General features: G+C 65.8%; 88 protein-coding genes, 1 tRNA gene and 1 riboswitch. Of the genes, 49 read left to right on the top strand and 40 right to left on the bottom strand.

Going from position 1 to position 100793, the window contains the following annotated elements:
• Positions 1-498: 498 nt before the first annotated feature.
• A tRNA-Ser gene (locus QNJ30_16965) sits at positions 499-591 on the bottom strand.
• A 299-nt stretch (positions 592-890) separates the two neighbouring features.
• Here QNJ30_16965 and QNJ30_16960 point away from each other — a divergent pair.
• Positions 891-1451, top strand: a complete 561-nt coding sequence (locus QNJ30_16960; GenBank protein ID MDJ0945162.1) for an Hsp20/alpha crystallin family protein — start codon at positions 891-893, stop codon at positions 1449-1451.
• A gap of 104 nt (positions 1452-1555) precedes the next feature.
• On the opposite strand, the gene QNJ30_16955 is transcribed toward QNJ30_16960, so the two are convergent.
• A complete protein-coding gene (locus QNJ30_16955) occupies positions 1556-1951 on the bottom strand; it encodes a hypothetical protein (GenBank protein ID MDJ0945161.1) in 396 nt (131 codons plus the stop codon).
• A gap of 70 nt (positions 1952-2021) precedes the next feature.
• Between QNJ30_16955 and QNJ30_16950 the strand changes: the two genes are divergently transcribed.
• Positions 2022-2309, top strand: coding sequence for a bacteriophage holin (locus QNJ30_16950; GenBank protein ID MDJ0945160.1), 288 nt, complete (start codon positions 2022-2024; stop codon positions 2307-2309).
• An 88-nt stretch (positions 2310-2397) separates the two neighbouring features.
• Here the strand turns inward: QNJ30_16950 and QNJ30_16945 are convergent, their stop codons facing one another.
• The 4 genes from QNJ30_16945 to QNJ30_16930 all read right to left on the bottom strand — a co-directional run bounded on the left by QNJ30_16945 (position 2398) and on the right by QNJ30_16930 (position 5331).
• Complete coding sequence (locus QNJ30_16945; GenBank protein ID MDJ0945159.1) at positions 2398-2901, bottom strand: Hsp20/alpha crystallin family protein; 504 nt, start codon at positions 2899-2901, stop codon at positions 2398-2400.
• Positions 2902-3076: 175 nt separating this feature from the next.
• Positions 3077-4207, bottom strand: coding sequence for a Do family serine endopeptidase (locus QNJ30_16940; GenBank protein ID MDJ0945158.1), 1131 nt, complete (start codon positions 4205-4207; stop codon positions 3077-3079).
• Positions 4208-4225: 18 nt separating this feature from the next.
• Positions 4226-5023, bottom strand: a complete 798-nt coding sequence (locus tag QNJ30_16935) for a bifunctional DNA primase/polymerase (GenBank protein MDJ0945157.1) — start codon at positions 5021-5023, stop codon at positions 4226-4228.
• A gap of 113 nt (positions 5024-5136) precedes the next feature.
• Complete coding sequence (locus QNJ30_16930) at positions 5137-5331, bottom strand: hypothetical protein (GenBank protein MDJ0945156.1); 195 nt, start codon at positions 5329-5331, stop codon at positions 5137-5139.
• A gap of 183 nt (positions 5332-5514) precedes the next feature.
• Here QNJ30_16930 and QNJ30_16925 point away from each other — a divergent pair, with 183 nt between their 5' ends.
• The 3 genes from QNJ30_16925 to QNJ30_16915 all read left to right on the top strand — a co-directional run bounded on the left by QNJ30_16925 (position 5515) and on the right by QNJ30_16915 (position 10768).
• The gene (locus tag QNJ30_16925; GenBank protein MDJ0945155.1) at positions 5515-6738 is read left to right on the top strand and encodes a methionine adenosyltransferase; all 1224 of its coding nucleotides are present in this window, start codon (positions 5515-5517) and stop codon (positions 6736-6738) included.
• A 181-nt stretch (positions 6739-6919) separates the two neighbouring features.
• Positions 6920-9190, top strand: a complete 2271-nt coding sequence (locus tag QNJ30_16920; GenBank protein ID MDJ0945154.1) for a penicillin acylase family protein — start codon at positions 6920-6922, stop codon at positions 9188-9190.
• 48 nt (positions 9191-9238) lie between these two features.
• A complete protein-coding gene (locus tag QNJ30_16915) occupies positions 9239-10768 on the top strand; it encodes a GH3 auxin-responsive promoter family protein (protein ID MDJ0945153.1) in 1530 nt (509 codons plus the stop codon).
• Positions 10769-10774: 6 nt separating this feature from the next.
• Here the strand turns inward: QNJ30_16915 and QNJ30_16910 are convergent, their stop codons facing one another.
• A complete protein-coding gene (locus QNJ30_16910) occupies positions 10775-11902 on the bottom strand; it encodes a CapA family protein (GenBank protein ID MDJ0945152.1) in 1128 nt (375 codons plus the stop codon).
• A gap of 184 nt (positions 11903-12086) precedes the next feature.
• On the opposite strand from QNJ30_16910, the gene QNJ30_16905 reads away from it, so the two are divergent.
• The 5 genes from QNJ30_16905 to QNJ30_16885 all read left to right on the top strand — a co-directional run bounded on the left by QNJ30_16905 (position 12087) and on the right by QNJ30_16885 (position 18337).
• Entirely contained in the window at positions 12087-13841 is a 1755-nt protein-coding gene (locus tag QNJ30_16905; protein MDJ0945151.1) for an AMP-binding protein, read from the top strand.
• A 208-nt stretch (positions 13842-14049) separates the two neighbouring features.
• On the top strand, positions 14050-15141 hold the full coding sequence (gene pdhA, locus QNJ30_16900; protein MDJ0945150.1) for a pyruvate dehydrogenase (acetyl-transferring) E1 component subunit alpha: 1092 nt from the start codon (positions 14050-14052) through the stop codon (positions 15139-15141).
• The gene (locus QNJ30_16895) at positions 15134-16114 is read left to right on the top strand and encodes an alpha-ketoacid dehydrogenase subunit beta (protein ID MDJ0945149.1); all 981 of its coding nucleotides are present in this window, start codon (positions 15134-15136) and stop codon (positions 16112-16114) included. Before pdhA ends, QNJ30_16895 begins: the two co-directional genes overlap by 8 nt.
• A complete protein-coding gene (locus tag QNJ30_16890; GenBank protein ID MDJ0945148.1) occupies positions 16111-17202 on the top strand; it encodes a dihydrolipoamide acetyltransferase family protein in 1092 nt (363 codons plus the stop codon). The genes QNJ30_16895 and QNJ30_16890 overlap by 4 nt, the downstream gene beginning before the upstream one ends.
• Positions 17203-17215: 13 nt before the next feature.
• Positions 17216-18337 (top strand): Glu/Leu/Phe/Val dehydrogenase, encoded by a 1122-nt coding sequence (locus QNJ30_16885; protein MDJ0945147.1) that lies wholly within the window; start codon positions 17216-17218, stop codon positions 18335-18337.
• 9 nt (positions 18338-18346) lie between these two features.
• Here the strand turns inward: QNJ30_16885 and QNJ30_16880 are convergent, their stop codons facing one another.
• From QNJ30_16880 to QNJ30_16870, 3 genes are all read right to left on the bottom strand, one after another.
• Positions 18347-18739, bottom strand: coding sequence for a hypothetical protein (locus QNJ30_16880; GenBank protein MDJ0945146.1), 393 nt, complete (start codon positions 18737-18739; stop codon positions 18347-18349).
• Positions 18740-18827: 88 nt separating this feature from the next.
• Positions 18828-20456 (bottom strand): chaperonin GroEL, encoded by a 1629-nt coding sequence (groL, locus tag QNJ30_16875; protein ID MDJ0945145.1) that lies wholly within the window; start codon positions 20454-20456, stop codon positions 18828-18830.
• Between the two features lie 138 nt (positions 20457-20594).
• A complete protein-coding gene (locus QNJ30_16870) occupies positions 20595-21404 on the bottom strand; it encodes a class II glutamine amidotransferase (GenBank protein MDJ0945144.1) in 810 nt (269 codons plus the stop codon).
• 133 nt (positions 21405-21537) lie between these two features.
• On the opposite strand from QNJ30_16870, the gene QNJ30_16865 reads away from it, so the two are divergent.
• A complete protein-coding gene (locus QNJ30_16865; protein MDJ0945143.1) occupies positions 21538-22011 on the top strand; it encodes a hemerythrin domain-containing protein in 474 nt (157 codons plus the stop codon).
• Between the two features lie 134 nt (positions 22012-22145).
• Positions 22146-23651 (top strand): hypothetical protein, encoded by a 1506-nt coding sequence (locus tag QNJ30_16860; protein MDJ0945142.1) that lies wholly within the window; start codon positions 22146-22148, stop codon positions 23649-23651.
• A 72-nt stretch (positions 23652-23723) separates the two neighbouring features.
• On the opposite strand, the gene QNJ30_16855 is transcribed toward QNJ30_16860, so the two are convergent.
• The 3 genes from QNJ30_16855 to QNJ30_16845 all read right to left on the bottom strand — a co-directional run bounded on the left by QNJ30_16855 (position 23724) and on the right by QNJ30_16845 (position 28439).
• On the bottom strand, positions 23724-26216 hold the full coding sequence (locus QNJ30_16855; protein ID MDJ0945141.1) for a glycosyl hydrolase family 65 protein: 2493 nt from the start codon (positions 26214-26216) through the stop codon (positions 23724-23726).
• Positions 26213-27736, bottom strand: a complete 1524-nt coding sequence (gene otsB / locus QNJ30_16850; GenBank protein ID MDJ0945140.1) for a trehalose-phosphatase — start codon at positions 27734-27736, stop codon at positions 26213-26215. The genes QNJ30_16855 and otsB overlap by 4 nt, the downstream gene beginning before the upstream one ends.
• 265 nt (positions 27737-28001) lie before the next feature.
• Positions 28002-28439, bottom strand: a complete 438-nt coding sequence (locus QNJ30_16845) for an RT0821/Lpp0805 family surface protein (GenBank protein ID MDJ0945139.1) — start codon at positions 28437-28439, stop codon at positions 28002-28004.
• 267 nt (positions 28440-28706) lie between these two features.
• Between QNJ30_16845 and QNJ30_16840 the strand changes: the two genes are divergently transcribed.
• On the top strand, positions 28707-28913 hold the full coding sequence (locus QNJ30_16840; protein ID MDJ0945138.1) for a dodecin family protein: 207 nt from the start codon (positions 28707-28709) through the stop codon (positions 28911-28913).
• Between the two features lie 81 nt (positions 28914-28994).
• The gene (locus QNJ30_16835) at positions 28995-30704 is read left to right on the top strand and encodes a long-chain fatty acid--CoA ligase (GenBank protein MDJ0945137.1); all 1710 of its coding nucleotides are present in this window, start codon (positions 28995-28997) and stop codon (positions 30702-30704) included.
• Positions 30705-30730: 26 nt separating this feature from the next.
• Here QNJ30_16835 and QNJ30_16830 read toward each other — a convergent pair whose 3' ends face one another.
• The gene (locus tag QNJ30_16830) at positions 30731-31078 is read right to left on the bottom strand and encodes a hypothetical protein (protein ID MDJ0945136.1); all 348 of its coding nucleotides are present in this window, start codon (positions 31076-31078) and stop codon (positions 30731-30733) included.
• 313 nt (positions 31079-31391) lie between these two features.
• Between QNJ30_16830 and QNJ30_16825 the strand changes: the two genes are divergently transcribed.
• The 3 genes from QNJ30_16825 (at position 31392) to QNJ30_16815 (ending at position 34358) form a co-directional block, all read left to right on the top strand.
• A complete protein-coding gene (locus tag QNJ30_16825; protein ID MDJ0945135.1) occupies positions 31392-31685 on the top strand; it encodes a hypothetical protein in 294 nt (97 codons plus the stop codon).
• 84 nt (positions 31686-31769) lie between these two features.
• Positions 31770-33662, top strand: coding sequence for an ATP-dependent zinc metalloprotease FtsH (gene ftsH / locus QNJ30_16820; GenBank protein ID MDJ0945134.1), 1893 nt, complete (start codon positions 31770-31772; stop codon positions 33660-33662).
• Between the two features lie 222 nt (positions 33663-33884).
• Entirely contained in the window at positions 33885-34358 is a 474-nt protein-coding gene (locus QNJ30_16815; GenBank protein ID MDJ0945133.1) for a MucR family transcriptional regulator, read from the top strand.
• Positions 34359-34614: 256 nt separating this feature from the next.
• Here QNJ30_16815 and amrS read toward each other — a convergent pair whose 3' ends face one another.
• On the bottom strand, positions 34615-35763 hold the full coding sequence (gene amrS / locus QNJ30_16810; GenBank protein ID MDJ0945132.1) for an AmmeMemoRadiSam system radical SAM enzyme: 1149 nt from the start codon (positions 35761-35763) through the stop codon (positions 34615-34617).
• Between the two features lie 160 nt (positions 35764-35923).
• On the opposite strand from amrS, the gene QNJ30_16805 reads away from it, so the two are divergent.
• Positions 35924-36916: a radical SAM protein gene (locus QNJ30_16805; protein ID MDJ0945131.1), complete on the top strand. Its 993-nt coding sequence runs from the start codon at positions 35924-35926 to the stop codon at positions 36914-36916.
• 214 nt (positions 36917-37130) lie between these two features.
• On the opposite strand, the gene QNJ30_16800 is transcribed toward QNJ30_16805, so the two are convergent.
• From QNJ30_16800 to QNJ30_16780, 5 genes are all read right to left on the bottom strand, one after another.
• Positions 37131-37817 (bottom strand): CheR family methyltransferase, encoded by a 687-nt coding sequence (locus QNJ30_16800; GenBank protein ID MDJ0945130.1) that lies wholly within the window; start codon positions 37815-37817, stop codon positions 37131-37133.
• A gap of 254 nt (positions 37818-38071) precedes the next feature.
• Positions 38072-38410 (bottom strand): GYD domain-containing protein, encoded by a 339-nt coding sequence (locus tag QNJ30_16795; GenBank protein MDJ0945129.1) that lies wholly within the window; start codon positions 38408-38410, stop codon positions 38072-38074.
• 1357 nt (positions 38411-39767) lie between these two features.
• A complete protein-coding gene (locus QNJ30_16790) occupies positions 39768-39896 on the bottom strand; it encodes a hypothetical protein (protein MDJ0945128.1) in 129 nt (42 codons plus the stop codon).
• A 145-nt stretch (positions 39897-40041) separates the two neighbouring features.
• On the bottom strand, positions 40042-40914 hold the full coding sequence (locus tag QNJ30_16785; GenBank protein ID MDJ0945127.1) for a hypothetical protein: 873 nt from the start codon (positions 40912-40914) through the stop codon (positions 40042-40044).
• A gap of 235 nt (positions 40915-41149) precedes the next feature.
• Complete coding sequence (locus QNJ30_16780; GenBank protein ID MDJ0945126.1) at positions 41150-42007, bottom strand: FkbM family methyltransferase; 858 nt, start codon at positions 42005-42007, stop codon at positions 41150-41152.
• Between the two features lie 222 nt (positions 42008-42229).
• On the opposite strand from QNJ30_16780, the gene QNJ30_16775 reads away from it, so the two are divergent.
• Entirely contained in the window at positions 42230-42442 is a 213-nt protein-coding gene (locus QNJ30_16775; GenBank protein ID MDJ0945125.1) for a hypothetical protein, read from the top strand.
• Between the two features lie 139 nt (positions 42443-42581).
• Here the strand turns inward: QNJ30_16775 and QNJ30_16770 are convergent, their stop codons facing one another.
• The gene (locus tag QNJ30_16770; GenBank protein ID MDJ0945124.1) at positions 42582-43202 is read right to left on the bottom strand and encodes a glutathione S-transferase N-terminal domain-containing protein; all 621 of its coding nucleotides are present in this window, start codon (positions 43200-43202) and stop codon (positions 42582-42584) included.
• Positions 43203-43349: 147 nt separating this feature from the next.
• Positions 43350-43464: riboswitch (TPP riboswitch) on the top strand.
• Here QNJ30_16770 and thiO point away from each other — a divergent pair.
• The 8 genes from thiO (at position 43456) to QNJ30_16730 (ending at position 51701) form a co-directional block, all read left to right on the top strand.
• Positions 43456-44640, top strand: a complete 1185-nt coding sequence (gene thiO, locus QNJ30_16765) for a glycine oxidase ThiO (GenBank protein MDJ0945123.1) — start codon at positions 43456-43458, stop codon at positions 44638-44640. (Overlaps the previous riboswitch by 9 nt.)
• Entirely contained in the window at positions 44640-44849 is a 210-nt protein-coding gene (gene thiS, locus QNJ30_16760) for a sulfur carrier protein ThiS (GenBank protein MDJ0945122.1), read from the top strand. Before thiO ends, thiS begins: the two co-directional genes overlap by 1 nt.
• 29 nt (positions 44850-44878) lie before the next feature.
• Positions 44879-45661, top strand: coding sequence for a thiazole synthase (locus tag QNJ30_16755; GenBank protein MDJ0945121.1), 783 nt, complete (start codon positions 44879-44881; stop codon positions 45659-45661).
• Positions 45662-45678: 17 nt separating this feature from the next.
• Positions 45679-46296 (top strand): thiamine phosphate synthase, encoded by a 618-nt coding sequence (locus QNJ30_16750; protein ID MDJ0945120.1) that lies wholly within the window; start codon positions 45679-45681, stop codon positions 46294-46296.
• A gap of 100 nt (positions 46297-46396) precedes the next feature.
• Positions 46397-47191 (top strand): sulfate adenylyltransferase subunit CysD, encoded by a 795-nt coding sequence (gene cysD, locus QNJ30_16745; GenBank protein MDJ0945119.1) that lies wholly within the window; start codon positions 46397-46399, stop codon positions 47189-47191.
• An 8-nt stretch (positions 47192-47199) separates the two neighbouring features.
• On the top strand, positions 47200-49089 hold the full coding sequence (gene cysC / locus QNJ30_16740) for an adenylyl-sulfate kinase (GenBank protein MDJ0945118.1): 1890 nt from the start codon (positions 47200-47202) through the stop codon (positions 49087-49089).
• Positions 49090-49585: 496 nt separating this feature from the next.
• On the top strand, positions 49586-51199 hold the full coding sequence (locus QNJ30_16735) for a peptidoglycan DD-metalloendopeptidase family protein (protein MDJ0945117.1): 1614 nt from the start codon (positions 49586-49588) through the stop codon (positions 51197-51199).
• Positions 51183-51701: a polymer-forming cytoskeletal protein gene (locus QNJ30_16730; GenBank protein MDJ0945116.1), complete on the top strand. Its 519-nt coding sequence runs from the start codon at positions 51183-51185 to the stop codon at positions 51699-51701. Before QNJ30_16735 ends, QNJ30_16730 begins: the two co-directional genes overlap by 17 nt.
• Before the next feature lie 76 nt (positions 51702-51777).
• On the opposite strand, the gene QNJ30_16725 is transcribed toward QNJ30_16730, so the two are convergent.
• From QNJ30_16725 to QNJ30_16715, 3 genes are read right to left on the bottom strand one after another with little or no spacing between them, the layout of a single operon-like run.
• A complete protein-coding gene (locus tag QNJ30_16725) occupies positions 51778-52764 on the bottom strand; it encodes a threonine/serine dehydratase (protein ID MDJ0945115.1) in 987 nt (328 codons plus the stop codon).
• The gene (locus QNJ30_16720) at positions 52757-53656 is read right to left on the bottom strand and encodes an alpha/beta hydrolase (protein MDJ0945114.1); all 900 of its coding nucleotides are present in this window, start codon (positions 53654-53656) and stop codon (positions 52757-52759) included. The genes QNJ30_16725 and QNJ30_16720 overlap by 8 nt, the downstream gene beginning before the upstream one ends.
• A gap of 11 nt (positions 53657-53667) precedes the next feature.
• Positions 53668-54357 carry a haloacid dehalogenase type II gene (locus QNJ30_16715; GenBank protein ID MDJ0945113.1) on the bottom strand — a complete coding sequence of 230 codons (690 nt, stop codon included), beginning with the start codon at positions 54355-54357 and terminating at the stop codon, positions 53668-53670.
• 265 nt (positions 54358-54622) lie between these two features.
• Here QNJ30_16715 and QNJ30_16710 point away from each other — a divergent pair, with 265 nt between their 5' ends.
• The gene (locus tag QNJ30_16710) at positions 54623-55081 is read left to right on the top strand and encodes a hypothetical protein (GenBank protein ID MDJ0945112.1); all 459 of its coding nucleotides are present in this window, start codon (positions 54623-54625) and stop codon (positions 55079-55081) included.
• Positions 55082-55157: 76 nt separating this feature from the next.
• Here the strand turns inward: QNJ30_16710 and QNJ30_16705 are convergent, their stop codons facing one another.
• Positions 55158-56147 carry a LysR family transcriptional regulator gene (locus QNJ30_16705; protein MDJ0945111.1) on the bottom strand — a complete coding sequence of 330 codons (990 nt, stop codon included), beginning with the start codon at positions 56145-56147 and terminating at the stop codon, positions 55158-55160.
• Positions 56148-56383: 236 nt separating this feature from the next.
• Positions 56384-57349: a LysR family transcriptional regulator gene (locus tag QNJ30_16700; GenBank protein ID MDJ0945110.1), complete on the bottom strand. Its 966-nt coding sequence runs from the start codon at positions 57347-57349 to the stop codon at positions 56384-56386.
• Between the two features lie 228 nt (positions 57350-57577).
• Between QNJ30_16700 and QNJ30_16695 the strand changes: the two genes are divergently transcribed.
• From QNJ30_16695 to QNJ30_16685, 3 genes are all read left to right on the top strand, one after another.
• Positions 57578-63649: a toxin TcdB middle/N-terminal domain-containing protein gene (locus QNJ30_16695; protein ID MDJ0945109.1), complete on the top strand. Its 6072-nt coding sequence runs from the start codon at positions 57578-57580 to the stop codon at positions 63647-63649.
• A gap of 863 nt (positions 63650-64512) precedes the next feature.
• On the top strand, positions 64513-65073 hold the full coding sequence (locus QNJ30_16690; protein ID MDJ0945108.1) for a TonB family protein: 561 nt from the start codon (positions 64513-64515) through the stop codon (positions 65071-65073).
• A gap of 73 nt (positions 65074-65146) precedes the next feature.
• Complete coding sequence (locus QNJ30_16685; GenBank protein MDJ0945107.1) at positions 65147-65647, top strand: DUF6314 family protein; 501 nt, start codon at positions 65147-65149, stop codon at positions 65645-65647.
• Positions 65648-65696: 49 nt separating this feature from the next.
• Here the strand turns inward: QNJ30_16685 and QNJ30_16680 are convergent, their stop codons facing one another.
• The 3 genes from QNJ30_16680 to QNJ30_16670 all read right to left on the bottom strand — a co-directional run bounded on the left by QNJ30_16680 (position 65697) and on the right by QNJ30_16670 (position 70868).
• Entirely contained in the window at positions 65697-66686 is a 990-nt protein-coding gene (locus QNJ30_16680; GenBank protein ID MDJ0945106.1) for an OmpA family protein, read from the bottom strand.
• A 282-nt stretch (positions 66687-66968) separates the two neighbouring features.
• Complete coding sequence (locus tag QNJ30_16675) at positions 66969-68942, bottom strand: hypothetical protein (protein MDJ0945105.1); 1974 nt, start codon at positions 68940-68942, stop codon at positions 66969-66971.
• A 177-nt stretch (positions 68943-69119) separates the two neighbouring features.
• Complete coding sequence (locus QNJ30_16670) at positions 69120-70868, bottom strand: multiheme c-type cytochrome (GenBank protein ID MDJ0945104.1); 1749 nt, start codon at positions 70866-70868, stop codon at positions 69120-69122.
• 616 nt (positions 70869-71484) lie between these two features.
• On the opposite strand from QNJ30_16670, the gene QNJ30_16665 reads away from it, so the two are divergent.
• The 6 genes from QNJ30_16665 to QNJ30_16640 all read left to right on the top strand — a co-directional run bounded on the left by QNJ30_16665 (position 71485) and on the right by QNJ30_16640 (position 78490).
• Positions 71485-71883 carry a hypothetical protein gene (locus QNJ30_16665; protein MDJ0945103.1) on the top strand — a complete coding sequence of 133 codons (399 nt, stop codon included), beginning with the start codon at positions 71485-71487 and terminating at the stop codon, positions 71881-71883.
• A 298-nt stretch (positions 71884-72181) separates the two neighbouring features.
• Entirely contained in the window at positions 72182-73069 is an 888-nt protein-coding gene (gene dapA / locus QNJ30_16660) for a 4-hydroxy-tetrahydrodipicolinate synthase (GenBank protein MDJ0945102.1), read from the top strand.
• A 59-nt stretch (positions 73070-73128) separates the two neighbouring features.
• A complete protein-coding gene (locus tag QNJ30_16655) occupies positions 73129-73737 on the top strand; it encodes a LysE family transporter (protein ID MDJ0945101.1) in 609 nt (202 codons plus the stop codon).
• A 74-nt stretch (positions 73738-73811) separates the two neighbouring features.
• On the top strand, positions 73812-74273 hold the full coding sequence (gene smpB, locus QNJ30_16650) for an SsrA-binding protein SmpB (protein MDJ0945100.1): 462 nt from the start codon (positions 73812-73814) through the stop codon (positions 74271-74273).
• 163 nt (positions 74274-74436) lie between these two features.
• On the top strand, positions 74437-77166 hold the full coding sequence (locus tag QNJ30_16645; protein ID MDJ0945099.1) for a YcaO-like family protein: 2730 nt from the start codon (positions 74437-74439) through the stop codon (positions 77164-77166).
• Positions 77167-77284: 118 nt separating this feature from the next.
• Positions 77285-78490 carry a hypothetical protein gene (locus QNJ30_16640; GenBank protein ID MDJ0945098.1) on the top strand — a complete coding sequence of 402 codons (1206 nt, stop codon included), beginning with the start codon at positions 77285-77287 and terminating at the stop codon, positions 78488-78490.
• A gap of 61 nt (positions 78491-78551) precedes the next feature.
• On the opposite strand, the gene QNJ30_16635 is transcribed toward QNJ30_16640, so the two are convergent.
• Positions 78552-79754: a hypothetical protein gene (locus QNJ30_16635; protein ID MDJ0945097.1), complete on the bottom strand. Its 1203-nt coding sequence runs from the start codon at positions 79752-79754 to the stop codon at positions 78552-78554.
• A 433-nt stretch (positions 79755-80187) separates the two neighbouring features.
• Between QNJ30_16635 and QNJ30_16630 the strand changes: the two genes are divergently transcribed.
• The gene (locus tag QNJ30_16630) at positions 80188-80790 is read left to right on the top strand and encodes a hypothetical protein (protein MDJ0945096.1); all 603 of its coding nucleotides are present in this window, start codon (positions 80188-80190) and stop codon (positions 80788-80790) included.
• A gap of 52 nt (positions 80791-80842) precedes the next feature.
• On the opposite strand, the gene QNJ30_16625 is transcribed toward QNJ30_16630, so the two are convergent.
• The 3 genes from QNJ30_16625 to QNJ30_16615 all read right to left on the bottom strand — a co-directional run bounded on the left by QNJ30_16625 (position 80843) and on the right by QNJ30_16615 (position 84507).
• The gene (locus QNJ30_16625) at positions 80843-82753 is read right to left on the bottom strand and encodes an adenylate/guanylate cyclase domain-containing protein (protein ID MDJ0945095.1); all 1911 of its coding nucleotides are present in this window, start codon (positions 82751-82753) and stop codon (positions 80843-80845) included.
• A 416-nt stretch (positions 82754-83169) separates the two neighbouring features.
• Positions 83170-83838, bottom strand: a complete 669-nt coding sequence (locus QNJ30_16620) for a uracil-DNA glycosylase (protein MDJ0945094.1) — start codon at positions 83836-83838, stop codon at positions 83170-83172.
• A gap of 15 nt (positions 83839-83853) precedes the next feature.
• Entirely contained in the window at positions 83854-84507 is a 654-nt protein-coding gene (locus QNJ30_16615) for an NYN domain-containing protein (GenBank protein ID MDJ0945093.1), read from the bottom strand.
• Between the two features lie 143 nt (positions 84508-84650).
• Between QNJ30_16615 and folK the strand changes: the two genes are divergently transcribed.
• The 9 genes from folK to era all read left to right on the top strand — a co-directional run bounded on the left by folK (position 84651) and on the right by era (position 92268).
• A complete protein-coding gene (gene folK / locus QNJ30_16610; protein MDJ0945092.1) occupies positions 84651-85160 on the top strand; it encodes a 2-amino-4-hydroxy-6-hydroxymethyldihydropteridine diphosphokinase in 510 nt (169 codons plus the stop codon).
• A 149-nt stretch (positions 85161-85309) separates the two neighbouring features.
• Positions 85310-85705: a DNA-directed RNA polymerase subunit omega gene (gene rpoZ, locus QNJ30_16605; protein MDJ0945091.1), complete on the top strand. Its 396-nt coding sequence runs from the start codon at positions 85310-85312 to the stop codon at positions 85703-85705.
• Between the two features lie 84 nt (positions 85706-85789).
• Positions 85790-87934 carry a bifunctional (p)ppGpp synthetase/guanosine-3',5'-bis(diphosphate) 3'-pyrophosphohydrolase gene (locus QNJ30_16600; protein ID MDJ0945090.1) on the top strand — a complete coding sequence of 715 codons (2145 nt, stop codon included), beginning with the start codon at positions 85790-85792 and terminating at the stop codon, positions 87932-87934.
• A 77-nt stretch (positions 87935-88011) separates the two neighbouring features.
• Positions 88012-88692, top strand: a complete 681-nt coding sequence (locus QNJ30_16595) for a DUF2062 domain-containing protein (GenBank protein ID MDJ0945089.1) — start codon at positions 88012-88014, stop codon at positions 88690-88692.
• Positions 88658-89428: a pyridoxine 5'-phosphate synthase gene (locus QNJ30_16590; GenBank protein ID MDJ0945088.1), complete on the top strand. Its 771-nt coding sequence runs from the start codon at positions 88658-88660 to the stop codon at positions 89426-89428. Before QNJ30_16595 ends, QNJ30_16590 begins: the two co-directional genes overlap by 35 nt.
• A gap of 7 nt (positions 89429-89435) precedes the next feature.
• Entirely contained in the window at positions 89436-89846 is a 411-nt protein-coding gene (gene acpS / locus QNJ30_16585; protein ID MDJ0945087.1) for a holo-ACP synthase, read from the top strand.
• Positions 89839-90654, top strand: coding sequence for a signal peptidase I (gene lepB / locus QNJ30_16580; protein ID MDJ0945086.1), 816 nt, complete (start codon positions 89839-89841; stop codon positions 90652-90654). The genes acpS and lepB overlap by 8 nt, the downstream gene beginning before the upstream one ends.
• The gene (rnc, locus tag QNJ30_16575; GenBank protein MDJ0945085.1) at positions 90641-91351 is read left to right on the top strand and encodes a ribonuclease III; all 711 of its coding nucleotides are present in this window, start codon (positions 90641-90643) and stop codon (positions 91349-91351) included. Before lepB ends, rnc begins: the two co-directional genes overlap by 14 nt.
• On the top strand, positions 91348-92268 hold the full coding sequence (gene era / locus QNJ30_16570) for a GTPase Era (GenBank protein MDJ0945084.1): 921 nt from the start codon (positions 91348-91350) through the stop codon (positions 92266-92268). The genes rnc and era overlap by 4 nt, the downstream gene beginning before the upstream one ends.
• A gap of 170 nt (positions 92269-92438) precedes the next feature.
• Here the strand turns inward: era and QNJ30_16565 are convergent, their stop codons facing one another.
• Positions 92439-94412: a hypothetical protein gene (locus QNJ30_16565; GenBank protein ID MDJ0945083.1), complete on the bottom strand. Its 1974-nt coding sequence runs from the start codon at positions 94410-94412 to the stop codon at positions 92439-92441.
• A gap of 365 nt (positions 94413-94777) precedes the next feature.
• The gene (locus tag QNJ30_16560; GenBank protein ID MDJ0945082.1) at positions 94778-95113 is read right to left on the bottom strand and encodes a helix-turn-helix domain-containing protein; all 336 of its coding nucleotides are present in this window, start codon (positions 95111-95113) and stop codon (positions 94778-94780) included.
• 157 nt (positions 95114-95270) lie between these two features.
• On the opposite strand from QNJ30_16560, the gene QNJ30_16555 reads away from it, so the two are divergent.
• Positions 95271-96188 (top strand): SMP-30/gluconolactonase/LRE family protein, encoded by a 918-nt coding sequence (locus tag QNJ30_16555; GenBank protein ID MDJ0945081.1) that lies wholly within the window; start codon positions 95271-95273, stop codon positions 96186-96188.
• A gap of 146 nt (positions 96189-96334) precedes the next feature.
• On the opposite strand, the gene QNJ30_16550 is transcribed toward QNJ30_16555, so the two are convergent.
• The 5 genes from QNJ30_16550 to QNJ30_16530 all read right to left on the bottom strand — a co-directional run bounded on the left by QNJ30_16550 (position 96335) and on the right by QNJ30_16530 (position 99712).
• Positions 96335-96763: a GFA family protein gene (locus QNJ30_16550; protein MDJ0945080.1), complete on the bottom strand. Its 429-nt coding sequence runs from the start codon at positions 96761-96763 to the stop codon at positions 96335-96337.
• A 35-nt stretch (positions 96764-96798) separates the two neighbouring features.
• Complete coding sequence (locus QNJ30_16545; GenBank protein ID MDJ0945079.1) at positions 96799-97185, bottom strand: VOC family protein; 387 nt, start codon at positions 97183-97185, stop codon at positions 96799-96801.
• Positions 97186-97249: 64 nt separating this feature from the next.
• Positions 97250-98509, bottom strand: coding sequence for an RNA polymerase sigma factor (locus QNJ30_16540; GenBank protein MDJ0945078.1), 1260 nt, complete (start codon positions 98507-98509; stop codon positions 97250-97252).
• Positions 98506-98898, bottom strand: coding sequence for a YciI family protein (locus tag QNJ30_16535; protein ID MDJ0945077.1), 393 nt, complete (start codon positions 98896-98898; stop codon positions 98506-98508). The genes QNJ30_16540 and QNJ30_16535 overlap by 4 nt, the downstream gene beginning before the upstream one ends.
• A 136-nt stretch (positions 98899-99034) precedes the next feature.
• A complete protein-coding gene (locus QNJ30_16530; GenBank protein ID MDJ0945076.1) occupies positions 99035-99712 on the bottom strand; it encodes a glutathione S-transferase family protein in 678 nt (225 codons plus the stop codon).
• Between the two features lie 383 nt (positions 99713-100095).
• On the opposite strand from QNJ30_16530, the gene QNJ30_16525 reads away from it, so the two are divergent.
• Positions 100096-100716, top strand: coding sequence for a LysR substrate-binding domain-containing protein (locus tag QNJ30_16525; GenBank protein ID MDJ0945075.1), 621 nt, complete (start codon positions 100096-100098; stop codon positions 100714-100716).
• Positions 100717-100793 lie beyond the last annotated feature (77 nt).

Raw genomic sequence — 100793 nt, 5'->3', positions numbered from 1 at the left:
CGCGGAGTAGCGGGCGGATCTCGCCATAAAGTTTCACCTAGGGATACGGACAGCGAGCCCCCATTTTCGCTCGGGCGCAGCGCGCGTCTTTTCCAGAATCGACGGAACCGGATAGATTCTCGCCATTGATCTTCACGAAGACTTCATCCAGGTGCCAGCGCCACTAGGGGATGGCGTGCAAACTCCCCGCCCGTCTGCGTCTGAGCTTCGCGGCGAACATCGGACCAAAGCGGTTCCACCAGAGCCGCACGGTGCGCAGCACTGCGCTACGCGTCGTGGCGGATATCGATCGCACGCTCGAACAGCAGATCCTCGACTTGCCGTAGGGAGAGGGGACAGCGGATGTACAGCATAGCCGAGAGGCGGACCACCTCTGGTGAGCTGTTGAAATAGCGGAGAGGATTGCGCATCGACGGAGGCTACGGACCGTCCGTTCCGGGTTCGAGCCATTTTGCACTGACACCGCCCTTTGAGGAGACGGCAAATGCCCAGGCTTGGTGGCGGAGGGGATGGGATTCGAACCCACGATACGGCTTATCACCGTATAACGGTTTAGCAAACCGCCGCCTTCAGCCACTCGGCCACCCCTCCGCAAGAGCGGCTTCGTCCACGACGTATGCGAGGTCAGTGGCTTAGCCGCGGTGCCAGCCGCCGTCAAGGCTCCTCTGCTCCGCCAATTGGTACCCCATTTAGACCCATCGTTGCCGCGGGGCGGATTCGATGGCCGCTGCGGCTTGTGGCGCAGGGCGGACTTTCGTCGTCCCTGCACAGAGGACTGACACCGTCTTGACCCAAATCATGGTTGCCAACGGTACCGCTCCTATGCTGCGGCTTCCCCGGTGGGGAACTCAAAGGTCAGTCTTGCCGAATGAACATGACGGAGGAATCCAATGGCCAGAAAAGCCGTTGCCAAGAAACCCGCAACGAGCAAGCCGGCACCCAGCGAATCCGGTATTGAGTCGGTTTTTGCCCCCCTGATGGACCTGCGGCATCGCATGGACCACATGTTTGACGACTTCATGCAGGGTCTACACGGGACCGGCCTGAGGCGCGACCCCTGGAGACTGGATCTTTTCCGCGATTTCCCGTCGCTTTCCGGGCTTCAGGGAAACATCACCGACGTCAGGTTTGATGTCTCGGAGAGCGAAGACGCGATCGAGATCGCGGCCGAGTTGCCCGGATTGGACGAGAAGGATGTCGAGCTGTCCCTGTCGGACGGGGTCTTGACCATCAAGGGCGAAAAGAAGACGGAGTCCGAAGAAAAGAAGAAGAACTACTATTGTCGTGAACGCCGCTTTGGATCCTTTCTGCGCTCCTTCCGGGTTCCCGACTCAGTCGACGACGCCAAGATCCAGGCCAGCTTCGACAAGGGCGTGCTCGAGGTGATCCTTCCGAAGCGCCCGGAAGCCAAGGCCAAGGCGAAGAAGATCTCGATCGCCAAGAAGAAGTAGTGCTCTTGGACCGCAGGCCGTGAATGGCCAGCGACACTTCCGAGGGAAGGACCGGACGATCGGGAAGCTGCGCGGGCGCAGGCTCCCGGATCTCGCATTACCGGTCAGATGGACACGGACGCCTTGGACTCGGCCCTCATTCTCTCGTGAAGCCTGTCCAGCACGTGATGGCCCCCATCGGCGTAGGCGCTCGAAATCAGGGCCAAGAGGCCGGCAAGATCGGCGCCCCTGGCCGCAAGCGCGTGGAAGATCGCCTGGGTCTGATCGCTGACGAACTCGTCGTGGTCCGAACTGAGCATTGGGATCCCTTCGCTGATCTCCCCCGAACGAGGTGCCGTTCGCGGGTGTCGATCAGAACCAAAGACCACAGGCGTTGACGGATCGTTAACGACACCCACATGCTTGCGCCGCCGCAATGCGATAGGGGCCGAGGACACCAGTCCGGCCGGTGACAGGCGGGAAACAGCCAGGACATGGCTCATGCCCTTGAAGCGCTTCACATATTGATGCTTCTCACGGGCAAGATAGCTGCTAACGTTCGGCGTCCACGGATCCGTCTTGGAGGGGGGAATGGCACGAAATCAACATCATGCGACCCTGGGCGTGGTCAGCTTTGGCTTCGCCGTCGGCACGACCTCGGCCCTTCTCGTCTTCGTGCTCGGTGTCATGGCGGCCTTCTTCGGCTGGGGCCTGCCGGTGGCCGCCGCGCTTTCCACCTTGTTCATCGGCTTCGGGCCGACCTTTGTCGGCAGCATCGCGGGGGCCGTCTGGGCCTTCGTCAGCGGACTGATCACCGGCCTGATGATTGCCTGGTTCTACAACCGCTTCCTGCTGCAGCGCCAGCTGCCGCTTCGATGAAGTGCGCTACCAGGGTCGGGTCGTCGCTCGGGTTGCGGCAGGCGACGAGCGAACCCGGGTACGCGTGAAGCCTGGTCATCTCCGCCGTCTACCGAGATCGAACCGGAATCTTCCTTACTTGGCTTCGTGAACCGGGCGCTCTGGAGATATCGATGGTCAGGACGCCGTCCTGGTAGTGTGCCTCGGCCCTTTCGGTGTCGAGCTCAGGTGGCAGCCGGAAGCGGCGCTGGAAGCTGCCATAGGCCCGCTCTCTCAGATGGTAGTCCGCCTCGGAGACTTCTTTTTCGGTCCGCTTCTCGCCGCTGATTGTCAAGAGATCCTCCGTGATCGAGATCTCGATGTCCTTCTCCTCGAGCCCAGGCAGCTCCATGACGATGTGGAATCCCTCATCCGATTCACTGACATCGGTCTCCGGGGAGAAGCCCGTGAAGACCTGGCCGGACACGGGATGGTGATGCTTGCCGATCTTCTCATACATGACGTCGAGAAGATGACTGATCTGCTGGTACAGGGTGTGCAGGGAATCCGCATCGGGACGCGAAGCTGCCGGGTGTCCGGGCCGACTCCGTGGAACCAAAGGCTTCTCGGTCACTGCACCATCTCCTTGAGTTTCGCGGTTGCAGCAAGGCGGGGCGTCGCCATCGGGTGGCCCCGTCCTCATCCTTGAGACATCGCCGAGGCGCAAACGACGGGCAATGATTTCGGTCAAGGATAGACCTGGTGCGGCCGGGCGCCGAACCTCAAGACTCGAGCTTCGTCGAGACCCGTCAGCCCGGGTCCTTGCTTGGCCCGATCGTAAGGATCACCCTGCGTTTCTTGCCGCGGCGCAGGATCTCCAGTTCGACCTCTTCGCCGATGCGCTTCAGTCCGATCTCGTTTCGCAGACCGGCTGCCGTGCGCACCTTTTCGCCGTCGACGCCGAGGATGACGTCGCCGGGCTCGAGGCCGGCCGTCTCCGCAGGCGAGCCCGGCACTACCTGCGAGATCAAGGCGCCATCCAGGATCTCCAGACGAAGTCCCTTCGCCAGATCGGGGGTGATGTCTTGAATGACGATTCCCAAGCGGCCACGCCTGACTTCGCCAAACTCAATGATCTGCTCCATCGCCAGGCGCGCCATGTTGATCGGGATCGCGAAGCCGATACCGACATTGCCGCCGGTCGGCGCGACGATGGCCGTGTTGATGCCTATGAGCTGGCCGCGAAGATCGACCAAGGCACCGCCGGAGTTCCCCGGGTTGATCGGTGCGTCCGTCTGAATGAAGTCCTCGTAGGCCTCGAGGCGGAGGCCGCTGCGCCCCAGCGCGCTAACGATTCCCAAGGTGACCGTCTGGCCGAGGCCGAAGGGGTTACCGATGGCGACCACGTAGTCCCCGACCTCCAGTCGATCCGAATCGCCCAAAGGCAAGGCCGTCAGACCAGAGGCGTCGATCTTTAGGACCGCGACGTCAGTTTGCGGATCGGAGCCGAGGAGCTCGGCTTTCAGGGCGCGCCCGTCCTTGAGCGTGACGAGGATTTCATCGGCGTCCTCGATCACGTGATGGTTGGTCAGCACATGGCCGCCCCGCGCATCGACGATCACGCCCGACCCGATGCTGTGGGTTTCACGCTCCGCCCGTGGATCGGGCAGGGAAAAGAACCTGCGGAACCGCGGATCCTCCAGGAATCTTCGAAAGTTCGGATCGTTGAACAGCGGGCTGTCCTCGACGCGGACCTTGCCGCTGGTCGCGATATTCACGACGCCGGGGGTTACTCGCTTCATCAGGGGTGCCAGGGTCGGGACGTCGTTCCCTGTAGAGGGGATGGGAGCCTGGGCGCAAAGCTGCGACGCCGCTGCTGTACACGCAAGGAGCAGCAGAGCAGCGCCGAAGGCTTGTCCAGAGCGTTTCACGGTCGGCATCGCTGGCATCCTAGACCCTCATCGGTCGAAATCGGGGCCGGGATGGTGGCGTCGATGCGTCTTGGTAATGCTCTCGACGGTTCGAGCCACCTCGTCGTCGGAGAGCGGTGGCCGACAGCGTACACGATTCCAACACAGAAGGAGTTCGACCGCGACCTCCGGGTCGACACCATGCCAGAGCAAGTGGCCGGTCAGGGACGCGATCGTGTTGTTGCGCGCCCCTTCGGCGACGCCTTGGCGCACGAGGTCCTGCCAATGAGAGAGGGAATGCCCGAGGTAGGCCGTTTCTCCCCGCGCCAGGGCAAGGAGCCAAGGCGGCATTGGGGCAACCGGCAGGTCATCCGGGTGATGCGAGACCTCCCATTCGTAACGCCGACCATTCGGGTGCAGCGACGGCGGCGCGATGATCATGCCGCCATCTCCCCGCAGGTCGATGCCCGGGGCCAGGCCGACGCGGTTCCGCAAGACACCGCCGGGATGAGCGAAGTAGATGTGGCGTCCGCCACCGCCGCTGATCCCCTCGACGGTTTCCGGAAGCGCAGCGAAGCGGCGCTCCAGGCTTTGGAGGCTGTCGTCGCCGCCGTGCCGTGGGTCGACATCGAGCACGACGAGCCCTGAGACCTTCCCGGTGACGATCGCGAGGTTGGCGTTCGGCCAGCGCCGAAACCAACCGTGGGCTTCCCCCTTTTCGGGATGCCGGTGCTGGAACGGCTCCCAGTTGACAAGGGGGCGCTTCCCGCCCGCGCGAACAGGAATTATCGACCAGCCGCGTGCCAGATAGTGGCGCGCCGCTTCTTCCGCAAGGAGCCTGTCCATTCAGCCGTGTTCACCGTCGATTCGGGCTTCGCGGTCCAGGACCGCACTTCACCCCATCTGTCTGGCCGGCACCATCTCGATGAGAGGCAACCTCAAGCCGCGCCGCTGCGGCTCTAGGCCGCCGGCGTGTACTGATTGCGGTCTACCAGATGGGAAACCTCGACGTCCTCGACTTCCAGTCCGTCCTCGCTTACCAGGATTGCGAAAGGCGACCTTTGCCCGTCGTCCCGCACGATCGCATCGACGATCCAGACATGACTGTGGTCACCGTGCTTCCAGTAGCGCTGGCCCTCACGCACAACCGTCATCGCACACACCTTTGCCGGAGGGATTTGCGACCCGCGTCGCATGTAGGAAGTAAATCTAACGGGAATCAGCCTCGCGGGTCTGATCCAGATCAAGACGACACCTAAGATCCCGCCTCATCGTCATAGCCGTCGAAGGCACGCGACAGCGGACAATCGGCGCGCAATCTTCTGGATGACGGGGACATGGATCTGAGAATCGGCGATCTGGAGATGCCGGATGTCGAGCGTCTCGATGCGGAGATCGTCGAGCGCAAGGGCCTCGGGCACCCGGACAGCATCTGCGATGCCTTGGCGGAGGCGCTGAGCACGGCCCTCTGTCGCTTCTATCTGGATCGCTTCGGTACGGTCCTGCACCACAACGTCGACAAGGTGCTTCTTTGCGCCGGAGAATCCGAACCGCGTTTTGGCGGCGGGCGCGTGACCAAGCCGATCGAGATCTTCTTCGGCGGCCGCGCCAGTCTCGACGTGAGCGGCCTCACCGTTCCGCTGGAAGACATTGCGGTCGAGACTACACAGGACTGGTTCCGCCGCCACATGCATGCCATCGCTCCCGAGAGGGACGTGAAGGTCCACACGCTGATCCGGCCCGGGTCGAAGGATCTCGTCGAGCTCTACCTGCGCCAGAGCAAGACCGGAGAATGGCTTGCCAATGATACCTCCTGCGGCCTCGGCTTCGCGCCGCTGACCCGGCTGGAGCAGATCGTCCTCGACGTCGAAGGCCGCCTGAATGCGCCGGCTGCCAGGCTTGAACACCCGGAGCGCGGTCAAGACATCAAGGTCATGGCAGTGCGCCAGGGCGAGCGGATCGATCTCACGGTGGCTTGCGCCTTCGTCGATGGCTTTGTCGCGCGGCTAGAGGATTATCAAGCGGCGAAGCTCGACGTGGCAGAACAGGCCAGATCCGTAGCCCGGCAATGGAAAGATGCACCCCTGTCGGTGGCGGTCAATTCGGCCGACGAACCCGAGGCGGGCAGCGTCTACCTGACCGTCACGGGCACCTCGGCCGAGGCCGGCGACGACGGCTCGGCGGGCCGGGGCAACCGGGCAAACGGCTTGATCACGCCCTACCGGCCGATGACCATGGAGTCGGTTGCCGGCAAGAACCCCATCACCCACGTCGGCAAGCTCTACAATATCGTCGCAGGCTTGACCGCGGAGCGGGTCGTCGAGGAGATCGCGGAGATCGGGTCCGCGCGCTGCCGGCTTGTCAGCCGCATCGGACGGCCGATCAAGGACCCGGCCTTCGTCGACATCGCGGTCTGCACAGCGGACGGACAACTCGGTGGCAATGCACGTCTAAGGATCGAGGAAATCCTGCGCGAGGAGTTGGAAGGCATTGGAAATCTGGCAGACCAACTCCGGTCGGGGGAAGTCGCGCTGGACCGATGGCCGCTTCGAAGGGCCTAAGGGGGTGCGCCTCAAGATTCTGCGCGCGGCCTGAAGCGTTCCGTCAACCGCTCCGGGCTTCTTCTCTCACTGGTCCGGCAGGCTGGACTCCGTGGACGGCCTGGAGAAACTCTGCTCGAGATCCCACCTGATTTCCAAGGGCAGGCGGAGCTACTCGGGATCTGCTGGGAGGCGGGCAGGCATGAAGCGTATCTCGATCGCGTTGGTCTCGGGCCTTGCGCTGTTCTTGGGGGGCTGCGCGCTCCTCGCACCCCTGCCGGACAAGACGACGCTCGATGATCGCATTGCGATGATTCCGGCACAGGGCCTGCCTCTGAGGGGCCGGACCGTCATCCACTGGGATCAGCACCAGATCCCCTTCATCGAAGCCGAGCACGACGAAGACGCCGCCCTGGCGCTCGGCCTGGTCCATGCTCATCTGCGCCTGGGCCAGATGGAGGTCCTACGGCGCATCTCCCAGGGGCGCCTGGCCGAGATGGCCGGGCCGATCGCCGTCGATGTCGATCACGGCCTGCGCGTTCTCGACTTCGGCCGCGCCGCGGCCGAGATCGAGGCCAGCCTGCCGCAAGCGACCCGTGCTTGGCTCGAAAACTACGTAGTCGGTATCAACCACTACCAGCAGCAGGTGGCGGTCTTGCCGGTCGAGTTCTCGGTCCTGGGCCTCAAGCGGGAGCCCTGGCGCATCGCCGACCTGCTCACCCTTGGCCGCCTGGCCGGCAGCGACGTCAACTGGCTGGTGTGGTTCAACCTGCTCCAGCTCAGGCCCAGGGACGATTGGCCGCAGATCTGGGACCGCCTGGTCGAAAACGGCAGTGATTCGGTGCCAAGTTTCTCGGCGCGGGCCGAGGGACCCTCCCTTGAGCGGCTGCTCTCAGACGTCAGCCGCTCAGGCAGCAACAGCCTCGCCGTTTCAGGCGGACGCAGCCGCAGCGGCGGCGCAATCCTCGCCAACGATCCGCACCTCGGCATCCTTCTGCCCAACACCTGGCTGATCGTTGGTCTTAAGTCGCCGTCCTACCACGCGCTGGGCCTGATGGCGCCGGGCTTGCCGGTCTTCGCGATCGGCCGCAATCCCTGGATTGCCTGGGGTGGCACCAACATGCGCGCCGCCTCCAGCGAGCTCTACGAGCTATCCCGCGGAAGCGCCGGCGAGCTGGTCCAGCGCGAGGAGACGATATCCGTGCGCTGGTGGTTCGACGAGACCGTGACGCTCCGCGACAGCGAGTGGGGACCGGTCCTGTCGGACGCACCGCAGCTACGGGATCTTGACCTGCCGGCCTTCGCGCTCAGATGGACCGGACATCTGCCCAGCGACGAGATCACCGCTTTCCTCGCGGTCAGCCGGGCCCGAAGCTTCGAAGGCTTCCGTAGGGCCTTCCGCAGCTTCGCAGTGCCCGGCCAAAACATGCTCTTCGCCGACCGCGAGGGCAACATCGGCCAGGTCATGGCGGTCCGCCTGCCGCGCCGCAACGGCGCGCCGCCAGAGGACGTCATCCTGGATGCGCGGGACCGCGAGACCGCCTGGAAGGACATGCAGGGTGCGGAGGAGCTGCCCTTCGTGCTCAATCCGCCCGACGGCTTTCTGGCCTCGGCGAACAACCGGCCGGCGGAGACCGAAACTCAGGTCGGCTACTTCTTCTCGCCCGACGACCGCGTCCTTCGCATGGGTGAGTTGCTCGGCAGCGCGACGCAGATCGGTGTCGACGACATCCGGCATCTGCAGCAGGATGTCTACATGGCCTCGTCCATGGCCCTTCGTTCGGTCCTCCTGCGCAAGCTCGATGCGCTCGGTGTGACCGCCTCGGCCACGCCCGAGGAGAGAGACATCATCGACTTGATGCGGGACTGGGACGGCAACTACGCCGAGTCTTCGCGCGGCGCCCTGGCCTTCGAGCTCTTCCGCGACGGCTTCACCAAGGCGTTCTATCGGATCGGCTTCGGCGAGCAGGACTGGGCCGCCTTCGCCAACGTCGGACGGATCAAGTCGATCCTGCTGGAAGACGTCGAAACCGCCGAGCCGCAGTCCCTCCGCCGGTCCCTCCGGGACGCCTTGGCGGCCGCGACGGGCGCGATCGGAGACTTCACTGACTGGGGCGAGATGCACCGCCTTCAGCTATCGCATCCGCTGTCCAACCTGCCGTTGGTCGGCGGTCGCTACCGCTTCGGCGACTATCCCGCCGCGGGCAGCTCCGACACCCTGATGAAGACCGCCCATGCAAGCACCAGCGAGCGCCATGCGACGCGCTATGGCGCCAACGCGCGGCACATCTCCGATCTCTCGGACCTGGACCTCAACTTCTTCGCCTTGCTCGGCGGTCAGGATGGCTGGTTCAACAGCTCGACCTTCATGGACCAGGTGCCCCTGTGGCGCTCCGGCGACTATATCCAGCTGCCCCTTCGTCTGGAGCGGGCCCGCGCGCGCGCGTTGCGTCGGACCACGCTTCTGCCCTGAAGGCGACAGCCAGGGGCATCGCCTCGTAATCAGGACCACTCTTTCGTCATGCTGGATCTCACGCCGTTCCTCAAGCTCTACGCGTTCCAGCGAGGCCTGCAGCTGCGCCTGGAAGACCCGCTGTTGCGACAGGAACGCGAGTTGCTGATTTTGGTCGGCTTCGCCGAGCACACCCGCTTTGGCCGCGACCATGCCTTCGGCTCGATCCGGTCGGTCGCGGACTTCCAGAACAATGTGCCCCTGCGCCGCTACGAGGACTTCTGGCGCGATTACTGGGAACCCGAGTTCCCCAGGCTGGTCGACTGCACCTGGCCGGGCCGCGTGCCCTTCTTCGCCCTAACCTCGGGCACGACGACGGGCGTGACCAAGTACATTCCCTGCACGCACGAGATGAATGCCGCCAACGTCAAGGCGGCCGCGGATATACTGGTGCACCATCTGGCCAGCCGCCCCGACAGCCGGATGCTTGCGGGCCTCAACTTCATGCTGGGCGGCAGCACCGACCTGCGTGAGCTGGCCCCCGGCATCGTGGCCGGCGACCTCAGTGGAATCGCCGCCAAGACGACGCCCTGGTGGGCCCGGCTGCGTTACTTTCCGCCGCGCGAGCTGGAGACAATCACGGACTGGGAGGTCAAGATCGAGCGGCTTGCAGCGGCCTCGCTGGAGAAGGACATCCGCAGCATCAGCGGTACGCCCAGTTGGCTGCTGCTTTTCTTCGAGAAGCTGGCCGAGTTGAGGCCGGAACGCGAGCGGCGGCTCTGCAGCTACTACCCGAACCTGGAGCTGGTGATCCACGGTGCGGTCAGCTTCGCGCCCTACCGGAGGATCTTCGGCGAGCTGCTCGAGGGCAGCCGGGCCGAGACCCGCGAAGTCTACGCCGCGAGCGAGGGCTTTATCGCCGTCGCCGACCGCGGCGATGGCGAGGGCCTGCGGCTGGTCACCGACAACGGGCTGTTCTTCGAGTTCGTGCCCCTTGAAGAGCTGGACGCCGACCAGCCGACCCGGCATTGGCTCGAGGATGTCGAGCCAGGGGTCAACTACGCCGTCGTCGTGACCTCCTGCGCAGGGCTCTGGTCCTACGTCATCGGCGACACGGTCCGCTTCATCGAGCGCAGGCCACCGCGCATCCTGATCACTGGCCGCACCAGCTATTCGCTCTCCGCCTTCGGCGAGCACCTGATCGACGAGGAGATCGAGACCGCCGTCGCCGCTGCGGCCGAGGCCATCGGGACCACGGTTGTCGACTACGCCGTCGGCGCACTGGTTCCGGACCGCGCCGGTGGGCGGGGACAGCACCTCTACATCGTCGAGTTCACCGGGTCCGTCCCGGGGCAAGAGGCGCTCGACAGCTTCGTGCGCCTCCTGGACGAGTCCCTGTCGAAGACCAACGAGGACTATCAGGCCCATCGGGCCGGCGATTATGGCATGAAGCCGCCGCGCCTCCACGCCGTGCGGCCCGGCGGCTTCGCCGCCTGGATGAAGAGCCGTGGCCAGCTGGGCGGGCAGCACAAGGTCCCGCGGGTCGTGAATGATCCCGAGCTGTTTCGGGGTTTGCGAGACTTCGTGGGCGCTGGCTAGAGCCGTTCAGCGCCAGGTGAGGCTCAGACGGCCGTCCTCGCCCAGCTCGGCGCCGGTGCCGAGCGGCGCGCCCTCCCGAGAAAGCAGGTCGCACATCCAGCGGGCATCCCGCTCGGACACCCGGTTGAGCCGGAACCGCCGGATCTGGAGCGGCGTCATCCGGCAGGCAAGGAGCGCACCGCTCTCTGCCGCCAAGGTGACGAAGTACATCAGCACCAGATCATCGCGATAGTCTTCGTAGCCGGTGATCCCCTCGTAGTCGTCGAAGAAGTCGCCGCAGCCGTAGAAGATCGGCCGCTGCCGATAGACCTCGATGCCCTTCACGTGATGCGCGGAATGGCCATGGACGACATCGACGCCGCCTTCGATCAAGCCCTTTGCGAAGGCGCGCTGCGCGGCCGGGATCCCGTAGCCCCAGTTCGGCCCCCAGTGGAGCGAGACCACGACGAGATCGCCCGGCCCTTTGTTTGCCTTCACGGATAGGGAAACGGCCTCGATGCTGGCGTCGGACAGGTCCGGCAATAGGTTGACCCCCGGCCGCGCCTTGGTGGCGGCCCAATCCGGAGCGACGCCGCTGCTGCCGTGACCGAAGGCAAAGACCAGCACCCGCCCCTTTTCCGGGACCGGCAGGATCGCCGGCGCCCCGGCCTCGAGGTCGTCGCGTCCGGCGCCGGCGCGCTTGATCCCGGCCTGGTCGAGGCTCTCCAGGGTCTCGATCAGTCCCGCCCGGCCCCAGTCGAGAACGTGGTTGTTGGCCAGCACGCAGCAGTCGATTCCCGCCGCGGTCAGGCAAGGGAGGTTTTCGGGGCTCATGCGGTAGCTGATTCCCTTGTCGCCGCAGTCCTCGCTGCGGGTGACGGCGGTCTCCAGGTTGACGATCCGCAGGTCCGGCATCGCAAGAGTCAGCTCGGGGAGCGCCTCGCCCCAGATCTCGGCGAAGCCGAGCGGCAGCGGGAGGGGGCCGTGGCGTTCCTCCGCCAGGGCGACGTAGTCCCTGGCCGAGGTCACGTAGGGCTCGCAAATCCGGGGGTCGCCCGGGTTCGGCAGCACCTGATCGATGCCGCGGCCGGTCATGACGTCGCCGCAAAGAAACAGGGTGATCGACGCCCTGCCTCCCGACGATCCGGCTGTCATCGCTCTCGCCATGGCAACGCAGTCCTCTCGACTAGGATCCTGTCCGCTGTGCCTCGAAAACCGGTTGACGCAGATCAAGTGACGACCGGGCCTGGAGGGCTATGACTCTCGAACACTGGACCGTGGTTGCTCGCGCCCCGGGGCAGGCCTATTGAGGTTCGGCAAACGAGCAGAATGTCCCCGCATGGCTGTGACCGCAAAGCTTTCCGACAGCATGAGCGACAACCACCGAAGGGGCGGCGCGCCTGCTGTGCCTAAGGTCGGCCAGCCGAGCTATGTCCACGGCGTGAGCCCGGTCCCCCTGATCGGAAAGACCATCGGTGTCTTCTTCGACGAGGCGGCAATGCGCTGGGCCGATCGCGAGGCCCTGGTCGTCTGTCACCAGGACATTCGCTGGTCCATTGGCGAGCTGAAGGAGCGCGTCGACGCCCTGGCCGCGGGTCTGATCGCCTTGGGATTGAAGCCGGGCGAGCGTATCGGCATCTGGTCGCCGAACAACGCCGAGTGGCTGATCACACAGTTCGCGACCGCCAAGGCGGGCCTGGTCCTGGTCAACATCAACCCGGCCTATCGCCTGCCGGAGCTGGAATATGCACTCAACACCGTCGGCTGTGCCGCGCTGATCACCGCGCCAACCTTCAAGGCCAGCAACTACATCGACATGCTGGGCGAGCTACTGCCCGAGTTGAAGGAGAGCGAGCCTGGCCGGCTGCAGAGCGCGGCCATCCCGTCGCTCCGGATCCTGATCCGCCTCGGCGAAGGGAAATCGCCGGGCATGCTCAACTTCGGCGAGATCGCCGAGCAGGGCGGCGAGGCAGAGCGATCCCGGCTCGTGGAGCTGGCCGGCGAGCTGCAGTTCGACGATCCCATCAACATCCAGTTCACCAGCGGCACCACCGGGGCGCCCAAGGCCTCGACCCTCAGCCACCACAGTATTCTGAACAATGCCTTCTTCGTGGCCGAGGACATGCGCCTGACCGAGGCCGACCGGCTCTGCATCCCGGTGCCGATGTACCACTGCTTCGGCATGGTGCTCGGCAGCCTGGTCTGCATCACCCACGGCGCGGCCATGATCTACCCCTCGGAGGGCTTCGACGCCCGCGCCACGCTCGAGGCTGTGGAGAAGGAGCGCTGCACCGCCCTGCACGGCGTGCCGACCATGTTCATCGCCGAGCTCGACCACCCGGACTTCAAGGACTTCGACATGAGCAGCCTGCGGACCGGGATCATGGCCGGCGCCCCTTGCCCGATCGAGCTGATGAAGCGGGTCATGACCGAGATGCACCTGGGGCAGATCACCATCGCCTACGGCATGACCGAGACCGGACCGGTCAGTTTCGAGACCTCGGTCGACGATCCCCTGGAACGCCGCGTCACCACGGTCGGTCGGGTCCTGCCGCACACCGAGGTCAAGATCGTCGACACCGAAGGGCGCATCCTGCCCCGCGGCGCGCCGGGCGAGCTGCTGACCCGGGGCTACTGCGTCATGCTGGGCTACTGGAACGATCCCAAGCGGACCAAGAAGGCGATCGACGAGGCGCATTGGATCGCGAGCGGAGACATCGCGACCATCGACGAGGAGGGCTACTGCCAGATCGTCGGCCGGATCAAGGACATGGTGATCCGCGGCGGCGAGAACATTTTCCCGCGCGAGATCGAGGAGTTCCTCTACACCCATTCCAAGATCGAGGACGTCCAGATCATCGGCGTTCCCGATCCGAAGTACGGCGAGGAGCTCTGCGCCTGCATCAAGCTTCACCAGGGGGAGAGCGCGACCGAGGAGGAGATCCGCGACTTCTGCCAGGGCAAGATCGCCCACTTCAAGATCCCGCGGTACATCGAGTTCGTCGAGGGCTTCCCCATGACGGTCACCGGCAAGATACAGAAGTTCGTGATGCGCCAGCAGATGGCGGAGGAACTGGGCCTGGAAAAGAGGTGAGTGCCCGGGGTATCGGCTGACGCCGATCCTCCTCTCGCTGTCATGGCCGTGCTTGACCCGGCCATCCATGGTGCCGGCGACTCGATGGATACCCGGATCAAGTCCGGGCATGACATTCTGTAGCAAGGTTCGGTGGAGGACCGATCCAAACATCGGCATATAATCGCCGGGTCGAGGAGTCGGCTGAACCTTCGAACGGGGTGAGGACTTGGACACCGCAGAAGACGAAGAACCGCTTGCCGGGCTGAAGATTTCCTACACCCGGTTGATCGACCCCGAAGGCAAGGCCCAGGGCCAATTGCCAGATTTCGCGCAGGATCCAGAGGCCCTGAAGGCGCTCTACCGCGCCATGGTGCGGGCCCGGACCTTCGACCAGAAGGCGGTTTCGCTGCAGCGCACCGGTCGCCTCGGCACCTATGCCTCTTGCCTCGGCCAGGAGGCCGTCGGGGTCGGCGTCGCGGCGGCCATGGCCCCGGAGGACGTTCTGCTGCCGTCGTTCCGGGAGCATGCGGCGCAGATGCTGCGCGGTGTCACCCTCACCGAGCTCCTGCTCTACTGGGGCGGGGACGAGCGGGGCAGCGATTTCGCCGGTCCGCGCGAGGACTTCCCAGTCTGCATCCCGGTCGGGACCCACGCACCTCACGCCGCGGGCGTTGCGCTCGCCTTCAAGCTGCGGGGCGAAGCCCGGGTCGCGGTCTGTGTCTTCGGCGACGGGGCGACCTCCAGGGGCGACGTCTACGAAGCCATGAACCTGGCCGGTGTCTGGGCGCTGCCCTTGGTCTTCGTCGTGAACAACAACCAGTGGGCCATCTCGGTGCCGCGCAGCAAGCAGAGCGCCACGGCGACTCTCGCGCAGAAAGCCGTCGCCGCCGGCTTCGCTGGCGAGCAAGTCGACGGCAACGACGTCGTCGCGGTTCGGGCCCGGGTCGGTGCGGCGCTGGACAATGCGCGAAAGGGCGGCGGACCACATCTGATCGAAGCCCTGAGTTACCGGCTGAGCGATCACACCACGGTCGACGATGCCAGCCGCTACCGCAGCGACGAGGAGGTCAGCGCCCGCTGGAAGGAAGAGCCGATCGCGCGACTGCGGATCTACCTGACCGAGGCCGGCCATTGGACCAAGGCCGAGGAAGAAGCCCTGATCACGGCCTGCAGCGAGGAAGTCGAATCTGCGACCGAGGCCTACCTGGCGACGCCGCCACAACCGCCAGAGAGCCTCTTCGATCACCTCTATGCCGAGCTGCCGGAAGACCTTGCCGTGCAGCGCGCCTTCCTGGTCGCGGAGGCCGAACATGGCTGAGATCGCAATGGTGGAGGCCGTTCGCCTGGCGCTGGCGCGGGCCATGGCCGAGGACGAGAGCGTAGTGGTCCTCGGCGAGGACGTCGGCGTCGACGGTGGCGTCTTCCGGGCGACCGACGGCCTGCTCGCGCGCTTCGGCGAGGGCCGCGTGCTCGACACCCCCCTGTCGGAGTCCCTCTTCGCCGGCCTGGCGGTGGGGCTCGGCGCCCAGGGCTTTCGGCCGGTGGTCGAGTATCAGTTCATGGGCTTCATCTACCCGGCGATCGATCAGCTGCTGAGCCACGCCGGGCGGCTCCGGACCAGGACCCGCGGGCGCTTGAGCAGTCCCATCGTCGTGCGCGCGCCCTACGGCGGGGGCATCCATGCGCCGGAGCACCATTCGGAGAGCTTCGAGGCGCTCTTCACCCACATCCCTGGACTCAAGGTCGTGATCCCTGCCTCGCCGGCCCGGGCCTACGGCCTGCTACTGGCGGCGGTCCGCGATCCCGATCCGGTCGTCTTCCTTGAGCCCAAGCGGATCTACCGGGCGCCCAAGGAGGACCTCGACGACGACGGCGCGGCCGCCCCGCTCGGAAGTTGCTTCCACTTGCGCGAGGGGAAGGACGTGACCTTGGTGACCTGGGGCGCGATGGTCGTCGAGACCCTCGCCGCCGCCGAGACCCTGGCCTCCGAGGGAATCACGGCCGAGGTTATCGACGTCGCGACCTTGAAGCCGCTCGACATGGCGACGATCCTAGGCTCGGTGGAAAAGACCGGGCGCTGCGTCGTCGTCCAGGAGGCGCCGCTGACTTCCGGCTTCGGCGCCGAGATCGCCGCCCGCCTGGCCGACCAAGGCCTGATGCATCTCTTGGCGCCGCTGCGCCGGGTCGCCGGCTTCGATACCGTGATGCCCCTACCGCGCCTGGAGCATCTCTATATGCCCGGGTCTGAACGGATCACCGCTGCGGTCAAGAGCCTGCTGGAGTACGCATGAGCACCTTCCGGCTGCCCGACCTCGGAGAAGGCCTGCAGGAGGCAGAGATCGTCGCCTGGCACGTCGGTGTCGGCGATCACGTCGTCGGCGACCAGCCGCTGGTCTCGGTCGAGACCGAAAAGGCGGTGGTCGAGATCCCGTCACCGCAGTCCGGGCGCATCGCCAAGCTGCACCACGTGGTCGGCGACATCGTTCCAATCGGTGGCGCTCTGGTCGACTTCGGAGAGGCACCCGCCGCAGAGGCCGGAACGGTGGTCGGCGAGATCCCCGAGGCGATGACGGCCGTCCCGTCGGCACCGGAGACTGAGCCCGAAGGCTACAAGGCGGCGCCGGCGGTGCGAGCCTTGGCGCGGCGCCTGGGTGTCGACTTGGCCACGGTGGCGCCCAGCGGTCCCGGCGGGGCCGTCACCTCCAAGGACGTCGAAGGCGCCGCGGCGGAGGCGGAAGGTGCCGCACCCCTGGAGCCGTTGCGCGGTGTGCGCCGGGCCATGGCGCGGAACATGGAGCGCTCCCACGCCGAGGTGGTACCAGCGACGGTAACCGAAGAAGCCGACATCGGCGCCTGGCCGGACGGCGCGGACACGACCATGCGCCTGGTCCGCGCGATTGCGGCCGGCTGCGCCGCGGAGCCGGCCCTCAACGCCTGGTACTTCGGCCGCGACCAGGGCCGGCGCCTGCATGCGAAGATCAATCTCGGCATCGCCATGGACACCGAGGACGGGCTCTTCGTTCCGGTTCTGCGCGACGTCGGTGGCCGTAGCGTCGAGGACCTGCGCCTGGGCCTTGAGGCGATGAAGCGCGATGTCGCCGCGCGCAGCGTGCCGCTGGAGGAGCTGCGCGGCCAGACCGTCACGCTGTCCAACTTCGGTATGTTCGGCGGCCGCCATGCCGCCCTGGTGATCCTGCCGCCGCAGGTCGCGATCCTCGGCGCCGGACAGGTCCATGACGCCGTCGTGCCGGTCGCAGGGGCGCCGGCGGTGCGCCGGATCCTACCCCTGTCGCTGACCTTCGACCATCGGGCGGTGATGGGCGGCGAGGCCGCACGCTTCCTGGCAGTCGTGAAAAGGGACCTGGAGAAAGGCGAGTAGGATGGAGATGGAAATGCGGAGCGGTGACAGGGAGAACGTCTTTCGTTTCGCCGACGACCTTGGCCCGGCGCAGATCGTCCACGTCTACGAGCCCACGACCGGTCTCAAGGCCATCGTCGTCGTCGATAACATCGCCGCCGGCCCCTCGATCGGCGGCCTGCGCATGGCTCCGGACGTCAGCCTGGAGGAGTGCTTTCGCCTGGCCCGTGCCATGACCCTCAAGAACGCCGCGGCGGGTCTGCCCCACGGTGGCGGCAAGTCGGTGATCTTCGCCGATCCTCGGATGCCCGCTAAAGACAAGGAACGGCTGATCCGCGCCTACGCCTGCGCCATCCGGGATCTCTCCGGCTACATCGTCGGGCCTGACATGGGGACGGACGAACGCTGCATGGCCTGGGTGCGCGACGAGATCGGCCGCGCGGTCGGCCTGCCGCGTGAGATCGGCGGCATTCCCCTCGACGAGATCGGCGCCACCGGTTTCGGGCTCAGCGTCGCCGTCGAGGTCGCCAAGGCCCATTGCGACCTGAAGCTCGATGGCGCCCGGGTCGCGGTCCAGGGCTTTGGCTCCGTCGGAAGGCACGCCGCCCGCTTCCTAGCGCAAGGCGGCGCGGTCCTGGTGGCCGCGGCCGACTCCAAAGGCACCCTGCACGATTCGGAAGGCATCGACATCGCCCGCCTGATCGAGGTTAAGGAGAGCGGCGGCAGCGTGCTCGACTACGGAAGGGGCCAGACGCTGGACCGAGACGCGGTCGTCGGCGTCGATTGCGAAATCTGGATCCCGGCCGCGCGTCCCGACGTGCTGCGCGCCGACAACGTCAGCGGGCTGAAGGCGAAGCTGGTGGCCGAAGGCGCCAACATCCCGGTGACCCCGGAGGCCGAGGCCGAGCTGCACGAGCGCGGCGTCTTGGTGATCCCCGACTTCATCGCCAACGCCGGCGGGGTGATCTGTGCCGCGGTGGAGTATGCCGGCGGGACGCAGGCCGCGGCCTTTGAGACCATCGCGGAGAAGGTCCGCCACAACACGGACGCCGTCCTAGCGGCCGCTGCCGAACGGAAGGTGACTCCGCGGGCCGCGGCGGTCGAGCTTGCCAAGCAACGGGTCCGCCGGGCCATGACCTACCGGCGCTGGTCCTGAGCCGCGGGATCAGCCTAGAAGGCCAAAGCCCTGGAAGGTGAGCCAGCCGCCCAGGGCCAGCAGCAGCAGGCCGCCGGAGACGACCGGCCAGTTCGCTTCGGACAGGCGAAGCGCCAAGCCCCTGCCCGCGGTCGGCAGGAGGATCCGGATGCCACCCTTGAGGATGGAAAGCCAACCGATCACCGTGATAACGACCCGCCAGTCGGCGGTCCAGAGGTTGTGGTAGAGGACGATCACCAGGCCGACCACGAGGGCGAGCGCGCCCGAGAAGTAGTAGAGGCCGGGGTCCTTCAGAAAGCTCGTGATCATGCTTCGGTAGTAGACGCGGTTCACGAGCATCCCCAGTCCAACCACCAGGAACAGCGGCCCGATGAGGCGTGCGAGGAGAAGCGAGGCGGTCATGCGCGTAGCCTCCCTTGGCGTGCCGTGAACGACGGTCGCGTCGCGGCGCTGAGCGCCTTGCGACGAGGCCCTCGCTCCACTCCGGCGGTCAGAAGCCCATCTCGGCAGCTCCCGGCCCCGCCGGCTGTGGCAGCGGTTCCGGCTTTATGGCGACCATGGCCTCGGTGGTGATCAGCAGCCCCGCGATCGAGGCCGCGTCCTGCAGGGCGAGACGCACGACCTTGGTCGGGTCGATGATGCCGGCCTCGACCAAATTGCAGTACGCGCCTGCCTGCGAGTCGTAGCCCCGGTCCAAATCCTCCTGTTCCAGCAGGCGGCCGATGACGATGGAGTCGTCCTCTCCGGCGTTGACCAGGATCTGCCGGGCCGGCATCTGAAGGGCCCGACGCACGATGTCGATACCGACCTGCTGGTCGTGGTTGGCCGCGTTGAGCGAGCCGAGCGCCCCGGCCGCATAGGCCAGGGCCATCCCGCCGCCGGCCAGGATGCCTTCCTCGACCGCGGCCTTGGTGGCGTTCATCGCGTCTTCGACCCGGTCCTTGCGCTCCTTCACCTCGACCTCGGTGGCGCCGCCGACCCGGATGATCGCAACGCCCCCGGCCAGCTTGGCCAGGCGCTCTTGGAGCTTCTCCTTGTCGTAGTCGGAGGTGGTGTCCTCGATTTGCCGACGGATCTGGACGCAGCGTGCCTGGATCTTGCTGGCCTCTCCAGCCCCGCCCACGAGGGTGGTGTCGTCCTTGGTGATGATGACCTTCTTGGCGCGGCCCAGCATGTCCATGGTCACGTTTTCGAGCTTGACCCCGAGCTCCTCGGAGAGGAGCTGGCCGTCGGTCAGGACTGCCATGTCCTCGAGCATCGCCTTGCGGCGGTCGCCGAAGCCCGGCGCCTTGACCGCCGCGACCTTGAGGCCGCCACGGAGCTTGTTGACCACCAGAGTGGCCAGGGCCTCGCCCTCGACGTCCTCCGCGACGATCAGCAGCGGCTTGCCGGACTGCACCACGGCTTCCAGAAGCGGCAAAAGGGGCTGGAGCGACGAGAGCTTCTTGTCGTGCAGCAGGATGTAAGGCTCCTCCATCTCCGCCTTCATCCGTTCGGCGTCGGTGATGAAGTAGGGGGAGAGGTAGCCGCGGTCGAATTGCATGCCTTCGACGACCTCGAGCTCGGTCAGCAGGCTCCTGGCCTCCTCGACCGTGATCACGCCCTCGTTCCCGACTCTCTGCATGGCATCGGCGATCATGTCGCCGATGTCCGTCTCGCCGTTGGCCGAGATCGTCCCGATCTGTGCGATCTCCGCGGTCGTGGTGACATTGCGCGAGCGCGCCCGGAGCTCCGCCACGACGAACTCGACCGCACGGTCGATGCCGCGCTTGAGGTCCATGGGATTCATGCCTGCCGCGACGGCCTTGGCCCCCTCGCGCACGATGGCCTGGGCCAGGACCGTGGCGGTCGTGGTGCCGTCGCCGGCGAGCTCGCTGGTCTTGACCGCGACCTCGCGCAGCATCTGGGCACCCATGTTCTCGAAGTGATCGGTCAGCTCGATCTCCTTGGCGACCGAGACCCCGTCCTTGGTCATGCGCGGTGCGCCGAAGCTCTTCTCGACCACGACGTTGCGGCCCTTGGGACCGAGCGTCACCTTGACGGCGTCGGCCATGATATCGACGCCCTTTAGCATCCGCTCGCGGGCATCGCTCGAGAATTTGATCTCCTTGGCAGGCATGCGTCCCACTCCTTGATCAGGCGACAGTCCTGCAGCGACTCGAACAGAGGCGGGACTGGCGCGCCTTGCTCTGGGTCAATAACCCTGCCCTGGTTCCTCGCGAATTTTGGCGAGGCTCTGAAGCAGCAAGCCCGAGTCTCAAAGCGGTTGGATCACGAGCTCCGCTTGCGGCGTGATCCGGATCAGGGAGTCCGCCGGAACCTCCTGCCAGGTCTCCCGGGTGATCGGTTCCGAGGCCACGACCACGGCCCGATAATCCCGGCTCGGCACGTGGTGGATATGCGGAAACCCACAGATCTCGCAGTCATAGACGCCGTCGCGCTCCACGTAGAAGAGGCCCCGGCCGATCCGGGTTCCGGCGATCTCCGCTCCATCCGTCATCAAGAGGTTGAGGCCGATCTTCGCCGCCGGGTCCCGGGCCTGACACCAGTCGAAGACCAGGCGTGCGCCCTGGCGCAGCAACTCGGCCAAGGTCAGATCGGGCGACCGACTGCGCAGAGTCATGAGCAAGCGGAAGACATGCTCGCTGTCGGTGGTGCCACGCAGGGCGGCGCGCTGAGGATCCGACATGGCGTTGAGGAAGCGCGGGCGCAGGGCGTCGAAGTGCGGCACCGTACCGTTGTGAGCGAAGGCGATGGTCTCGTGCACGAAGGGATGGGTGTTGTCCGGGATCGCGAGTCCGACGGTGGCGCGCCGGACATGGGCCAGGACCGTCCGCGCATAGATCCGGGCAGCAGCGCGGTGGAAGTGCTCACCGTGATAGGCAGCCCAGGCCTCCTTCTCAACCAGCGGTCGGTGATCCTCGTAGGCCGCCACGCCCCAGCCGTGGGCATGGGTGTAGCCCTTCAAATCCTCCAGGCTCTGCACCATGAGGGCGTTCTGCGCGTGCACCAGGGTGCATTCCACCTTGGATTCCTCGGTCGCCCGGAAGCCATAGAGGCGGCACATCGCGAAATCTCACCCTCCCAGCTGCTGATCAAGGCTCTTCGCAATCTTAGGCCGGCAATATCTCCGAGAAACTTGATCCACCTCATAGGGTGCAAGGGTCGGCTGTCGAAGACTGGTCACCATGGGGCGTGCCATGGATGAACTGCTGCGGGCTTTCCGCGAAGACCACGCTTTGTTGGGCCGTGGCTTCCACCGGATCTCCTCCGCGCTTCGGGCGGGCCGCCAGTCCGAGGCCAGCGCCGCGGCGGCGGACGTGGATCGGGACGCGGGCGCCCATATCGCTTTTGAGGAACGGCATTTCTATCCTGTGCTCGTGCCGCTCATAGGCAAAGATCACGTCGAGGGCCTGTTGAATGAGCATGCGGAGGGTCTGGCCGTCGTCCGCGCTCTCGAAACGCTGCCGATGGCTGCGGCCCTGCCGGAGGAAGAGCGGCGAGAGTTGCTGCGCGCTTCGGAGGCGATGGAGGCTCACATCGCCGAGTGCGGCGAGCTCTTCGAAGCCATCGGTCGCATTACTAAGGCCGAACAGGCGACTTTGCTCGACGAGCTGCTGAAACTGAGAGCCGAGCATCCCGCCTGGACGGAGGTCTCGGGCGACCGGCCCTAGAGCGGGATGACATGAAGCCGATCCGGCTTCATGTCTGAATCTCGCTCTTTTTCAGAAGTTTAGAGCACGATTCAGACAGGAGGTCGATTCCACCCTATGTCATCGTGCTCTAGGGTCTCTGTGAGGGCTCTGATATGGCTATTCCCAGGAAGCCGTTCATCACGGCGGATCCGGCCTCGGACAAGACAGGGTTTCGCCTGCCCATCGTCGAGCAACACAGGGTCGAACTCGACGGGATGCAACGCGCCCGCATAGAGGGCCTCGCCGTTGAGATCAAAGAGCGCGATCCGCGCCTGATCTCGACCGCCGCTTTCGGGCCGCGTGTGAGCTCGGGTCTCGGTCCGGGTCCCAACCTAGTCTTGGAAGACCACAGCAGCATCGCCCTCTACAACCCGGAGGATGATCGACGCTACACCTATCGTGCGATGATGCTGGCCGGCGACGGCGATGTCCTTGCCCTTGCAGCCGACCGCAATCCTGCCTTCGAAAGCTATTGCCGCGACACGCTGGCTCTGGGCCGGGTCGAGGTCCGGATCCCAGAAGCCTGTTCGCCTCCAGTTCCCCTGGCCCTTCGTTGCTTGCGCGACTCGCGGTTCCTCGAAGGGATGGCGCGACTGGCCGACGAACACCGCGGGCTCAACCTCTTGCCCTACCTCGGAGACGGCAAGGCTTGGGCCTTGGCGAGAGCCATCGCCCGACGAAGCGAGGCGGAAGTCCGCGTCGCCGCCGGGCCGCCGGGTCTGACGCGCTGTGTGAACGACAAGCTCTGGTTCGAGGCGAGGGTCGACGACGTCCTCGGACGCGGCGCCTTACCCGAGGTTCGGCTCGCCAACGGGCCGGCGCTCCTCGCTTATCACGTGAAGAGCTTGGCTGGTCGCTATGCCAGCGTTGCCATCAAGATACCGGCCTCCGCCAGCTCGACGGGCAACATCGTCCTGGAGTCTGCGGAGGTCGCCGGACGCCCGCTCACACCGCTGCGCGAGGAGCTTTGTTCCCTGCTGACCCGAACCGGCTGGAGGGGAGACTTCCCGCTGATGGTCACGGCCTGGGAGCAACCGATCCTGGCCAGCCCATCGGTTCAGGTCTGGATTCCCCATTCCTCCGAGAACCTGCCGATCATCGAAGGGATCTTCGAGCAGAACCTGGCGGGCAGAAAACGCGTCTTTGTCGGTGCTTCGCCCTGCGAGCTGTCTTCGACCGTTCGCCGGCAGCTGGCGACCGAGACCCTCCAGCTCGCCTACCTGCTTCAGTGTCTTGGCTATTTCGGCCGCTGCAGCTTCGACGCCATTCTGCTGAATGACGGCAAGACGGGAAGCAGAACCCACTGGGTCGAATGCAATGGCCGGTGGGGTGGCGTGTCGATCCCCATGACTTTGATCAATCGGATTCTGGGCAACTGGCAGCGTCGTCCCTTCGTGATCGCTCAAAGGAGCCATCTGAGGGCGCGAGGCCGGCCCTTTGCAGACGTCGTCCACAGTCTGGGCGAACGGCTTTTCGTCGCCGGCAAGCGCGAAGAAGGGGTCATCGTCCTGACGCCCGGCCCGCTGGAGGCAGGAACGGGGTACGATTTGATCGTGCTGGCCGACAGCGCCGCCGCCGTCCAAGAAATGGCCCGCGACGCGACCACGAGCTTGTTATGAAAGTGAACCCGGCGTCCAGCGGGGGCATCATGGCCTACGTCGGCGCAGAACAGAGAACCGACGGTCCCGGTCCTATGCCGCCGGCTCCTGCGGCTTCGGCGATGCGGAAGGGGCTGCATTTTGCCGTTGCTGCAGACTGGCGCCGCCGCGCTCCTTCTGGTGCACGAGCCGAAACTCGTAGCGCTGCCCCGGGCTGATCTCGCGCACGTGGCCGCGATAGGCGATGGTGATCGGATATGCCGTGAAGGGCCGGCTGGAGACGCAAAGCTTCTCGTGATTTACCTTGAGATCGAGCGTTTGTCCGCGGTATCGGACGGTCGTCGTGAGGCAGGTCAGTTCATCCGGAAGCCGCGGATTAAAGGTCAGCACGTTGGCGCGCGGTTCGATGCCAGTGTAGCAGCGCTGGACCAGATCGACCGTGCCGGCCATGGCGCCGAGGTGAACCCCTTCCTTGGTCGTGCCGTCCTGTATGTCGGCAATGTCGCTGTCCAGCGCCTGGGACCAGAGCTCCCAGGAGCGCGGTCGATCGGCACGTGCCAGGACCCAGGCGTGGGTGACCCAGCTGAGGGTCGAGCCATGAGAGGTGCGCTGCACGTAGTATCGGATCGTCTTGAGAATAGTGTCGGGATCGAAATCGTAGCCAAGGCGTTCGAAGATCTCCGTGAGCTGCTCGGTGGAGAAGAGGAAGAAGAGCATGAGGACGTCGGCCTGTTTCGAGACCTTGTAGAGGTTGGAATCGGTGCCTTCGCCCTCCAGGATGCGATCCAGTCGCTGGATGTCACCATACTTCTTCCGGTAGCCGTCCCAGTCGAAATCCTTCAGCTTCTCGTAGCCTTCGAACTGGCTGATGACGCCGTCATGGAGGGGAACGGTCAGGTTGCGGCTGATATCGTCCCAGTCGTCGAGTTCCTCCGCGCTCAGCTCGAGCTGGTCGCAGAGTTCCCGGCGCCGGTTTTCGGGCAGCAGGTCGAGGGCATCGAGGGCGCGGCTCAGCGTCCAGGCCACCATGACGTTGGTATAGGCGTTGTTGTCCAGGCCGCCTTCCGTCGTGGGGTCCTTTCCCGGGTAGGCGGTATGGAACTCGTCCGGCCCCATGACCCCGCGGATCGCATAGCGTCCGCTGGACTCGTCGTAGCTGGCGATACTTGCCCAGAAACGGGCGATTTCCAGCATCAGCTCGGCGCCGAAGTCGTAGAGGAACTCGCGATCCTCCGTCACCTCGTAGTACTGCCAGACGTTGAACGCGATGGCGACGTTGACATGGCGCTGGCGCTGCGAATCGTCGGAGATCCAGCGCCCCGACATCGGATTGAGGTGCAGGCGCTGGCTCTCTTCGCGACCGTCGCTGCCGCTTTGCCAGGGAAACATCGCGCCACGGAATCCGGCCTCTCGCGCGGCCCGGCGCGCCGCCCCGAGCCGCCGGTAGCGGTAGCGCAGCAGGGACCGCGTGAGGACCGGCTTGCGCAGGTTGAGGTAGGGGAAGATGAACAACTCGTCCCACATGATATGGCCGCGGTAGGCCTCGCCGTGCCAGCCGCGCGGCGGCATTCCGACGTCGAGGTCGACGGAGTGTATCGAGATGGTCTGCAGAAGGTGAAAGATATGCAGACGGAGCTTCAGGCCCACGTGGTGATTCGCCGTGGTCTCGATCTCGATCCCGCATTCTTCCCAGAGATGGGCCCAGGCGCGTCGGTGCGCTTCCATAAGCCTGTCGAAGGAGTCGGCATGGTCGAGCTGGTCGATCGCGGCCAGTCCCGGTTCCGAGATCGCCTCGTCCTGAGAGGTGTAGAGCGCGACCACTTTCTCGACCGCGATCTCCCGTCCTTCTTCGGCGTCAAAGGCGATGTCCTGGGCGATGAAATCGGGCAGCCGGTCCAAGTGGCGCTCGCCAGCCAGGGGCTTCCCGTCCTGCTGAAGCCGCGTGCGCGCGGCTTCGACGATCTCGCGGCGGCATTGGACCATGCGGCTGCGGAGCAAGATCGTGTCATCGCTGGTCTGCGCGGTTTCAAGGGTCTCGAGATGCCGGCGGTTCAGTTCGCGGTAGCGCGCAACGCCATCATTGAGGACGCCGCCGTCGATCGCCGAGCGAAGGGTCATCCGCCCCGACCAGTTCTCCGGGGTGAGGCGCAGCTCGATAGCGGCCAGGTGGGGCTCTGCCATGGAAACAAAGCGACGTTCCCGCCAGAGCGTCGTCCGACCTTGCGGATCGCGTAGGCGGAAAGAGCGCGAGAGCAGGCCCTGCCGCAGGTCGAGCTCCTGCTCGTAGTCGAAGTGTTCGACCTCGCCCGGACGCAGCCATGGCCCGTCATCGATGCGGATCACGAGAGGCAGCCAGTTGGGGATGTTGACCAGGTCTTCGTTCTCGATCTCGCGGCCGGCGATCTCGCTGGTCAGCCGGTTGTAGCCGCCGGCCAGATAGGTCCCGGGATAGTGAACGTCGTCGGCCACCGCGTTCGGCGCGGTGCCACGCGTGGCGAAGTAGCCGTTGCCTAATACGCAAAGCGTTTCCCGCAAACCTTCGCTCTGCGGGTCATAGCCCTCATAGCGCAGACACCATTCGCTCATGCCTCTCTCTCCTCGATGACGGCCGTCAGTTCCTTCAGAAAGCGTTGCACCTCGGCCGTATCCGATAGCCGGTAGTCTGCGTTCGTGGCTTGCGGTCGTTCGGCGACGAGGAACGAGAGTCCCTTGCCATGAAGCGCATCGAAGGCGTCGCTGTCCGTGATGTCGTCCCCAATGTAGAGCGGCACCACATCCGTGTCGTTGAGATCCAGCGCGCCGAGCAGCCAGAGAACCGCCTTTCCCTTGTCCCAATCCAAGTTGGGCCGGAGCTCGAAGACCTTCTTGCCACCCGTCTTGCGCAGCGCGGGATGCTGTGCGGCAACGGAATCTACGATACGCTCGACGCGGCCCACGTCCTTGGGGCTCACCATTCGGAAATGCACGGCTAAGGCATAGGTCTTGTCCTCGACGATGACGCCCGCGATCGAAGCAAGCTGACGATCAAGCTCGCCGGCCGCCTGCGCTATGATCGGCGCGTAGCCGGCGATCTTCTCATGAGGAAGCTCCGCGCCTGCGGGCCCGACGATATCGAAGCCGTGGGAGCCGGCATAAATGATCCCCTTCAGGCCGACGAGCCGCTCCACGTCGCCGCGCTCTCGGCCGCTGATCACGAGAACGGGACAGCGCTCGGCAAGGGCCGCGAGCGTCGTGCGCATGTCATCTGACAGGACCGCCAGGTCGGGACGCTCGACGATCGGCGTGAGCGTTCCGTCATAGTCGAGAAAGACCGCGACACGTCGCTGTCCGATCCGGGCCCAGAGTGCGTCCAGATTCTCAAAGGCCGGCGGGGCAAGGGCGCTCATTCCGTGTTCGCCTTTCTTGAGACTCAGCTCGCTCAGGTCGGACACCACGACATCGGCGCCGCCTTCTCGCAGAAGCTCTGGCTGGCCGTTGCGGCTGACGCCGACCACCAGCTCGAAGTTACCGGCCTTGCCGGCCTGAACCCCGGATATCGCGTCCTCGACGACGGCGGCCCTGCTCGGTTCTACCCCCAAACGCCGCGCGGCTTCCAGGAAAGTGTCTGGCGCCGGCTTGCCTGCGAGCATCCACTCCTTTGCGACCACCCCGTCCACCTGCGCGTCGAAGAGATCGCCGATGCCGGTGGCCTCCAGGACCTCGCGGCAGTTGCGACTGGACGAGACGACCGCGACCCTCAGGCGGTGCGACTTGGCGCGCTTTATGAAGTCGATTGAGCTTCCATAGACTTCGACGCCACTGTGCCTGATCGCTTTGAGGAAGAACTGGTTCTTCCTGTTCCCCAGGCCGCGGACCGTCTCCCTGTCCGGCGGGTCGCTGTCTTCCCCAGGCGGCAGGTAGATGTTCCGCGACCGCAGGAAGCTCGCAACGCCGTCGTAACGCGGCTTGCCGTCGACATAGCGCTGGTAGTCCTGCACCAAGTCGAAGGGCTCGTAAGTGCCGCCAACTCGTGCCGCGCGTTCCCCGAGGTACTCGTCGAAGGTGGCCTTCCAGGCCTGTGCGTGGGTCTTCGCGGTCTCGGTCACGACACCGTCCAGATCCAGCAAGATCGCATCGATCTGTCCGGGGTCTATCGAAGCGCGCCTCTTAGAATCGTCGGGCTGAAGCGCTCTCTGCGCCGACGGTCTCGGCGCCTCGGCTCTCATGCTCATGGCTCGTCTCCATGATTGCGTGGGCAGGAACAAGCCGAGCCACCGCGAATGCGATTTTCGTCATCGGCTCGTCTCGTGCAGTCGCTCTCTTCGCTGCTTCATTACTGCGGTCATGATTGGCCAGGAAGGACGCAGACGCCCCTATCCGGCTAGGGTTCTGTTACTGCTGCAGGATCCGCCAAGTGCCGTCGGGCTGCCGGCAGGCGATGCCATAGCCCTGTTCCGTTTCGCCGGCGACCGTGATGCTTTGCTGGAACTCCCGGCAATACTGGCCAGAGGTCGACGTGCCGTCGCGGAGCGGGGTCACGGCCCCCGAGTTGCCCGATCGCGGGTTGTTCCAAGTGATGGTCTCTCCGATCGGGGCGCCGTGCGCACGATTGACCGCTTCGTTGGCCTTGATGCGATCGACCTCGTCCATGGATCGGCCGATTTCACTTCCGATGAGGCCGCCGATCAGAACACCGGCGCCGGTCGCAGCCAACTGCCCTGCGCCGCTGCCGAACTGGGCGCCGAGCAGACCGCCGAGCGCCGCCCCGGTGAGGCCGCCGACCCTTTGCTTGGGGCCATATCCGCTCTCGGCACAGCCCGCCGTCATCATGACGATCAATGCGGCGGTGGTTATCCACTTCCTGCTCATTCCACCTTTCCTCACCTCGAAGAGCCTCGAGGCCCACTAGAGGTATTGCGCAGGTCGCCTGCCATGACTCAGATCAAGCGCCGGACACGTCCACCCCTGGACCTCTTCCTGCCGATCGATTCCGGATGCGGTAGGTGTCGGTCGATTTCTTGACGCAGGTCATGGCGGCGAAGTTGGGACCGGACAGTGTGAAGGATATGCAGGCCTACCAAGACTACGGAGGTAGCTATGACGATGCTCAAGGTGATCGAGGTGCTGGCCCAGTCGGAGAAGAGCTGGGAGGACGCGGCCAACAATGCGCTCCTTCAAGCGAGAGAGACCGTGAGGGGCATTCGCTCGATCTATATCAAGAACATGGAAGCGGTCGTCGAGGACGGACGGATCAGCGAATACCGGATCAACGCGAAGATTTCCTTCCTGCTGGAGGGCTCGTAAGGGTCGATGCTTCTGGGTGGGCCCGCCGGCCATTCGTCATGACCAAGAGGGGAATCGGTTCGAAGGGAGAGTCTGGGCGAGATGACTCGCTTGAATGACGCCGGCTTGCCTAAAGTCCAGCGATCAGCGCAGCGCGAGCCTTATCCTTGGGAGGCTTCCTACCCGCCTGGGGTGGGCTGGCGGATCGACATTCCGGATCGGCCGCTTTGGGCCGTGCTGGACGATGCCCGCCGCGACCATCCCAACCGGCCCGCTCTGGAGTTCCTGGGCAAGGGGCTCACTTACGCGGAGCTGGCCGCCTCGGTCGATCGCGCAGCCGAAGGATTCCGCGCTCTTGGCGTCACCAAGGGCACGCGGGTCGGTCTTTTCCTGCCCAATTGCCCTTACTTCGTGATCTGCTTCTTCGGCGTGATCAAGGCCGGGGGCGTCGTGGTTACCTTCAACCCGTTGTTGGCGGCCGAAGAGGTGCGCCAACAGGTGGTCGATTCCGGCTGCGAGGTCCTGGTCACGCTCGACCTGAAGGCACTCTACGCCAAGGTCGAGCCATCACTGGGGCTGGAATCGCTGCGCAAGATCGTGGTCTGCCGCCTCCATCGGGCATTGCCCGCTTTCAAGGGTCTGATGTTTCGCCTGACGAAGATGCGGCAGCGCCTCGCCGTGCCGAAGGACGACCGGCACCTGACCTTCGAGGACCTCTTGGTCGAGCGCGGCGACCGTGCCGCGGCGATGATCGATCCCGGCCGAGATGCGGCGGTCCTGCTGTACACCGCCGGCACGACCGGCCGCCCCAAGGGCGTCGCCCTGACTCACAGAAATCTCCTGGCAAATGCGCTGCAATGCCGGGCCTGGTTCACCAAGGCTTCGCCAGGGCGCGACCGGATTCTCGCCGTCTTGCCATTCTTTCACGCTTTCGGACTTTCCGGATTGATGAACTTCGGCCTTTCTCTGGGCGCCGAGTTGATCATCCTGCCGCGCTTCGAGCCGAAGCAGGTCCTGAAGACGATACACAGGCTGCGTCCGACCTTCATGAGTGCCGTGCCCACCATGCTTCGTGCCCTGCTCGAGGCGCCCCAGGCGGCAACGACCGATTTCTCGACGGTGAAGGTCTGCATCTCTGGCGGCGATTCCCTGCCGCTCGACCTCCGAAGGCGTTTCGAGGACGTGACCGGCGTGCCCGTCACCGAAGGCTATGGCCTCTCCGAATCGGGGCCCGTGGTCGCCTGCGGCAACCCTCTGGAGAGCCGGGACAAAGTGGGTTCTGTCGGGCTGCCGCTGCCCGGGACGGTGATCGAGATCCTGTCCCTCGATGAAGCCAGGAGCGTCCTGCCACCCGGGGAGACCGGCGAGATCTGCCTGCGTGGTCCGCAGATCATGGCCGGCTACTGGCAGCAGCCGACGTTGACACGGGCTGCTTTGGTCGACGGCCGCCTGTCCAGCGGCGATCTCGGCTATCTGGACGAGGAGGGTTATCTTTTCATCGTCGATCGCTTGAAGGACGTGATCATCAGCGGTGGCTACACGCTCTATCCATCCGCGATCGAAGCGGCGATCTGCCGGCATCCCGATGTGGCAGAGGCATCGGTAGTCGGGATGCCGGACGACTATTGGGGCGAAATCGTGAAGGCGTTCGTCGTACCTGAGGCCGGGCGCAAGGTGACGGTCGAGGAGCTCGAAGCCTTCCTCCAGGATCAGCTCTCGGCGATCGAGCGTCCAAAGGCCTTTGCCTTTCGCGATTCGCTGCCGAAGTCCGCGATCGGCAAGATCCTGAAGCGGGCGCTGCGCGAGGCCTGAGAAGGCCTTCAAGCAGGCCGGTGCGGTTACCTGGCGCCGCCTTTCAGCTCGGCAATGAAGGCGAGGATGTTATCGATGTCCGTCGCGGAGAGCCGGAACTGGCTCATCGGCCAGTGCGGCTGGCGGAGCGAGGTACGCAGCCTTTCCTCGCTGTAGGTCGTGGGATCGTCTGCGAAGACCTGCAGCGGCGGGGCCTCGAGGGCCGGACTGCCGCCTTCGCCATAACCGGGGACCGCGTGACAGTCGGCGCAGTGCTCTGCGATGATTCCCTTCGCTTGGTCGGCATCGCCGGCCGCGCTCGCGAATCGGAAGGAGGCGAGGGCCAAGACGGTGACGAGGATCGGAACGACCTTGCTCGAAGACGCGATCGTCATGGCAGGAGCTCCCTCTGATGGGCCATCGACCTGGATCTTCATCCTCCAGGCCAGGGCTTCGGTTTTCCTTGATGTGGCGCAAGGTCGTGAACACCCCGTCGGCGTCAAATGACGGGCGCTTTGGCCTGGCCAATGGACTGCATCAACTCTGGCCCCCGGATTAGACCCCGACGACGCTATCGTCCGACAGGCGAGCCGCGGGGAAGGAGAAGCCGCCGTAAACTTCGCAACCAATAAGGTGAGGAAAGGTCGGGCTATCCGGAGCGACATCGATCTTCGGCGAGAGCGACTGGGTGTTTCCCTAATCTGTCTCTTGGCCAGCCTTGCCGCCTGCCAGCCCGCCGAGACCGTCGGCAGTCCGGAAAAGGGCAAGAGAGTGGCGCTGCAATGGTGCGCGGAATGCCACCTGGTTTCGGCGGATCAGGAGACGATCCCCGACCGCGGCGCCCCCAGCTTTCGGGAGATCGCCAAGGACCCGAACAAGGACCTCGCCTATCTGCGCCGCTTCATGTCCGAGCTGCATTTGCCCATGCCCACATTTCGCCTTTGGCCCGAGGAGCAAGGCAACGTACTCGCCTATATCATCACCCAGGGGTACGATCACTGAGGCCCGAGCAGGGGCCGCCTGGGATGATCGTGCCGCGCGGATCGGAAACGTGACCGGCCTGCCGGCCGCTTGGATCTGGACGCAATGAAGAAGATACCTAACTGGCTGCTGGTCACGATTGCGACGCTGGCCGTCTTCCTGGTGCTCTTCGTCGGCTGGCCGGAGCGGGCTCCGCGGCGCGTCGCCGACGTCTCCTACAGCGAGTTCAAGCAGCTGGCCGCCGATGGCGAGCTTTCGCAGGTCACCTTCCGCGGAAACGCCGTCGACGCCATCCTCGTGGAGGCCCGTCCCGTCGGCCCGCTCGGCCAGACGGCTGCCGAGGTTCGATCGCGGATCCCCGGTATCGGCGATCCGGAGTTACTACCGCTGCTCGAAGAGAAGGGCGTCCAAATCCGAAGCCTGCGCTCCGACGGCGACGGGCCCTTGAACCTGCTTTACGGCATGTTGCCTTGGCTGCTGCTGATCGGAATCTACCTCTGGTTCTGGAGCCGCATGCAGAAGGGCATGCTGGGCCGCTTCGGCGGCCGCGACATCCCGGATTTCCTCGCCGGCTCGGCCACCAAGGAGGAGAAGCGAAGCAAGAAGGTTACCTTCGAGGACGTTGCCGGCCAGGACAACGCCAAGCGGGAGGTCTCCGAGCTCGTCGATTTTCTTAAGGATCCGGGGCGCTACACCCGCTTGGGCGCCGAGCCGCCCCGTGGCGTCCTGCTGATGGGCCCGCCCGGGACCGGAAAGACGCTTCTGGCCCGGGCCTTGGCCGGCGAGGCCGGCGTACCCTTCTTTCACATTTCCGCGTCCGAGTTCATCGAGATGTTCGTCGGCGTCGGCGCCTCGCGGGTGCGCAAAATGTTCGAGGAAGCCAAGAAACGGGCGCCCAGTATCATCTTCATCGACGAGCTGGACAGCGTCGGCCGGGTCCGCGGCACCGGACTCGGCGGCGGCCACGACGAGCGCGAGCAGACCCTCAACCAGATCCTCGCCGAGATGGACGGCTTCGCAGGCCACGAGGCGGTCATCGTCCTGGCGGCGACGAACCGCCCCGATGTGTTGGATCCGGCGCTGCTGCGCCCCGGCCGTTTCGACCGCCATGTCACGCTCGAGCTGCCGGACAAGAAAGCGCGGCAAGAGATTCTCAAGGTGCATACGCGCAAGACCCCCCTGGCGAGCGACGTCGACCTGGAGACAATCGCGGCGGGCACGCCGGGATTCTCGGGCGCTGACATCAAGAACCTGGTCAACGAGGCCGCGATGCTGGCGGCCCGGCAAGGGGCCGCCCAGGTGAGCATGCGGGCCTTCGACGAGATGCGCGACAAGATCATGATGGGCTCGGTGCGGACCCTGGCGATCCAGCCCGAGGAACGCTACCGGCTGGCGGTTCACGAGGCGGGACACACGACCGTTGCCCATTTCCTGCCCAAGGCGGATCCGATCTACAAAGTGACGATCATCCCGCGCGGACGCGCCCTGGGCGGCACCCATATGCTCCCGGAGGAAGAGCGCCACACCCTGCCCGAGGACTACCTGAAGGACCGTCTTGCGGTGATGCTGGGCGGCCGGGCCGCCGAGAAGGAGCTTCTGAAGACCGTAAGCTCCGGTGCCGACGACGACATCAAGCAGGCGACGCAGTTGGCGCGGGCCATGGTGGCGCGTTGGGGCATGGCGGACGAGGTCGGCCCGGTCGATCTGCGTCAGAGCGACGAGCACCCCTTCCTGGGCCGCGAAATCGCGCAGCCGCGACGATTCAGCGAGACAACCGCCCACGAGGTCGACGCCGCCGTGCACGAACTGCTTCGCGAAGCGGAAGAGCGCGCCGGGGGGCTGATCCGCACGCACGAGGAGGGCCTGCGGCGCCTTGTCGCCGCGCTAGAAGCCAAGGAAACCCTCGACCGTGCCGAAATCGCCGCCTGCCTGGGGTCCGCTCCGGACAGGGCGATCTCGGATGAGGACGCGCAGCAACTGGTAAGCGGCGCGGAATAGCAGGAATCTGGTGCCTGTACTTGGCGCCAGTTCCTGAAGGGCCGACCGGGGCAAATGGGCCGCGCCGGCGCCCCGGATCATTTCAGGTTTTCTCGACGGACCGCGCGGTCTGACCCGCCAGAGAGGGGTTCAATGCCGCTTGCCCTTGGCATTGCAGCGCGTGTCAGAGGTTCTACATCCAGAACAGGAACGCCAAGATCTTACACCGAAAGGACAAAGCTGATGGAGAACAAAGAACAAGAAGGCCACCGCGAAGTGACCCGGATGACGAGCGTGATCGTTGCAGCCTACGTGGGCAAGAACAGGGTCGCGGCGGAGCGACTGCCGTCCCTGATCTCTTCGGTTTGGGACACCCTGATGACGGCATCACAACGCGAAAGGACCCTCACAGAGCGCGCGCCGGATCCGGCCGTACCGATCCGGCAATCCGTCAGGCGGCAATACATCGTCTGTCTGGAAGACGGTCGGCGCTTCAGGTCTCTGACGCGCCATCTCCGGACGGCCCATGGCCTGGACCCGGACTCCTATCGGGCGAGATGGAGCTTGCGTCGCGACTACCCGATGGCCGCACCGGGGTACGCTGCCGCTCGTGCCGCCCTTGCTAAGCGGCACGGCCTTGGCACCAAGGCGGGGCGCGGTCGTAAGCCACGCTCAGTACCGGAATCCAAAGGCGGTGACCTCAGCCAGGTCGCCTGACGGGGCTCAGCCTCGCTCTCCAGATCTCGAAAGGATCGATCTGGAGCGGGATGACATGAAGCCGGTCCAGCTTCATGTCTGAATATCGCTTTCTTTCAAAAGACCAGAGCAGCCTTCGTTCATTCGAACGCAGATAAGCTGCTCTATCTATATGGAATAGATCAAATTATCTGCGCTCAATTGAGTCCAATTGAGCGCAGTTTGATCTAGAGCACGATTCAGACAAGAGGTCGATCCGACCTCATGTCATCGTGCTCTAGGGCCAGCCGAAGGCTGACGTCACGCCGGGTACCTCGGCCCAGTCGCTCAGTCGGACCAGTTGGGTCCTCGCTCCCCAGTCGCCCGGCCGCGCTTCGAACACGCCGTCACAGCGGCTTCCGCAGTCCGGGCAGCCACCGCCCTCGGTCAGCCGCCAATCGAGGATCCGATAGCGGTCACGGCGGATCAGAGCCGCGCCACAGGCGTGGCAATAGGTCGTTTCACCCTCGATATCGCGAACGTTTCCCGTATAGGCGTAACGCACGCCGTTGCTGCGGGCGATGTCGCGGGCGCGGGACAGCGTCGTCGTCGGCGTTCGCGGTCTGTCCAGCATCTTCCACTCCGGATGGAAGGCGGAGAAATGCATGGGCACGTCCGGGCCGAGATGCTCGACGACCCAGGCGGTCATCCGGTCGATCTCCACATCGGAGTCGTTCTCGCCCGGAACCAGCAGGTTTGTGATCTCCAGCCAGACCTTGGTTTCGGTCTTGATGTAGACCAGGGTGTCGAGCACCGCGTCGAGGTGGCCGCTGCAGATCCGATTGTAGAAGCGCTCGGTGAAGGCCTTCAGGTCGACGTTGACGGCGTCCATTTCGCGGTAGAACTCCGCCCGCGGCTCTGGGCAGACATAGCCGGCGGTGACCGCCACCGACTTGATGCCGAAGGCGCGGCAGGCCTGCGCGACGTCGATCGCGTATTCATGGAAGATCACGGGGTCGTTGTAGGTAAAGGCGACGGATCGGCAGCCCAGCGACCGCGCGGCCAAGGCGATGACTTCGGGCATCGCCTGGTCGGCGAGGGTATCGATCTCGCGCGACTTGCTGATGTCCCAGTTCTGGCAGAAACGGCAGGCCAGGTTGCAGCCCGCGGTGCCGAAGGAGAGAACCGGCGTGCCCGGCAGGAAGTGATTCAGAGGCTTCTTTTCGATCGGGTCGATGCAGTAGCCGCTCGAGCGGCCATAGCTGGTCAGGACGATCTCGCCGTCCCGACAGGCCCGTATGAAACAGAGACCCTGCTGGCCTTCGTGAAGCTTGCAGTGGCGCGGACAGAGGTCGCACTGCACCCGCCCGTCGGCCAGGCTGTGCCAATACCTGGTCGGGTATACGGAGGGCGGGATCCGTTGTGTGTCTGCCTTCGCCCTTGTCATCTCGTGTCCTCGCCAAAGACCAGTCTTTGCTGAGCTCGCAGGGGCGGCTTTGACCCAGGTCAAGACCATTGGTTCTGCCATAGGGCTAGATTTAGCGTGGCGCCGGGCCATATGCCGACGGCCCGGTTTCGGGCCGGAAGGAAGACCGAAGGAGAATTCCGTGATCGCCCCGCTCTATCGGAGTGCCTCGGCACAGGGGCCGAAATCGAGAGCCTTCGAAGCCGGCTATCTTGCGCTGCGGGGCTCCAGCGAGCTGCCCGACCGTGTCGCCGCGGCGAGAGATCACCTGAAGGACTGCGACCTCTGCGCCCGCTACTGCCACGTGGATCGCATCGCCGATGTCAAGGGGGCGGTGTGCCGAACAGGAAAGAACGCGGTCGTCCATTCCTTCGGACCACACCATGGGGAAGAGGACTGTCTGCGCGGCTGGAATGGCTCGGGCACGATCTTCTTCTCCTGGTGCAACCTGCGCTGCGTCTATTGCCAGAACTGGGAGATCAGCTGGAAGGGACAGGGCCGGGAAGTTTCCGCCGAAGAGCTCGCCGGCATGATGCTATCCTTGCAGGAGCAAGGCTGCCACAACATCAACCTGGTCAGCCCGAGTCATGTCGTCGCTCAAGTCTTGGCCGCCGTGGAAATCGCGGCGGAGCAGGGGCTCAGACTTCCCTTGGTCTACAACACCAGCGGCTACGACAGCCGCGAGGCGCTCGCCCTGCTGGACGGCGTGATCGATATCTACATGCCGGACATGAAGTACGGAGATCCCGTCCTGGCCCGGAAGTATTCCCGCGTACGCGACTACGTCGAGGCCAACCAGACCGCGGTGCTCGAGATGCATCGCCAAGTCGGCGACCTTGTCATCGGGGACGACGGCCTGGCGCGGCGCGGTCTTCTCGTGCGCCATCTGGTCCTGCCCGGGCAGATCGCCGGAAGCGAAGAGGTGCTGCGCTTTCTGGCCGAGAAGGTCTCATGCAACACCTACATCAATCTCATGGATCAATATCGGCCCTGCTATCGGGCCGACGACCACCCCGAGATCAGCCGGAGGATCAGCCGCGCCGAGTTCGACGAGGCGCGGAACGCGGCGGCGCGATACGGCCTCGAACGCTTGGACGAACGTTCGGCGGCCAGCTGGCGATTTCTCAGGTACTGAGCCCCGATGCGGCATTGATGACCGCGTGTATTCACAACAGCGAGGATTCCGGGGCTAGATCAAACTGCGCTCAATTGGACTCAATCGAGCGCAGATAATTTGATCTATTCCATATAGATAGAGCAGCTTATCTGCGTTCGAATGAACGCAGGCTGCTCTTGCGTCAACCTGCCGGGCCCGGATCGGCTGGGCGCTTGACCGCGAAGCCCTTGCCCTAAAGCCTCCTGAAGATAGCGTTGTGCGCGGAGAGGATCTCGAACCCCGGACAATCCACTGGGAGGCGCTCGTGCTTGCCCAGCACCAGGATGCCGCCCCCAGGCATCCGCGCGGCAAGATCGGCGGCGCTTCGCAGCTGCCGGTCTTTGTCGAAGTAGGTGAAGACCAGGTTGCGGCAAAGAACGAGGTGGAACATCCCGGCCGGCATCCCGTCACGCAAATCAAGTTCCAGGAACCTGATTGCGCGTCGGAACTCGCGCCGCAGGCTATAGACTTCGCCATCGGCATCGAAGGCCGCGTCGCGCCATTCCCGCGGGAGATCTTTCAAGCTGCCCGCGCTGTAGCGGCCTCGCGCGGCCCGGGCCAGGCTCTGGGGATCGCTGTCCGTGGCGAGGATCTCTAGGTTCATGTCGGGGAAGCGCTGCGCCAGCTTGAAATGCCAGATGAACTGCAGCGTGAAGGGCTCTTCCCCGCCGCAGCAGCCGAGGCTCAAGCAGCTGAGCGTTCTCTCTCCCGCGTGCTGGAGGTCTCGGCAGAGTGCCGGCAGCACCTCGGCCCTGAGTTGATCGAAGACCCCTCGGTCGCGGTAGAAGCGGCTGATCGTGATTCTGCAGAGTCCATCCAGCACCTGCCATTCCGCTGCGTCGCGCTCCAGATGCTCCCTGTAGGCCGCGAGGTCCGGCAAGCCCAGCGCCTTGAGCCGCCGGCGGAGCCGTCTGCAAACCTGGCGACGGACCTTACGGTATCCGGCCCAGCGGAAGCCCAACCGGGGCAGGGACCACTGCAGAAAAGTCGTGCAATCGGCTGACGAGACCCGGCTCGCGGTCTCGGTCCGATTGTGGTTTCCCTCCACGGCCACGCACCAGTCCATCCCACCGTCTGCGGTCATCGTGTCGCCGAGGCAGACTAGCAAAACAGTAAGCTCTACGCCTTCCCGGGTCAGGTCTCGGATGGTTCGGCGCTGGCCTCCGTCTTAGCAGGTGGAAGGTAGCGCACCAGCTCCTTGAAGCGATCCCATTCGGTGGCTGCCCAGATCTCGGTATCGGCGTGACCGAAGGTTCGCACGATCGTGGCGACCTTGGTCGCGGTCTCGATGTCCGGCGCCTGGAAGACGTCGAGATAGTCGCAGGGTCCTAGAACCGCATAACTGCTCAGCCATTCCACTTCGGGGCATTCAGCGCGCATGCGGTCCATAACCTCGCGCTCCAAATTTTCGAGAGAACTCGGCGAGGACAGCGCGCCGTGCGTCAGACGGGTCAGCATGATGAAGGTCGACATGATCGTTCCGTCCTTCTTTGTGGCAAGGGGAATCTTCGGTCCTACTCCCCGAAGGTGCTCGGGCGAACTTCATCCGGACATGATCCTCGTCAAGCTTGGGACCGTTATCACTGTCCTAGGACAGCGAGAGCATCGGCAGATCGAACGCATTGAGGTCGTTCCTCTCTGTGGCTGGCTGTCACCAAACACTTCCGGAGACAGGGCCTGACCGTTTCGCCCACGCTCTGATTTCCGACGCTGTTGATGGACCGGCCCTGCTGCGGGCATGGTGTGGAGGGCAAGGCATAGCCAGTGCCAGTCACCCGGCATCGCTGGCACCCAATTCGATCCGCCAGCCACCTTCCTGCCAGAATTGGATCCGACCGCAAGCTCGTGGTCACAGTGAGTTGCCCGATGTGACCGCCTGGGCACGATCTTTCTGTCGCGTGCCTGCGAAAGGTCATTTTGCTCGAGGATCCGAAGACCGCCCCCGGGCGAAGGTCAGGGCGTCCCGTAGCGGTGTTCCGGGGCACCCCGTTTGCTGCTTTGGATTTTGTACCTGATCCCGAAAATTGGCACCCGAATCGGGACCGAAAAGAGGGGAATAGGCGTGAGAAAAGGTTGAGGCGATATGGCCGGCCAGGCTCAAAAGCGCAAATTTCCCTAGCCGTGATGACGGACAGTGATCTTCGGTGAAGGCTCTATTCGGTTTAGCAAACAACTGCCTTTGGCCACTCGGCCAGCCCTCCGCAAGAGCGGCTTCGTCCACGACGTATGCGAGGTCAGTGGCTCCGCCGCGGTGCCGCGCGCCGTCAAGGCGCATTTGCCGGTAAGCAGGGCGGTCGGCTGGCGCGCCCGCGACTCCTGGGGAGGGACGTGAGTGGCCTGACCGAGGCCGGTGGCGACATGACGAAATCCGAGGCTCGCGCTTCCCGGTCAAGGGCCGCCGATTCGTTGCGCCGGCCTTGAGGAGGCCGAGACTGCGAAGCGGCTGCAGTTGGTTGCGCATCCTCGCGTCGCGGCTCGCTTTGCTCTCTCTGGGCGTTCCCGAGTCAGGCGGCATCTCCTTCGCCTCCGCCAGCTGGATCTCGAGCAGGAGTTCGTCGATCCTGGAACGCCGCTCGCTCCGCGTCACGGCTCCCCGTTGCATCTGCGTGGTCAGGATCCTGTGGGTGTTGATCAAGGTCCTGTAGAGCTCTGGGGAGCGCGAATTAGGGATGAGGATCTTCTCGACGCCCTCATAGGCACAAGCCCGCCATTCGTCCTCGCCGGGTCCCAGCTCGTACTCGCCCTTGTCGGCGGCATCGTCAGGGTCTTAGCCATGGGTCTTGGTGCAGTCCGCAAGGTGGGTGTCGAACTGCCTGAAGGCGGCCTCCATCTAGATATTGGTGCCCGTCTGCATGCGGGACGGTATCGCATCCTGCGCCGGCTCCTCGGCCGCCAGGCCGGACGACAGCGACAGGCCCAGAACGAGCGCCGAAATCGCCCTGAACGACTGCATTGCCATGATGGCTCTCCCCGATTCAAGGCCGCGAAATCAATGCCCTAAACCCCCCTTTTAAATGATAACACGAAGGCAATCGCCACCAAAGCCTGCCCGGCTCGAGGCCTGCACCCGAAATGGCGGCGCGCTGCGGCCGCGGCGATGGCCGTCAGGGAGAGCTTTCGAACGACGGGCGGCCCAGGTGAGGGCCGGCGGACAGCTTCTTGTGTTCCACCGCGAAGACGTGACTGTAGAGGTTGGCGATCCATTGCTTGCCTTCCGAGGTCACGTCGAGGTAGCGCAGGGCCTCGCCGATATAGGGTTCCACGGAGGACCAGTAGAACCTCGGATAGTCTTCGACGAGGTCCGCGGGGCTGGAGTATCCCAGACGCTCGGCCGTACCGGTCTCAGCGAACTCGTGGAACAGGGCGGTCAGCTTTTGCGGATAGCGTGGATCGGCCAACTGGCCGATGAGATCCGCGGCCCGGACCAGGCCGGCCTCGGTATCGGTCTCCTTGTGGTCGTGATCGTCGGGCACCGGGAAACGGGTCAGCTCGATGGCGCGGGCCAAACGATCGCCGTCCAGCTCGCTTTCCTCGCTGCAGCGCTCCCGGACGAAGATCTTGCCGCGGGTCACGTGGTAGGGGGTCAGGACGGCATCGCTGGCGCCGCGCGGGATGCGCAGCCGTCCGCCGTCTTCGTCGATCACCGCGCTGTCCTTGTCGTCGGCCGCGCAGACGCCGCGCACATAGCCGATGTCGTGGCACAGCAAGGCGAACATGAAGTGGACCCAATCGGTTGGTTGGACGGGCTGGTGGAGCAACCGGCCGCGGAGGATTTCCTGGCCGACCAGAGTGACGAAGAGCGTGTGCTCCACGTTGTGATAGAGGGCGTCGCTGGTCCCGATCCGCTCGATCAAGAGCCTTGCGCTGGCGTCCAGGAGCGTCGCGAGGTCGGCGTTGCGATCGCCGTAGTAGTGGCGGAACGTCGAAGCCAGCTTCTTGCCGAAGGCTTCCGCAATCACCGTGGTTGTGTTCAGCACGCTGTGTCTCCCCGGAGAGCGTTTGCCGAGCTTAGCAGACTGCAAAAAACGTGCGCGCAAAAGGAGCCAGTCTTGAGGCCGGCCGTCCTTTGGCCTTGTTCGACGATCGCGAAACGGGTCCGCCGATCTGCCGCGGCCAGCGATTCGGTCTCCGCCAAAGCGAGTCCGGTCGAGCGCTATAGGAACATCTGACGCGGTCTGGCTGCACCGAGCTCGACCGATGTCGTGGCGGTGCCTACCCGTTCCGGATGCTGAAGATGTTTTCGTCGATGTGAACGAAGTCGCGACTGCGAGAGGAAATCGCCTTCAGGAAGGCCTGAGAATTGGCCGTCGAGGGCAACATGTAGTCGTGCAGTTCGATGATCAGAACAGGGAAGGCATCGATCCAGTCCGTGTTGGCCGAGAACACCTCCTGCTCGAATCCCTCGATGTCGATCTTGATCAGAAAGGGGGTGGTCGGACCTTGCTCTTCCGCCTTCGCGATGAGGCTGGGAACGGAGAACCCGGGGACACCGTCTCCGCAGGGGGCTCCGCCTTCCTCGAGGCCGGCGCCGGTCGTGCGAAAGCCGCGCGGCCCGAGGCCGCTGTCGACGACCGCCAGGTTACCGTCGGCTCCGGCCAGGCCGGCCTTCAGGCAGAGCGTCGAAGGAGCGTCCTTCAGAGTTTCGCTCAAGAGGCTGAAGTTCGACGGCTCCGGCTCCAGTGCCACGACGAGGGACTCCGGGAAAAGCGCCCGGAAATAGTAGGACGACAGGCCCACGTTGGCGCCGGCGTCGATGATCAGCGGGGTCCGGCCCTCGGACAGGATCGAGCGATAGGCGTCGGCCAGGTCCGGCCATCGCTGAAGCCGTCTCAGGTCATAGCATTCCCTGATGAAGATCTCTTCGAAGGTGAACCAGTCGATGCGCCGCTTGAGCTTGATGCGGTGCCAAGGTTGTCCCGTGGCATCCCGCTTCCTGAGCAGGAGGTTGATCGAACGCCAGGAGGGCAGCGGAAAGATCTGAAAGGAGCGATCGATGACCCCGACATCGATCAGCAGTATCTGCACCAGCCGGCGCAACTGCCTGAAAGCCTTGCCCAGCAGACGGATCATGGCGGTGAGGCTGCAGCAAGCTCGGCGTTCTTGTCAAACCGGAAAGGGGGTGCCGCGCCGCCGCTTGAGCCTGCGCTTCAAGCGCCTTTGGCACGGTCCGGCCGGGCGACCTCGCCGGGTCGTCGAATGGGTTAACCCGCTGGGAACTTTCGCTTCACGCTATTTTAGCGAAAAACCTTGCAGACTTTTCGCCGAGAGAGACCTCGCAAGGGAGGGGTTCAGATGACCCTGTCGAAGCGCACTTTGGAGACCCTGATCGATCTCGTCGAGATCAAGCTCAGCTGTGTCGAGATCTACGATCGGGAAGATGCCCGCGAGCTGTCGGCCTTGGAGCAGTGCCGCGGCGAGCTCCTCGCCCTGGCTGGCCGGCCCGATCCCGGCGCGGTGGTCAGCTTTCCCAAGCGGTCCCGCGGCCGTCCCCGCGCCGCCCACTGATCCCTTCGCGTGCCATCCCGCGTCCGGCTAAAGCGGGATGATTTGAAGCTGAATCGGCTTCAAATCTGAAGCCCGCTTTCCTTCAACATCAAGAGCACGATTCAGATATGAGGTCGCTTCGACCTCAAATCATCGTGCTCTAGGCGGGCACCACCATCCCGCGTGCCACGCCCGGGCGTGCTGCGATCCCATCGTACCAGCGTTTGACGTTCGGATAGTCTTCCAGGGCGATGCCCTGCCATTCGTGGCGGGCCGCCCAGGGATAGGTCGCCATGTCCGCGATGGTGTAGTCTCCGGCGAGATAGGCGGCCTCGGCCAGGCGGCCGTCGAGCACGCGATAGAGCCGGGCCGTCTCCTTGGTGTAGCGGTCGACCGCGTAGGGGATTCGCTCGGGCGCGAAGCGGCGGAAGTGATGGGCCTGGCCCAGCATCGGCCCGAAGCCGCCCATCTGCCACATCAGCCACTGCATGCAGAGGTGCCGGGTCTTGGCGTCCTTGGGCAGGAAGCGTCCGGTCTTTTCGGCCAGGTAGATCAGGATCGCGCCGGTCTCGAAGAGCGCGAAGGGCCCGCTCTCCGGCCCGTCCGGATCGACGATTGCGGGAATCTTGTTGTTCGGGCTGATCTTCAGGAAGTCCGGGTCGAACTGTTCGTCCTTGGTGATGTTGACCGGATGGACGTTGTAGGCGAGGTCCATCTCTTCCAGGGCGATTGAGACCTTCCGGCCGTTGGGGGTGCTCCAGGTATACAGCTCGATGGTCACGCGCGACTCCCTTCCGATGTTTTCCTATGTTTGCCGACCTTCTTGGCCGGATCGCCACTCTACAGGCGCGGCGGGGCGATGATCCAGCCGGAGCTGCGCGCGCTTCCTTCTGGCACCTTGCGGCCGGACTGCGTTACACTTATCTGACGCACTAGGCTGGGGTGCCGGCCGCGGAAGATCTGGAACCGCGGAGCCGGCTGAGAGCACACCCACAGAACCTGATCTGGATCATGCCAGCGAAGGGAGCCTCTCGATGACGGGTTCCAGACCTTACGATGCTTCCGGCGGCCCCAGGGTCGCCGTGATCGGCGCTGGCGTCTGCGGACTCGGCATTGGCTGGCGGCTCGCCGAGGCCGGCTGCCACGTCACCGTCTTCGACTGCGGCAGCGCCGGGCAGGGTGCCTCCTGGGCGGCGGCCGGCATGCTGGCCGCGGGGGTCGAGTGCGAGCCCGGGGAGGAGCCGCTGCTGCGGCTGACCCTCGAAAGCCAGAGGCTCTGGCCGGCCTTCAGGCGTGACCTGGAAGCCGCCAGCGGCCGGAGCATCGGCTACCGCGACGAGGGGACTCTGGTGGCCGCGCTCAACCGCGACGACGTCGAGGAGCTGCGCTTTAACTACGATTTCCAGCGCGGCCTGGGGATCGAGCTCGAGTGGCTGAGCGGCGGCGAGGCGCGCGCCCGCGAGCCCTATCTCAGAACCAGCGCGCCCGCGGCGGTCTACAGCCCGCGCGACCACCAGGTCGACAACCGCCTGCTGGTGCTGGCCCTGAAGGAGGCCTTCCTGCGAGCCGGCGGCGAGCTGCAGGAGCAGGCGGCCGTCACCGCCATCGAGACCGCGGCCGGGCACGCCGCCGGGGTCGTCGTGAACGACCGGAGCGTCGCCGCCGAGGCGGTGGTGCTCGCCGCCGGCGCCTGGTCCCGGCAGATCGAAGGCCTGCCCGAGGCCCTGCGGCCGCCGGTGCGTCCGGTCAAGGGCCAGATGCTGGCCCTGTCGATGGACCCGGCCGAGCCCTTGCTGCGCCACGTCCTCTGGGCGCCCCGGATCTACATGGTGCCGCGCGGCGACGGCCGCCTGATCGTCGGCGGCACGGTCGAGGAACGCGGCTTCGACGACAGCCTGACGGCTGGCGGGGTCTTCAGCGTGCTGGAGGCGGCCTGGCGGGCGGTCCCGGCGATCGAAGAGCTGCCGATCGCCGAGATGTGGGTCGGCTTCCGGCCGACCAGCCGCGACGACGCGCCGATCCTCGGTCCGGGGCCCATCGAGGGCCTCTACCTGGCGACCGGACATCACCGTAACGGGATCCTGCTGGCGCCGGCGACCGCGGACTATGTCAGCCGGGCGATCCTGGATGGCGGCGTGCCGGAGGCGATCCGAGGCTTCACCTTGGCACGGTTCCAGCCGAAGCAAGAGCGGCCGCGCCAGGCGGCGGGCGGTGACTGATGGCCGCGACCATCCTGGTCAACGGTGAGCCCGCGCCCCTCTCGGCGGCCAACCTGGTCGAGCTGCTGCAGGGGTCGGGGGTCGATCCCCGGGCGCGGGGTGTGGCCGTCGCGGTCAACGGCACGGTCGTGCCGCGCCGCGACTGGGCGCAGTGGAGCCTGGCCGACGGCGACCGGGTCGAGATCGTGAAGCCCTTTGCCGGCGGCTGAGCCGCGGTGGAGAGGCAGGAGTGATAGGCATGAGCAAGAGCGAGAGCGACCGATTGACCCTCGGCAAGCACAGCCTGGAATCCCGGCTGATCCTGGGCTCGGCGCGCTTCCCCAACCAGCAGGTTCTGCTCGACGCCCTGGAGGCCAGTGGCGCCGGCGTGGTGACGGTCTCGATCCGCCGGATCAGCCTGGACGGCTATGCCGAGTCGATGCTCGATCTCCTTGGCGACCGCTGCCTGCTGCTGCCCAACACAGCCGGCTGCGCGACCGCCCGCGATGCGGTCCTGACCGCGCAGCTGGCGCGCGAGGCGCTGGAGACCGACTGGGTCAAGCTGGAGGTGATCGGCGACCGGGAGACCCTCTATCCCGACGCCGAGGAGCTGCTGGCGGCGGCCCGCGAGCTCGTGGCCGAGGGCTTTACCGTGCTGCCCTACTGCACCGACGACCCGGTGCTCTGCCAGAAGCTCGCCGACCTGGGCTGCGCGGCGGTCATGCCGCTGGGCGCGCCGATCGGCTCCGGCCAGGGGATCTGCAATCCCTACAACATCGAGCTGATCTGCACGCAGAGCCCGGTGCCGGTGGTCCTGGACGCCGGGATCGGCACCGCCTCCGACGCGGCCCTGGCGATGGAGCTCGGCTGCGATGCGGTGATGATCGATTCCGCCATCGCCCGGGCCCGCGACCCGGTGGCGATGGCCGCCGCCATGCGCGACGCCGTGCGGGCGGGCTACGCGGCTCGGCGGGCCGGGCGGATCCCGCGCCTCAGGCACGCCGAGGCCTCCAGCCCGCAGCTCGGCCTCATCGGCTCGTGAGGCCCGGGCGCCGGGCCTTGCCGGCCCCGCCGCTGCTGATCATCACCGACCGGCGCCAGGCAACCTATGACCTGCTGCACATCGCCGAAGCGGCCTTCGGGGCCGGCGCGCGCTGGCTGTCCCTGCGCGAGAAGGACCTCCCTGCCGGGGTCTGCCTCGAGCTGCTTTCCGGCCTGGTGGCTCTCGGCGAACGCTACGGCGCCTGCGTGACCCTGCACGGCACGCCCGAGGCGGCCAAGGAAGCCGGAGCCGCCGGCGTCCATCTGCCGTCCGGCGCCAGCGTCGCCCGGGCGCGCGAAGGGCTCGGGCCGGAGGCCCTGATCGGGATCTCGGCCCACGACGACGCGGAGCTCGCCGCGGCCGCGGGCGCCGACTACGTGACGGTCAGCCCCGTCTTCCCGAGCGCCAGCAAGCCGGACTACGGGCCGGTGCTCGGGACCGAGGGCCTGCGCGCCCTGGTCCGCCGGGCGCCCTGTCCGGCCGTCGCCTTGGGCGGCGTCACCGTCGCGACGGCGGCGGACTGCCTGCGGGCGGGTGCCCTGGGGGTCGCGGTCATGGGGCCGGTCATGCGGGCATCGGACCCGGGCCGTGTGGTTAGTGCCCTCCGCAGCGCGCTGGAAGTCGCTCACGGCTGACATGCTCGGGGCGCATGGCCGGGGCCGTCGAAATCGGTTGCCTCAGCGGTCCAAAAGGGTTATCGCCCCGGCCAATCCCAAAACAGCAGACAATTCGGCCATGCAGCATCTCGACGAACTGGAAGCCCAGTCGGTCTTCATCCTCCGTGAGGCCTACAACCGCATCCGGCCCCTGGCCATGCTTTGGTCCCTGGGCAAGGATTCCAACGTTATGGTCTGGTTGGCCCGCAAGGCCTTCTTCGGCAAGGTCCCCTTCCCCCTGATGCACGTCGACACCGGCATGAAGTTCGAGGAGATGTACGCGTTCCGGGAGCGCTACGCCAAGGAGTGGGGGCTGGAGCTCTTGGTTGAGGACTGTCCGCCGCTGGAGGTGGTCGATGCCGAGCTGCCGCCGGCGCGGCGCAGCGCCGAGCGCAAGACCCTGGGCCTCAAGGCGGCGATCGAGAAGCACGGCTTTCAGGGCATTATCGCCGGCATCCGGCGCGACGAGCAGGCTACCCGCGCCAAGGAGCGGGTCTTCAGCCCGCGCGCCGAAAGCGGCGAGTGGGACTTCCGCGACCAGCCGCCGGAGTTCTGGGACCAGTTCAAGACCGACTTCCCGGCGGGCACGCACCTGCGCATCCACCCGCTGCTGCACTGGACCGAGATCGACATCTGGCGCTACATCAAGCGCGAGGCGATTCCCCTGGTGCCGCTCTACTTCGCGAAGGACGGCAAGCGTTACCGCTCGCTGGGGGACAAGGACATCACCTTTCCCATCGAGTCCAAGGCCTCGACGATCGACGAGATCATCGAGGAGCTGGAGACGACCAAGGCGCCCGAGCGGGCGGGCCGGGCCATGGACCACGAGTCCGAAGATGCCTTCGAGCAGCTTCGGGCCACCGGATACATGTGAGGCGCGCCATGGCTGACAAGCGATCCATCCTGCCGGCAATCCAGCAGCCGCTCCATCTGGTCATCGTGGGTCACGTCGACCACGGCAAGTCCTCCCTGATCGGCCGGCTGCTCCACGACACGGATTCCCTGCCCGAGGGCAAGCTGGAGGAGCTGAAGGCGGTCAGCGCCAAGCGCGGCATGCCGATCGAGTGGTCCTTCGTTCTCGACGCCTTTCAGGCCGAGCGCGATCAGGCGATCACCATCGATACGACGCGGATCTGGTTCCGCACCTTCAAGCGCGACGTCGTCATCATCGACGCGCCGGGCCATCACGAGTTCATCAAGAACATGATCAGCGGCGCCGCCAACGCCGAGGCGGCGGTCCTGGTGGTCGACGCCGGCGAGGGCGTGCAGGAGCAAACCAAGCGCCACGGCTACCTGCTTTACCTGCTGGGCATCCGCCAGGTCACCGTCGCGATCAACAAGATGGACCTGGTGGACTACGACCGCCAGCGCTTCGCCACCGTCTCGGACGAGGTCACCGAGTACCTGGGCAAGCTGGGCATCGAGCCGAACTTCATCGTGCCGATCTCGGCACGGGAGGGCGACAACATCGCCAAGCCTTCGGCCAAGATGCCCTGGTACGACGGCCCGACGGTGCTGGAGTCCCTCGACCGCCTGCAGTCGGCCTCGGCGCCGGTCGATCAGCCCCTGCGCTTCCCGGTGCAGGACGTCTACAAGTTCGACGACCGCCGGATCATCGCCGGGCGCATCGAGACCGGGGTGCTGCGGGTCGGCGACACCCTCGTGTTCTCGCCCTCGAACAAGACTGCCCGGGTCCGCTCGATCGAGGCCTGGAACGTCGACCCCAAGCCGGTCTCGGCCAGTGCCGGGCAGTCGGTCGGCATCACTCTCGACCAGCAGGTCTTCGTCGAGCGCGGCGAGATCGCCAGCCACGAGTTCAGCCCGCCGAGCCTCTCCAACGTCTTCCGGACCACCCTGTTCTGGCTCGGCCGCAAGCCGCTCAAGGTCGGCGACAGCCTCAAGGTGAAGCTGGCGACCCGCGAGGCGCGGGTCAGGGTCGAGGCGCTGGACGGCGTCATCGACACCAATTCCCTGGCCAAGGGCCAGGCCGAGACCCTGGAGCGCAACGGCGTCGGCACCCTGGTCCTGCGCAGCCGCGAGGTCCTGGCCCTGGACGAGTACGCTCGCAGTCCCCGGACCGGCCGCTGCGTCCTGATCGACGGCTACGACACCGTCGCCGGCGGCGTGATCTCGCTGGAGGGCTATCCCGACCAACGCAGCGTGATGACGGTCAAGTCGACCAACATCTACAGCGTCGAACACAGCGTCGAGACCAACAGCCGCGCACAGGTCAACGGCCACACCGGCGGCGTCCTCTGGTTCACCGGGCTTTCCGGCGCCGGCAAGTCGACCCTGGCGATGGAAGTCGAGCAGCGCTTGTTCAAGCGCGGCCTCCAAGTCTACGTGCTGGACGGCGACAACGTACGCCGCGGGCTGAACAAGAATCTCGGCTTCTCGCCCGACGACCGCGCCGAGAACATCCGCCGGATCGGCGAGGTGGCGGCGCTCTTCGCGGACGCCGGCCTGGTCTGCATCACCGCCTTCATCTCGCCCTATCAGGCCGACCGGGACCGCGCCCGGGCGGCGGCTCCGGGACTGTTCCACGAGGTCTACGTCAAGGCCGACCTCGCGACCTGCGAGCAACGCGATCCCAAGGGCCTCTACAAAAAGGCCCGGTCCGGCGAGATCGCAGAGTTTACCGGGATCTCGGCGCCCTACGAGCCGCCGGCCGCCCCCGAGATGGTGGTCGATACGGCGAAGTCCGACATTGCCGGCTGCGTCGAGGAGATCGTCGAATACGTCGAGCGGACCTTCAGGGCAAAGGAGGGCTGAGGCCCACTGGCCCCGGCCGGCGACGCGGCCCGCTCTCATGCTCCGCAATGGGATTCCGAGCGGGCCTCGATGACTGGCAGAGCGCGAAAGCCGACCAAATCGACCGGTGCCTGCCGCGGCTCGCCGGGCGGTTGCGGTGGTTGCGAAGCGGTTAACCATCGGGATGCAGGGAATCCCTGGCTTTCCGCTGCCGGCAAGTCTTGCCTAGTCCTTTGAAATCCCTCGACCCTTTGTCTCAGGGTTAAGGGTATTTAAAACGATTAGACCCTAGTCTTGGCGCCAGGAGAGAGGGATAATCCCCTGTCTCGGCTGGCTGCGGGACGCCTGGCACCGGGGGGCATCCGGTCCAAAACCGCGAGCGTACTGGCACAAGGATCCTGTCGGACAGGAGCCTCGGCATACCGCCGGTCCGATCGCGAAGTCCCGAGGAAGCGGCGCACTGTCGGCGCGGGCCGAAGACAAGGGCGGAGTCTTGAGAGGGTAGGGACCGAAGGATATGCAGAGGCAGGCGGAGAGCAGGTTTCGCGCCTTCTTGCGGCGCTGTTTCGTCGAACGGGAATTCTATCTGCGGGTGGACGGGCAGGTTCGCTACCTGCGGCTCGGCTCCAGGATCCAGATGTTTGCGGCGGCGACCCTGTGTGCAGCCGGGCTCTGGGTCTTCTACGCCTCGGTCAAGACCGTCTTGCACGAGAGCATCGTCGATTCCAAGGACCGCCAGATCGAGCAGTCGCGCCTGGCCTACGTCGACCTGCTTCAGCAGATCAACGACTATCACGCGCAGTACGCGCGGGTGATCGAAAGCCTCGAGGACAACCAGGCCTTTCTGCTCAACCTCATGGAGGACGAGCGGGCCGGGGTGCTCGACAAGGCGGAGATCGAACGGCGCATCGCGCGCTCCAATTCGGCACGCGACCGCATCGTCGCCGCCCGAAGCGACATCGACCGGCAGCTGCGCGTGGCCCTGCGCGAGGCCAAAGGCCAAGGCGAAGTGGGCGCGCGGATCAAGGACCAGATCGCCCAGATCCGGTCGCTGCTCGAAGTGACCGAGGCGGAGCGGGCGCAGATCAAGAAGGCGCGGGATCGCATCGCCGAGCAGCTGAGCAGCGTCACCGACCGCCTGGAGTCGACCGAGACCAGCAAGCGCGGACTTGAAGCGACCGTGAGCCGTCTGCAGAGCGAGCTCGGCAAGACGAAGGCCGACCGGACCCAGCTCAGCGCCGCCCAGCTGGCCCTCTCGGTCCAGATGGGCCGCCTGCAGGCTAACCTGCTGAACGCCCGCGAGCGGGAAGCCCAGCTTGAGGGCGAGGTGCTTGGCCTGGAGTCGGACCTAGATCAAGCCGTTGCCCTCGGCAGCGAGCTGACCAAGGAGCGCGACGAGCTGATCGGCGAGGTGACCGGCCTCGAGGCGCGCCTGGTCTCGCTGCAGGAGAACCAGCATGGCGTGGTCGCACGACTTACCACGCAGACCCGCGAGAGCATCGGCATCCTGGAGTCGGCCATCGAGACGGCCGGCCTCAACCCCGACAAGCTGCTGGCGCGCATGCCCACCGCTGCCGGCGGCCAGGGCGGCCCCTTCGTGCCCGCAGAGGCCGGCATGGCAGGCAGCGAGATTGCCGACCATCCGCCGCAGGAGTTCTCCATCGCCTCTCTGGACGCCCACATGAACCGCTGGGAGGCCCTCCAGCAGGTCATGGGCTCGCTGCCCCTGGCGGCGCCGGTCGACGACTACCGTCTGACCAGCGGCTTCGGGGTCCGGCGCGACCCGATCAACGGCCGCCGGGCCCGCCACAACGGCCTGGACTTCGCCGCGCCGATCGGCGCGAACGTCCTGGCGACGGCGCCGGGCAAGGTCGTCTACGCCGGCTGGTACGGCCGCTACGGGCGCATGGTCGAGGTCGACCACGGCTACGGTATCCGCACCCGCGTCGCGCACATGCGCAAGATCTACGTCAAGGTCGGGCAGAGCGTCGCCTTCCGGGACAAGCTCGGGATGCAGGGCAGCTCGGGCCGAAGCAAGGGGCCGCACGTCCACTACGAGATCCGCGTGGACGGCAAAGTTGTTGATCCGATGAACTTCCTCAAGGCAGGCCGAAATGTTTTCAAGGGATAAATCCGACGCGCGTCTGGGCGGCAGCTCTGCCCCCGCTGCCGGCAAGGGCGGCATCCCCTCCATTATCAGCTCCGACCTCCGGGTCGTTGGCGACCTCCGCTCGGACGGCGATCTGCAGATCGACGGCGTCATCGAAGGCGACGTCGAGAGCCAGAGCCTGACGGTCGGCATCAACGCCAAGATCAAGGGCTCGGTCTCGGCCGACGACGCGCGCATCTGCGGCACGGTCGAGGGCGAGGTCAAGGCGAAGTCCGTGATCGTCGCCGAGACCGCCCGGGTGATCGGCGACGTGGTCCACGAGAAGCTCTCGGTCGAGACCGGCGCCTACCTCGAAGGCAACTGCCGCCACATGAGCGCCGGCCGAGGCGCCGGCAACGGTTCGGGGCCGAAGGTCTCGCTGCTCAAGACGGAGGACGGCAGTGTCAAGGACGACGCCGGCAAGCCCGGCAGTCCCAAGGCCAACGGCAAGGAGGGCGACGGCGCCGCGCCGCTGGCCGGCTGAGCCGCCCCCTTCGCGCAAGACGCTGCGACGGCCGGGTCCCCGGGACCCGGCCGTCGGTCTTTTTCGGGGCCGGAGCTCAGCGCTCGGCGAGCAGGCGGGCCATGAGCGCCGGGTCGATGTTGCCGCCGGACAGTGTGACGGCGACGCAGCGGTCGCGGACGTCGTAGCGGCCGGTCAGCAGCGCCGCCAAGGTCACCGCGCCGCCCGGCTCGACGACCAGCTTCAGGGTCTGGAAGGCGTAGCGGACCGCCTCGGCGACCTCGTCTTCGGTCACCGCGAAGCCGCCGGCCGCGACCCGGCGGATGACGTCGAAAGTCAAGGCACCCGGCTGCATCGCGAGCAGCGCATCGCAGAGGCTGGCGGGCGGGTCCTGGTTGGCCAGGCGCCGGCCGGCGGCCAGAGAGCGGGCGGTGTCGTCCCAGCCGGCCGGCTCGACGGTGTAGACCTCGGTCTCCGGCGAAAGGGCCCGGGCCGCGGTGCCGACCCCGGCGGTCAGGCCGCCACCGCCGCAGCAGACCAGGATGGCATCCAGGCTGGCGCCGAGCGCTTCCGCCTGCTGGCAGATCTCCAGGCCGCAGGTGCCCTGGCCGGCAATGATGTCGGGGTCGTCGTAGGGCGGCACGAGGGTCGCGCCGCGCTCCGTTGCGATCGCCTCGGCGATGGCCTTGCGGTCCTCCGATGCGCGCGCGTAGGGCACCACCTCGGCGCCGTAGCCCTTGGTGTTGGCGACCTTGATCCCGGGCGCGTCGCTCGGCATGACGATGGTTGCGGGCGCGCCCAGAAGCTGTGCCGCCGCGGCCACGCCCTGGGCGTGGTTGCCCGAGGAATAGGCGACCACGCCGGCCTTTCGCTGCGTCTCGTCGAGCTGGCTCAGCTTGTTGTAGGCGCCACGGAACTTGAAGGAGCCGGTCCGCTGGAGGGTCTCCGGTTTCAGCAGGATCCGGCCGCCCAGGCGGGCGTTGAGCGCCGGGCTCTCCAGCAAGGGGGTGACCACCGCCTTGCCGGCGATTCGCCGGGCGGCCGCCTCGATCTCGGCCAGGCCCGGCAGGTTGAAGCTATCCATGGCCCAGGCTCCGGTCGATCCCGGCCAGGAAGTCGTCGATGGCCGCGCGGCACTCCGGCTCCTCGAGGCTGGGGGTGTGGCCGACGCCCTCGACCGTGAGCCGGACCAGGTCGGGCTTGATGCTTGCCATGCGCTCCAGCCCCGCGGCGTCCAGGACGTCGGACTCGGCGCCGCGGATCACCAGAAGGGGTAGGGCCCGGAGCGCCCGGAAGTAGGGCCAGAGGTCCTGGGCCTCCGGGCTCTCCAGGATGGCCTTTGCGATCTTCGGGTCCCAGTCGTGATGCAGCCTGCCGTCGGCGCCCTCCCTGAAGGTGCCGCGGATCATCCGGTCCCAGTCCTCCTGGGTCCGCAGGCGCAGGTGGGGGAAGGTCTCGCGGATGTTCCGGGCCGCCGCCTCCCAGTCCGGCTGCGGGTTGTCGCGGCCGACATAGGACATGATCCGCTCGATGCCCTCGTCATTGAGGTCCGGGCCGGTGTCGTTCATCACCAGGCCGGCCAGGGCGGAGGGCAGGAAGACCGCCAGGCCCATGCCCAGCAGACCGCCGTAGGAGGTCCCGATCACGACGAAGTGGTGCAGGCCCAGGGCGAAGCTGGCCTGGACCACGTCCCAGACGCAGGCCTGGGGGCTGTAGTGCCGCCAGTCCGGATCGTAGTCGGAGCGGCCGCGGCCGCGGTAGTCCAGGGTCACCACCCGTCGCTGCGCGGCGAGCCGCGGGGCCAGGCGGGCGAAGTCGCCCGTGTTGCGGGTCAGCCCGGCGAGGCAGAGCACCGGCGTCCCGGGCGACAAGGGATCGCCGTAGTCCTGGTAATAGAGCCTCAGCCCGTCGTGGCTGCCGAGAAAGCCCTCGCGGTAGTTTGCCGCCCGGGCCTCGGTGGCGCTGCTGTCCGGCAAGGCGCGGGATCCTAGTCTAGGCCCAGCAGGCCGGGCAGCTCGTCCAGGCCCTGCATGACGGCGGCCGGCGTCCCCGGCAGCCGTTCGTCCTGCTGGCCGAAGCGGTTCATCCAGGCCACGGTGAAACCGAAGTTGGCGGCGCCGTGGGCGTCCCAGCAATTGGTCGAGACGAAGCAGATTCGCCCGGCCTCGACCGCCAAGCGGTCGACCGCCAGCTGGTAGACCCGGGCGTCGGGCTTGTAGATGCCGACCTCCTCGATGGAAAGCGAGGCGTCCAGGATCCGGTCCAGGCCGGCGGATCGGACCGCGGCGCCCAGCATGTCGGGCGAGCCGTTGGACAGGATTGCGGTCTGCTTGCCGCCGGCCCGCAGCTTGCTCAGCGCCGGCACGACGTCGGGGTAGGCCTCCAGCGAGAGGTAGAGCTCCATCAGGCGCGCCCGCAGGGCGTCGTCCTCGATGCCGTGGGCGGCCAGGGCGATGTCCAGGGCCTCGCCGGTGACCTGCCAGAAGTCGGCGTGGGCGCCCATCAGCGAGCGCAGCCAGGTGTACTGCAGCTGCTTGTCGCGCCAGACCGCAGAGACCCCGGCCGCCTTGTCGCCCAGGGCGTCGCCGGCGCGCCGTGCCGCCGAGTGGACGTCGAAGAGGGTGCCGTAGGCGTCGAAGACGCAGGCGCCGATGTCCTCGAAGGCCGGATGGGCCATGGGCGAAATCTCCGTCGTGCAACCGGCGCCTAAGGTGCGGCGCCCCCCGCCCGCCGTCAAGCGGCCCCCGTCACCGGTTTCGCCATATTTCGGTGATCCGGTTGCTCCGCGTCGGGTAGGATCCGGGCGGGTCTCGCGGTTGTCCGGGACGGCGGGGGCGGGCTCCCGGCCCGGGTAACCGCGCCATGCCCTGTGAGCGGACGCACAGCCGGCACGGCGTGAGGCAGGGCCTAATGGTCAAAGGCGAAACGGGAAGGTACCTGGCATGAAGGCAAGTCGCATGGCGTTGGGCGCCGCCGCGCTCTTGGTCCTGGTCGCCGGCGGGGCCGCGGCGGAACCCGAGGCGCGCTACTCCCCGGCCCTGGCGGGGCTGCGGACGGTCTCCCTGGTGGTCGAGGGCCGGGTCTCGGACGGCTGCTGGCCGCGACCGGAGGAGACCAAGGCCCTGGTCGCGGACCGCCTGCAGGGCCACGGCCTGACCGTCAACGGTGCCGGCGACGGGCCCAACGCCCTCTACCTCTACGTCCTGGGCTATGCCATGGAAGGCGGGCAGACCTGCGTCTGGTTCGTCGACCTGACCCACGTCGGCTGGCGCGGCCCCTACCGCCTGCTGCGCGGCGACAAAGCCGCCGCCCAGCACCGCCTGCGCGTCAGCCTGACCCAGCTCGCCGACATCTTCGCCGCCGACTGGACCCTCAGCAACCGGGACGGGACGGCGGAGTGAGGGCGGGGCCTACACGCCTTGGGGCCTTCTAAGCGCCTTCCGGTTGGGGCGCAGGGATCGGACCTTTGGCCTTCGGCTATGGCAAGACACCGGATACTTTCTGATACATGTAGGGCTCCTGCCTGGAGACCTTCGGCGGATGAAAGTCGTTGCGGAACCAAGGCCAGGCGTCGTGGTCGAACAAGCCCTTGATCCATTCCGTCACCGCACGGATCCGCGCACAGCGCCTGATGTCGGGGTGATAGGCAAGCCAGATGCTGGACCGGGTCCTCAGTCCCAGATCTAACGGCAGGATACCATCGGCGAACTCGCAGAAGTAGGTCGGCAGCAGCGCGATTCCAACGCTGTTCTGGGCAGCGCTCAACAGCGAGGTGCTTGAATTGGTCAAGTATCGACCCTGCGGCGCTTTGTCCAGGAGGGCCAGCCAAGCGTCGCAGTCGGGTTTAGAGTAGCGATAGAACTCGTGATACAGCAGCCGATGATGACAGAGTTCATCGGGCGTGCTGGGGGCACCAAAGCGGTCCAGGTACCCCGTAGAAGCCCATGGCACGGCGTGTAAGGTGCCCAGCCTGACGGCTATGAGATCTTGAGCGCGAGGCCGCCGAAAGCAAATGCTCAGATCGCTCTCCAGATTAAGGATATCGGCGGGTTCCATCGAGCAGCGAAACTCGACCGAGAGACCTGGGTAAGCCTCATGGAGCCGGCCGATCCGCGGCGACAACCAGAAGGACGCCAGCCCGTCGGTCAGTGAGACCCGCACCAAACCTTCCAGGCGCTGGTCCGAGCCGATTGCGATCCTCTGAGTCTCGACGAGAGACTCCCAGACGTGTTGTGCCGTCTCAAGGACCGTCTCTCCTTCGGGCGTGGGAACGATACCGCTCGGCAGGCGGTTGAAGAGCCGGACCCCGAGACGCTGCTCAAGGTTCTCAATTCTTCGACTGATGGTCGGTTGAGTCGAGTGAAGCCGCTTGGCCGCGCTGGAGAAGCTGCCGGCCTTGGCGACCTCCAGAAAGACGCGATAGTCATCCCAATTGGAGAGGGAGTCTGAACTCTGGCGGTTGTGCATTTTCGGCGTATGCCCCCTCTAAGCGATTCAGGCCCAAAACTCTAAGCCCCCGAATTTAGCATCAATCCGATGCTGCGCGGCGACAAGGCGGCCGCCCGGCACCGCCTGCGCGTCGGCCTGACCCGGGTCGCCGACATCTTCGCCGCCGACTGGGCCCTCAGCAACCGGGACGGGGCGGGGGAGTGACGGCGCCGCCGAGGTGCATCGACCGCATCTCGTTAATGTCTCTGGCGGCCTTATGTACTGCTCCGTTCCGTCGTAGACAGCTTTGGTGGGTTGAATTCGTCACGGAACCAGGGCCAGCTTTCTTGATCAAATAGGCCCTTGATCCACTCGATCACCGCACGGATCCGGGCGGTGCGTCGTATGTCAGGGTGGTAGGTCAGCCAAATCCCGCAGCGGGTTCGAAGCCCGAGGGCCAGGGGCACGATACCCTCGGCAAAACTACACAAAAAGGTCGGGAGCAACGTTACACCGGCGCCGTTCTGCGCCGCGTTCAAAAGCGCGACGCTGGAATTGGTCCAGTGCCTCGGCTGCCTTGCCGCGTCGAGCAAGGCCAGCCAAGTGTCATAGTTGCGTCTATGGAGGTGATAGACCTCATGATCCATCAGCCGGTGATCGCAGAGTTCTTTCGGCGTGGAGGGGGTGCCGAAGCGTTTCAGATAATGAAGAGAGGCCCAAGGCACGGCGTGGAGGGTGCCCAGCTTCACCGCGACGAGATCCGGCGACTCCGGTTTGCGATACTGGATGGACAGGTCGCTTTCCATGCTGAGAACGTCGACAGGCTCCGTTGAACATCGAAACTCCAATGAGATGTTCGGATACTCCTCCTGGAAGTGGCTAAGCCGCGGCATGAGCAAGAAATTTGCCAAGCCATCGGTCAGTGAGATCCGAACTGAACCTTTCAGGCGCTGGTCCGCACCAAGGACGCGCTTTTCTGTCTTTGTAAGTGACTCCTCGACATATCGCACCGTCTCGAGAACCTTCTCGCCACCGGCCGTGAGAACGACACCGCTGGGCACGCGGTCGAAAAGCCGAACCCCGAGCCGCTGCTCGAGGCTCTGGATCCTTCGGCTGATGGTTGGCTGGGTCGAGTGAAGCCGCTTGGCGGCGCTGGAGAAGCTGCCAGCTTTGGTGATTTCGAGGAAGACGCGGAAGTTGTCCCAACTCGAAAGGGATTCCGAAGTCTGTCGAGTGTGCATTTTCGGCGTATACCCCCTATACGCGATTCTAGCCCGAAACTCTAAGCCGGTGATTGTAGCATCGATCCGATTGGACTGGCTCCTGCGTTTTTCGTGACCAGGGCCGCGACGGCAACCGCGAGATCACACCGCTGATCCTGCGGCGGCGAAGAGGCAAAGGGGGTAAGGATGTCCGGATCGGTTCTATCGCGCGCGGGATCTGGGTCTCAACGAGAAAGCCGGCTTACCTTGGACGGTGGCCGACGCAGGAGCTACGCCAGGACTCTGGCGGTCCTCCTCTTCGCCGCCACGGCCTTCTGGCCGCCGCAACGTGACGCCGTGGCCGAGACCGTGGCCGGGGTCACCGCCGGGGCGCTCTCGGTGGAGTCCTCGGGCGCCGCGAGCTACGCGGTGCCGATCGCGGTGCCGCCGGGCGTGGCCGGAATGGAGCCCGGTCTCTCCCTCATCTACAACAGCCGCGCCGACAACGGCATCCTGGGCATCGGCTGGTCCCTGGGCGGCCTTTCGATCATCCACCGCTGTCCCCAGACCCTGGTGCAGGACGGGGTGAAGGGCGGCATCAACTTCGACGCCGAGGACCGCTTCTGCCTGGACGGCCAGCGCCTGGTCGCGGTTAGCGGGGCCTACGGCGCCGACGGCACCGAGTACCGGACCGAGATCGACAGCTTCTCGCGGGTCGTCTCCCACGGCACGGCCGGCAGCGGCCCGGCCTATTTCACGGTCGAGACCAAGGCCGGTCAGATCCTGGAGTACGGCGGCACGACCGATTCCCGAGTGCCCGTCGCCGGCCGGGACGAGGCCCGCTTCTGGGCCCTCAACCGGGTCGAGGACACCGTCGGCAACTACATGACCCTGGCCTACCTGGAGGACGCCGCCAACGAGACCTGCCGCCTCGACCGCATCGACTACGCCGGCAACACGACGGCAGGCACCCTGCCGCAGAGCGCGGTCCAGTTCCTCTACGAGGTCCGGCCCGACACGCGCGACGCCTACCAGGCCGGCGCGCGCATCAACATGATGCACCGCCTGACCGGCATTCAGACCTCCACCGACGCCGCCCTGGTCCACGACTACCGCTTCGCTTACGACGAGAGCCCGAGAACCGGGCGCTCACGCTTGCTCTCCGTCACCGAATGCGACGCTGCCGGGGATTGCCTGCAGCCTACCGCCTTCGGCTGGACCGAGGCCGCGCCGGGATGGGTCTCGAACTCGAACTACATCCCGCCCTACGACACCGGCAAGGATGCAACGCGCTTTGTCGACGTCGACGGCGACGGACTGGTCGACGTTGTCTGGAAGGATGGCACCACTTCGGAAGGTGCGCACATCAACACTGGCGACGGTTGGTCGAGCGATCCGAACTACATTCCGCCCTACGACACGAAGACCGACGCGACGCGCTTCGTCGACGTGAACGGCGACGGGCTGGTCGACGTCCTTTGGAAGGACGGCTCCACCTCGGAAGGCGCCCACATCAACACCGGCAACGGCTGGGTGAGCGACCCGAACTTCATTCCGCCTCACAACACCAAGAACAGTATCGTGCGCTTTGCCGAGCTGAACGGCGATGGCTTGCCGGACCTTCTTTGGAAGGAAGGCAGCTCATCGGGCGCGCGTATTAACAACGGAGCCGGATGGGACGACGCGCCCGAGTACGCGCCCCCTTACGGCACCTCCGGTATCACTGCCCGCATCCAGGATCTGAATGGCGACGGCCTGGCCGATTTCACCTACTGGTTCCGGAATACCGGGGGCAGCGATACCTACGGCACCCGCCTCAACACCGGCAGCGGATGGGAGGTCGCTTCGGAGTACAACGTCTGGGCCACAAACTACCCCGGCACCCACATCGTCGACGTGAACGGCGATGGACTGCTGGACTATTTCTACTGGTTCCAGGAGAGCGGCTCAGACCCGCGGGCGGTCAAGCTCAATACCGGGACCGGGTGGATCACCGCTCCCTACATTCCCGACTTGGCGACGAGCAAGGCCGGCACGCGTGTCGAGGACATGAACGGTGACGGCCTGCCGGACCTGATCATAAACCAACAGCAAAATGGTACGGATCCGAGGTACGCCTTCCTCAATACCGGCAACGGCTGGGACAGCGAATCCGCCTACATTCCGCCGACCAAGACAGACAGGACCCGGACCCGCATTCACGACGTGAACGGCGATGGCCTGGTCGATTTCGTTTGGAAAAGCGGCAGCGCTAGCGGCGCCCGCCTCAACACCGGCGCCGTCGAACTGCTTGTCACCATCACCGACTCCCTCGGGCAGGTCACGACGATCGACTACGCGCCGCTGACCGACGACGGCGTCTACACCAAGGGCACGGGCGCGGTCTTTCCGGAGATCGACCTGCAGGGGCCACTCTACGTGGTCAAGGAGGTGGCCGCCGACGACGGGCTGGGCGGGCAGGCGCAGACGACCTACTCCTACGAGGGCGCACGGGGTCATCTCCAGGGCCGCGGCTTCCTCGGCTTCGCGCGCATGGCAGCGGTCGACCAGCAGACCGGCATCGAGACGGTTACCGACTACCTCCAGGACTTCCCCTTCATCGGACGGGTGGCCACGACCGAGACGCGGCTCGCCGACGGCACGATGGTCAAGCGCCTGGCCGACACCTGGGACGAGCGGACGCTCAACGGCGGCCTGACCCACTTCCCCTTCGTCTCGCAGTCCCAGGCCGAGGCCTTCGAGATCAACGATGGCCCCGGCAACCTGCCGGTCACCACGACCACCTCGACCACGCTCTACGACGACTTCGGCAACCCGACCTCGATCACCGCCAGCACCACCGGGGGCGGGGAGACCTTCGTCACCACCTCCGACAACAGCTATGCCAACGACACGGTGAACTGGCTCCTCGGCCGCCTGGCCCGCTCCACGGTCACGAACGAGCTGCCGGACCTGACCTCGGCGACCCGGGTCACGGCCTTCGACTACGACGCGGCCAGCGGCCTCCTGATCCAGGAGGTGATCGAGCCCGACCTGGCCGCTTTCACGCTCACCACCGACTACGGCCACGACGCCTTCGGCAACCTGATCACCGAGACGGTCAGCGGCGCCGACATCACGACCCGGACGACCACCACCGAGTTCTCAACCGACGGCCGATTCGCGATCAAGGTGACCAACGACCTGGGCCATGCGGAAGACCGCGACTTCGACGCCCGATTCGGGACGGTGACCAGCCTGACCGGCCCCAACGGGATCACCACCTCCTGGGACTTCGACGGCTTCGGCCGCATGATCCGCGAGGCGCGCGCCGACGGCACCGAGACTGTGGTTTCCTATGACCTCTGCGTCACCCAGTGCCCCGCCGGCGGCGTCTACGCCGTGGTCCGCCAGGACCTGAACAGCGCCTCCCAGACGCCGATCGGTCCGCGGTCTGCCGAATACTTCGACGCCCTCAACCGCGGCTTCCGCGGCGAGACCGAGGGCTTCGACGGCACCAAGGTCCTGGGCGACACCGAGTTCAACGCGCGCGGCGAGGTCGTCGCCGTCACCCGGCCCTACTTCGAGGGCACGGCCGAGGCCGACAAGCAGAAGGTCCTCAGCACCTACGACGTGATCGGCAGGACCTTGACCGTGACCCAGCCCGACGGCGGCCTCACCAGCACCGACTACGCCGGCCTGACCACGACCTCGACCAACGCGCTCGACCAGGTCGAGACCCGGCGGAGCAACGCCATCGGCGATCTGGTCGAGGCGACCGATAACCTGGGCACCGCGATCACCTATGCCTACGACCCCTTCGGCAATCTCTTGGAGACCAACGCCGGCGGCGTGGTCACGGCCATGGCCTACGACATCCGGGGCCGTAAGACCTCCATGGACGACCCGGACATGGGTTTCTGGACCTACGACTACAACGTCCTGAGCGAGCTGATCTCCCAGACCGACGCCAAGACCCAGAGCGTCGAGCTCTTCTACGACACCCTGGGCCGCCTGGAACGGCGGGTCGAGCCCGAGGGCACCACCGAGTGGTTCTACGACAGCGCGGCTAAAGGCATCGGGAAGCTGCACTCCGTGACGGCACCCGATGGCTACCTCGAGACCCAGAGCTACGACGGGCTCGGCCGGCCCAGCGCCACCACCACCACCATCGACGGAGTGAACTACACCTCGAGCGTGACCTACGACGCCGCCGGCCGGGTCGAGACCCAGACCTATCCCTCCGGATTCGCGGTGCGGAACACCTACAACACGAGGGGCTATCTGGCCTCGGTGTCCGAGGACGGCGGTCCCACGGTCTTCTGGGAGGCCGATGCCGTCAACGCCGAGGGCCAGGTGACGCTCGAGACCCTGGGCAACGGCGTGACCACCGCGCGCGCCTTCGATCCCAGGACCGGCCTGATCGACGGCATCGTGACCGACCTGGCCGGATCCGTGATCCAGGACCTGACCTATGACTTCGATCTGCTCGGCAATCTCAGGCAGCGCGCCGACCTGCGCCAGAGCCGGCAAGAGGACTTCCTCTACGACGGCCTCAACCGCCTGACCTCCACCAGCCTGGTCGACACCAGCGCGGGCGGCGGCACCCTGGCGACCACGGCCTACACCTACGACAGCCTCGGCAACATCCAGACCAAGTCCGACGTCGGCAGCTACACTTACGACAGCGCACGTCCCCACGCGGTGACCGCGGCGGGCGGCGAGACCTACGGCTACGACGACAACGGCAACATGATCTCGGGCGCAGGCCGCGATATCACCTACGCCTCCTTCAACAAGCCGACCCTCATCCGGGAGATCGCGACCGGCGACGAGGCCGGCTTCACCTACGGCCCCGACCGGGCGCGTATCAAGCAGCACATCGTCGAGGGCGGCGTCAGCCGCGAGGTGGTCTACCTCGGCGCCTACGAGCGCCGCACCCGCTTCGGCAGCCCCGACGAGCTGGTGCACTACATCACGGCTGGCGGCACCGTCGCGATCCACACCGTCTTCGACGACGACCTGCCGGCCACCAACAAGGCGCGCTACCTGCACCGCGACCACTTGGGCTCGATCGAGTCCATCACCGGCGAGACCGGCGCCGTCGTGGAGCGCCTCTCCTTCGATTCTCACGGCAAGCGCAGGCTGGCCGATTGGACCGCCGGCGACCCGGCCAGCCCCGACGCCGAGACCCCGCGCGGCTTCACCGCCCACGAGCACCTGGACTCCGTCGGCCTGATCCACATGAACGGAAGGGTCTACGACCCGACGTTGGGCCGCTTCCTCTCGGCCGATCCCTTCGTGCCGGACCCGACCGCGACCCAGGCCTTCAACCGCTACAGCTACGTCGGCAACAACCCGCTCAGCTACACCGACCCCTCGGGTTTCTTCTTCAAGAAGATCAAGAAGTTCTTCAAGAACGCGGGCAAGGCCATCTCCAAGGCCTTCAACGCGGTCGACGACGCCGTGAAGTCGGCGGCCGAGGCCTTCTTCTCCCTGCCCGATCCCTTCGGTATCCGGGACTTCTTCCTGACCAACTCCATCGGCCAGATGATCGGAATGGCTCTTGCCAGCTATTTTGGGCCCTGGGGGGCGGCCTTCTTCGCTGGGCTTGTGACGCTGCGGGCCGGCGGGGGGCTCATGGACACCCTTATGGCCGCTGGAACCGCCTACGCCATTGGTGACGCCCTCGGGCAATTCTCCGAAGGCCTCTCCGCCGGGATGGGCGGAAGCCAGGGCGGGGGCGGAGAAATTGGCTTCAAAGTCCTCGCCGCCGCGGCCCACGGCGCCGCCTTCGCTTCGCAATCGGCATTCAAAGAAGAAGCTGAAAGCAGCGGCAATCGCCGATCCCCTCGTCAGACCCAGATGGCGAGCGGCGGGTTCAGCAAAACGAGCAGCGGCTTGCAGCTCGCGCAAGCGTCAAACGAGCCGCCAACAGGCGTGCTTTCCGATCAGCAGAACTATCCTGACCACGAGTTGTCGGGAACCAGAGCGCAGGATCTTTATTCCGACCACGTGGTTGATAGGACACAGCTAGCTAAAGATCCACGCGGTGGCCAGCATGCCTGCGAGGCCGGATTCTACGTGTGTGTAATGAATGGAGAACGATTGTTCGATAAGGGTTACGTGGACGAAGCAAATTTCCTCTATAGGGAATGCCGGCTGACACTAAAGATGTGCTATAACAATGAGGATCTGACGCAAACCACACCGGCGATCCGCGAGATGTGGACTTCTTTCCCTCCAGAGAAGTCTCGAAATGGCGGGGGATCCGTACATCATTCGAAAGGGCAGAGACCGGTTTATGTACCTCCATTTACGGACCCTATAGGTGAGCTTCCCCCAAAAAACAGGCCATGAAAATCGCATGTTTCTTCATTCCCTATGCACAGCAATAGCTGTTGTGCTCGCCCCAACATGGTACCATCCTGACGGCATGGAGTTTGCAAATATGCAGTCACCACCAGTTGTGCCGAACCAAGATGAACAGGAGCTTGATGAAAGCGATCTTGCTAGACTGGATTGCTTGAACAAAGAAAGACATGAGCTTGCTATCCTTCTAGGTGCCGTGCTGGAGAGCGAAAGGATCACTCGTAGCGACGACTTCGGCTACATCTTCAGATATGAAGCTTCCAGAATTATGGAAGACGAGAGTGGAGCCCCATATAGCTATCGATTTCGCCTGACACTTTGGAGTGAAGACTGCGCTGAATTCTCTGTGGCAACGCACTCTAATTTCGAGCTTCCGGAGACGAGAGCTCGATAAACATTTTGGAATTCAGGAGACAGTTTGGGTGTTAAAAAACTGTTTCGAAGCGCTCGAGGCGCAGGATTGATTCGCAAGCCAGCCTCGCTGCGCAACTAAGAGTCAAGCTGGTCTTGCAACCGATTCGATTGTTGCGGCACCGGTTTTGTTCTGCGACTTTATCTACAGCTCCACGGTATACTTGTTTCGCTATCCTCGATCCTCCTCCTTCGGCTTACGTCCGGCTTCCGAGGCAGGAGGGGCCGGCCGAGGCGGCGCTCCAGGCGCTAGACGAAGCGCTTGGCGCCTAGCGGGCGGCCATTGCTATTGTGCTTTCGGATCTTCCCAATCCAAACCTCCCGAGAGCATTTCTGCGGCGCGGGTGTGCCTTCTGTGACCGGCGGGGCGTCGCGGCGCGGTCTCTGCTAAGGTAGACCATCGAACGGAGGCGGTCCTTGGGTGGAGGGAGGCCCGGTCGATGCTGCAGGTCAGGACGCGCCTGAACCGGGGACTCTGTCTGCTGGTCTGCCTCGCCTTGGCGCTGGCCGGCTGCACCAACTACCGGGTGAGCCTGGATCCCCTGGCGCTCGACGACCCCGCCGCGGGGGCCGCTGCGGCCGAAAGCGAGGTCGCGGCGGAGGAGACCGCGGCGGAGCGCGCGCCGCCGCAGCCGGTCTACCGGCAGCAGGAGCTCGAGGAGCCGCCGATCGAGGGGAGCCTGGACGGCTGGGTGCGCCTGCGCTTCGCGGTCAGCGCGACCGGGGCGGTCGAGAAGGTCGAGGTCCTGGAGTCCAGCGACTTCCGGCTCGAGGGCCCGGCGGTGAACCTGATCTCGGCCTGGGCCTACGCCCCCGGCACGGTCGGCGGCGAGCCCGCGGACTTCGAGGGCCAGGAGGCCTACGTCACCTTCTACGAGGAGCCCAACGTGGTCGACACGCCGGAGGAGAACCTGCTGATCGGCGCCGCCATCTTCCTCACCCTTGTGACATTGATCGTCCTGTCCATCACCGTCGGCGTCAATACCACCTCCGGCCGCTGAGCCTGGCGCCGCGCGGCGCCGGCGCTTCTGCGCCGCTGGACAGGGTCGCGTTCGGCCGGCTAAGCAGAAGCGCATGGGTGTCGAGGAAACCGTGAGGCGGGAACGCCGGGCCGCGGCGCCGGCGCCGGAGGGGGCCTGGGGCGGGCCGGGCGCGGTCTTCGATCGCCTGGCCGGCCGCTGGGAGATCGCCCGGCGCATCGAGCCCGGCGGCGGGCTGGAGGGCTCGGCGGTCTTCGCGCCGGACGGAGCGGGCGGCCTGGCCTACCGGGAGGCGGGGGAACTGCGCCTGGCGAACGGCGTCACGGTCGCGGCCGAGCGGTGCTACCTCTACCGGCCGCGGCCCGACGGCTTCGCGGTCTACTTCGCCGAGATGCCGCCGCGGCTCTTCCACGAGATCGCCTTGACCGCCGACCGGCGGGGCTGGCGGCGCGGCCGGGCCCGGCACCTCTGCGCCGCGGACCTCTACCTGACGCGCTACGCCTTCCTGCCGGACGGCCGCTTCGTCCTCCGCCACCGCGTCCGGGGGCCGCGCAAGGCCTACCGCATCACCACCTGGTACCGGCGCGGCGGCTGACCGGAGCGGCTCCGGCAGCCGCCCCGGCCCTGCGCAGGGGGCGAAGCCCCTACTGGGTCGTCGCTGCGGTCGTCGGGATCGCCTTGGTGACCAGGCCGCGGACCACGATCTCGACCCGGCGGTTGGCCGCCTCGCGGACGCCGTCCGGGGTCCGCACCGCGGGGTTGTCCTCGCCCCTGGCCTCCAGCTCCAGCTTGTCGATCTCGCCGACGTTCATGCCCTGGCGGACCAGCTCGGCGCGCACCGTCTGGGCCCGGGTCTCGGAGAGCTTGACGTTGTAGTCCGCCGGCCCGGAGCGGTCGGCGTGGCCCTCGACGAAAAGGATGATGTCGCGCATGTCGCCCATCTGCTCGACCAGGGCGTCGATCCGGGCCTGGGACTCGGTGGTGATCGCCGCCTGGTTCCAGCCGAAGTAGATCACGGTGCGGGCGATTTCCTCGCCGACGGTGAACTTCGGCCCGGCGGCGACGGTCTTCTCGGGCGCCGGCGGTGCCGGGGCCGGGGTCGCGGCGGGGGCGGCGACCGCCTTCGGCGCCATGGCGGCTTCCAGCTTGGCCAGGGCCGCCTCGAACTCGCCGCGGCAGGCGGCGATGTGGTCCGCCTGGTGGCCTTCCTCCTGCTGTTCGACCCAGCAGTCGTACTTGGCCTGGGCCTCGGCGGCCAGCTCCGGCGCCTTGTCGCGGCCGCCGCCGTCGAGCGCGGTGACCAGCTTGCCGCGCGCTGCGGCCAGGGTCGGGCGGTGGACCTCGGCGATGTTCCAGTCCGCCGGGTCCTCGGGCTGCACGGCCTGGCCCTCGTTCGCCCGCAGGGCCTTCTGGGCGAAGACCTCGGCGTCGAGCCAGTCGTTCATCTCCTCGGCCTCGTAGAGGGTGAAGGCCTTGTAGTCGGCCGCCAGCTCCTGGCTGAAGGAGCCGTCCGAGGGGGTGATCTTGTCGACCTCCTGATAAGTGGTGAAGGGCAAGATGGAATCGGCCAGGGCCAGGGATGCGGCCAGAAGGGGGGCGACGGCCAGGGTGTAGATGAGGCTGTATTTCCGCACGGTGATGTTCCTCTTCTCGAAAGCGCCGCCTATGCCATTGATCATAGCAGGGACGCGGCGGCCGGTGGCCAGCGCGCGCGTCGGGTCGCAGAAAAGACACAGAGCGCGCAAGTCCGGCGAAATAAAGAAAACGCGCGCCGAGGGGGGGCGGCGCGCGCTTCCAGGACGAACGCGAGGTTTTTGGGGGGAGCGAACGTCCATTTCTTCGGTGATCGTGTCTTTCCGTTCCTTTTTCGTCTTTGCCTCCGAACCTTGTCGGCGCTCCGCGCCGGTCTGCCGGCCTCAGAACTTGCGGCGCACCTCGAAGCGGATGCCCTTGTTGTCGGCCTCGTCCCGCAGGATCTGGTAGGTGGCGTCGGCGCGGATCAGCCAGGCCCGGGTGATCGGGATCTGGTAGCGGATCCCGAAGCCGTACTGCGGATCCTCGGCGCCGACGACGGGGTCGTCGAAGGGCTGCACCATGGCGACCTCGAAGACGATCTGCTGGTCCAGGTCGAAAAGGTACTGCAGGCCGAGCGCGCCGCCCCAGGTGTTGGAGCCGGTGTCGTCCAGCTTGGGGAAGCCGGTCAGCGCGTCGGTCTCGAAGTTGATGCCGACGTTCTTCAGGATGCCCTCGTCCTCGACCAGCGGCTGCGGCGTGTTGCGGCCGAAGAAGAAGTTGGCGTAGGGGACCAGGGTGCTCGGCAGGCCCGAAATCAGGCTGTTCTCGGAGATGATCGCGAAGCCGTCGACGTTCTGGTCGTTGTTGTCGCCGCCGAGCTTCAGGCCCCCGATGTTGGTGAAGTTCCAGAACACCCGGGTCGAGTTGGACAGCGTGTTGGCGTAGCGCCGGGAGTAGGCCGCGGTCAGGAAGTGGGCCAGCAGGCCCTCCCGGTCGTTGTAGCCGTGCAGGGCCCCGTAGCCGAGCTCCCAGTAGCCGTCCAGGGCGTCGAGGAAGGCGGTCACGCCGTAGACGTTTACGTCGTTGCCCTCCAGCTTGCCATCGTCGTTGAGGACGCCGGGGTTGGTGACGTCGTTGATGGCGCCGAAGAAGGTGACGTCGAAGTTCGAGATGCCCAGCGCGGGCGAGTTCTGCGCCGGGATCGAGATCGCCGCGCCGCCGATGAAGTCGTCGGCCCAGATGCCGTTCTGCAGGAACAGCGGGTAAAGGCCGACGGTGATCGGAAGGTCGAAATCCTGGTACTCGTTGGTGATGCCGGCCCACATGGCGCCGATGTCGCCCTCGAAGAACAGGCTCTGCGGCTCGTAGTCGAATTCCTTGTTGAGGCTCTTGTCCGCGCCCTCGCCGGCGAACTCGTAGCGGGTGAACTGGCCGCCGTCCTGGATCGGCTGGAAGAAGGCGTGGATCCGCTCGGTGCCGGTGATCTTGAAGTCGATGTCGATGTTGAGCCGCGTCGCGACCTGGGACAGGTGGTCGCCCTTGTTGTTGTTGTAGGCGACGGCCGTACGGGAGTCGCCATAGACTGCGAGGCCGGGGATCAGCGGGTTCTTGACCCCGAAGATCGTGCTGCTCTCGTCGTACTCGCCCTCGGTGTACTGCTTGCGGCCGAGTTCGATCGGCGGTCGCGGCGGGTCGACCTCGGTCTTGCCGCCGTAGATGTCGACCTGGCCGTCGGCGTTGTACTCCTTGTTGTACGCAGGGTCGTCGCCAAAGCCGTGCTCGTCCGCGTCGTCCAGGCGCTTGACGCCCGGCGAAGCCTTGAAGGCTTCGCCGGCCTCACCGCTGACCGCGCCGCCGGCTGCCGCGTACTGTCGTTCGAAGTCGGCCGGGCCGCGGCGCTGCGGCGCTTGGCCATCGGCTTCGGCCGTGGGCAGCTTGGCGCGATAGCTTTGCCGGTCATCGCCGTCGAACTCGGGCTCGGAAGAGAAGTAGCCGGTGACCAGCGCTCTGGCTCGGGCGAAGAATCCCGGCTCATCGTCTACCTCAGGCTCTGCCCTTGCGGGATCCGCGGTCTCGGTGCTCCGCTCCCGGGGTGCTGCCGGGGACGCCGGTTCGGTCGGCAGGACGCCGCGGTAGGCGGCCGTGTCCTCGCTGCCGGCCCCGCTCTCGTCGCTGGCGTCCCGGGCCCGGGCGGCGGCCGATTGGCCGCCCGGAAGCTTCGACCAGAGGTCCAGGTTGCCGCTTCCCGAGGCGGCGATCCGCAGGGTGACCTTGTCGCCGCTCTGCGGTTCGGCGCCGACGGCCGGGGCCATGAAGCCGCCGGCGGCGAGTGCAATGGTGGCCAAGGCGGTGGCGCTCGCAGTCCTGTAGCGCATGTGCCCTCGTCCCTCCCTTTTCACGGGGGTGTCGTTCCCCTTGGTCAATGGCCCCTGCAATCCTTGCAGTCCGGGCCTCGGTTTTCTTTCTTGGGATTGGCAGGCCCCCGGGCGGGCGGACCCCGACACGGGTGGGTTCGCGTCGCGGGTCCGCCGGCCCTGGGCCTTGCGGCATGCCTACTTCACGTCGAACTCCACGGAGTAGACGTGGAAGTCCATCATGTTCTCATTCATCCGCTGCTCCATCTCCTTGGTCGCCTCGACGAAGCGCATGAAGTAGATCGGCTCGGCCCGGCTCCGCATGCGGAAGGCGAGGCGGTACTTGCCGGGCTTCTTGATCAGATCGCCGGGGACGTCGTAGGCGGCGGTCTCCTCGCCGAGCGGCGGAAGGGAGTGGTTCTCCATGCGTACCAGCGGCGGATGGTTGAGGACGCTGGTCGGGACCTGCGGCGGCCTCAGGTGCGGCAGCGGGTCGACGTCAAAGTTCACCGGCAGGTACATCTCGCGGTCGGTGCCCTTGACGTTGGTGGTGATGAACTTGGTCTGGAAATTCACCAGCTGCTGATCGGTCGGAATGTTGCCGGCCGCAACCTCCAGGCTGTGCAGGTCGGCCATGTCACCGTTCTTGTCGACGTAGCCCGATTCCCAGATGTTCTTTCCGTCGGGGTCGATCAGGGCGACGTTGACCCAGATCTGCGGCTGGGCGCCCAGGGAGCCGGACGGCAGGTTGTGGCCGGAGTTCAGGTTCTTGATGTTGTAGGAGAACTCCAGGTCCTCGCCGACCTCCGGGTCGCTTTCGAAGAAGGGCCCGTCGACGTGGCTGCCGTTCTCCATGACCTGGTGCCGCAGTTTGCGCCGCTCGGCCAGCTTCTCGAAGTTCTCTTCGATCACGATCCAGGCTTCCTCACGATCGGCCGGATCGGCCCAGACCTCGGGAAAATCGACTTCGATCAGGCCGTCGGCGAGATTGTCCTCGAACTCGACCGAGCCCCAGCCGGCCCGCCAATCGAATTGCATCCAGTCCCTGACGGTCCAGACCTGCGCGTTCTTGTTGTGCGGGAAGATTCCGGGATGGGCGATCGAATAGCCCGGGCCGATGAAGCGGTGGTCGGCGTGCTTGCGGCCTGGGTTGATCTCACGGCCGCCGACGATGGCCGAGGGCGCGGTGGCGTAGCCGCTCGGCTTGCCGGGCTCCTTGCCCATATGGCAGTCCTGGCAGGTGATGCCGGCTTCGCGGGCCGGGCTGTCGCGATACTGTTCCCAGACGATCTCGAGCTTGATGCCGAGGTTGACCGCGACCTGGTGGCAGCTGACGCAGAACTCGGACTTGCTGATCTGCTCGAACTTCACCATCCCGCCGTGGATCTCGTTGCCGCGCTCGCCTTCCTTGGTCGCGACGGTGTAGGTCTCCTTGTTCTCGATGACCTCGTTGATCATGCTCTTTTCGCCGCTGCCGTAGATCGGCTCGTAGATCTTGCCGGGGACGATGCGGCGCTCGCCGTTGACCTTGCCGTACTCCTGGTTCACCCGGTGGCAGGTGATGCAGGTCACGCCTTCGCGCGAGACCTGGGAGCGCTCCCACAGCGGCATGTCGCGCGGCTCGCCGAGCTGCGTGCCGACCTGGGCGTGGCAGCGGACGCAGAAGGAGCCGACCGTGCCCTGGGTCAGGTCCTGGAACTTCTGCTCGAACTTGTGGAACATCGGCGAGATCGAGGCGTAGGCGTGCTGCGACGACGACCACTCGTAATAGATCTGCTCGTGGCACTCGCCGCACTGGGCGGCGGTCGGATAGAGCGTCTCGTCGTAGAGATCGGTATGCGCTTCGCCGCCGTCCTGGGCCTCGGCCGCGGCTTCGGTCTTCTCGTCGGCCGGAGTGGCTTCCGCCCGGACCTGGTCGATTGTCGACGCGCCTGCGAGGATGAACACGAACGATAGCGTGGCGGCTAAGTGCCAAGGAGTTGGCGCCGTTTGCCCCCGCGAGCAAACAGCTGGACCCTGAGGTAATACCTTCATGGTTTCCTCCCGAGTTCGCGTCGGCCTGTGACGCGTGGTCGAAAATCTCATTGGCGAACCGCCTCGAGCGCCGATTCGCGCTGAAATAGGAATGACTTAACCTTGCTCACCTGGACGTGACATGGGTGCAACATTCCATCGCTAAACCTGTGGTGCCCCTGTGTCAGTCGGAACGCGGGCCGACGGCGGAAGGCAGCGCCGCCGCCGCTTCCAATGGTTAAGAAACGTTAAAAAACGGCCGTTCGTAGACAAACGGAACGCCGGTGGGCCGGACGCAGGCTGGGACAATTCTGTGTGTGTCCTGTGGTCACGCCTGAGTCGACCGGCAGGGCTTGGATGGAGAGCAATCACTTTTCCGTCAGTCCCACCGAGCTCGAGGGAAGGAGGGGATCGGAGGTTGCGGGCCTCGCGTCCCGCGGCGCAGGCGCTTGCCACAAAATCGTCGAAGATCTTGGTCACGAAGATTAACGGGGAGGGTCGACCGAGCCGGCTTTCCCACGCTCGTCTTGAACCTCTGAGAGGCGCCCAGATGACGAACAACCGGCTTTGCAGAATTCTCACCTGCGCGGCGTTCTTTGCGGTCGGTCTCGGGGTCAGCTTGGCCTGGAGCGTCGGCGGACCGCTCGTCCAGGCCGCCTACGGCCTGGTCCTGGCCCTCGCGATTCTGGGCGTCTACCTCTTCGTCGCGCAAATCTCGGATATCTGGCGCAACTTCCTCTTTCTCCTAACCTGGTTCTTCGGCGTGATGCTGGTCTTCGACCTGCTGGCGTCCGCGGACATCCTCAAGGCGCAGTTCCTCCAGGCCTGGTATGTCATCTACACCGTGGGGATCGCCTTCTTCTACGTCCTCGCCTTCGTCATCGCGACCGCGCTGCAGCTGCTCTGTTCCCAGACGAGCTCCGAAGCCGATCACGCCGGCCAGGCCTGAAGCTCCCTGTCGTGTCCCTCGCAGCGCTTCCAACTGGGTGCTGGGCTGGGCGCGGGATGAGGTCTCGAAAGAGCGAGATTAGGATAATTCCCTCGGTGTCGCCGCGCCGACTTCCGCTTTATCCGGCGGCCTGAGCTGTCTTACTTCCCCTGAGCGCCTGTTCGGTCGGCTTCGACGTGCCGCTGAGCGCCCTTGTGACGCCCCGGTCGCCCCGGTATTCTGCCTCTCCTGGGTCCGGTGAGGAGGGACGACCGCCGACCGGGCCCTTTGAGCTTCAACCCCGGCAGACGAGGCAGCCATGTCTGGCCCCATGTTCACGGGCTCGATCCCCGCGCTCATCACCCCCTTCGCCAACGGCGCGGTGGACGAGACGGCCTTCCAGGACTTTGTTCAGTGGCAGATCGACGAGGGCAGCCATGCCGTCGTGCCCTGCGGCACCACGGGTGAGTCTCCGACCCTCTCCCACGAAGAGGACAAACGCGTCGTCCAGCTCTGCGTCGAGGTCGCCAAGGGCAAGGTGCCGGTCATCGCAGGCACGGGCTCCAACTCCACGGCCGAGGCCATCGACCTGACCCGCCACGCCAAGGAGGCCGGGGCCGACGCGGTCCTGGTCGTGACGCCCTACTACAACAAGCCGAGCCAGGACGGCCTCTACGCCCACTACAAGGCGATCCACGACGCGGTCGAGATCCCGATCATCCTCTACAACGTGCCGGCGCGGACCTCGGTCCGGGCCGAGCCGGAAACGGTCGCGCGCCTGGCAAAGCTGCCGCATCTCGTCGGCATCAAGGACGCCACGGCGGACCTGGTCTACATGGCCGACCTGCGCCGGCTGATCGGCGAGGACTTCACCTACCTTTCGGGCGAGGACCCGACCGCCGTGCCCTACCTCTCGCTCGGCGGCCACGGCTGCATCTCGGTCACCGCCAACGCGGCGCCGCGGCTCTGCGCCCAGCTGCAGGAGGCCTGGCGGGCCGGCGACGTCGCGACGGTGCGCGAGCTCGACGACCGCCTGATGCCGCTGCACCGGGCGCTGTTCTGCGAGACCAGCCCGGCCCCGGTCAAGTACGCGGCCTCGCTGCTCGGCCACGGCGACGGCCGGGTGCGCCTGCCGCTGGTCCCGGCGAGCGAGGCGGCGCAGGCCAAGGTCCGCGAGGCCATGGTCCACGCCGGCCTCTTGAACTAGGCACCGGCGGCAGATCGGAACGACGCAGGGCGGCGGCGCGCGGCCGGCCCCTCGGCGCCATGCTGACCTTCGCGCTCGCCGTCTTCTTCCTGCTGATCACGCCTGGGCCCGGGGTGCTGACCACGGCCGGCGCCGGGGCGGCCTTCGGCTTCCGGGCCGGGCTGTCCTACATGTGGGGCGTGGTCTTCGGATCGCTGCTGGTCATGGCGGCGGTGGTGACCGGGCTGGCGGCGGTGGTCTTTGCCTATCCCCTGCTGCGCGGTGTCCTGCTGGCCGCCTCGCTGGCCTACCTGCTCTACGTCGCCTTTCGGGTCGCGACGGCGGGCGCCCGGGTCGGGATCATGGAGGCCGATCGGCCCCTCGGCTTTCTCAATGGCGCCACGCTCTCGGTGATCAACCCCAAGGCCTATGCGGTCATGACCACCTTGTTCAGCGGCTTCGCCTTCCATCCGGAGAGCCCGCTGCTGGAAATCGCCGGCAAGGTCGTGGTCTACACCGCCATCGCCACGCCGATCCACCTGATCTGGCTCTACGCCGGGACCAGCCTGAAGCGCCTGGCCCTGAGCCATGCCGCGGCCCGCCGGATCAACCTCGCCATGGCCCTGGCGATGCTTGCCGTGGTTGCCTTGGCCGCCTTCTCCTCGGATCTGCCGGCCCTTGCGGAGTGATAGGGTGAGCGACGCGGGACGTGACTTCCCCGGCCTCTCCCGCTAGTAAAAGCGCCCCAAGTGGATAGCGCGACATGTCAGAGCCCCTCAGGATCGCGGCGCAGAACCGCCGTGCCCGTCATGACTACCTCATCGAGAGCTCAATCGAGGCTGGCCTGATGCTGACGGGCTCGGAGGTCAAGGCCCTGCGCGCCGGCAAGGTCTCGATCAAGGAGGCCTACGCCCGCGAGCGGGAGGGCGAGATCTGGCTGATCAACGCGCATTTCTCGGAGTACGCGCCGGCCGCCCGCGAGGGCCACGAGCCCAAGCGGCCGCGCAAGCTCTTGCTCAAGCGGCGGGAGATCGCCCGGCTGATCGGCCAGATCCAGCGCGAGGGGGTCACCCTGGTGCCGCTGAAGATCTATTTCAACGACCGCGGCTTCGCCAAGTGCGAGCTCGGCATCGCCCGCGGCAAGAAAAAGGCCGACAAGCGCGAAACCGAGAAGCGCCGTGACTGGGAGCGCGAGAAGGCGCGCCTGCTGCGGGACAAGGGCTAGGCCCGGCCTGATCCTGAACGGATTTCCACGCAGTTGCCGTTTGCGCCCTGCGGGCTAAAGTCCTCCTCTTGGCGGGTTCGGCTCGGGCGCGCAGAGCGCGGCCATCGCAGAAGGCCGCAGGTCAAGCGTGGGGGCTCAAACTGGATGCGTAGCGGGGCGCAGGGTGTCGGACAGCGATAGCGCGGCTGCCGTTTTCCTGGATCTCGGGTCCAGGACCCCGAAGCGCTTCCTGCAGGGCACGCACCGCTCGCTGGCGCCGGATGAGACCCTGGCGCGCGCCGCTCCCTTTTTGCCCGGCATGGGAATCACACGGGTCGCCAACGTCACCGGGCTCGACCGGATCGGCGTTCCGGTCGTCATGGTGGTCCGCCCGAACGCCCGCTCGGTTTCGGTCTCGCAGGGGAAGGGGCTGTCCCTGGCCGCCGCGAAGGCTTCGGGTGTGATGGAGGCGATCGAGCTGCACCATGCCGAGCGGGTCGACAACCCGGTCGTCTTCGCCAGCCCGAGAGATCTGGCCGCCCGGCGCAGGGTGATCGATCTGGAGACCTTGCCACGTCCGCAAGGCAGCCGCCTCGACCGGGGCCGCAAGCTGCTCTGGGTCGAAGGGCAGGAGCTCTTTTCGGCAGCCGGGGTCTGTGTGCCCTACGAGCTCGTGTCCGCGGACTACACGCGGCAGCGCCCGCCGGGGGCCGGCACCTTTCTGGCGACCACCAACGGCTTGGCAAGCGGCAACGACATGGCGGAAGCGGTCTGCCACGGCCTGTGCGAGGTGATCGAACGCGAGGCGACTGCTGCGTGGTCGCTGCTGGGGCGCCGGGCGCGCATTGGCCGGCGGATCGACCCGGCGAGCATCGACCAGGAGGACTGCAAGGCGCTGCTCGAGACCTTCAGGCGAGCCGAGATCTCCTTCGCCGTCTGGGACACAACCACGGAGATCGGAATTGCCGCCTTCGAATGCCTGATCGCCGATGCCAGGGGCGAGGTCTTCCATTCCGCCCGGGGGGCCGGATGCCATCCGGACCGGGGCACCGCCCTGATCCGGGCGCTGACCGAGGCGGCTCAGGTGCGCGCAACCTACATTGCCGCCGCGCGCGACGACATGTCACCCGCCGAGTTCGAGAGCGAACGCCGACGCCGAAGGTCCGAATTGGCGCTCGGGCTGATCGCGGAAGGCCCGGCAGCGCGGGATTTCTCCAAGGTGCCGAGCCATGACGCGCCGAGCTTCGAGGAGGACATCGCTCACATCCTCGAATCGCTCGAAGCGGTCGGGTTGAAGGAAGTCGCCGTCGTGGATCTGACCAAGCCGGAGGTCGGCCTGCCCGTCGTGCGGGTCGTCGTCCCCGGATTGCGCTGCGGGACGGAGGAGGCGGCAGAGGAGGAGGCCGCGCCGCGGCCGCTGCGCCGCGGAGTCCCGGATCGCTCCGAGGCCTACGTCTTCGCCGGTCCGAGCTTGAACGCGTCCGAGATCGAGGACCGTTTCGCGATGACCGCCCTGCCCCCCGCGCGCCAAGGCGACGTGCTCTGGATCGCACAGGCGAAGCCCAGAGCGATCGGCATCGTCGACGGCTTTTTCGATGGAACGCCGGCCCCCTGGCACAAGGAAATCCTCTGGGCGATGCAGCAGGGCATCCATGTCTTCGGTGCGGGCAGCATGGGCGCGCTCCGGGCTTCCGAGCTATACGGCTTCGGGATGCGCGGCGTCGGCCGGATCTTCGAGGCCTTCCGGGACGGGGCGCTGGAGGACGACGACGAGGTCGCGGTTCTGCACGGCCCGCCTGAGATGGGCTTCCGGCCGCTGAGCGAGGCCATGATCTGCCTCCGCGAGGCGATTCGCAGGGCGGCCGAAGAGGGGATTCTCGGCGCGGAGGCCGCCGCGCTCCTGACCTCGATCGCCAAGGCCAGCTTTTATCAGGACCGCAGCTGGGACGGGCTCTTGGCCGAAGGACGTGCGCGCGGGCTTCCCGAAGAGGAGATCGCGGCGCTCGACTGCTGGCGGCGGCAGGCGAAGGTCGATCTCAAGCGCGACGACGCCCTCGAGATGCTGGGCGAGATGGCCCGCTTCCTCGCAGGCGACCCGCCGCCCTTCGAGCCCAAGTTCGAGCTTGAAAGCTCGGAGCTCTGGCTCAGCGCTCTCGACGAGGCAATGCTGGCTGGCCGATCCCCGGTCGACGCCGAGCTTGCACCCTGGCTTCTGGACGAAGCGCGCCTGGAGCCGGCGGACTACGGGGCCCTGCGGGACGCGGCCGCGCTTCGCCTTCTCGCGCTGCGCGAGGCCGAGCGCAAAGCCGACTCGGGGGCGGGTGACCCGCGGAAGGACGCCTTCGAGGCCTTTCGCCGGGCGCGCAGGCTTTTCAAGCTCAGCGACGTTCAGCGCTGGTGCCAGGAGAACGACCTCTCGCCGTCGGCGTTCGACCGCCTGATGGCGGAGGAAGGCAAGCGAAAAGGCTTGAGCCTTTCGTCCTGGCCGGGGCTCGAAGCGGAGATGCTGAACCAGCTTCGCCTGACCGGGCGCTATGCCGCGCTGGCGCAGCGCGCCCGTGAGAAGCGCGATCTGGTCCAGCAACTCGGCTACGAGGATCCGCGGCCCGAGGACGTCTTCTCGGGCAGCCTCCTCGACGATTCGGTCATCGATAGGGAGAAGCGGGTGCCGGCGCTGCTGCGCTGGTACTTCGGCACGCGGGTCGAGGGGCCCGTTCCCGAAGACCTGTCCGGCTTCGTGGAGGGACTCGGGCTGGGCAGTCTCGATGAATTCTATCGCCTGATAACCCGAGACTACCTATATTGGCGCCATGCCGGAGGGGGCGGAACTGGGGGGCGGAATCCCGATGCGAGCGGCGAGCCGGTGGAAGACCTAGTCGGCGATGTGGCGCGACATCCGAGACTTAAGAACTGAGGGCACCAGGTTCAGGCTTTTCCCTCAGGCCCCCTTCCTGGATCCCGGGGGCGAGCCCGAGACGGTCTGGGTGTCCTCCCCGGCCCGGAGCCTTGGACCCGGACCCTCCGATGACCGGATGTTCGTCGTCGATCCCGTGGGCAAGCCGCGGCCTTACGGCTTTCATCAAGGCGCCCGGGGCGACGTCCGCCTTTACCTCCCGCCGTGGAACGGCCAGACACAGCCGCCGGCCGAGCCGAGCCAACAGGGGCATTTTGATCACCTCGAACCCGGCACGCCACAGTTCGAGGCGGCGCACGCCTTCGGTGCCGTACGCTTCGTTCTCGATGTATGGGAGGGTTACTTTGGCCGTCCCGTCGAGTGGCACTTCGGGCGCGACCACGACCGGCTCGAGATCTCTCTCTTCCCGCACTTCGACAACGCCCAGGCGGGCTTCGGCTTCCTGGAGCTCGGGGCGGATCTCGGCGAGGACGGAAAGCTGCAGCCCTTCAGCTCGAACTTCGACATCATCGCCCATGAAGTCGGCCACCTGATCATCTACGCCGCGATCGGGATTCCCTACCCCGACACCGAGGTGGGCGAGTACTATGGATTCCACGAGTCCGCGGCCGATCTGGTCGCGCTCCTGTCGGTCCTGCACTTCGACTCTCTGGTCGACGGGCTGCTGGAGAACAGCCGGGGCAATCTCTACACCTACAATCGGCTCAATCGCTTCGGCGAGCTGTCGCAGAACGACCAGATCCGCCTGGCCAGCAACGCGGTGAAGCTCTCCGCCTTCGCCGAAGGCTGGTCGGACGAGCACGACCTTTCGGAACCCCTGACCGGGGCGATGTTCGACATCTTCGTCGACGTCTTCCACGAAGAACTCCTGGATCGGGAGCTGATCAGCGGAGAGGTCGAGGACCTGGCGGACCGGCTGGAACGTCACCCCGAAGGCGCAGATCTGATCCAGTCGTATTTCGACGAGGCCTATGCGGAGAACCCTGCGGGATTTCGCCGGGCCCTGCTGGATGCGCGCGACTATCTGGGCGTGGCCCTGGCCAGGACCTGGGGCCGTCTGCCGCCGCACCACCTGAACTACATCGACGTCGGCACGCTGCTGCTCGACGTCGATCGCAAGCTCAGCGGCGGCCGCTACGGGCGGATCATCAAGAAGAATTTCGGCTGGCGCGAGATCGACGCCGTCACCGTCGGTCCACGCCTCGCCCCGCCGGACGGGCGCAGCCATGCCTTCTCGGCCCGAACCTTGACGCCCGAAGACCAACCCGCGCGTCCCCGGCTTTCCTACCGCGAACGCTGGCGCTTGGCCCGGCAAGGCCGCTGACGGCGTGCCGAAAGGGCCGGGCCGGGCGGCCTGCCCACCCTCGCAGCCTCGGCCTCTCGGCTCACCTGAGCCCGGCCAATCTCAGGCCGTCGATAAAGATTTGCCGCTGAGGCGCGTCCTGTTTGTGTGGCGCGGCCTCGCCCCAATGGCCGATGGAGAAGTTCGGGTGAATTCTCAAGACCTCTTCGGCGTGCCGTCGCGCGTCCGCCCTGTTACCCAATAATGCGTGGCAGGCTGCCAGCAGACGGTGGGCTTCCGATTGATCCTGCATCCTGTGGAGCGCTTCGATCGCCTGCTCGTAGTCGCTGAGAATGAAGTGGGCGTCGGCCAGATGCCACAGATAGTCGTCCGGGTAGAGAGGATTGAGCCGCATCGCGCGCGCCAGGAGGTCGAGCGCGCGTTCGGCTTGGTCTGCATAGGCCAGCGCGTCGGCCATCTCCGAAAGGACATCGGCATCGTTCGCATTCAATGCGACCGCACGTTCGTAGGCGGCGAGGGATTCGGCGTGCCGCTTACCGTAGAGATAGGCGTAGCCGAGTTCCGCGAAGCCGCGCGCATCGTGGCTGTCGTGCAGCGTCGCGATCTTGGCCAGTGACAGAGCGCGATCCAGGGCCGACTCCGGCGATTCCGCCCAGGCATAGAAGGCGTCGAGGTTGAAGCTGCGCGACAAACCTGCGTAGCTCCGCCCGTATTCCGGATCGATCTTGATCGCCCGCTCGAAAAGGCGGCGGGCCTGCCGGTTGGCGTCCTTCTCGTACTTCAGGCTCAGTTCCTGGCCCCGAAGGTTCAGGCCGTAGACGAGCACGGCCGGCGGGTGGGCCGAGAGCCGACGGCGCTCCGCGTCACGGATTCGAACGGCGAGGCGCGCGGTGACGAGGTCCGCGACCTCATCCTGGAAGGCGAAGACGTCGCCGAGGTCGCCAAGGTGACGATCCGACCAGACAACATGCCCGGAAGCGGCCTCGGTCAGCGTCGCTTGGAAGCGAATCCGGCTCCCGCTCCTTTGCAGGGCGCCGGTCAGGAGATAGCGCACGCCGAGCCGCCGCCCGATCTCTGCATTCGCGACGTTTAGGTTTTTCAAGAGAAAGGCCGAGTGCCGGGCGATGACCAGCAGGTCGCGAAACCGCGAGAGGTTGGTGATGATGTCGCCGGCAATACCCTTGCAGAGGTGGCTGTCGCGCGGGTCGCCCGAAAGGTTGTCCAGGGGCAGGACGGCCACGGAGGCGTCGGTCAGCGGCGGCAAGGGGTGATGGTCGAGCGGCACGACTACCCTACCTGAGCGATCTGAAACATAGGCGAGCCTAGCACCGACCAATCCTAAGCGGATATCCAAGGCTTGCGCACAGTCGCTTTTCCAGGTGGCGATCGGGTATCGGAGATCGGGTGCCGTGCCGCGAAAGTCAACCTCGGGCATGGCTGGCGGCTTTCGTCGAGCCTCGAGCCAAGTTTCCGGAGTCTCGGACAGCAACCCATTGCGGAGTTCGGTCGAATACGGCTAAGTTTCGCCGCGAGCAATTGCTCCTGCGGGGGGACGATTCCTGCATGACAAGATCAGGTCTTGCTGCGCCCGGCGCGTTTAACGGCGGTCGTCCTGCGTGAATTGTGCCAGACCCTGGTTGCCGCGACGTGCCAGCGTGGCAACTTGAGATCCAAGGCAGGCATTCGTAACTGTCAGCTCTTCAAGGGGGAACGAAACTGTGGTCGAAACGCTACTCAGTCCGACAAACGTCTTGCTCTACGGCAGAGAACTCCAAGAGCTGAAAATCGATCAAGCGAAGCTCCCGGATCTGCGCAAGCCGGCGGCAAAGTCGTCGCAACAGGAAGGCTGCATGGGATCGGATCCGCCACCCCCACCGCCGCCGCAGCCGCCGCGATTGGGCGACAACAATTTCCTCGAGGCCCAGTTGAGGGCAGAGGGGGCGAGGCTGGCCCGTATTTACGCCTTCAGCTACGAGGGCCACTACTACGACTTGGCGAGACCGGCCTTGTTCCTCGTTCACGGTCCCGGAAGCGATCCCGAGGCGCCGCGACCCTCTCCTGATCTGCCGTACTCACGACTCGATCGAGCACCGGCCGATGCCGACCGAACCGGCGTGGCGAGCCAGGACCGTTCATTTTCCGACGATATGCGGGTGTGGTCCTACGACAAGGGCGACCACTCCATCCGGCTGGATCCCGATGCAGGCACTTTCGAAGAGATACTCCTTGAGTGCGAACTCCGGACCGACGGTCTCAAGGGCCATTTCAGTGGAAAGATGGCGCGGGCTACGGGTAGCCAAGGCAAGCCTTGGAGCGATTGACCCAGGGCAGTGAGTACAGGCTGCAGCGCATCTCGATTTGATCCGAGGTCTGCTACTCAAGCCCGGCTTTTCGCAGCCCCTCGATAAGTGCTTCCAGTTGGTGCATGCCGTCCTTAAATGGCGGGACGGTGACCCAATGGGCGATAGAGAAGTTTGGATGGATTCTCATGACCTCCTTGGCGTGATGGCGCGCCTGCTTCCCTTCGCCCAGATGGGCATAGCTCGCAGCGAGCAAACGGTGGGCTTCTGACTGATCTTGCATTTTGTGGAGTGTGTTTATCGTTTGCTCGTAGTCACCCAGTGAGAAATAGGCATCTCCGAGATGCCAAAGGTAGTCGTCCGGATAGCAGGGGTTCAGTCGCATCGCGCGTTTTAGAAGCTCGACGGCACGACGAGGCTCGTTCGAAAAAACCAGCGCATCACCCATGTCCGAGAGAATATCCGCGTCATTTGGGTTTAGTTCCGTTGCCCGCTCGTATGCGGCCAAGGATTCGTCATGACGCTTGCTATAGAGATAAGCATATCCCAACTCCGCGTAGCCACGCGCATCGAGGCTATCGTATGTGGTAGCGGTCTTGGCGAGTTCCACGGCTTTCGCGAGAGCCGAGACCGGTGAATCGACCCAAGCATAGAACGAATCAAGATTGAAGGTGCGCGAGAGACCGGCGTAGCTCCGGCCATAGTCCGGGTCGATCTCCACCGCTTGCTCGAAGAGGCGGCGGGCGTGCAGGTTGGCCTCCTTCTTGTACTTGAGGCTCATCTCCTGGCCGCGGAGGTTGAGGCCGTAGGCGAGGAGCTTCGGCGGGCTCGTGGCCAGACGGCGCTGCTCCGCGGCGCTGATCTGGATCGCCAGGCGCGCGGCGATGAGGTCCGTGACCTCGTCCTGGAAGGCGAAGATGTCGCCGAGGTCGCCGTTGTAGCGGTCCGACCAGACGACCTGGCCGGAGGCCGCGTCGGCGAGCTCGACCCGGAGCCGGATCTTGCTGCCGGCCCGCTGCAGGCCCCCCGTCAGGATATAGCGGACGCCCAGCATCTGCCCGATCTGCTCGTTCGCCAGGTCCTGGTTCTTGAACAGAAAGGCCGAGTGCCGGGCGATGACCAGCAGGTCCCTGAAGCGCGAGAGATTGGTGATGATGTCGCCGGTGATGCCGTCGCAGAGATGGCCGTCGCCCGGGTCGCCCGAAAGGTTCTCCAGCGGCAGGACCGCGACAGAGGCCTCGGTCGGCGGTGCGAGCGGCTGGTCCATCGATGGCAGAGGCGGGGTCTCGATCGAGCGCTGGCCGTTGATCTCGATCGCGAAGACCTCGACGGGATCGGCGATGTTCTTGAGCTGCTGGACGCCCAGCGACCGCAGGGAGATGCCGACGATGTCGTCGGCGCTGCGCTGGACGGCGCCGGAGATGCAGATGCCGCCCGGCCGCGCCATGGCCTGGAGGCGTGCGGCGATGTTGACGCTGTGACCCTGGATATTGGAATCACCGCCCAGCACCTCGCCGAAGTTTATCCCGACCCGAAAGGCGACCGGGCGGTCGTCGGCGTTCCAGACCGCGTCGTTTCGGAACTCCCGCTGGATCTCGATCGCGAAGCGCAGCGCCTGGCTCGAGCTTTCGAAGAGCGCGAGGACGCCGTCGCCCGAGGTCTGGACCACCCGGCCGCCGTAGTCCCCGATCAGCGACCGAATCAGAGAGATCGCGCTCGTCACCCGCTCGAAGGTCCCGACTTCGTCCTGGCTCATCAGTCGACTGTAGCCGTGCACGTCGGCACAGAGGATCGCGGACTGGATTCGATGCGGTTCTATGGTCGTCGAGGTCGGCATCGTCCCTGGGTGCCTGGCGTTTGCTTTGCCTTTACTTGCGCTTGGCCGCAGAAACCGTGCGACGTTCCCCGGTCTGATCCGGCTCGTTTCTGGTTTCCTTCGTTGTACCGCACGGCCGGCGTCGAGTCCGTGAGTCCTGCCACCCAAATCCCAAGCGCCCGATCGCCGGCAGAGGATAGGAGGAACTTTGTCCTATTCGCACAGGAGAGGGAAGCACCATAAATCCCTTCGCCGCTGACCTTCTTATCTTATTGGATTCCGCGCAAGACCTCTGCAAGTGAAGCTGTCCCGAGGGGCATTCGGACCTGCCGCTTCCTCCTCGCCCGCGTTGCTCCGCGCTCCCTCAGTCGGAGAGCGGCCCCGCTCGCGGGCCGGCTGTTCTCCTCAAGGGCCGAGATTTCCGCCAGCGGGAGGCTGGCCTCGCCGCGGCTCAGCAATTAGGCCTATCCAACGTCCAATTCATCACCCATTTGGGGTGTGTCGCGGGAGCCTGCTGAAAAGGGGCAGCCCTGGCCTTCGGACCGGAAGCGCCGAAACCCGGGGATGTGCCGGATGACCTTGGCTCAAGGCCCCTGCCGGAGTTCGGCAACCTGCCCGAGAAGCGACTCGAAGACCGCCTCGAACATGGCCGTGGTCAGTCGGCCGGTATTGGTGTTGTAGCGCGAGCAATGGTAGCTGTCGGCGAGCAGAAGCCCGCCCCCGGTCTCCAGTCGGTGGAGCGCGCCGTGGGCGAAGCGGTAGGCGCTCTTCTTGAAGCCGAGGGCTTGCAGGACGCTGCCGTGGGCGACGGCGCCGAGGGCCAGGATCGCCCGCAGCCGGGGCAGGGCCTCGATCTCCGTCTTGAGGAAAGGCTGGCAGGTGCGGATTTCCTCGGTCGTCGGTTTGTTCTCCGGCGGCACGCAGCGCACCGCGTTTGTCACCCGGCAGCCGCGCAACTCGAGGCCGTCGTCGGGCCGGCGGTCGTAGCGGCCCCGGGCGAGACCGAACTTCTGGAGGGTGGCATAGAGCAGGTCGCCTGCGTAGTCGCCGGTGAAGGGGCGGCCGGTCTGGTTCGCCCCTTTAAGGCCGGGGGCCAGTCCGACAATGAGCAGGGACGCCTCGATGGGGCCGAAGGACGGCACCGGGGCGTTGTGGAACGCGGGATAGCGTTCGCCGTTGTCCTGCCGGAAGGCCACCAGCCGCGGACAGCGTCCGCAATCGGCCGGCGGCCGGGCCGGTTCCGGAAAGCGCATGGCCGAACCGCCTGGTCAGGCGGTGCCGGTCTCGTAGTACTCGTCGTCCAGGTCGTCGTCGATCTCGGCCTCGTCGACCTCCTCGACGGCGGTCTCACGCGGGCCACGGCCGCGCCGGTAGCCGCGGTCGTCGCCGCCGGCGTGCTGCCGGGAGACCCGGTCTTCGAGGTCGGCGATGTCGACGAAGGAATCAGCCTGACGGCGCAGCTCGTCGGCCACCATGGGCGGCTGTGACCGGATGGTCGAGACCACCGTGACGCGCACGCCCTTGCGCTGCACCGCCTCGACCAGGCTGCGGAAGTCTCCGTCGCCTGAAAAGATCACGACGTGGCTGACGTGCTCGGCCATCTCCATGACGTCGACCGCCAGCTCGATATCCATGTTACCCTTGATCTTGCGGCGTCCCGAGGCGTCCGTGAACTCTTTGGTCGGCTTGGTGACCATGCTGTAACCGTTGTAGTCGAGCCAATCGATCAGGGGGCGGATCGGCGAATATTCCTGGTCTTCGACCAGGGCCGTATAATAGAACGCGCGGACCAGGGTGCACTGCTGCGCGAAGAGCTCGAGCAGGCGCTTGTAATCGACGTCGAAGCCCAGGGAGCGTGCCGTCGCGTAGAGGTTTGCGCCGTCAATGAAGAGAGCGACCCGTTCCTGCGGGTAGAAATGCATATCGGTCCTTCCTAATAAGCCAGCCAGCCTAAGCCAATAGATATAAAACAATAGATGCCGAAGACTTCCTAGAAATCACATGAGGAACCGGCATCCTGTTTCTCGAACTTAATGATTAAAGTCTTTCTCGCAAGGATTTATCAGTGGCGGACAGGGATTTTGTCCTGATCGGACTCGGCGCTAATCTGGATCACCCGGAGCATGGCGGACCGAAGGAGACCCTCGAGGCGGCGCTGGGCCGCCTGGAGGAGGCGGCGCTTCGGATCCTGGCCCGGTCGCGCTGGTACCGCAGCGCCCCGGTGCCCGCATCGGATCAGCCCTGGTTCGTGAACGGGGTCGCGGCGGTGGAGACCGTCCTGGAACCGGCCGCGCTCCTGGCCCGCCTGCACGCCCTGGAGGCGGACTTCGGGCGCCGGCGGGCGGTCCGCAACGCGGCGCGGACCCTGGACCTCGACCTGCTCGACTACCGGGGACGGGTCAGCCCCTCCGGGGCGCTGCCCGAGCTGCCGCATCCGCGTCTGGCCGGGCGCGCCTTCGTGCTCCTGCCCCTGGCCGAAGTGGCGCCCGGCTGGCGCCATCCGGTCTCCGGCCTGGGGCTGAAGGCCCTGATTGCTCGGCTGCCCGCCGACCAGCAAACCGTGGTCCTCGAATAGCTGCCAGGAAGGCGAGAAAAAGCTGTCGGAATCCCAGGGATTCCGCGCTTCAAGACGCTTGCTTGCAGGGAATGGGCTTTCTATATTTCAGATTCCCCGCTCATCTGAGCTTGCTGTAGAACACGTGACGTAGGTGGAGCTTCGCGGCCATGGCGCGCGTTACCGTAGAAGACTGTGTTATTCGAGTCCCGAACCGCTTCGAGCTGGTGATGCTGGCTGCGCAGCGGGCCCGCGACATTCAAGCGGGATCGCCGCTTTCGGTCGAACGAGACAACGACAAGAACCCGGTCGTGGCGCTGCGAGAGATCGCGGACGACACGATCGAGCGTGATCAGCTCATGGAGTCCCTGGTCGTCGGTCAGCAGAAGCACGTCGAGTTGGACGAGCCCGAGGAGGACCAGCCTGAGTTCGATGCCCTGGAGGGCGAACTGATGGCCCAGGCGGCCGCCCAAGGCGGCATGCTCCAGGAGCCGGTGGCCCCGCGAGAGAGCGATACCGAGATCGCGGCGGCGCCCCCGGAGACCGACAACCCGGAGGAGGTTTGATCCGGCGGCCGGCGCTCCTCTCCCCACTGCAGGGCTCGCCGTGCCGTAGGCAACAAGGACTAGCAGGTCCCGCGGCGGCACGACATGATCCGGCAGTTTGAGCTTGTCGAAAAAGTCAAATCCTACGACCCCGGTGCCGACGAGGGGCTGCTGAACCGGGCCTACGTCTTCGCGATGAAGGCCCACGGCAGCCAGACCCGCGCCTCCGGCGATCCCTATTTCTCTCACCCGCTCGAGGTCGCCGGCATTCTGACGGACCTCAAGCTGGACAGCGCCTCGATCGCGACCGCCCTGCTGCACGACATCGTGGAGGACACCGAGGCCTCGCTCTCGGACGTCGAGATGCTGTTCGGCCCGGACATCGCCCGCCTGGTCGATGGCGTGACCAAGCTCACCCGCCTCGAGCTGCAGTCCGAGCAGACCAAGCATGCGGAAAACTTCCGCAAGCTCCTGCTGGCCATGTCGGAAGACATCCGGGTCCTGCTGGTCAAGCTGGCGGATCGCCTGCACAACATGCAGACCCTGCATTTCGTCAAGAACCCGGACAAGCGCCGGCGCATCGCCCGCGAAACCATGGACATCTACGCGCCGCTGGCCGAGCGGATCGGCATGCAGCGCTTCAAGGACGAGCTGCAGGACCTCGCCTTCGCCGTACTCAACTCGGATGCCCGGGACTCGATCCTCGCGCGGCTGAACTTCCTGCGCGAGCAGGGCGGCGATCTGCTGGAGCGGGTCCGCGAGCAGCTGGCCCGCGACTTGGAGGAAGGCGGGGTCAAGGCCAAGGTCTCCGGGCGGCTCAAGTCGCCCTACTCGATCTGGCGCAAGATGGAGCAGCGCAACCTCAGCTTCGAGCAGCTCGCCGATACCGTCGCCTTTCGGGTGGTCGTGCCGACGGTCGGCGACTGCTATCACGCCCTGGGGATCTTGCACAGCCGCTATCCGACGGTGCCGGGCCGCTTCAAGGACTACATCTCGACGCCGAAGCCCAACGGCTATCGTTCGCTGCATACCGGCCTCATCGGACCCGAGCAGCAGCGCATCGAGATCCAGATCCGGACCCGCGAGATGCACGAGATCGCGGAGTTCGGCGTCGCCGCGCACTGGAAGTACAAGCAGGGCGCGCCGATGGTCGACGGCCGTCAGTACCGCTGGGTGAGGGAGCTGCTCGACATCCTGGACCACGCCTCCAATCCCGAAGAGTTCCTCGAGCATACCAAGCTCGAGATGTTCCAGGACCAGGTCTTCTGCTTCACCCCCAAGGGCGATCTGATCGCCCTGCCGAGCGGCGCGACCCCGCTGGACTTCGCTTACGCCGTGCACTCCGAGGTCGGCGACACCTGCGTCGGCGCCAAGGTCAACGGCCGCATGGTGCCGCTGCGCACGCGGCTGGCCAATGGTGACCAGGTCCAGATCGTCACCTCCAAGGCCCAGACCCCCTCGCCCGACTGGGAGAAGTTCGCGGTTACCGGCAAGGCCCGGGCAAGGATCCGCCGCTTCGTCCGTGCCCGGGAGCGGGAGCAGTACGTCGAGCTCGGCCGCAACATGCTGGAGAAGGCCTTTCGCCAGGAGGGCCAGGACCTGACCGAGAAGGCCCTGAAGGGCGGCCTGAAGAAGCTCAAGGCGGACTCGATCCAGGACCTCCATTTCTCCGTCGGCACCGGCCACACCTCCGCCACGGAAGTGGTGCGCGCGGTCTATCCCGAGTCCAAGGAGCGCAGCGGCTGGCGCAAGGTGGTGTCGATCGGCCGGGCGAAAGGCAAGCGCGACAAGGCCAAGGACAGCGCGATCCCGATCAAGGGCCTGATTCCGGGAATGGCGCTGCACTACGCGCACTGCTGCCATCCGCTGCCGGGCGACCGCATCGTCGGGATCGTCACCACCGGCAAGGGAGTCACCGTCCACACCATCGACTGCGACACCCTTCAGACCTTCGCCGAGACGCCGGAGCGCTGGGTCGATCTCGCCTGGGACGTCGACGGCTCTTCGGTGCCATTCCTCGGCCGGCTGAACGTCGTGGTGGCTAACGAGCCGGGCAGCCTTGGCAATCTGTCCACGGTGATCGGCAAGAACGACGGCAACATCTCGAACCTCAAGATCACCAACCGCTCGATCGACTTCTTCGAGATGCTGATTGACGTCGAGGTAAAGGATCTGAAGCATCTGACCGATATCATGGCCGCCCTGCGGGCGATGTCGGTGATAACCTCCGTCGAACGGGCGCGGTCCTGACCGATGCCGCAGGCTGTGCAAGTTGTCGAAGGCTGCCGGAACCTTGCCGGTATCGCCGGGTCCGGAGAGTAGGGACGATGGTTTTTCGGCGGCGCAAACCGCTTCCCTGGCATCACCAGGCGCGCGAGTGGATCTGGCCCCGGCGCGGCTGGGCCCGGATGGCGCTCTACATCAGGCACCGCCTGGGCCGCCTGCCCGGCACGCCCTATCGGATCGCCGCCGGCTTCGCCTGCGGCGCGGCGGCCTCCTTCACCCCCTTCCTCGGGCTGCATTTTGTCATCGCAGCCCTGACAGCGCTCGCCTTGCGCGGGAATGTCGTGGCGTCCGCTTTCGGCACGGTTGTCGGCAATCCCGTCACCTTCCCCGTGATCCTGCCGTGGATCTACGCCTTCGGCCGGACCCTGCTGGGCTATGAGACGTCGGCGGAGCTCCCGTCCGACCTTTCCTTCGGCTTCATCTTCGACCGTCCGCTGGAAATTCTCTGGCCGATGGCGGTCGGTGGCCTGCCGACCGCGGTGGTCGCTTGGTTCATCACCTACTTGATCATGCACCGCGTTGTGTCAGGTTATCAGAAGGCGCAGCGCAGGCGCCGCGTGCGCAAGAAGCTGCGCAGACGGGCCAAGGCACGGAGCCAGGCGGCCCGCGAGGCGAGCGATGGACCTTCATCCCCGGAGCCGGCCGAGGCCGAGTCTCCAGCGCAGGAGGAAAGGGGAGACGAGAGGAATGACGCGATATTTGCGACTCGGGGTCAACATTGATCACGTGGCGACCATCCGCAACGCCCGCGGCGGCCTGCATCCAGATCCGGTCCGCGCGGCGCGCCTGGCAGCGCAGGCCGGCGCCGACGGCATCACCGCGCACCTGCGGGAGGACCGGCGGCACATTTCCGACGAGGACATCGAGCGCCTGAGCCGGGAGATCGATCTGCCGCTCAACCTGGAGATGGCGGCGACCCGAGAAATGTTGCGGATCGCGCTGAGGCACCGGCCTCACGCGGCCTGCATCGTCCCCGAGAAGCGCGAAGAGGTGACCACCGAGGGCGGCCTGGACGCCCACGGCGGCCGCAATCATCTCAAGGCTTATGTCGACGACTTGCAGGCCGCCGGGATCCGGGTCTCGCTCTTCGTCGATCCCGATCCGCTGCAGCTGGACGCCGCCGAGGCCCTGGGCGCGCCGGTGGTCGAGCTGCATACCGGGTCCTATTGCGAGGCTTTCCTGCACGACCAGGGCGGACCCGCGACCCAGGCCGAGTGCGCCAAGCTAGAGGCCGCCGCCGCCCATGCCGAGGCGATCGGCCTGGAGTGCCATGCCGGCCACGGCCTGACCTTCGACACGGTCGGGCCGATCGCCGCGATCCCGACCCTGGTCGAGCTCAACATCGGCCATTTCCTGGTCGGGGAGGCGATCTTCAGCGGCCTGGACAGTGCGATCCGGCGGATGCGGGCCATGATGGACAAGGCTCGCGCCGAGACCAACAGCGCCAAGGGGGCCTGAAGCGCCCATGATCATCGGCCTGGGCAACGACCTGATCGACATCCGGCGGATCGAGAAGACCCTGGAGAAGTTCGGCGCCCGCTTCACAGAGCGGGTCTTCACCGAGGTCGAGCGGGCCAAATCGGACCGGCGGTCGGCGCGGGCGGCCAGCTATGCCAAGCGTTTCGCGGCCAAGGAGGCCTGCGCCAAGGCCCTGGGCACCGGGGTGCCGCGCCGCGGCGTGCACTGGCAGCACATGGGGGTGGTGAACCTGCCCAGCGGCCAGCCGACCCTCGACCTGACCGGCGGCGCCGCCCTTCGCCTGGAGGAATTGACGCCTAGCGGCATGAAGGCGCGCATTGACGTGACCATCACCGACGACTATCCACTCGCCCAGGCAATCGTCATCATATCGGCCGTTCCATCGGATCATGATTGAGCACGACGAACCGCGGTCCCCCCAGGCCGACTCCGAGACCACGTCCCACGAAGCGGCCGAGGCCGCGAAGGAGGGCGGAAAGGCGCGTGCCGGCGGTGCCTTCGCCGAGTACCGGGAGACCCTGCAGACCATCGTGATCGCAGTGTTAATCGCGCTCGGCATCCGCACCTTCGCCTTCGAGCCCTTCAACATTCCCTCCGGCTCGATGATCCCGACTCTGCTGATCGGCGACTATCTCTTCGTCTCCAAGTTCTCCTACGGCTACACGCGCTATTCCTTCCCCTTCAGCCCGCCGCTCTTCGAGGGCCGGCTTCTCGGCAGCCTGCCGGAGCGCGGCGACGTCGCCGTGTTCCGCAAGCCGGGGGAGGAGGAGACCGACTACATCAAGCGCATCGTGGGCCTGCCCGGCGACCGGATCCAGATGATCCGCGGCGTCCTTCACATCAACGGCGAGCCGGTCGAGCGCGAGAAGCTCCCCGCGCGGGAGGGCGTCGGCGCCTACACCGAGTACGTCGAGACCCTGCCGAACGGCCGCCGGCACCTGATCCGGGAGCGCAGCGACAACGAGGTCACGGACAACACCTCGGAGTACCTGGTGCCCGAAGGCCACGTCTTCGCCATGGGCGACAACCGGGACAACAGCCAGGACAGCCGCTCGCTCTTCGAGGTCGGCTACGTGCCGGTGGAGAATCTGATCGGCCGGGCCGAGATCCTGTTCTTCTCCCACAACGGCACGGCGCGCTTCTGGGAGGTCTGGCGCTGGCCCTGGGCGGTCCGCTTCGGCCGGATCTTCGATGGGATCGAATAGGACCGCGGCGCCCGCCGACCTTCAGCCTCTTGCCAAGACCCTCGGTCACGACTTCGCCGACCCCGGCCTCTTGTCCCGAGCGGTGACCCACGGCAGCGCGCCGCGGCGGCAACGCGGCGCCGGCGACGACTACCAGCGCCTGGAGTTCGTCGGCGACCGGGTTCTCGGCCTGATCATTGCGGAACGGCTTTACCGCGACTTCCCGCGGGAACGCGAGGGCGCGCTGGCCAAGCGCTTCGCCATGCTGGTCCGGCGCGAGGCCCTGGCCGAGGTCGCCGGGAGGATCGGGCTCGGCCCCCACATCACGATCTCCAAGTCGGAAGAAGAGGTCGGCGGCCGCGAGAACCCGGCGATCCTGGCCGACTGCTGCGAGGCGCTGATCGGCGCGCTCTTCCTCGACGGCGGCCTGGATCCGGCGCGCCGCTTCGTCGAGGCGCAGTGGCAGATGCTGATCGAGGCCGACCTGCGGCCGCCGGAGGAGGCCAAGACTGCGCTCCAGGAATGGGCCCAGGCCCGCGGCCTCGCCCTGCCGGTCTATCGCGAGGTGAAGCGCAGCGGCCCCGACCATGATCCGATCTTCACCGTCGAGGTCAAGGTCGAGGACCGGCCCGCCGCGCAGGGCCGCGGCCGCTCCAAGCGCCTGGCCGAGCAGGAGGCCGCAGCCCGCTTGCTTGCGGCCCTCGAGTCCGCCCAATGACCGCGGAGAGCGCCGGGGGCGAAGCCCCGCGCTGCGGCTTCGCGGCGATCCTGGGCGCGCCCAACGCTGGCAAGTCGACCCTGGTCAACGCGCTCACCGGGGCCAAGGTCTCGATCGTCACCCACAAGGTGCAGACCACCCGCTTCCGCATCCGCGGCATCTTCATCGAGGGCGCCAGCCAGATCGTGCTGGTCGACACGCCCGGCATCTTCCAGCCCAAGCGGCGCCTGGAGCGGGCCATGGTCGAGGCCGCCTGGGGCGGGGCGGCGGACGCCGACGTGGTGCTAATGATCTTCGACGCCGGCCGTCGCGACATCGACCCGGACAGCCGGTTGATCCTCGACGGCCTCAAGGCCCAGGGCCGGCGGGCGGCGCTCGTCCTTAACAAGATCGACACGGTCAAGCGCGAGCGCCTTCTGGACCTGGCCGCGCGCTTCCAGGAAGAGGGGATTTTCACCGACACCTTCATGATCGCCGCCACGACCGGCGACGGCCTGGCCGAGCTGCGGGCTTTCCTGGCGGCGGCCATGCCGGAAGGCCCCTGGCACTATCCCGAGGACCAGCTGACCGACCTGCCGATGCGCCTGATCGCGGCCGAAGTGACGCGCGAGCAGCTCTTCCTGCGCCTGCACCAAGAGCTGCCCTATGCGCTCACCGTCGAGACCGACGCCTGGCAGGACTTCGAGGACGGCAGCGCCAAGATCGAGCAGACCGTCTACGTCCAGCGCGAGACCCACAAGGGCATCTGCCTGGGCAAAGGCGGCCGCACGGTCCGCGCCGTCCGAGAGGCGGCCCAGGCCGAGCTCCAGGCCATGCTGGAGCGGCCCGTGCACCTCTTCCTCCACGTCAAGGTGCGCGAACGCTGGGTCGAGGATCCCGAGCGCTACCGGGTCTGGGGCCTCGACTACCAGGCATGATGCGCAGATGACAGACCCGATCGCATACAAGAAGATAACCGAAGGTAAGCGGCCTGAAAAATACAGTCAATTTCCATTCAAATAGAATAATCATCAGCGCTCTTTTGTTTAGTAATTCATACATCAAGAGGCGGCGTCTTCTTGGAAATATTTTTGGAGTGCTAGACGAATTATTCAGCGACCAAACACATATTGATCGCCTCCATAGTCGCAGGGTCAACATCTTCTCTTCCAGTCAACCGCTCTGCGATATTCTTCGCTTCTTCTTGGTGCCCTACTTCACAATAAGACAGGACAAGAAGAATATCTAGTTCCGTTTTTTTCATAATATTGCCTTGCCAAACAAAATATTCTTCTATAAATGATTCATGCTCCTTCTGTTTGAATATCGATTTCAGTAGTCCGCCGATAGCTGCTTCTGTCGAGCCAGACTCTAATGACTCTCTGTATTTGTGCTCAGCACCATGAAAATCATTCGCTGCAAAGAGGACATTCCCTGCGTTCAGCAAAGCCCAGCGATGATCGCCATAATAGCTTGTTGCTTCGGTGAACTTCTTGGCAGCTAACGCGCGCTGATTCAGATCACCGAGTAGATTTCCCCACTGATTGTAGAAAGAGAAGCTTCTAACACCCTGTCGCTCCGCCACTCGGAATGCGACATGTGCTTTCTGGAGAAGCTTGAGTCTCTGGTCAGCTTCTGTGGCTTCACGTGCCTTTCTCCAAAGAATCTGTCCCCAGTTGTAATGAGCGCAGCCTGAACCTACGCCTAGAAGAGCGTTAATGCTCATCAGCCGCTCCGCTAGCTCTAGTTCGCCTTGAGAGAGGGCATAGATCGCTCTGACGAACAAATAGCGCCAATCCAGTGCCAAAAAGCTATCCTCAGTTTTGTCCTCAAGGCCAAAGCCAAAAGCTCTACGCCAAATTTGAGAAGCCTCCACAAATCGCTTATTCTCGATATAGAACACGAGTAAAATAGTAAATATGTTCTTATCCTCTTCTTCCCATGAATGAAACTCCACTCCTGGTAAGTTCTCGGCTACAATTTTCCATGCCTGGTCAGCAGATTCTTTCTCAGAACGCAACCCTTGGATCATTCCAATTAGCGCATGCTCAAACCGCGGTTCATCTACACTTGAAGCAAGCCTATCTAGGTCCTCAAGAAGACGCGAAATTTGATCGTTCTCTAGCGATGCTAAAGACGTTGATGCTCTGAGATAAGAGAGCGTTAGTCCAGCTACCAACAGAGGGTCGTCATTGGACTTTGCCACTGCTTCCTCGAAGTACTGCCTAGCGAGTAAAGCATTTAGGGTGTTCTCGCTGTGCTTCTGGCGATACAAGAAATTGTAACCACTGATAAGGTCAATCAGCTCTGCGGTAATCTCAAACGCACTTGGGTCCAATTTCATCAAATTTAGAGAATTCTCCACACGTTGCGGGTTCCACTCGAAATGCTGTACCGCGTAGGTTAACGGATCTAGAAACATCATAAGCAGTAAGGGTCCGCGTTCTTCAAGATCTGCAAAGCTTGAAAAATACTCCCGATGCGTGGTTTTCGCACCGCTTTCCAGGCTTATCGAGATGTCAAGAGCGTAACCATTATCACCACTAAGCACAGCACCACGAACGACACCACGGGGGGCCATTAGTCCACGTTGAACAGTCCTAGCCATCCCAACTATAGACAATTGATCGCCTTGAAGCGCATGGTCGTACATCGTCCAACCAATCTGATGTCGGACGCGCAGATTTTCATTCATGCGCGATTGCAATCTGTGCAGCAATATATCGTTGCTGACGCAAGAAGTCTTTTCTGTCTGGTACGTATCGAGGTATTGGATGGCGAGATCTCGGCCTCTTCTTTGATTCTTATCTCGCAGGCGCTGCATATTGGACAAAAGGTGTCTCGTAAACAGAGTCTCATCATAGCCTCTTTGTTTGAGATCGTCGGGCAGAGAGAAAGCATCGACTATTATGGCTGTCTGATCGGCCGACTTTATGATCTCGGAAACAATCAGGCATGCAAAAGCGACGATGGAGAACGCGATAACGAATTTCGAAGCTTCGATCGTTGTTCTAAGGAAGGCGTGTATGCCAGAACAGCAGACAAGCAGCGGGCGCCGTGCGGTGGTAAAGAAACGCTTCATTGATCTGACTATACTGTGGAGCGCGTTGCTAGCAATCGGCATTGAGGCCACAGTTGATGAGGAACAGAAGCGTATTCAGAGATTATTGGAAAAGAACTACACAGCTTTCCACAAGAGAGTCAATACCAAGATCGCCGATCGACTCTCGACGTTTACAATGTTTGTGGAAGTGGCGGAGCGAATTGGCTCTTAACCGCGATGCCGATAGGAAACAGCGCGTGTCTTTGGGACTAGTTGTCTTAGCAGGTACTTTGGTTCTACGCTGCTTCCTCCACGTCAAGGTGCGCGAACGCTGGGTCGAGGATCCTGAGCGCTACCGGGTCTGGGGCCTCGACTACCGGGCGTGACGGCCGCGGCGCTCCCTTTCAGCTGGAGAGCTTGCGCGCCCAGGCCTTGGACCACTGGCCGAGCGGAACCAGCAGGCCGTAGAGTTCCCGGCCGCTCGGCGTGGCCCGGTAGCCGAGGCCGTCGTGCTCGACTAGGCCGGCCGCGCGCAGCTCCTTCAGGCGGACGTTCAGGACCGTCGGCGAGATGCTCTCGCAGCGCGCCTGGAGTTCCCGGAAGGTGCAGGGCCCGCCTTCGCTCAGGGTCCAGAGCACGCCCATGGACCAGCGCCGCCCGAGCAGGTCGAAGAGCGCCATGATCGGTGCCCCGGACCTGGAGCCTCTGACCGGCCGGCCCGGCCTTGGAACCGCTGCCATGTCTGCCGTCCCTCGCTGCCCTCTGGACGTTGCTACGGATAGCGTAGCAGACGCTTTGCCATCCTGCCGGGATGTGCTACGAAATGCGTAGCACGCCTCGAGGTCCGCTTCAATCCGCGCTGGCGTCGGATGGAATCCACGGAAGGGGTCTTCAGACATGGCCGACAGCGATTTCGAGATCCTCGACGAGCGCTTAAGGCGCTGCGTGAAGGTCAGCGCCCGGCTCGACCACCTTTGGGAGGGCGGCCGCTGGACCGAGGGCCCGGCCTACTTTCCGGCGAGCCGCTCGCTGATCTTCAGCGATATTCCCAACGACCGCATGCTGCGCTGGGACGAGACGACCGGCACGGTCGGGGTCTTCCGCGGCGGCGAAGGCCGCTACACCAACGGCAACACGGTCGACCGCCAAGGCCGCCTGGTCAGCTGCGAGCACGGCGGCCGGCGGGTTACCCGGACCGAGCACGACGGCCGGATCACCGTCCTCGCCGAGCGCTTCGAGGGCAAACGCTTCAACAGCCCCAACGACGTCGTGGTCAAGTCCGACGGCTCGATCTGGTTCACCGATCCGGCCTACGGGATCGATTCCAACTACGAGGGCTTCCAGGCGGACTCCGAGATCGGCGGCGACCACGTCTACCGGCTCGATCCCGAGACCGGCGCCTGCCGGATCGTCGCCGACGACTTCGTCCGGCCCAACGGCCTGGCCTTCTCGCCGGACGAGCGCGTGCTCTACATCGTCGATTCCGGCGGCACCCGCTTTTCCAGCGGCGAACGGCACATCCGGGTCTTCGAAGTCGCCGACGACGGGACGCTCTCCGGCGGCGCGGTCTTCGCGACCTGCAGCGCCGGCGTCTTCGACGGCTTCCGCCTGGACGACGCGGGGCGGATCTGGACCAGCGCGGCCGACGGCGTGCATTGCCTGGAGCCGGACGGCACCCTGATCGGCAAGGTCCTCGTGCCCGAGCAAGTCTCCAACCTCTGCTTCGGCGGCCCGAAGCGCAACCGCCTCTTCATCACCGCCACGACCTCGCTCTACGCGATCCTGCTTCCGGTCAACGGCCTGAAGACCTTCTGAGCGTACAGGTGGAATACCCCTCACCCAGCTTCGGCCAGGGCTCGGCTTCGCCTCGCCAAGCCTCCACATCCCGCGCGAAGCGCTGCGCTCCGCCCCCCGGCGCCGTCAGGCGCTGGAAGGTTGAGGCGAGGGGATCTCTGGCCATTTCACTCCGCCATGTCGGGCATCTCCTCCGGGGGTGGCATTTCCTCGAAGCTGGGCAGGGCGGGGTCCATGCGGTCCCAGGAAGGGCCCCGCTTGGCATAGACGACCAGCTGCGGTCGGAAGACCTCCGGGTCGTCGAGGCTCGAGGCGCGCACGAAGACCAGGCCCGGCACGGCGCTGTTTCGGGAGTAGATGGCCGAGCCGCAGGTCGGGCAGAAGCCGCGGCTGACCATGTTGCCGCTGTCGGCCGGGGCGTCGAAGAAGCGGAGCTCGCCGCTGATAGAGAACGCGGCTTCGGGCACGATCATGTGCGAGCCGTGGCCGGTCCCGCTGGTCTTGCGGCAGTCGATGCAGTGGCAGTGGCCGCCGCCCCGCTGCTCCCGGCCTTGATAGCGCACTGCGCCGCAGAGGCATCCGCCGGTGAAGCTCATCTGGTTCTCCTTCGTCTCGGGTTGGGGAGGCGGGGTCAGCCCTGCTGGGACTCGTAGGTGATCAGCGCCAGGGCGGCGCCGGCGGGATCGCGGAAGCTGGCGATGCGGCCGACGCCCGGCACCGAGAAGGGCTCTTGCAGCGCCGTCGCGCCGGCCTTCAGGGCCGCCTCGAAGCGAGCGTCGACGTTGTCGACCGTGATGTAGCTGATCCAGCCGCCTTGTTCCGAGGGCGCGCTCGAAAAGCCGCCGACTGGGGTTTCGCCGAGCAGGATGCCGTGATAGGTGCTGCCGTCCTTCATCGGCAGCTCGGCGATGGTCCAGCCCAGGACCTTCTCGTAGAAGGCCCGTGCCGCCGGGCCGTCCTGGCCGTGGTGCTCGATCCAGCTCGGCGCGCCGTGGGTCGCCATGGGGTTATCGCTCATCCTCAGTCCTCCTGTTGTCATGGACCGCAGGCTCGCGGTCCTCCAGAGGACGGAGGCGCGGGGGCTAATCCGACAGGGTCGCGGATTTCTCTTCCAGGGCCTCCAGGCGTTCGCGCAAATGCGCGGTCTCGGCCGGCGTCGTACAGAGTGCCAGCGCCCGCCCGTACGCCTCGGCGGCCTCGGGCGCTCGGCCCAACTCTTCGAGCCAGGCGGCCCGCGCGCCGTGGAAGTAGAGATAGCCGTCCAGCGCGCCGGCCAGCGGTGCGGTCAGGGCCAGGGCCGCCGCCGGGCCCTCCAGCTTGGCGACAGCGACCGCCCGGTTCAGGGTCACGACCGGCGAGGGCTGGGCCCGCTCCAGGGCCCGGTAGAGCCGCTCGATCTCGGCCCAGTCGGTCGCCTGCGGGGTCGCGGCGGCGCAGTGGACGCCGGCGATGGCGGCCTGGATCTGGTAGGGCCCGGGGCGGCCCTTCAGCAGGGCCTTCTCGATCAGCACCCGGCCCTCGGCGATCGGGGAAGGGTCCCAGAGGCCGCGGTCCTGGTCCTCGAGCAGCACGATCCGGCCCCCGGCGTCGAGCCGCGCCCTGGCCCGGGCGTGCTGGAAGAGGCAGAGCGCCAGCAGCCCCATGACCTCGCTCTGGCCCGGAAAGAGCCGGAGCAGCAGCCGCTGCAGACGGATCGCATCCTCGCAGAGCGCGATCCTCAGGTGGGCGCCCTTGCCGGCCGAGGCGTAGCCTTCGTTGAACATCAGGTAGAGCAGGGTCGAGACCGCGGACAGGCGCTGCGCGCGCTCCGCCACCGAGGGCGTCTCGAAGGAGATCCCTGCCGCGGCGACCCTGCGCTTGGCCCGGGTCAGGCGCTGCTCCATGGCCTTGGGCTTGACCAGGAAGGCCCGGGCGATCTCCTGGACCGAAAGCCCGGCCACCACCTTGAGCGCCAGGGCGAGCTGGTCCGTCCTCGGCAGCTCCGGCCGGCAGCAGATGAACAGCAGCCGTAGGATGTCGTCGCGGTAGCCCTCGGACTCCAGGCGCTCGATCGCCGCGGTCTCGCCGTCGCCGCCCGGCGCCTCCGGCGGCTCGTCCTCCAGCGGCGCGTGGCGGCTTTCGCGCCGCAGCTCGTCGATGACGGCGTTGCGGCCGACCAGGATCAGCCAGGCCACCGGGTCCCGCGGCCGGCCTTTCTCGGGCCAGCGCGCCAGGGCGCGCAGGCAGGCGGTCTGGTAGCCCTCCTCGGCCTTGTCGAGGTCGCGGAAGCGGCGCGCCAGGGCGCCGACGACCCGCGGCCGCGCGCTCGCGAGGAGCGCGCTCAGCCAGTCGGGCCCGCTCATGGGTAGGGGGCGGCCTCGAAGGGCGTCTGCGGCAGCACGCCCGGTCCGTAGAAGTGCACCGGCCGGATCTCCAGGGCGCCGACCTCCACCGGCAGCTGCTTCGCGACCTCGACCGCGTCCTCCAGGCTCTCGCAGTCGATCAGATAGAGCCCGAGCAGCTGTTCCTTGGTCTCGGCGAAGGGCCCGTCCAGGACGACCGGCTCGCCGGTCTCCGAGCGGATGGTCACCGCCGCCGTGGTGTGCATCAGCCGGGCGAAGGGTCCCAGCTTGCCGGCCTCGGTCAGGCGCGCCTGCAGGCTGCGGTGCTTCTCCAGGGTCGCCTCCTCCTCCGCTTCCGAGAAGGATTCGACCAGGGTCTCGGCCCCGTAGATCAGGATGGAATAGAGCATCTTCGAGCTTCCTTTCGCTGCCGTCATGGCAAAGGACGGAGCAGCCGTCCCGGATCCGACAGACGAATGAAAGCTCATTTCACTGGGCTTGCCGATTCCCTTCCTGTCTGGGCGCCCTCGGCCAGCGCCCGGGGCGTCACGCCGCCAACTTGAGAAGATGCGCGTCGTGACGCTTCAGAAAGGCGGCCAGGCGGGTGCCGTAGTCGTCGTCGACGGCGGCGCGCACGCTGGCCCGCTGCGCCAGCGCCGCGCGCCAGGCCCGGACCTTCGGCACCTCGGCCAGCACCGCCAGGTCGGCGATGCTGTCGAAGACGTCGAAATAGCGGAACACCGGCGCGAAGGCCGCGTCGACCAGGCTGAAGGCCAGGCCGGCGAAGTAGGGCCCCTCGCTCAGCTCGGGCTCCAGCCAGGTGAACTTCTCGGCCACCGCGCGGCGCTTGGTCTCGAAAAGCTCCGGGTCGCGGACGGTCTCCAGGCCCCAGATATCGCCGAGGATCGCCGAGGCGAACTCGACCCAGGCGCGGTGCCGCGCCCGTTCCAGAGGATCCTGCGGGTGCAGCTTCGGCCCGGGCCGGGTCTCCTCGATGTACTCGCAGATCACGCTGCTCTCGAAGATCACCGTCTCGCCCCCGTCGGGCCTGGGGACGCGTAGCAGCGGCACCTTGCCGCGCGGCGAGATCCTCTGGAACCACGCGGGCTTGTCGCCGAGATCGACCATCATCCGATCGAAGGGGACTCCTTTCTCCATCAGCGTAATCGCGGCCCGCTGGGCATAGGGGCAGAGGTGGTAGCTGACCAGGGTCAAGGGCGGCATGGTGCTTCTCCTTCACGGGCTCGGGCGTCAGCGTGACGATCTTGATGTGGCATTTTGGAAAGAAAACCCGGTAATATCGAAAGATGAGCTTGCATTAATCGCAAGGTCTAGCGCTGGAGGACCTGCGCCTGGTCGTCGCGATCGGCGAGGCGGGCTCTCTGACCGGCGCGGCCCGGCGTCTCGGCGTCGACCATTCGACGGCCTTCCGGCGCCTCGGTGCGGTAGAGGCCCGGCTCGGCCTGCGGCTCTTCGAGCGGGCGCGGCGCGGCTACAGCCCGACCCCCGGCGGCGAGGAGGCCATCGCCAGCGCCGGGCGGGTCCTCGAGGAACTGACGGCCCTGGAGCGCCGCCTGGCAGGCCGGGACCTGCGGCCGAGCGGGGTGGTGCGGGTCACCACGACCGATACCCTGATTGAGCTCCTGACCCCGCTGCTGGTGGATTTCCGCGGCGAGCATCCTGGGATCACGCTGGAGCTCGCGACCTCCAACGACTTCTTCACCCTGACCCGGCGCGACGCCGACGTCGCGATCCGCCCCGCGGTCAGCGCGCCCGAGGAGCTGGTGGCGCGGCGGATCGCCGGGATCGCCTTCGCGCCCTTCGCTGCGCCGGCCTACCTGGAATCTCGGGGCGCCCGCGAAGCGGAAGCCGAGGAACTGGAGGCTCTGGACTGGCTCGGCCCCGACGACAGCCTGGCGCACCTGGGCCTGGCCCGCTGGCTGCGCGCCCGGGTGCCGGCGGAGCGCATCGTGTTCCGCGCCAGCTCGCTCCTGGCCCTGCGCGAGGCGGCCCGGGCCGGCCTCGGGGTTGCGCCGCTGCCCTGCTACCTGGCCGCGACGGCGCCCGAATTGCGGCGCGTCGCCCCGCCGCTCCCCGAGATGGCCTCCGCCCTCTGGCTGATCACCCACCCGGACCTGCGCCGCAGCGCCCGGGTGCGGGCCTTTCTCGACTTCATGGGCGCGCGTCTGACGACCCTGCGGGGCCGCCTCGAGGCCGCTCCGTCCTGAGGACCTCGCGCCGCGGGCGTTGCGAAGCGCAGGGCTTCGGCTCAAGATCGCTCGAACAAGCCGACAAGACATCAACC

This window comes from Kiloniellales bacterium (assembly GCA_030066685.1).
Taxonomy (GTDB): domain Bacteria; phylum Pseudomonadota; class Alphaproteobacteria; order Kiloniellales; family JAKSBE01; genus JAKSBE01.
This window is presented reverse-complemented; position numbering and strand designations above follow the sequence as displayed.

What these genes read in the sequence shown, in the direction of transcription:
- QNJ30_16735 (MDJ0945117.1), top strand. Translation starts at nt 49,586, where the DNA reads ATGCAGAGGCAGGCGGAGAGCAGGTTTCGCGCCTTCTTGCGGCGCTGT.
- QNJ30_16620 (MDJ0945094.1), bottom strand. Translation starts at nt 83,838, where the DNA reads ATGCGCTTTCCGGAACCGGCCCGGCCGCCGGCCGATTGCGGACGCTGT.
- QNJ30_16530 (MDJ0945076.1), bottom strand. Translation starts at nt 99,712, where the DNA reads ATGCCGCCCTTGACCCTGGTCAGCTACCACCTCTGCCCCTATGCCCAG.
- QNJ30_16685 (MDJ0945107.1), top strand. Translation starts at nt 65,147, where the DNA reads ATGGGTGTCGAGGAAACCGTGAGGCGGGAACGCCGGGCCGCGGCGCCG.
- QNJ30_16885 (MDJ0945147.1), top strand. Translation starts at nt 17,216, where the DNA reads ATGCGGAGCGGTGACAGGGAGAACGTCTTTCGTTTCGCCGACGACCTT.
- era (MDJ0945084.1), top strand. Translation starts at nt 91,348, where the DNA reads ATGACCGCGGAGAGCGCCGGGGGCGAAGCCCCGCGCTGCGGCTTCGCG.
- QNJ30_16560 (MDJ0945082.1), bottom strand. Translation starts at nt 95,113, where the DNA reads ATGGCAGCGGTTCCAAGGCCGGGCCGGCCGGTCAGAGGCTCCAGGTCC.
- QNJ30_16960 (MDJ0945162.1), top strand. Translation starts at nt 891, where the DNA reads ATGGCCAGAAAAGCCGTTGCCAAGAAACCCGCAACGAGCAAGCCGGCA.
- QNJ30_16870 (MDJ0945144.1), bottom strand. Translation starts at nt 21,404, where the DNA reads ATGTGCCGCCTCTATGGCTTCCGGGCGACCGAGGAATCCAAGGTGGAA.
- QNJ30_16890 (MDJ0945148.1), top strand. Translation starts at nt 16,111, where the DNA reads ATGAGCACCTTCCGGCTGCCCGACCTCGGAGAAGGCCTGCAGGAGGCA.
- QNJ30_16860 (MDJ0945142.1), top strand. Translation starts at nt 22,146, where the DNA reads ATGGCTATTCCCAGGAAGCCGTTCATCACGGCGGATCCGGCCTCGGAC.
- QNJ30_16835 (MDJ0945137.1), top strand. Translation starts at nt 28,995, where the DNA reads ATGACTCGCTTGAATGACGCCGGCTTGCCTAAAGTCCAGCGATCAGCG.
- QNJ30_16840 (MDJ0945138.1), top strand. Translation starts at nt 28,707, where the DNA reads ATGACGATGCTCAAGGTGATCGAGGTGCTGGCCCAGTCGGAGAAGAGC.
- QNJ30_16555 (MDJ0945081.1), top strand. Translation starts at nt 95,271, where the DNA reads ATGGCCGACAGCGATTTCGAGATCCTCGACGAGCGCTTAAGGCGCTGC.
- QNJ30_16940 (MDJ0945158.1), bottom strand. Translation starts at nt 4,207, where the DNA reads ATGCCGACCGTGAAACGCTCTGGACAAGCCTTCGGCGCTGCTCTGCTG.
- QNJ30_16930 (MDJ0945156.1), bottom strand. Translation starts at nt 5,331, where the DNA reads ATGACGGTTGTGCGTGAGGGCCAGCGCTACTGGAAGCACGGTGACCAC.
- QNJ30_16690 (MDJ0945108.1), top strand. Translation starts at nt 64,513, where the DNA reads ATGCTGCAGGTCAGGACGCGCCTGAACCGGGGACTCTGTCTGCTGGTC.
- QNJ30_16540 (MDJ0945078.1), bottom strand. Translation starts at nt 98,509, where the DNA reads ATGAGCGGGCCCGACTGGCTGAGCGCGCTCCTCGCGAGCGCGCGGCCG.
- QNJ30_16795 (MDJ0945129.1), bottom strand. Translation starts at nt 38,410, where the DNA reads ATGTCGACCTTCATCATGCTGACCCGTCTGACGCACGGCGCGCTGTCC.
- thiO (MDJ0945123.1), top strand. Translation starts at nt 43,456, where the DNA reads ATGACGGGTTCCAGACCTTACGATGCTTCCGGCGGCCCCAGGGTCGCC.
- QNJ30_16815 (MDJ0945133.1), top strand. Translation starts at nt 33,885, where the DNA reads ATGGAGAACAAAGAACAAGAAGGCCACCGCGAAGTGACCCGGATGACG.
- QNJ30_16880 (MDJ0945146.1), bottom strand. Translation starts at nt 18,739, where the DNA reads ATGACCGCCTCGCTTCTCCTCGCACGCCTCATCGGGCCGCTGTTCCTG.
- QNJ30_16790 (MDJ0945128.1), bottom strand. Translation starts at nt 39,896, where the DNA reads ATGGCAATGCAGTCGTTCAGGGCGATTTCGGCGCTCGTTCTGGGCCTG.
- acpS (MDJ0945087.1), top strand. Translation starts at nt 89,436, where the DNA reads ATGATCATCGGCCTGGGCAACGACCTGATCGACATCCGGCGGATCGAG.
- QNJ30_16655 (MDJ0945101.1), top strand. Translation starts at nt 73,129, where the DNA reads ATGCTGACCTTCGCGCTCGCCGTCTTCTTCCTGCTGATCACGCCTGGG.
- QNJ30_16730 (MDJ0945116.1), top strand. Translation starts at nt 51,183, where the DNA reads ATGTTTTCAAGGGATAAATCCGACGCGCGTCTGGGCGGCAGCTCTGCC.
- QNJ30_16775 (MDJ0945125.1), top strand. Translation starts at nt 42,230, where the DNA reads ATGACCCTGTCGAAGCGCACTTTGGAGACCCTGATCGATCTCGTCGAG.
- smpB (MDJ0945100.1), top strand. Translation starts at nt 73,812, where the DNA reads ATGTCAGAGCCCCTCAGGATCGCGGCGCAGAACCGCCGTGCCCGTCAT.
- rpoZ (MDJ0945091.1), top strand. Translation starts at nt 85,310, where the DNA reads ATGGCGCGCGTTACCGTAGAAGACTGTGTTATTCGAGTCCCGAACCGC.
- QNJ30_16845 (MDJ0945139.1), bottom strand. Translation starts at nt 28,439, where the DNA reads ATGATGACGGCGGGCTGTGCCGAGAGCGGATATGGCCCCAAGCAAAGG.
- cysD (MDJ0945119.1), top strand. Translation starts at nt 46,397, where the DNA reads ATGCAGCATCTCGACGAACTGGAAGCCCAGTCGGTCTTCATCCTCCGT.
- QNJ30_16675 (MDJ0945105.1), bottom strand. Translation starts at nt 68,942, where the DNA reads ATGCGCTACAGGACTGCGAGCGCCACCGCCTTGGCCACCATTGCACTC.
- QNJ30_16615 (MDJ0945093.1), bottom strand. Translation starts at nt 84,507, where the DNA reads ATGCATTTCTACCCGCAGGAACGGGTCGCTCTCTTCATTGACGGCGCA.
- QNJ30_16895 (MDJ0945149.1), top strand. Translation starts at nt 15,134, where the DNA reads ATGGCTGAGATCGCAATGGTGGAGGCCGTTCGCCTGGCGCTGGCGCGG.
- QNJ30_16535 (MDJ0945077.1), bottom strand. Translation starts at nt 98,898, where the DNA reads ATGCTCTATTCCATCCTGATCTACGGGGCCGAGACCCTGGTCGAATCC.
- QNJ30_16715 (MDJ0945113.1), bottom strand. Translation starts at nt 54,357, where the DNA reads ATGGCCCATCCGGCCTTCGAGGACATCGGCGCCTGCGTCTTCGACGCC.
- QNJ30_16705 (MDJ0945111.1), bottom strand. Translation starts at nt 56,147, where the DNA reads ATGCACAACCGCCAGAGTTCAGACTCCCTCTCCAATTGGGATGACTAT.
- QNJ30_16915 (MDJ0945153.1), top strand. Translation starts at nt 9,239, where the DNA reads ATGCTGGATCTCACGCCGTTCCTCAAGCTCTACGCGTTCCAGCGAGGC.
- QNJ30_16950 (MDJ0945160.1), top strand. Translation starts at nt 2,022, where the DNA reads ATGGCACGAAATCAACATCATGCGACCCTGGGCGTGGTCAGCTTTGGC.
- QNJ30_16755 (MDJ0945121.1), top strand. Translation starts at nt 44,879, where the DNA reads ATGAGCAAGAGCGAGAGCGACCGATTGACCCTCGGCAAGCACAGCCTG.
- lepB (MDJ0945086.1), top strand. Translation starts at nt 89,839, where the DNA reads ATGATTGAGCACGACGAACCGCGGTCCCCCCAGGCCGACTCCGAGACC.
- QNJ30_16565 (MDJ0945083.1), bottom strand. Translation starts at nt 94,412, where the DNA reads ATGAAGCGTTTCTTTACCACCGCACGGCGCCCGCTGCTTGTCTGCTGT.
- QNJ30_16865 (MDJ0945143.1), top strand. Translation starts at nt 21,538, where the DNA reads ATGGATGAACTGCTGCGGGCTTTCCGCGAAGACCACGCTTTGTTGGGC.
- thiS (MDJ0945122.1), top strand. Translation starts at nt 44,640, where the DNA reads ATGGCCGCGACCATCCTGGTCAACGGTGAGCCCGCGCCCCTCTCGGCG.
- rnc (MDJ0945085.1), top strand. Translation starts at nt 90,641, where the DNA reads ATGGGATCGAATAGGACCGCGGCGCCCGCCGACCTTCAGCCTCTTGCC.
- QNJ30_16910 (MDJ0945152.1), bottom strand. Translation starts at nt 11,902, where the DNA reads ATGACAGCCGGATCGTCGGGAGGCAGGGCGTCGATCACCCTGTTTCTT.
- QNJ30_16700 (MDJ0945110.1), bottom strand. Translation starts at nt 57,349, where the DNA reads ATGCACACTCGACAGACTTCGGAATCCCTTTCGAGTTGGGACAACTTC.
- QNJ30_16780 (MDJ0945126.1), bottom strand. Translation starts at nt 42,007, where the DNA reads ATGATCCGTCTGCTGGGCAAGGCTTTCAGGCAGTTGCGCCGGCTGGTG.
- QNJ30_16935 (MDJ0945157.1), bottom strand. Translation starts at nt 5,023, where the DNA reads ATGGACAGGCTCCTTGCGGAAGAAGCGGCGCGCCACTATCTGGCACGC.
- QNJ30_16595 (MDJ0945089.1), top strand. Translation starts at nt 88,012, where the DNA reads ATGGTTTTTCGGCGGCGCAAACCGCTTCCCTGGCATCACCAGGCGCGC.
- ftsH (MDJ0945134.1), top strand. Translation starts at nt 31,770, where the DNA reads ATGAAGAAGATACCTAACTGGCTGCTGGTCACGATTGCGACGCTGGCC.
- QNJ30_16545 (MDJ0945079.1), bottom strand. Translation starts at nt 97,185, where the DNA reads ATGAGCGATAACCCCATGGCGACCCACGGCGCGCCGAGCTGGATCGAG.
- QNJ30_16665 (MDJ0945103.1), top strand. Translation starts at nt 71,485, where the DNA reads ATGACGAACAACCGGCTTTGCAGAATTCTCACCTGCGCGGCGTTCTTT.
- dapA (MDJ0945102.1), top strand. Translation starts at nt 72,182, where the DNA reads ATGTCTGGCCCCATGTTCACGGGCTCGATCCCCGCGCTCATCACCCCC.
- QNJ30_16925 (MDJ0945155.1), top strand. Translation starts at nt 5,515, where the DNA reads ATGGATCTGAGAATCGGCGATCTGGAGATGCCGGATGTCGAGCGTCTC.
- groL (MDJ0945145.1), bottom strand. Translation starts at nt 20,456, where the DNA reads ATGCCTGCCAAGGAGATCAAATTCTCGAGCGATGCCCGCGAGCGGATG.
- QNJ30_16725 (MDJ0945115.1), bottom strand. Translation starts at nt 52,764, where the DNA reads ATGGATAGCTTCAACCTGCCGGGCCTGGCCGAGATCGAGGCGGCCGCC.
- QNJ30_16920 (MDJ0945154.1), top strand. Translation starts at nt 6,920, where the DNA reads ATGAAGCGTATCTCGATCGCGTTGGTCTCGGGCCTTGCGCTGTTCTTG.
- QNJ30_16830 (MDJ0945136.1), bottom strand. Translation starts at nt 31,078, where the DNA reads ATGACGATCGCGTCTTCGAGCAAGGTCGTTCCGATCCTCGTCACCGTC.
- amrS (MDJ0945132.1), bottom strand. Translation starts at nt 35,763, where the DNA reads ATGACAAGGGCGAAGGCAGACACACAACGGATCCCGCCCTCCGTATAC.
- cysC (MDJ0945118.1), top strand. Translation starts at nt 47,200, where the DNA reads ATGGCTGACAAGCGATCCATCCTGCCGGCAATCCAGCAGCCGCTCCAT.
- QNJ30_16550 (MDJ0945080.1), bottom strand. Translation starts at nt 96,763, where the DNA reads ATGAGCTTCACCGGCGGATGCCTCTGCGGCGCAGTGCGCTATCAAGGC.
- QNJ30_16855 (MDJ0945141.1), bottom strand. Translation starts at nt 26,216, where the DNA reads ATGAGCGAATGGTGTCTGCGCTATGAGGGCTATGACCCGCAGAGCGAA.
- QNJ30_16590 (MDJ0945088.1), top strand. Translation starts at nt 88,658, where the DNA reads ATGACGCGATATTTGCGACTCGGGGTCAACATTGATCACGTGGCGACC.
- QNJ30_16710 (MDJ0945112.1), top strand. Translation starts at nt 54,623, where the DNA reads ATGAAGGCAAGTCGCATGGCGTTGGGCGCCGCCGCGCTCTTGGTCCTG.
- QNJ30_16600 (MDJ0945090.1), top strand. Translation starts at nt 85,790, where the DNA reads ATGATCCGGCAGTTTGAGCTTGTCGAAAAAGTCAAATCCTACGACCCC.
- QNJ30_16905 (MDJ0945151.1), top strand. Translation starts at nt 12,087, where the DNA reads ATGGCTGTGACCGCAAAGCTTTCCGACAGCATGAGCGACAACCACCGA.
- QNJ30_16640 (MDJ0945098.1), top strand. Translation starts at nt 77,285, where the DNA reads ATGTTCGTCGTCGATCCCGTGGGCAAGCCGCGGCCTTACGGCTTTCAT.